The following is a 99,915-nucleotide window of genomic DNA, read 5'->3' as shown; positions in this document are numbered from 1 at the left end:
CGCATCGAATAAATAGCATTGTGCGTCACCGACCGGGCCTTCCCGATGACGCTGCAGCTTGACATAGGCATTGGCAATCGTTTCGACAGCGTCGGGCTCTCCTTCAATGGCGAAACAATCGAGAATGCCGTTGGAGTCGAAGTCTTCGGCACGTTTCCACCTCACTCCGCCGTCCTCGCTGCGGATCGGCATTTCGTAGGTCACGCGTCGTTTGTTCGGGATGCGGGCGATGGCCTCGGCGTAGTGCAGGACGGTAACGGAATCGAGCGGTGCTCCGAGCAACAGGACCTTTCCACCGTGTCCGACAAAACGCTCCAGCGGCGATCCAGGGCCGAAAGCCTGTCCGAGTTCGTGAGGCTGCGTCAGAGTGCCGGCCAGAGGCCCTATCGCGACCATCGAGGCATCCGGGTGTGCGCTTCGCCGGGCGCCGGGTGTCTGGAGGAGGAATTGGTTCAGGAGGCCGAAGCCGCGATATGTCCCTGATGTGGCCGGGTCGAACGGCGGCCATCGGTGTCGCCGTTCCGCATCCATCCGAGCGCCATTGAGTGTTTCTTCATAGGGCGATCGGTCCCACGAGGCGTATCCCATCAAGTTTCCAGTGATGCCGATGGCGTCGCGTAGCGCAGAAACCACCGATGCGGCGTCTCCATAAACGGGGCCGATCGCCTTCAGCGATGCGTGAACCATGATGAGATCACCGCACTGGACACCCAGCCCCCCAAGATCCGCCGCGATCCTTTCCCTTGTGTTCATTCCGCTGCCATCCCCTGTAGGTTTTGGCTTCCTATCTGGACCAATCCGATGAGCATACAATTGAGCCGGCATTGCCAAAGACCGGAATTCCCATAGGCGGCGACCGAGAGAGGCCGCCATTGCGGCCTCTGCGATGTGCCTCGCTCAGGCCATTATGCGGCCGCCGCCCGATCCCGGCTTGATCATCCATGGCTGAACGCTGGGCGCCTTTACCAGGATGCCCTTCCTCTTCGCGAAGGACCGAATGGCGTCGCGCGCAACCTTCAACGGCTTGTGCCCATCCCAGGCCATGTAGCAGGTCTTCAAGGTTGCATCATGAACCAGGTCGCGATCGTGTTGCGGCCATTCCTCCAGAAGATCGATGGCGTCGCCCAGACAGGCCACTTCGCGAACCAGTTCTTTGCGTTCCAGAATATAAACCGGCCGATCGAAAACTTTCGAGTTCATCTCTACCTCACTGAAAACGTTGGTGATCAACAAGGATGGCGCTCAAAATCGAGCGCCATGAGAAATTTATTTTCGGTGATTTCCAGTTTCAAGGGCGGCGCCAAAAGCTCCATCTTCACGTAATGAAGACGCCGATTCACACGATGAAGTGACAGGAAGCGCCGGATGCCGGTCACCGCGTCGAGGCGCTTGCGAAAGACACAAGGATGGAAGCTTCGCGAGCTTACCGGCCGCCAGCCCCGCAACCAACCTATCGAATGAACTCCGTCGCGAACGCATCGGGGTTCTTGTCTGTAACGAACCTATGTGCATCGAGTGAGAATACACCAAGGCCATGGGCCGTTATCTCCGGCATTCGCAACCATAGTCGACAGGCATTTCGGCATCATGTTCAGGACGTTCGCGGCGGTCTCGGCCGTCTCTCTCCTCTCCCTTCTTCTGGTTTCCTGCGACAGCTCTTCGGCCTTCGAGACCGGCGGTTTCTTTCCCGCGCCGGGACAGGAATCCTCCAGCATTGTGCTTGCGCGCGGCGCCGACGGCCGCTCGCATATGGCCTTCACCGGTTATGACGGCAAGACGAAGGACGAGATCTACTACGGCGTCTGCGAGGGCGTCGATTGCGGCACAAGCCTGGAACACTGGTCGGTTGCGACCATCGCCTTCCCGAGTGCGATCAAGCTACAGCTTGCCGTGACGCCGGAAGGCAATCCGCGCCTCTATGTCGTCGCCCGACCGCCGAGCGGAGAGACGAACTATAACCGAACCTATTCCTACGGCGAGTGCGATGCGGACTGCGCAAATGCGGACAACTGGACCATCACGCGCATCGCCGAAAGCGGCGATAACCTCATCAGCGACGCGCTGACGCCGCGCGTGCCGGACCGCACCTTCGTCCTCGACAGAAAGGGCAATCCGCGCTTCGTCTATACGGACGGCAACTATATCATCGAACCAGACCATTATGGCGCTTTCGTCATGGTCTGTGACGGCGGTTGCACCGAGCGCAAGAACTGGACCGAAACCGACCTTGCCCTGCATGTCGGCTACAGCACTGAATCGTTCAGCAAGCCGGCGCTGGCGGTGGCCAAGAACGGGGCGATGGGCGTGGTGGCCGGTCTCTATCCGTTCGACGAACACGGCACCCCGCTGAAGCAGGGTCTCTATTATTACGGCTGCGAAGCTGCTTGCACCGACAAGGCCAGCTGGCGGCGGACCTTCATCGTGCAACAGGGCGGCGGATCCATCCCCAGCCCGACCTGGGACCTCGCCTTCACGCCAGAGGGCACGCCACGCCTTGCCCTCTTCGCCGGAGACGGCACGGAAGTCGAAGGGCTTGCGCACCAGCTTCTTTATGCCTGGTGCAACGAGAAATGCGACACCGAGGACGGCTGGTCGGCCAATGCCGTTAACCCCGGCAAAGGCATAGGCGAGGGAACGGACCTTGTCCTGGACAAGGACGGTCGGCCTCATATCGCAATGCTGACCGGCGACGGGCAGGCGGCCCTGGCGCGTTGCACCGATGCATGCGAGACGGACGCGCCGCAGTGGACGGCAGATCTGGCCGAGGAGATCGCGGTGCCACAGAAGGAGCGGCCGCAGGCTCTGCCCTTCCACTGCGACGGCGAGGTATGGAACGGCTTCCTGCCGTCGTTGACCCTCAGCGAGAACGCGGCGACTATCGGCTATGACATCGTGGTGGAGGCGCGCTGCCTCTACAAGGATTTCGACGAGCCGATCCCTTCGGCCACCTTCCACGAGGTTTTCCGCGGCAGCCGCATCGCCACCGTTTCGCTCGCCGGCGATTGAGGACAGGAGATGGCCGCGCGATCAGCACCGCCGGTGCCTTTTGAAATGCGAAGGACGAACACCGCCAACTGTTTTCCGGCAGGCTGACTATGAGTATCAGTATGGGATGACTGTCGTCTTCAGTCGGTGAGAGCCGGCGCATCCGCCGAACGAGCGGTCAGTCTCTTAAGCGGCGGATCGTTACCGCATTCCTGAAGCAGCCCGAGTGAGAGCAGATAATCGCCAATCGCGGAGGAGAGAAGGTTCTTTGTGCCATATCGCTCGTCCATCCGGGGCACAGCAAGGCGCAGCCGCAAAGGCTCCCCCTCATCGTGGAAACGCTTCTCAATGAAGTACGTGTGCGTCATCGCCAGCTTATCCCCGCCCAATCCGAAAACCTTATTCCAACCAATGCGGGATGCAATACGGCGGCTCCGCGCTGCTGGTCCCGCAGGGCCGAAACCTTGCTTTTCGTCACGCGTGAGTCACGCCGCTTCCGTGTGAAAAAAACGAACAAGGCGATCGAGCGCGGCCTTTATCGAAGGCGGCGACGGGTTAGCAGGGCTTTTCATCATCGACTGCGATGAAGGCGCCCTCGCTATCGACGACGTCATGGACGCTGCCGACACCTTGCGCCAACATGGCCGCGAAGAGCTTTTCCTGTCGGACAAACTTGTCAGAGCTGTCGCGAGCAGCGTCGAGCCGCCGGATTCGTCGTCCGCCGCCCGTAGGAAGCTGACGCGTTCACCGAAAAACGGGTTATCGATAATGTTGAGATGCCGACGAAGTCGGATTTCCCGGCGCGCAGGCGCGCTGCGGAGGGGCCGGTTCATACCAGCAAGAGCTAATAATGGCATGTGTAAGCACGGCTTGATCTTGTCTCCAAGTTGTTGCATTGCAAAATGACGATGCAGCAATCCGGCGGCGTGGGGTCATTACGGTCTTGGCATGAAACGGAGCGGACTGAATGTCCTTGTCATCGATGAGAATCGTATCCGCGCAGCCATCATCGAGGACGGGCTGCGGGATGCCGGTTATGACCACGTCACGGTGATAGACGCCATGCATGGCCTTGCGCGTCGCATTTCTGATCTAAATCCCGACATTATCGTCATCGATTTGGAAAACCCGAACCGAGACATGTTGGAGAGCATGTTCCAGTTATCGCGTGCGGTGAAACGACCCATCGCCATGTTCGTGGACAAATCCGATGAGGCCTCTATCGAGGCGGCGGTCGAGGCGGGCGTCTCGGCCTATATTGTCGACGGGCTGAAGCAGGAGCGCGTGCGTCCCATTCTGAAAATGGCGATCAGCCGTTTCAACGCCTTTTCCCGCCTCAACCGCGAACTAGAAGAAACGCGCGGCGAACTGGAGAACCGCAAGGTCATCGACCGAGCGAAGGGGCTTCTGATGCGCTCCCGCGGCCTGTCGGAGGACGAGGCCTATGCCCTTCTGCGCCGCACCGCGATGAACCAGAACCGCAAGATCGCAGAGATCGCGCAAAGTCTCGTCACGGCAGCCGGCTTGCTCGATCCCGGAGGAGCGGAATGACGACGCGCCACGCCATCACCGCCGGTTTCGTGCCGCTGCTTGACAGCGCGCTCCTCGTCGTCGCCCACGAAATGGGCTTTGCCGAGGAGCAGGGGATCGCGCTGACCCTGCTGCGCGAACGCTCCTGGGCCAGCATCCGCGACCGGCTCGCGGTGCGCCATATCGATGTCGCGCATATTCTCGGCCCCATGCCGATCGCCGGAAATCTCGGCCTGAACGTTCCCGCGCCCGAGATGATCGTGCCGATGGCGCTCGGTCTCGGTGGCAATGCTGTCACGGTCTCGCCGGCGCTCTGGCAGGCGATGGTGGACAGGGGGGCGACGGATAATCTCGACGCGCAAGCGAACGGTGCCGCACTTCGGGAGGCGATCGCGTCACGAACGGGCGCGCCGCTGCGCTTCGGCGTCGTGCATCCCTATTCCGGGCACAATTACGAACTGCGCTATTGGCTCTCGGCAAGCGGCATCGATCCGGACCGCGATATCGACATCGTCGTGCTGCCGCCGCCGGACATGGGCGATGCGCTGGCCGAGGAGGTGATTGACGGCTATTGCGCGGGCGAGCCTTGGAACACTTTCGGCGTGCTGCGCCGCAGTGGGCATCTTGCGACCGTCAAGGCGGCGATCTGGCGGTCGAGCCCGGAGAAGGTGCTGGGCGTCAATGCGCGCTGGGGTGCGGCCAACCCGGAAGCGCTGGCAGCACTTCTTGTGGCGCTGCATCAGGCTTCGCTATGGTGCGCCCAGCGGGAAAATCACGCGGCGCTCGCCACGCTTTTGGCACAGCCCGTCTATGTCGGGCGCGATATGGAACTGCTTCTACCGGCGCTCAGCGGCCATCTACCGGTCGGCGGCGGCGTGGTGCGGTCCATCGGCGACTTTTTCGTGCCGAATGCCAGGGCGGCGACCTTTCCATGGAAAAGCCATGCCCTGTGGTTCTACACCCAGATGGTTCGCTGGCGGCAGATCGAACACACCGCGCAGCGCCAGCGCATCGCGGCGGCGACCTATCGTCCCGACATCTACCGAGCCGCGCTAAAGGATCTCGACATTGCCATGCCGTCTGCCAGCGCCAAGGTCGAGGGCGCGCTGACGGTTGCAACGCCGGTCGGCTCTTCCGGCGCGCTGACGCTAGGGCCGGATGGCTTCTTTGATGGCGGGCGCTTCGACCCCGATGATGTCGAGGCCTATATCGCCGCGCAGTCTACCGGCTGACGGATGGCGCTTAATTTATGCGCACTGCACAAAAAGTGGCTTCGCCTTGCACAAGCTGGAAGCCGTCCCTGGATAAGGGCGGCTGAGGAATTCCTATTTTCTTTATTAATCAATGGCTTGTTGAAACTGGCACGCTGATTGCTTTTTAAGGTTCAGGCTCTCGGGCCACCATATCGGCGTCCAACGACGGGCGCCTCACCAGCAAAGCCGCTGATCAGGATTGCGTCCGCATGGAGAGACCGTGCGGCTGCGCCTGGCCAGCGGCTTTTTGTTTTCCACCCCCTAGATGGAGCGGCACGACCTTGTCGGGCCTCGGAGAAGCCATGTCTGAGATCAAGCAGCCCTCATCCCCGCGCGAACCCGCCGTCGCGCTCTGGATGTCCACCTTCGCCTTCACCATCTGTTTCGCCGTCTGGACGATCTTTGCGATCATCGGTATCCGCATCAAGGACGACCTCGGTCTGTCGGAAGCCCAGTTCGGCCTGCTCGTGGGCACCCCGATCCTGACGGGATCGCTGGTGCGCATCCTGCTCGGCGTGTGGACGCCGCGCTTCGGCGGCCGCCTTGTCTATACCCTGACCATGCTGGCGGCGGCGTTTTCGACGCTCCTGCTGTCGCACGCCACGACCTTCCCGCAGATGCTGTTGGCCGGTCTCGGCGTGGGGCTTGCCGGCGGGTCCTTCGCCGTCGGCGTGGCCTATGTCTCGCCGTTCTTCCCGGCGCAAAAGCAGGGCACTGTGCTCGGCATCTTCGGCGCGGGCAATGTCGGCGCCGCCCTCACAAAATTTGTCGCGCCCTTCGTGCTCGTCGCGGCCGGGTGGCAGATGGTTGCGGAAATCTGGGCGGCCGCGTTGTTCTTCACTGCCTGCCTCTTCTGGTTCACCTCGAGCGACGATCCGGGCTTCAAGAACCGCCGCGAAAACAAGGCGGCGAAGCGCAGCCTGCGGGATGAATTCGCCCCGCTGAAGAAGGCCCAGGTCTGGCGCTTCTCGCTCTATTACTTCTTTGCCTTCGGTGGGTTCGTGGCGCTCGCGCTGTGGCTGCCGCGTTATCTCGTCGGCGTCTACGGTTTCGACATCGCCACCGCCGGCATGGTCGCCGCCGCCTATTCTATTCCGGGCAGCATCTTTCGCGCGCTTGGCGGCGTGTTATCGGATCGCAAGGGCGCGCGTTCCGTCATGTACGGCATGTTCGCCGTCTCGGCCGTTGCGACGCTCATCCTCTCGCTGCCGTCGGGCATCACGCCCGCCGTCTTCATCGTCGTGGTCTTCGTGCTCGGCTTCGTCATGAGCCTCGGCAAGGCCGCTGTCTACAAGCATATCCCGGTTTATTATCCCGATAGCGTCGGCCCGGTCGGCGGTATCGTCGGCATGGTCGGCGGGCTCGGCGGCTTCGTCCTGCCCATCGCCTTTGGCCTGCTCAAGGATGCGACCGGCCTCTGGTCGAGCTGTTTCCTGCTGCTCTTCGCCGTCGTCGCCGTCTCGCTCACCTGGATGCACCTCTCCATCCGCCAGATGGAGCGCGCGTCCATCTCCGCCCTCGCAGCATAATCGCAAGGAAATACCATGACCGAGAAACTCGTCATCATCGGCAATGGCATGGCGCCGGGGCGCATGCTGGAGCATCTCCTCGAAAAGGCACCGGGTCAGTACGCGGTCACCATTTTCAACGCCGAGCCGCGCGTCAACTACGACCGCATCATGCTCTCACCGGTGCTGTCGGGCGAGAAGGATTATGAAGAGATCATCATCCACGGCGACGGCTGGTACATCAAGCACGGCATCACGCTCTACAAGGGCCATCGCATCGTCGCCATCGACCGGGATGCCAAGACGGTCACGTCCGATCACGGCGTGACCGAGAGCTACGACAAGCTGGTTATCGCCACCGGCTCCGTGCCCTTCATCCTGCCGGTGCCGGGCAAGGACCTGCCGGGCGTCATCACTTACCGCGACCTCGATGACGTGCAGGCTATGCTGCTCGCCGCCCAGTCGCGCGAGAAGGCGGTGGTCATAGGCGGCGGCCTGCTCGGCCTGGAAGCGGCCGCCGGCCTTGCCGGGCGCGGCATGGATGTCACGGTGCTCCATGTAATGCCGACCCTGATGGACCGCCAGCTCGACCCGGCCGCCGGTTATCTCCTGCAGAAGGAGCTCGAAGGGCGCGGCATCAAGATCATTTGCAAGGCCAACACCAAGGCCATTATCGGTAACGGCAAGGTCGAAGGAATCGAGCTGGACGATGGCCGCATCATCCCGGCAACCCTCGTCGTCATGGCCGTCGGCATCCGCCCGAGCGTCGGGCTTGCCAGGGAGGCCGGCCTTGCCATTAATCGTGGCATCGTCGTCGATCACGGCATGCAGACCTCCGACGGCAGCATATGGGCGCTCGGCGAATGCGCGGAAGTGGGCGGCATGATCTATGGCCTCGTCGCGCCACTCTATGAGATGGCGCGTGTTACCGCCTCTCATCTTGCCGGCGAGCAAGGCGCTGCCTTCGTGCATTCGGATACGCCGACCAAGCTGAAGGTGACCGGCATTGAGCTCTTCTCGCTGGGGGATTTCGCCGATGGCGACGACCGCGAGGAGATTGTGCTGCGCGATGCCTCGGCCGGCGTCTACAAGCGGCTGGTGCTGAAAGGCAACAAAATCATCGGCACGGTGCTCTACGGTGAAACCGCCGATGGCGCCTGGTTCAACGACCTCAAGAAGAAACAGACCGATATTTCCGAAATGCGCGAGACGCTGATCTTCGGCCAGGCCTATCAGGGGGGCGCTCCGCTGGACCCTATGGCGGCCGTTGCAGCCTTGCCGGATGATGCGGAAATCTGCGGCTGCAACGGCGTCTGCAAGGGCAGGATCGTCTCGACCATCACGCAAAAGGGCCTGACCGCGCTCGACGAGGTGCGCGCGCACACCAAGGCATCGGCCTCCTGCGGTTCCTGCACCGGCCTCGTCGAACAGCTTATGACGCTGACGCTTGGTGACGGCTACAATCCCGCGGCCGTGCAGCCGATGTGCGGCTGCACCGATCTCGGCCATGACGACGTGCGCCGCCTAATCAAGGCGAAGGGGTTGAAAGCCATTCCGGCCGTCATGCAGGAACTGGAATGGAAGACCTCCTGCGGCTGTGCAAAATGCCGCCCGGCGCTGAACTACTACCTCGTCTGCGACTGGCCGGACGATTATGCCGACGACTACCAGTCTCGCTTCATCAACGAGCGTGTGCACGCCAATATCCAGAGGGACGGCACCTATTCCGTCGTGCCGCGCATGTGGGGCGGCGTGACCAATTCCGGCGAATTGCGCGCCATCGCTGATGTGGTCGACAAGTTCGAGATCCCTCTTGTGAAGGTCACCGGCGGCCAGCGCATCGACCTGCTCGGCATCGAGAAGGAGGACCTTCCTGCCGTCTGGGCCGATCTCGGCAAGGCCGGCTTCATCTCCGGCCAAGCCTATGCGAAAGGCCTGCGCACGGTCAAAACCTGCGTCGGCTCCGATTGGTGCCGCTTCGGCACGCAGGATTCCACCGGCCTCGGCATCCGCATCGAAAAGTTCATGTGGGGTTCTTGGACGCCGGCCAAGCTGAAGCTCGCCGTTTCCGGCTGTCCGCGAAACTGCGCGGAAGCGACCTGCAAGGATATCGGCGTAATCTGCGTCGACAGCGGTTTCGAGATCCATTTTGCGGGTGCCGCCGGACTCGACATCAAGGGCACGGAGGTGCTCGGCCTGGTGAAGAGCGAGGACGAGGCGCTGGAGCATATCGTGGCGCTGACACAGATGTATCGCGAACAGGCGCGTTATCTCGAGCGCATTTACAAATGGGCGAAACGCATCGGGCTTGACGAGATCCGCCGCCAGATCATCGGCGATGCGATGAAGCGCAAGGCCTATTACGACCGCTTCGTCTTCTCCCAGAAATTCGCTCAGGTCGATCCCTGGTCGGAGCGTGTCTCCGGCAAGGACAAACATGAATTCCGGCCGATGGCGACCATCGAGCACGGACAGGCAGCGGAATAGGAGGTCGGACATGAACTGGTTTGCCATCGGAAACATTGCCGACATTCCGCTGCGCGGCGCGCGCTGCGTGAAAACCCCGCAAGGCAGGATCGCGGTGTTCCGCACCGCGGAAAACGAGGTTTTCGCCATCGAGGACCATTGCCCGCACAAGGGCGGGCCGCTGAGCCAGGGCATCGTTCATGCTAAGGCCGTGACCTGCCCGCTGCACAATTGGGTGATCTCGCTGGAGACCGGCAAGGCGCTCGGTGCGGACGAGGGCGCGGTGAAGACGATCGCGCTGAAGAATGACGGCGGCGCGCTATTCATCGCGCTCGAAAGCCTGATGGTGGCGGCCGAATAAGATGGAAAAGGCGGTCAAGACAACCTGCCCTTATTGCGGCGTCGGCTGCGGCGTCATCGCGACGGTCGCGGAAGACGGCGCCGTCTCCGTCAAGGGCGATCCGGAGCATCCGTCGAACTATGGCCGGCTCTGCTCGAAGGGGTCGGCGCTTGCTGAGACGATCGATCTCGACGGGCGCATCCTGCATCCCGAGATCGGTGGCGAGGCGGCATCCTGGGACAGAGCGCTCGACCTCGTCGCGGCAAGTTTCGCCGCGGCGATTGCCGCGCACGGCCCCGATTCCGTGGCGTTCTATGTCTCCGGGCAGCTGCTGACGGAGGATTACTACGTCGCCAACAAGCTAATGAAGGGTTTTTTCGGCTCGGCCAATATCGACACGAATTCCCGGCTCTGCATGTCCTCCTCTGTCGCCGGCCACCGCCGCGCCTTCGGATCGGATACGGTGCCGGGGACCTATCAGGACCTGGAGCTGGCGGATCTCGTCATCCTAACCGGTTCCAACCTCGCCTGGTGCCACCCCGTACTCTACCAGCGCGTCGCCGCGGCCAAAGAGCGGCGACCGAGCATGAAGGTCGTCGTCGTCGATCCACGCCGCACCATGACGGCCGATATTGCCGACCTGCATCTGGCGATCCGCCCCGATACGGATGTGGCGCTGTTTGTCGGGCTGTTCTCCCATATCGTGTCGAGCAATGCCGTCGACCAGAACTATGTGGCGGCGCATACGTCGGACTTTGCGGAAGCTTTTGCGATGGCCGCGGGCGTTTCCTTCCGCGAAGTGCTGGAGCGGACGGGGCTTCCGGCGATGCAGCTTCGCGAATTCTACCGATTGTTCACGACGACCGAGAAGGTCGTGACCTGCTACAGCCAGGGCGTCAACCAGTCCTCATCCGGTACCGACAAGGTCAACGCGATCCTCAATTGCCACCTCGCCACCGGCCGGATCGGAAGGCCGGGCATGGGGCCGTTCTCGCTCACGGGGCAGCCCAACGCCATGGGCGGCCGCGAGGTCGGCGGTCTCGCCAACATGCTGGCCGCCCACATGGCCCTCGAAAGCGCCGAAGACCGCGGCCGGGTGCAGCGTTTCTGGGCCTCGCCCGTCATCGCGGAAAAGCCGGGCCTCAAGGCCGTCGATCTCTTTCAGGCTGTGGCGGACCGGCGCATCAAGGCTCTGTGGATAATGGCGACCAACCCAGTCGTCTCAATGCCCGATGCCGGTGCCGTGGAGGCGGCAATCAAGGCCTGTCCCTTCCTTGTCGTTTCCGACATCCTCAGGGAGACGGATACCGCCCGCCACGCCCATGTCCTGCTGCCGTCGCTCGGCTGGGGGGAGAAGAGCGGGACCGTCACCAATTCCGAGCGCCGCATTTCCCGCCAGCGTGCTTTCCTCGCAGCGCCAGGTGCGGCACGGGCGGACTGGTGGCAATTGGCCGAAGTCGCCCGCCGCATGGGTTTTGCGGAGGCTTTCGCCTATGAGACACCCGCAGACATCTTCTCCGAACATGCCACCCTCTCGGCTTTCGAAAACTGGGGCCGCCGAGATTTCGACATCGGTGCCTATCAGGGCATCGGGCGGGATGATTATGATGCGCTTGCCCCCTTCCAATGGCCGCAGCCGGCGGGGCAGGGGCGTGCGGAAAGCCGTTTCTTCGCCGACGGCGGCTTTTACCATGCGGATGGCAAGGCGCGCTTCGTGGCGGTCGAGCCCGCCGAAACCGACCGGACTACTCCCGACTATCCCTTCACGCTGAACACCGGCCGTATCCGCGACCAGTGGCACACCATGACGCGCACGGGAAAAAGCGCGCGCCTGTCGTCCCACATCGCCGAACCCTTCGCGGAACTGCATCCGCGTGATGCCATAGAGATCGGCGTCGGAAATGCGGGCCTTGTCGAGATCGAAAGCCCGCTTGGCAGTGCGGTGGTGCGCGCACTGATCACCGAGCGGCAGGCGCGCGGCAGCGTCTTCGCGCCCATGCACTGGAACGATCACTTTGCCGCCAAGGCCCGCATCGATGCCGTCGTGCCTGCTATCACCGACCGTTTCTCCGGTCAGCCGGCATCGAAAAACATCGGGGTCGCGGCCCGGCGGTTCAAGGCGCAGCACTATGCTTTCACCGTCTCGCAGGCAAAGCCGGCCGAGCCGGATGCGGCCTACTGGGCGCTCGCCAAGGCCGATGGCGGCTGGCGGCTGGAACTCGCTTTTGCTGCGCCGGTCGAGCACTGGGCGGACTGGTGCCGCCACACCTTCGCCATCCCCGACGGCGTCGAGCCGCTCGGCTATGCGGACGCGCAGACAGGCGATGTCAGGTTCGCCTTCTTCGACGGCACAAGGCTTCTCGCTGCCTTCTTCCTGGCGCGCGAACCCGTCGCCGTCGCCCGCAACTGGGCGATCGCCCAGCTCACCGCCGAACACGCCAACCTGCGCAAGCGCTACGCGATCGTCGCCGGCCGGGCGGGTGCGAACACCCCGGACCCCGGCGCGACCGTCTGTTCCTGCTTCGGCGTCGGCGTCAACCAGATCGTCGCCGCAGTGCGTGGCGGCTGCGACAGCGTCGAAGCTGTCGGCAAGGCGCTGAATGCCGGAACCAATTGCGGCTCGTGCCGCGCGGAGATCAGGGGGATCGTCGATGGATGTCTCGCAGCCGCAGCGGAATGAAGCTCGCAGGGAGCCGCTCGCCAAGCTGCCCGTCTTCTGCGCGCCGGAGGGAAGCGAGTTGTCGTTGTCGGCAGCACCGATGCCGCGATGTGAAAGGCCGAATTCGCGAGAGCCGGGTTCTTTTTTTCGCATCCATTAGCAATGTCGCAAATAATAAATTTTTGTCGCGGCTGGAACAATTCATCGACTTGTCGCACCAGGCGCCTATCATTCGTTTATCCGCAGCATACTGCTCAGGGCGGTGCTTCTGGAGGAAAGGCGGTGTGCGGTGAACGCAGTTCAGCTTCTTGAACAAAACAAGAAATGGGTTGTCGTCATAATCGAAGGTGACAACGAAACGCGTGACACGTTCGATTTCGAAGATCATGCGACAAATTGGGCGCACGGGCAGCGCATCAGGCTCAGACTGCCGCGACTTGATCAGCATAGGCATATGACCAAGAACGGCGGTTGACGGCAGGCGAGGGCACGTTATCTTGGTTGTTAGAAGCCCCCTCCAAAAGGCATCCGGGATGAAGGCGCGCAATTTCTGAAGCGATTGCGTGCCTTTTTCGTGTGATTCCGTACAAAATTCTTGCCAAGAACAACGCGGTGGAAGGGCTCGATTCCGTTGTTCAGGCGCGGGCTGCCAAGACCCCAGGCTGCGAGAGGCGCGTCTTGCCAAGGTGTTGGTCGACCGCATGTCGGCAACATTCAATCTTATCGCCAAACGCGCTAGGTCGTGCTGATCGCCACGCCACTCACTATCGGGATAAGAATGAAGAACGCCAGAAACAACGAAGTCGCCGACCGCCGCCCACTCATCCGCTGAAATCCTGCGCATGGTCATTCGTGACACGTACCACACTGGCGGCGAGGCGAATTTCAAGCCCCATATCAAACGCACCGAAGAGGCCGCGGTCGACAGCATCTATACCGATCTGATACTTCGAGAAATCGATGAATGGACTGAGGTGCTTGTCAAGAAAAGGGCGAGCAATTTTGTGACGACCTTGCTGACTCTTTCACTTACCACCGCGCGCGACCTTGTGCATGAAACAAGATCACGGACCAAGTGTACGAAAGAGCCTAGACCGTAGACACCGTAACAAACCGGATTGCCGCCGACGGTTTGCATTTCTATCCATGGAGAGTGGTCTCCAACTTTTTGCCGGCTACTATCTCTATTATCCGAGCCGTCGGCAAACGCTTTTGCCTTAGAGTCCAATCCGGACACCCTCCGTTACAGCGCGGCGAAAAGACATCGATGAATGCATGCGGCCAGATACCATTCATTTGCTCAATGAGGCTTCCGGGAGCTGACGCCGGCTTGCCGGTGAATACCCACCGGCCGAGCACCGCCATCAAACATTAACCTTGATCCCGCAACTAGGCTTTGAGAAAACATGCTTTCTCCGTGTCTCATGGAGAGCATACCGAAGTGATTGGCGGGCTGGCACGCCTTTTGGCTCCTCGAAATACCGCGCCCTCATCCCTTGCCGAGTAGAGCAAGCCGGCCTTATAAGCTGCGATGACTTCCGATTCAAAAATCTTCGTTGGCCTCAGGTCTATCCGCAGTAAGCCCTCGCCGCAGCGCGGAACGAATAGCCCAATATGCCAATGGGACGGGTGCGACGAGGGTGGCAGCCACCGAGCTCCGGTCGGCGCCGATGCTGAGGGACTGTATCTGCTGTTCTGTCCCGTGCACGTGAGAGAATATGGGAAGGGGTATAACTTCACGACCAAGCTCTCGGACCCTGTAATTGCCCGTTATCAGAGAGAAGCGGCAAGCGGCAGCCTCCGCACCTGGGGTACACTGGTCAATCAGGCCTCGGAAGTTCCGCTCCCTTCAACGACGCGATCAGGGACGGCAAAGACCATCAATTCACGAAAAAATGCCACGCAAAACCGAGCCGTCAGAGCAGAATTACACTCGCGAAAACTCAAGGTTCTGGAAGCGAAGGCTTTCGAAACGCTCGGCCTATCATCTGAGGCGACACCGGACGAAATCAAAAGCCGCTACAAAGAACGGCTGAAAATGCACCATCCTGATGCGAACCAAGGTGATCGTCGCACAGAGGACAGCCTAACGGTGACGATCGAAGCCTACAAGATTCTCAGGCTCAATGGATTCTGTTAGGCAGTGTGGATGGCGCGCGGCTTGCGAAAGTGCCCGGCGTTGCAGCGATCAAGATGCCGCTGCCCGCTGATGGCGATGTCAGCGCTGAGCTTGCGCGGCGGCGCGCTGTGAGGCCCGCCGATTTTTCCATCGGCGACAGCGGTGACTGGGTGGGGCGGAATTGCTGCTTTCCGGCGGCAATGCCTGGTGCAGCTTCGTCGCCGGCCTGCTGCCGACGGCGGCGCTGGCGCTGACCCGCGCGGCGATGGTAGGCGACGGGGAAGAAGCGCGATGCTCGATTAGGCCTTCCAACCGCTCTGGAGCCTGTTCAAGGAGTTCGGCAGTTTTCGCGTGATGTACGCCTCGCCGATCTTTTCGGTTTCTGCCGCATCGCGCCACCACGGCCGATCCTGCCTCTCTGCCCAGTCGATGTCCTGCGGGTGGAAGCGGCACTCGAAACGTTAAACCCGACCCACCGTGACGTGCGGCCAATGCGGCCGGCATCGAACCATTATCGTTCTGCGTCCGGTAGGGTGGCGTAAAGGAACGGGTGGGGGAGGACCTGAATGATATACGAGCGGACAAACCGGACGGCCGATCTATGTGCTGCTCCTTCTGTCGGCGCTCTGGGGATCGTCCTACACCTTCATCAAGATCGGCGTCGAAACGATGCCCCCGATAACGCTGATCGCGCCCAGAACGCTGATTGCGGGAAGCCTGCTTGTGGTTCTCGTGAAGCGCGCGGAGTCTCTCTGCCGAAGGATCGCGCAAGCTGGGCCCGCTTTCCTCTTTCAGGCCTGCCTCAACAGCGTCATCCGTTCACGTTGATCGCCTGGGCGGAGCAGACGACCGATGCGGGGCTCGCGACGATCCTCAATTCGACCTCGCCGATCTTCACCTTCGTTCTGACCGTCCTCATCACCCGTTATGAGGCGGTGACCGGCCGCAAGCTGTTTGGGGTGTTCGCAGGCCTGCTCGGCGTTTGCGTCATCGTCGGCTTCGAGGCGCTCGGCGGTCTCGCACAGGAAGCCTGGGCTCAGCTCGCCATCGTCGCGGCCACAGTATCCTATGCGGGCGCCGCGATATTCGGGAAGAATTTCGAGGAATGGACCCGATGCGTCCGGCGGCCGGATCTATGATCTGCGGCGCGGTTCTCCTCGTTCCCGCCAGAGTTGATCGTTGATCGTCCTTGGACATTGGCTCCCAGCGGCGAATCCCTGGGCGCGCTGCTTGGCCTATCCGTCTTCTCGACGGCGCTCGCTTTCGTGATCGACTTTCGGCTCATCCAGACGCTGGGGTCGGTCGGCACGACGGCCCAGGCCTACATGCGTGTCCCGATCGGCGTTGGGCTCGGCGTGGTGTTCTTGGGAGAACGTTGATGCCGATGGCCTGGCTGGGCCCGGTCTGCGTTATTGCCGGCGTGATCGCAATGGACATGGCCAGCGAGAAGCGACGCAGGAAACGCTCCCGGGAGTGAACGCACTGCTCCCTGATCGCCAAGTATCAGGCTCGCACTATAACGGCAAAGAAGCCGCTCAAATCGCATGATGTAAGCGGCTTATTGAATAGTGCGACAGCGGAAACGCTGGCGAGCTGGAACGTTTATCCGATCGCTTCGGGGGGAGACGGAAAGCGGTCTCGAACATGAAACATGAGCCAGGGCCCCTCGCTGGCGACGATACGCTTTACGGATATCGTGGCAACGATCTTCTGGAAGGCGGCGACGGCAATGATGTGCTGGTTGGTGGGCCCGATGCGGACCGTCTCTTAGTTGGCAACGGCATCGATACCGCGTCCTACGCGGGTGCAGCAACGAGTGTTGTTGCAAGCCTCGCCAACCCTTTGGTCAACACAGCTGACGGGCAAGGGCGAGACCTATTCGTCTGTCGAGAATCTTGGCGGCTCATCTTATGCGGACAGACTGCGCCCAGTGGCGATTTAAGCAAACGCGCGGTCAATCACGTCAGGCGAAGTTCTTGATCACTCCTTGCTCGCCGCTTGAGAGATCGCGAAGGAATGTATCGCACCAGCTGAAGACATTGTTGCTGCGCAGAGTTCTCATCATGCCTTTCCACCGGTCGCGCCGCTCCTCCAAGGGCATGGCCAAGCTCCGCGCCATCGCCTCAGCGGTTCCCTCCACGTCATAGGGGTTGACAAGGACAGCGTCCTTCAACTCGTGCGCCGCGCCCGCGAAGCGCGATAGGAGAAGAACGCCTGGATCCGCCTCACTCTGCGCGGCGACGAATTCCTTGGCAACAAGGTTCATGCCGTCGCGCAACGGCGTGACGAGGGCGAGCTTGGCCATGCGGTAGAGGCCCGCCAGTGCCGGACGCCGCAGCGAGCGGTTGACGTAGCGTATCGGCACCCAGTCGACGGTGCCGAGCGCGCCGTTGACACGACCCGCCTGCTCGGCCACCGCCCGCTGCATCGCCTCGTATTCCGGGACTTCCGAACGCGATTTCGGCGTGATCTGCAAAAGCGTCACCTTGCGTTGACTGTCAGGATGACGCGTGAGGAAGTTTTCGAAGGCATCGATACGCTGTGTGATGCCCTTCGAATAGTCGAGCCGATCGACGCCGATGATCAAGCCTTTGCCGTCGAGGCTTTGGAGCATGCGCTTGTGCAGGCTGGTTTCCGCCGCCCGCTGCGCCAGTTTCGCGAATTCCTCCGTCTCGATGCCTATCGGATAAGGTCGTGCCGTGAATGACCGAGCGCCGGCCGTGAAATGGTCCTTGTCCAGTCGGCTGCCGAGCCCTTGCCGGGCAAGGCAATCGGCGAAATTCTCACGGTCGTTTTCGGTCTGAAAGCCCAGCACGTCGTAGGCGGTCAGGCTGGTCAGGATTTCGTCGTTGACAGGCATGGCGAGAAAGACGTCCGGAGCGGGCCACGGGATATGAAGGAAAAAGCCGATACGGTTCCTCACACCTTGCCGGCGCAGTTCAGCTGCGAGCGGGATCAGGTGATAGTCGTGGATCCAGATGAGATCGTCCTCTCCGATCAGCGGCAGCAAGCGGCTGGCAAAAAAACGGTTCACGCGGAAATAACCGGCCATTTCGCGCCGGCCGTATTCGGCTAGGTCCAGGCGGTAATGGCAGATTGGCCAGAGAACCCGGTTAGCAAAACCCTGGTAGTATTCCTCGACATCGCGCTCCGTGAGATCCGTTAACGCGTAGTCGATATTCCCGTCCCGAAGCATCGTGAGCGGCCCGATACTGTCCTCTGCGCAGGATTGCCCCGACCAGCCGAGCCACAAGCCACCGCGCGCTTCGAGTGCCGATTGAAGCGCGACCGCAAGGCCGCCGGCCGGCGCCGCACCCTTCTTGTCCGGGATGGGAACGCGATTGGACACGACGATAAGGCGGCTCATGATGTACAGTACCAGGTCTAGGATGGACGGCGTCCGCGGGGCGAGGGGAAAGGTTCGCAAACGCGAGTGTGCCATCGCGGTATTGTTGCAATGCAACGAGAACTTTCGTGCGATCAAAAAGTTCCAGTGTCACCGAGCTGGAACTGGTGCCTTCGACGCAGTCGAAGCCCTGGCTATCCGCTTCCGGACGCGGAATATCGCCTCGACGACAAGGGCCAGAGGAAGTCCGATGAGGAACGGAATGAAGAAATAGATAATCCGGAAAGCGACAAGCGAGCCGACCGAGGCCTGATTACCCATTACATGCTGCACCGTCGCCTCCAGTACGCCGAGCCCGCCGGGCGCATGGGTCATCAGGATGGCGAAGTTGGCGAGCATGAAGGCGGTCGCGGCCTTCAGGAAGCTGACATTCGCCTCGGCGGTCATGACTTCGCGCAGGCAGGCGGAGACAAAGATATAGTTCATCGTACCGATCGCCAGCTGCGTCGCGGCGAGCCTAAGCGGCGGCATCTGGAAGCTCCAAGTGCGAATGGTCAACGGCGTCCGGAGCCATGCGGCCATAAGCAGATAGGCGGCTGCCACCGTCAGGCAGCCTGCACCGAGCACAATGATAGTGCCTTCGCTCACGCGCAACACCGCAGCAGCATCAGCAGGATTGATGATCATCACCGCGCCTGAAAGCACTGCCATGCCCATCCCGACGGTCACGCCCGAAAGCAGGACGATCTTCGCGACGTTCTCCGCATCGAGGCCCCAATGGGCGTAGTAACGATAGCGAAGTGCCCCGCTGCTCAACCCTGAAAGACCGACGCTCTGACCGATGGAGAGGGCAATAAAGGAAGCCAGTGCGATGCGGGGATAGGTCAGTTTGCCGTCGATGGACCGGACGCCGACCCAATCGAACCCTGTTAGACAGAGATAGGACCCAAAGGCGTAAAGGAGCGCCATGGCCATATGGCCCATTGGAATGGCCTCGAGGGACGCCACGATCTCTCCGGCCGAATGATCGCGGAACGTGTGATAAAGGAGATAGCCGGCGGCCGCGGTACCGGCCGTTATCATGAGAAAAGCGAAAACTTGTTTTTTGGTCATGGGCCGTTCGCAATTTCGATGTGAGGCGAACTTGCGCCAGGGGATTTGGTTCCTGGTTAAAGTACGGCATAAGCAGCAACTATGCGTTCGGTCTAGGCCGCCCGCGGAAATGAAGATTACCGTGTACATAGCACCGGGAGGTCTCGGCAACTTTGTGAGTTTCCGCTGTGCGGCCAGAGCCGTCGCTCACGTCTAGACACGCTGTCGATATGAATTTCCCTCTCTAGCCGGAGTCCGAAGGATCATCGTGCGAAATGGCGTATTTTTCGGTTTGCCAAAAGCTGGCGATCGAAGGTGGGTTTTCAGATGAGGACTTGCGACCCTCTTCGAATTGACCGGGTCGGTGCCTGGTTCGACCTAAGCCGAAGATCTGGATCAAAAGGGCGGCGACGAAATTGCCGGTGGAAGCGAGGCTGGTCATATGACGGCCACCGGCGTTGGTCTCTATCAACAGCTGCGCACACGCGCTCCGTATGCTGCGTAGGGGGCCAGTTGAAGAGTGGAACGATCACCATCAATCTCGGCGTCTGAAGGGTCATCGTGCTGGCGCGGGCAATCAGTCGATCTTGAGTAGCTCGCTCGATCCGCCTGAGGAGTTCTGGGCTCTGAATCCGGTGTTCGGCGCACGCACGATGCGATACCTCGCCTCCACCAGATTGTAGATGCCGAAAGAAGCCAGGCCAAGGGCGACCACCGAATACAGGGTACCCCCAAACGGCAATCCTCGAATCCAGTTCAGTGCGTCAACCATGCCTCCCGCTTGTTCCGGTGCGACGCTGACAGCAGCATAGATCAAGAAGCACCCCGCAATCACGAACAGGACGCCCCTGGAGGCGAGGCCGTAGACGCAGGCAATTCTCAGCGGTTTGCGACCGCAGGCCGCCTCATCGAGATATCGCTCATATTTTCGAAGGACGCCTTTTGCGATGGTGACAGAGCCGCCGATTACGAAGCTGATTCCAATCACGCCCGCAAGGTAGCGCCCGAAAGGTTGCGCCATCACCCATTCCGCCAAACCCCGCTGGCCATCGGTATTTCCCTGGGACCCAAGACCGAGTGCGTGATCAACCGCATAGTAGGCGAGGCCGGAATAGGCAATCGCGCTTCCAAACATGGCGACCCGGATCGCCGTGCCTTTCAGATCACTGTGCTGGTTGTCGGCATTCAAGATGGACTGTGCGAGCCGCCAGACGACGAAACCCATTAGCCCCAACGCGATTAGGCCAACCCAAATCCTCCCGAAAGGCTGCCCGAGCAGCGCGTCCAAAGCAGACTTTGTGTCCGATTTTCCGCTGGAGAGCCCGGAAAAAAGGGCGAGGCCGCCAACAAGGAAAAACACTGCGGCCCGGGCCGCATATCCAGCCCTGGCTATCCATTGAAATTCTGTTGCGGACTGCATGCGTAACCCGTTTCCATGTGGCGTGTTGGCCTCAAACGGGTAAGCCGATGACAGGTTCCCGCTGCTTCAACGCTCTCATCAGGCATCATCACCGGTGGCGATATTCGCTGGTCGGCAAGGCGATCCGAATGCACGATCGGGAGGATCTGCCATCGTCGTCGGAGATGAACGCGATTATCCGGAGGGGCCGATGTGCGCGGTCCGAGACCGCGAAGCGATCGACCCGCCTGCAGGAACCTTTTCCGATCCGAAGCGGTTGAGCCGGGCATGGGTCGTGAGGTTAGCGATGTCGGATAGAAAATTATCGTTCGATCTATCGGGCAAGGTCGCCGTCGTAACCGGTGCGGCGCGAGGGATCGGTCGCGCGGCGGCATCAGCGCTTGCGGCAGCCGGAGCCGATATCGCCGGCATCGACATTGCCGGACCAATCAGCATCACGCTGAATTATGCGCCGGCCAGCGAGGCAGACCTCTCCGAGACCGGACGTGTGGTTGAAGCGCTCGGCCGCCGCTGGATGGCGTGTAAGGCGGACCAGCGAGATTTGGGCGCGTTGTGCGAGGCAGCCGCACGCATCGAGGGAGAACTCGGCGGGATTGATATTCTCTTCGCCAATGCCGGCATCCAGGCGTTCAAGCCAATCCTCGACATGGATAACGCCGACTGGCACGACCAGATCGACGTCAATCTTACGGGATCCGCGAACGCCATCAGGGCGTTCGGCCCGGCGATGGTCAGGCGTGGCGGCGGGCGCATGATCCTCACCTCGTCCACGCAAGGCCAGCACGGCACCAAGAGCGGCGCGGCCTATTCGGCGTCGAAATGGGGCGTCATCGGCTTGATGAAGTCCGCCGCCATGGATCTTGGCGAGTACGGCATTTCCGTCAATGCACTGATCCCCGGCCTGATCGATACCGTGCTGACCCGTCATGAAGATCGATATGCCCAGGCGATCGATGTGGCAGGTGGCCAACCGACCGGCGATGAGACGAAGGACGAAGACACGGCCCTGGAGGGCTTGGCGAAGAAGTCGCCGCTCGGCATTCCGATGATCCAGCCCGAGGACGTGGCCCCGATGGTGGTTTTTCTCGCGTCGGATGAGGCGCGTATGGCATCCGGCGGAACCTATTCCGTCACAGCGGGTGATAGCGCGAACATGCAAAGCTGAGACGCTCCCGTGCCTTGAAAACAGGAGACGACGATGGATTTCAAGACCTTTATGCAACAGCGGGATCGGGCAGCCTTGGCCTATTGTCAGGGAGACGGCCGGCCTGTGAATGCGCTTTCGACGCGTTCTGATCCAGCGTCTTTCTTCGGACCAGACGGCAGCGTCCTGCAGGGAGCTGAAAAGATCAAATCGGCTTACACCGACGGCGCGTCGATGTTTGGCGCGCGTGGCACCAGCCGGCTTGAAATCCTGCAATGTGAAGCGGACGGAAACATCGGCTACTGGTGCGGTGTGCAGCATGCCGAAGCTGAAATCGACGGCAGACAGGTATCCATGACGCTTCGCATCACCGAACTTTTCCGCCGGGAGCATGGGGATTGGAAGCTCGTCCATCGTCACGCCGACATGGCGAAGAAAGGCGCGTGACCGTCATTCCGGAGAATGGCGAACACGGAAGCACCCGGTACCGCAAGCGAGGCCCGCAAGCCGCCACGTACGTTTTGACCGGCCTCCGCGCCCTAACCTGATTTAGCCGGCGGCACATAGAACAATGCTTGATTGCGGCCCTTTCCCTTCGCGATATAGAGCGCTTCATCGGCTTGCCTTTGCAAAGCCTCGAAGGATACCGCCTCGGTGCCTCGCTTGAGAACCGCAAGCCCGATGCTGACGGTGACATACGCGCCGACCGATGATCTCGGGTTGGGCAACGCCGCGGTCTCCACGCGGCTTCGAATGCGCTCGGCCACCAGCTTTGCATCCTGCTCATCGGCGTCAGGCAGAAGAACGAGAAATTCCTCACCGCCGTAACGCGCGACCTGATCGCGATCGTCGCGCAAGCTGCTTTGGATGATGCCGGCGACCTTCACGAGACACCGGTCACCTTCGGCGTGGCCAAGACTGTCGTTGAGTTGTTTGAAGTGGTCGATATCGCACATCAGGATCGCGGCCCCTTCCGTTTTCCCTATTCCGTCGCCCCATACCCGTTTGAGTGTTTCCACCATCCAGCGGCGGTTAGCGATGCCGGTAAGAGGGTCCGTCCTCGCGAGCAATTCCAGGCGTGCATTGGCATCCGTCAGTTCTGCGAGACGAGCACGATCCCGCAACTCAAGGAGAAAGGTCTTGTGCGCCAGAATGTTCGCGGTGCGCCGTGCCACCACGGTCGCAGCGATCCCGCTTGCAAAAAACAGCGCGCCGGCGATGGCGTTTCCGGGCGCGATATCCTGATTTTGCAGTTGAAAGACAAGATACAAGCCGATCGCCAAGACCGCGATCGAGATCGACCATTCGATCGGAATGGGAAAGATGATGATCGCCGTCACGGCGACGAAAAGCATGATCGTGAGGTGACGTTCATAATATTCGCCTCCGGAGTTGACGCCAACCAGAGCAACCGACAGCAGGATTAGAAACACGCCCACATGGACCGCAATGCTCTCGAACCACAGGGGGCGTGGTCGTAAAAATGCAATTGTGCTTGCAAGGGCGGCAGGCGGCAAGATGGAGGCCGGCTCCAGCATGGCCTTCACGATATCCGGCGGCAGTAGGACAGCATTCACCGCCAGGGTGACGATATCGAGCACGATCACCCATAGCATCCAGGCGCGAATGATTTTCGAGGTCTGTGGCCACGATCGGGCGCGAAAGAGCCGAGCGAGTTCGCCGCTGAGACGAATGTGGCGCGTCCGGCCCGCGAGAAGCCGGTCGACCTCGCGGACGACCTCCGGCGCAACACGTTGGAGGGCCGCCCGCACGTCAAGGTCACCGGGGCTGGAAGCAGTTGATTCTCGATGAGTGTCCATGTTCCCGGAACTAGAGGCTGACATGGCGATGGCAAGAATAAATAGTCGGAAGAACCTAGGCGAGCGCTCCTCGCTTAATGAGCCGGTACAATGGTGTGTAACCGTGTCCCGGTTCGGCACACAATTCAGGCTGCCGCCGTTCGCACTGTCGTAAAGGTCATAATGCGACCGGTCCACGACGACGACCAATTCTCTTCTACGAGGCCGCGGGTTCGATTTCCTCGTCGAGAGGCGGTGGCAGCAGCTGACCAACTTCAACGAGCAACTCGCGGCATAAGCCTGTGCCCGTGCAATATTTAGGAGTCATCGTCGCCAGCGATGATGAGCGCTGCATGCCACGTCCGCGCGGGCCTCCAGGCTGGTCGCCGGGCTGATCGAGGTGGTTTCAAAGAGGCCCTGTGTGCACGCGCTGAACGTAACGCACCATCAGCCTTTGGGACCTTGTTGTTCTGAGAGATCATTCCGGAGCTGTAGTTTGGCAAGCTGCAGCTCCGCGACGAGAACCATGCCGTTTGGTTGATAGGAGACGTTGGCCTCGCCGTAAGCGGCTAGGCTGGAAGTGATCAGACGGGATCCGAATCCCGTGCGCTCGCATGGTGTTTGCTGTATTGGCGGGCCGCCGATCTCCCGCCACGAAGCAACCAGTACTTCGGACACATCGCGACGTTCGATACTCCATTCGACGTGAATCCGTCCGTCGGCAACCGATAAGGCCCCGTATTTCGCAGCATTTGTCAAAAGCTCATGGAAAACCATCGAGAGCGACAGGGCGGCTTGCGGCCCCAATTCGACGTCAGGCCCTGCGAATGCAATTCTGCCGCTTCCATCCAGACCAAGGTTCCTGCTGGCGGCCTCAACGAGGTTTGAAAGCGTCGAGCCCGTCCAATTTCTCTGAAGCAGGATCTCATGGGCACCTGCATAAGCCGTGATCCGCGACAGCAGCTTTTCAGAAGCATCGTGCAACGAGGTTGCGTTCCGCAAAGATTGCATGACAATCGCCTGGATCACCGACAGCGTATTTTTCATACGGTGACTGAGCTCGCGCATGAGGAGGCGTTCTCGGTCTGCGCGTTCACGCTCTTCGGTCCGGTCGCGAAGAATCTTTATGAAGCCAATGATGATGTCGTCCGGAGCACGTAACGCCATCATTTCGCCTGAAGCCCAGAAAGTCGTGCCGTCCGCTCGCAGATGCCATCGCTCGTCACTTCCCCGGCCGCTTCGCATGGCGGCGGCCATTTCTTCTTGAAGGACACCGCTTTTCCGATCGCCCTCGGTGAAAAACACCGCAGCATGCTTGCCGAGCATATCTTCTTCGGCCCAGCCCAGGATCTGATGTGCGCCTTCATTCCAGCTGGTGATAACGCCCTCGAGGTCGATCGATATGATCGCATAATCGATAGCACTTTGAACGATAGCCTCAAGAAAGCGTTCTTTTGAGGACGCGCCTTCCGCCCCGATTTTTATTTTCATCGGCCAATTCCCATAACGGCTTATGCTGACGTTATGGCACAATTGACGGCTTGTTTTAACCTCGGAATAGAACAACGCTTCTACCGGTCCGCCATCGCACTCAGTCGGTCAACGATCATGGTAAAGCTATAGGGCTTGGAGATAAATTCGGCTCGTGACGGCAACGTAATGTCGTCGGATGTCAGTCGACCGGATGTGACTATGATCCCAGCATTTGGACAGCGTTCAGCCATTGCGTGCGCGACGTCTACACCCGTCAAATCTCCCGGCATTTGAATGTCTGTGAATAGGAAATCGAGCGTATGTTGATCGATGATCTCCAGCGCGACCTCGCCATCGCTGGCCTCGAAGACTTCAAAGCCAGCGTCATGCAACGCATCGACAATTGTCAGTCGGATCAGCGTGTCATCCTCGACCACGAGTACCTTGTACATGGAACGTCCCTTATCGTTGCTGAGCAAACCCAGATCAGGGGGTAACGTTCCGCGTCGAGAAGACCAATTCGGATATACGAGCGATCCTAGAGGGCCGCGCGCGGCTATCGTAGGCACACGCGGCAGGGCGTCGGAAAGCGATCGTGCTGTTGATCCACGGACGCTTTCGGCGACTCTGCGCAGCACCGCTAAAAAATGTCGTTCAAGATAGTCCACGCGAAGACATGATGTCCCGAGTGTCGAACAGGTAGCACTGAGCCCAACCAACGATACCGTCGCGCCTAGTTCCAGTAGGCGCTTGCGATCGCCTCGACTGCGTTGGCTCCGCCTTCGATAGCGAAACAGTCGAGAATGCGGTTGGAATCAAAATCCGACGCTGTCTTCCAGACGACCGCGCCGTCACGCCCGGTCATCGGCATCTCTTAGGTAACGCGGCGCTTGCTGGGCGTTTTGGCAATCGCTTCGGCATAGTGCAGCACCGTAACGGAATGCCTCCCAGCAGCGGGACCTTGCTACTTAGATGGGTAAACCGCTCAAGGAGCGATCCTTCACCCAGGACGTGACCGAGCGCATGAGGCGTCGTCGATACCTCAGCCAGCGACCCCCACCGCGACCATCAATCATCCGAGTGCGGGCTGCGCCGGGCGTCGGAGCCCGGACAGGAAACCGTTCGAGCAGACCGGATCCGCGATACGTCCCGGCGGTTGTGGGATCGAACGGCGGTCAGGCGCGGCGGGCTTTCGTCGTGCAAGCAAGCGCCAGGGTTTCCTTCATGTGGGACCGGTCCTACGACGCACTATGCCGTCATCATGGTGCCAGTTGCCCTACTGCCACGCGCAACGCGGCAATAACGGCTTCCGCCCCACGCTCGGCGGCGCCGATTGCCTTCAACTCATCCCGCGACCCGGTTGTCTGCGATATCCACGGTCCTGCCACTCAACCGCCGGCTTGTCGATCGACACGGCCTCCCAGGTTGCGGATCATCACTGCGGCGTCGCGCAATGCGGCGCGAGGCGGCTCGGCGTCGATCATCCGGCCGCCTCACGCAATGTGAGGATCCCGGTCGCGCCGTGAACGGGCTGCAACAACAATGCCATTGTCGGGCGCCAGCAGATCGTGCCTTTCTGCGAAGGCGGTAAAGAGCCCGCGCACGGTCTCCGCGTCGACCTCGCCGCGCAGGGCCGCCTTGCAGGCATTAAGGGCGATCGAATGCGCGGCGCCCCTTGAAGGGGACCGCCATTCAACGAGATGCCGGTAGGCTTCGGTGACGGAACGAACCTGTATTGGGAAACCAAGACCAATGAGAATGGAAACGGGTTCTTTGAACATATCGGGTTTCATCACGCGCTCCTTTCCAACCCGGAACGTCGACGGGCGCCGTCGTGCCGGCGCCCGCTATCACTGACATGTCTTTATGCGGCTCTCTGCGCCTCGATCTGCGCCGGAGCGGCCGTCCCTACAAGGCTCGGGGTCGTCTCGATGGAGATTTTCCGCGGTTTCATCTCCTCGGGAATTTCCCGAACCAGGTCGATCGACAGCAGCCCGTCGTTCAGGTCCGCGCCCTCTACCCTGACATGATCGGCGAGTTCGAAACGGTGCTCGAAGGGCCGGGCGGCAATGCCGCGATGCAGATAGCCTTCGGCAGGCGTCTCCTGCCTTTTACCGATTACTGTCAGGAGATTGGACTGAAACGTGATGTCCAGGTCGCCATGAGCGAAGCCGGCGACAGCGATCGAGATCCGGTATGCGTTGTCACCCGTCTTGACGATATCGTAGGGCGGCCAGTCGCTGATGGAGCGGGCACGCTGCGCATTTTCCAGGAGATTGAAGACCCGGTCGAAGCCGACGCTCGACCGGAAGAGCGGTGCATAATCATAGGATGCCATAGCCATATCCTCCTTGAAGCAACATGGGTACGGAGCACCGAAAGACGGCGCTCCCAGCAAGACCAGCCCTGTTCAGCGGCTGGCAGCAAACGATTTCGTTCTGGAAAATCTCGGTTTCAAGAGCCGCGTCGCAAAATGTTGGTCGGTTCAGGGCTATGGAGGATGGCACGTGCTTTTATTCCGCGCGCGCTCGAGCGTCCGAACGCCCTTGGGAGAGGTAATCCATCGGTATCACCTGTGCCGGTCGGCAATGGGGTGCCTCCCGCGCAGTACCAATGATCATTTTGAAGGAGCGATCACTGAGGGACGGCGTAGGCACTCTCGCTCACGGCTGGCTTCAGCGGCTGCAGTAGCCCTTGAACACGTCGACGGCGTCGCGCCGGACATCCCTGTCGACAGCGGTGCTGCCGTCTGTCCACTGTCCATCAGCGCCTTCAGTTCTGCTGAGGTCTTCTGGTGAGCGTAGATCATTGGCTGTGTGAAGGCCTCGATCGTCGGGGAGTGTCCAGAGGTTAATTGGCGGCGGTAGTCTCGGCTTCCACCAAGCCAGCCTAAAGTCCTACGGCCTTCGAACAGAGGTCCCATACACGGCGGAAACGGTGGCGGCCATGGGGGGAGCCATGGGGCAGCAAGCGGCAAATCCTCGCCCGGAAAGGCAGGAGAGAAGGGTAAGTCCTCGCAAAAAGGGCACCGTGGAAAGGCCGATAGCACCAAGACGAGGGCTGCGAAATCTTCGGTGACCGATGACCTGGCGAAAACGCCGGGGTTGCGGTCTCTCAACCGCAACTTCCACGCCTATCTCAATTCGAAGGATCCGCGCATGACGGCGGTCGCCGCCTATGCTCTCGCCTACGCCGAGTTCGAAGCGGCAAATGGTGTTGGTACAATCTCGACCGATCCCGAGCTGAGTGATGAGGCCTTACGCGACGCGCTCGCCGGTTTCACCAAAGACGGCGTCGTGACGGATGCGACGCTCGATGAGGCAAAGTCCATACTGGGCGTTGGTGCCGCAGTCGGAAAGATTGATCAGATTCGCGAAGCGCGTCTGTCCGACGAGACCGATTCGGAAATGGCCGAGTAACGACTACGCAGCAACCGCGGGCTTATAGTCGCCGCTGTTTTCTAGAGGGGAGCAAGCGAATACGGGCAAATACTGTAGAACGGGCGATGCAGGAGGGCCGGGTCGGTTTTTCGCTACAAACCATATGGTCTGTTCACAGGGAAGCTGACGCTCTCTATGCGGACTGCCTTGCGCGTAATGTCCGTACCGACGGTTTTGTGGTCACGTCCGAAGACCTTTTCGAAAATCCAGCGGCGGTCGAAAACACCGCAGCCTTCGACCCGGCATCTGCTTCTTCTCGCCTTTGAATGGGTTGCGCTCCATACCACTGGCAATCTCGGTTATAGCGTATCGGCGTCGATGCCGATTGAACGTGATCGGCATGCCGCTCTAGGGATCCTAAATGCAAAAAAAGGGATGGCGGGCCGCCTGTTCTCGGATTGAAGTTTGACCGCGCCGAATTCCGGATCGTCGTCATTAGGGAATTCTGCGACACCGTTAGAGGCCTCTGCTATGGCATAGACCCCGGATGGATTCGGCGCGGGTTACGCGACGTGCGAGATCGTCTTCGCGCTTCCTTGATATTGTGATCTGTGCTGCAATACTAGCGGGCAAATCTCTCATGGGCAGTTGTAAAAGCTCCGGCGAAAAGCACCGGTTCTTCGAACGGGTGCTGGCGCCGAGAGGGTTTAAAGGACTAAGCGCCCTCGCAGATGAACTGGTTGTGCGTAAGCGGGGAACTCGCAAAATAGGTGTAAACTTTCATTACTCATTAATTAGAATTGTACGAAGCCGTCTTTGTGGTACCGTTATGGTTGTGACACTGGTCAACTCTTGAGGGGGAAATCATGAGTAAGAAAGTCGCACAGGCCACCAATCCTGTTCTGAACAAGACGGCAGCGGGTGAAAGCTAAATCACACAGATGCTTCGTCAGCTGGCAGCACAGGCCCGTGAACGGGATGTCGAACTGACGTACTTTATCGAGATGGCGATGATTTGTTCAGCCCAGCTCGACAGAAAAGAGGCCGCAGGTGGGTTGGGCCGGACTACGGCCGCGCTCTTGTCTTAGAGCGGTCACTCTTTTCGCCGTCCGAGTTTTTCACCTCGCGTGAAGTCGTTCCGTTGCTGTCCAAGACTCGCAACAGCGCGATGTGGTCCCGAACGGCTTGCAGCCCTTGACGCGGAGATTTTCCTTGGTGGAGAGCGACGCGCGCCACGCCCATGGATAAACGAAGCTCGGCCTCGTGCTTAGTGCGGTGCGGCATAAGGGAAATTGCCTCGCTAGTGATATGGTAAGGTTCCCTTACTCGTTAGGGGAAGTCAACCCGTGAAATCCACCTATACTTTCTTGTATCCGGCTCAACCGGTGGGGATAAAAACGACCGCCTCGTCGGCGGCTTCGGAAATGCCTCGTGTGACAAGTGAACTACGGCTCGCGTTACTCAGAGATTGCCAAATCTGAGCGACGGCTAGCGGCGAGAGTATCCAAAAGGCCTCGTCGGCCGCATAGCTGGCCCAGTAAGGCTCATCGCTCGCCTCGAGGTCTGCGCCGGTCCTCCAGCGGACGGTATCTCGCCGCGGTTGCTTCGCGCGGCAATAGGCGTGCCGTTACGCGGCGCGGAGGCGGCGACGCAAATCACCGGCGCCGACCGAAAACGCCTCGCGGAGATCCGGGTAGCCGTTATCAGTCATCTTTCCCACACAAACAAAGCACCCCGCCCGAAGGCGGGGCAAAGTTAAGACCAATGCAGCAAAGAAAAATGCGTCTACCGCTCTTTCGGTTCCCTAGGCTTCTCGGAACTCGCCTGAGCGAGGCGCAGAGCACGCAACGCCAGGGTCTTTTGGTGCCGCGCTCGTCGCTCTGCCTCAATCATCGCTTCGACGACCTTCTTCGTTTCGTTGAGGTCGCCCCAAAGCGAGCCGGCACGGCGGCGCATTTGTGTTCCGTGCTGAATCGGCTCATCGGAACTTTCGCTGTTCATTTTTCCCTCCGCTGGATGTCCAGGAGCGACGGGAGATAGGGCGACCGTCCAGACGGACAACCCATGATGGCGACGAAACACGCCGCTCATTCGATATCAGGCAACGCGCACAGCTACGCGGAAGGTCAACGCATGGAGTTCGGCTGCCAGCGCTACGCCGGCTTGTGCAGGAGAATCGCGCGAATGGCGGCGGAAGTCTTCCGCACTGACCGCTTGATCACGGGGGAGGGCGCGCTAACTCCGTTTATGGAAACAGCCTCTCCGTTTCCAACACGAGGGCGCGCGGTTGCTGGAGCAGCTGCGCGCCTTTCCATCTGAACGCGTGCTTACCATTGAAGGCCTTATTGTAAACCTCCCGCGACAGGAGAGGTGTGTCATACGGGTCGACAAACGAAAGGCCGCACAGTGATGAGCGGCCTTTCGTGCGGTCGAGGGCGCGGCAGGAGGGAACACGACGACCTCAAACCGGCCGCTCACCCTTTGTTCCTCCAGTTTCCCACCATCCACATTCCGGAATAGATTACCGCGCTGGCCGGGAGGGCAATGAAGATTGCTTGCCGGCCAAGGCGGTTCATGACACTTGATCCTTCCGGCCCACCCCATCTGCGGGTTCCGGCGGCTAGAAACTCATGTAATCGGCGATCGAGCGTCGGAGGTGCATTGGACGCGGATAAGGACCCAATATTCCGCGCCGATTGACATTTCAGTTGTATATGAGACGACGCTGGGAAAGTGAGGCTCGCGTCCCTAGAGGCACGCCGACGATGAATCCGATGATCAAACCGCGTAGTGCCGCGTCCAATGCTTATTACGACATTGCTCAGGGGCGGGCATGACGCCTAGGCATGGAGAGAGCTGGTTGAGAATGAGCTTGCACGGTATGAACGCGCTGGTCTCATATACGAAGGCGTGCGATGCGTATTCTCCTCGTTCTTGGTTCCCTGATCCTGGGGAGCGTTGCCGGCGTCTATCTATTCTCGGCGATCTGGCAAAATACGGCTCCTGAGAGCACGATGGCCATAGCCGTCGGAGGCGGCACGCCGGTTGTCTTCGGCGTTTTGACATATCTCTGGTCAAGGACAACTGATGGCGATGGGCCGAGCCTCGGCAGGGCGCGGACCTGGTTAGCCATTCTGGGTATTGCGTTAGCGTCAGCTGGGCTCTTCGTCTTGTTGATCGTGGCTGCAGCCGTGGTAGCGCAGCGGGGCTGATGCTTTTCGCAGGCCTCGGAACGGCGCACCAATGACAGCCAAGGACCGCTCGGTTCACACGCCTCAGCCACATCCCTTGATCTAAGGCAGCTCTAAGTGCCTTATGAGAACGACTGGGAGATCGGCTGTTATTTTTGCCACGGCGGCCGCGTCCATAACCATCGCGCCCTCCGACCAGATATCGTATTCCATTTCGATGCGCATGCCATTTCGCTCGAGCACGGCCCACGAATGATCGAGGCCACCGCCCATGTCGAGATGCCAGCCCTTGTCTCTCAAAGCGAATACCACCGTTCGCCACAGATCGGCGGGTATCTGAAGTCTACGGATTTGCTCGTGCACCGAGATTCGCTCAAGGACGTGGAAACGGAAGTCGAATTCGACATGTAGACGAAAAGCCTCGTCAATTTCGAGGCATTCTAATTGCCATTCGGCCATGCCGATAAGTTATTCCACTCGAGCGGGCGCGATCAAGCGTCATAGCAACATGCCCGTAGTGAGGACATGCACGACCGTCTGGGAGGACTGCGTGATCGGCAAAGAACAATGATGACGTGAAAGGACAGGTCGAGAACCAGTTCGGCCCCGTGCGGAACGCTTCTTCGCAGGTCTCAGGACCAAAAGCCTGGGAAAACTAATGTCTGGCTACTGGATAAATGCATTGCCTATGCCAAGGCTCATACCCATCCAGAACAGACGGGACAGACGACCTGGCAGAGTTCGAACCCGACCGAGGCAGCCTCGTGTACTATGTGGAGTCGTTCGATGGCTTCCATTGCGTGCCAGCGCCAATATCCAAAGCCTGCATCATCCGCCTCGACACCAACAAATACTCGGTTCTATCGACGGCCGTTGGCCGCCCTGTCGACGTTGAAGGCAGCCGTCGAAAACAATGCGCATCAGTAGCCGGTATGCTGGCGGCTTCAGAAGTCGCGCACATCCTGAATAATAGGGTTTACCTGTGTTTCTCCTCATCGCCAAACCTTCGCGAAACAGGATGTATCCGGCCGGTTCGGGAGATTGAAGCACTCCAGTCGATTGGTGATCATAAATTTACGCCCTTACGCAAATCCTTGTCACTGTATTTATGCAACTTTCAGGCGATCGGCGTTTTCAGCTATTCAAGAAAAAAACAAGCAAAGTTCCCTAAAATCTCCATCCTTCGATCAGATTACTGGGATAGAAAGAAAAAATACACCACAAGTTGAGTTAAACCAGAAATAGGTTGAAAATAAGAAATCAATCACAAGATTTTCGATGCCACCAAGAGAGAAAAATCTGGACGAAATCGGCACTTTAGCGATTCAATAAGCATTCTATACTATTCCTGCAGTCTCTCCGGCTATGACGCTGGATATCGCACTTAGGTGCGGCATGGCTTCTTGACGCCAGAAATGAGTTCGAGCGCCAGAACAGCGTATGCCCACGGCAGGACACATCCATTATGAGAATCAAGAGCCAATTCATCGTCCTGGCTTCGGTCACGGGGATAACAATTGCTGGTCTCGTCGGCAGCCTTTGGAGCTACGCCGGCGCTGCGGGCGACGTTACGAACGCCTACGATCAGAAGTACAAGTCGTATCTCCTCGCCGACAACTTCCGCCAGTCCTCCGATGACCTGACCCGTCTGGTGCGCACCTATGCGCAAACGGGAGACTCGTCGTTCAAGGAACAGTACAATGCCGTGATTGAGATCCGGAACGGTACGCGGCCGCGACCGAAGGACTATCACCGCATCTATTGGGACTTCGTTGCGGGTGGCGAAGCCAAACCCCGCCCCGACGGCGCTGCCATTTCCATGCAAGACCTCATGAAGCGGGCCGGTTTCACGGATGAGGAATTTGCGCTCCTGGACGAGGCGGGCAAGCGCTCCGACGCGCTGGTCAAGATCGAGACCGAGGCGATGACCCTCGTCGACAACGCCGCCACGCTCGGGCCGGAGGCCAGGGAAAAGGCCTCGACCATGCTCAATTCGCCCGAGTACCACACGTTCAAAGCCGGGATCATGAAGCCGGTCGACGCCTTCTTCGTAAAGCTCGACCAACGCACGCAGGGCGCCATCGATGAAGCGAATGCGCGCGCGGCATTTTTCTGGATGCTCACCATCGCCGCCATGTCGATGCTCGCGTTGATGCTCGCCATTGTCGGCTACGTCACATTCAAGCGCATCATCGGCGGCATGGACAAGCTGCGCCGTTCGATGGGCGACGTGGCGGACGGCCAGCTCGACACCGAGATCGGCCTTGCGAAAAAGGATGACGAAATCGGCGACATGGGCAAGGCGCTGGAAGTCTTCCGCCAGGGCGCCATTGCCAATCGGCGGCTGGAACAGGAGGCGGCGGAGAACCGCAAACGCGCGGAAGCCGAGCGCATCATGCTGCAGGAACAGGCGGAATCCGACGCCGCCGAGCGCCTTCGCGTCGCAACGTCGGGCCTTGCCGCCGGCCTGAAGCGCCTTGCCTCCGGCGACCTCGCCTTCCAGATCAACGAGACCTTCGCACCGGATTTCGAGGCGCTGCGCCATGACTTCAACCAGTCCGTCGCGCAGCTCGGCACGACGCTTTCGGAAATCTCGGACTCGATTTCGACGCTCGACACCGGAACGCGGGAAATCGCGGCCGGGACGGACGATCTTTCCAAGCGCACCGAACAGCAGGCGGCCTCGCTGGAGGAAACCGCAGCGGCGCTCGACGAGATCACCGTCAATGTCGCCAATTCCAGCAAACGCACGGATGAAGCCAAGAGTGTGGCGAGCCAGGCCAACCGGTCGGCCGCGGAATCCGCCCAGGTGGTTTCCCACGCGGAAGAGGCCATGCGCAAGATCGAGGAAAGCTCCCAGCAGATTTCCAACATCATTGGCGTGATCGACGAGATTGCCTTCCAGACCAATCTCCTGGCGCTCAATGCCGGTGTCGAGGCAGCGCGTGCGGGTGAAGCCGGCAAGGGTTTCGCCGTTGTCGCACAGGAAGTGCGTGAGCTCGCCCAGCGTTCGGCTCAGGCCGCCAAGGAGATCAAGGGGCTTATTCACAACTCGTCTTCGGAAGTCGAAAACGGCGTGAAGCTGGTCCGCGATGCCGGCTCGGCCCTCAAGACGATCAGTGGCTTCATCGTCGAGATCAATGCCCATATGGAGTCGATCGCGACCTCTGCAAAGGAGCAGTCCGTCGGTCTGGCGGAGGTGAACACCGCCGTCAACTCCATGGACCAAACGACGCAGCAGAACGCGGCGATGGTGGAACAGTCGAACGCCGCCTCCAACACGCTCGCCAATGAGGCCGTGCGGCTGCGTGACCTCGTTGTGCGCTTCCGACTGGCCGGCGCAAGCCCGACCGCATCGGCTCGCCCCGCCCGCGGCACGGAGTCGGCGTATGCGTCGCCTGCCCGCGCCCTTAAGCAAAAGGTCGGTACGGCCTTCTCCGGCAATACGGCGCTTGCCGCAAAGACCGACTGGCAAGAGTTCTAAGCCGTTCGGCGCCTTAGAAGTAAGCCCATCCGTCCAGGCACGGGTGGGCTAGTTCATGGTCCAAGAATTTCTTGGTATCCTGTAGGCGATGGTGCTCGACCGACACGCTGGTGAGACCGAAATGGGCCTACTGAGATCGCCGTCGTTTTCACTATGCATTGTGTAGTGAACCAAGGTCAGAGAAGATCAGTTCGCTTAGATCGGCGACGATATCTTCATTCCCCGTGGACCGATAGAGCCGTTTGGACAGGGCTTGGTGGTCAAACCTGACGAGGCGGTTCTGGCGAACGCCGTGCCCGGTACCGCTGCAGTCGTGAAGGTTGAGGTTTCGTCTTTGCCGTTCCTTCCTGATGCTCCGCAGGCCTGGCCGACCCGAATACGCCGGCTAGGCCGTCCCTCTGAACTGGCTAGGATCGGCTGGAACCTATGACCAGGAAGCTGAAGTGAGCGACAAGGCGACGAGCGCTACCGCGAGGGGCCCGGCAGTGACGAGCACCATGATCTCCTCCCTGGCGGGATCGAGCCAGAGATTACGATGAGGTCTTATGCGGATGGATGCGGGCTTTTCATCTCTCATCCGCTCCAAACTGGAGCAGCGCGTCTGAGGTTCAATTCCTCTTGCTGAAGCGACGTTAACGACGCCTCTCGCCGGTCTCAGATTGAAACACACGCGGAGTAGGGGTGTCTGTAGCTGCAATCCAACTGTCGCCAGCCGGTAGGGCAGCACGACGGGCAAGGTTTTGACCCGTGAAGGCCATAAGGGGAGTGAGAGGATGCTGGGTCCTAACGCCGAAAGGGATCCACGGGCCCGAAACCGGCCGAAACCTTCACCAAGTAGTGCTCGGAAGCGAGTGGTAGTCTTGCTTCATTCTCCCGGCGGGAGAGCACCAGACAGCCCGCCCAGTCTCTCACCTCAGGTAGAGTTATTCCCTACAGTTGCTTTGAAACTCGACACTCCTGCGGTGGCCGATATCATCCCGCCTTGACGCGGAGAAGATGCCGGGCGAAGGGCGCCGTCAAGAAGATATCGCAGCGAAATTAGTGAGGTGGCCGAAAGTGTTGCGTCGGAAAATGATGGCTTTCAGGTCGCCCCTCGCGAGCCGGTACGGCGGCGCGCCTTTGCTCCGTGATTAACAGGCTCATCGGAAGTTTCGCTGTTCATTTTACCCTCCGTGAGGTTTGCGCGATTAACTGGAGCTAGGGCAATCGTCCAACGGGCAGCCCTGGAGCGGCGCGCGCGGTCTAGGCGTTACCGCTGTCGCGCCCGTAGTGCGCTCTTGCCGTTTTCTCAAGCAGCGGCTTATCAGTGGTCGCATTGAAAGTACCACCGGGGTACGCGTCGAGTAGATACTTTGCGAAGGCTTCGCGCGCATCCGGGTCGCGGCTAAACCATGGCCGCGAGGTAATTTCATCGAAAACGTCACGCATGTCTGCAAGTTCTGACGGCCCGAAAACTCCCGCGCTCATCTTACTCTCCGTCTGCGCTTCCCTGTGCCTACTGATAGGGAACCTCCGACGAAAATAGGAGTTTGCGAACGGCTTCGCAACAAAGCATGCCCAAAGTGACGTTGGTGTGAACCATTCTGATCAACGATCCGTAGGAATCACGCTTTGACAGAAAACCCGCCTGGAAGGGACGGAGGCGCAGAGGAATGAAGTACGAGAGTGGAATGCAGGTCATCTATGACGTCTTGAAGAAGGGTGTCTTTGTCGAATTCCGAGGGCGCTCGCATTACCTCGAAGGTCCATTCCAGAACCAGCGCGACGCGGTGCAGGCGGCTGAGGAACACTGCCGAAGGCTAGGCTGGCAAGACAGGCAGGAAACGTAGGATCGTGTCCAAACGAAAGGCCGCACAGCGACGAGCGGCCTTTCATGCGGTCGAGGGGCGCCAGGAGGGTTACATGACGACCGCGCCAATCAAACCGGCCAGACTGTCCTTTGTTCCTCCGGGCTCGTGACCACGCCATCAACATGCCGAAGTATGCCGCCGCCATTCGACAGGCTTGAGACATGTGCCCCACTCTTCTTAAGGGTCGCATTCATGATGCAACTGAGCGCGTCCGCAGCGCCTCCTTCGTGCGACGAATTGGTTATAAAATATCAGGCGGTGTGATTGTTAGGCGCAATTCTTCAGGGGTCGGTTTTGGTGTCCACGAGACGCTGGCGCCACGCTGCAATCGACATGGTTGTCGCCACACCGTTGTCGATAGACAGAACGCTGCCGAAGAACTCCTCACCGCTTTCCGATAGGATCGACGCCACGTCGTGCATGACGGCGATTACGGTCGCCCTTGGGCAATGGTCCTTGATCGCTTGGTGGAACGCCTGGACCGCCTGGCCGTCGAGCGCGCTCGTGGCTTCATCGAGGAACAGGAGACCGGGCTGAAGGAGGAGGATCCTGGCAAGGACGAGCTTCTGCTTCTCGCCACCGGATAGAAGGTGATCCCATTTCTGGCCGTCGCGTCCTTCATTCGAAAGGTCCTGCGCGAATTCTCCGAGCCCAGCTTTGTCCAGGGCCGCGGCGACGCTGGCGTCGGAATGCTCGTCTGCGGACTCCGGCAGGCAGACGAGGTCCTTCAGCGGGACGGCCTGAAGTTTGACGTCCTGCGCGGCGTATAGGCTTGGCACCTTCTCCGGCATCATGATCGTGCCACGGCCATGCGCCCAAAGCCCGTTTACCGCCTTGAGAAGCGAGGTCTTGCCGCTGCCGGAATCGCCGACCATCAGCGTCCATTCGGCCGGGAGGAACCGCAGGTTTTCGGCGGTCAGGAAGGGTTGGCGTTCCTGCGCGTGCAGGAGTTCGAGCGAATTCACGGCGAGGCCGCTTGCGGCCGGCTGCGTCGTGTACCGGAACTCCGAAGGCCCTGATCGCGCGTAGAATTCCTGCGGTTTCTGTACGCTATCAATCGCGGCCGCGAGCTCTGTGATGCGCCGGGCATTGGCCCTCAGTGTCGCGATATCGGGCATGACATGGATGAACCAGGAACACTCGTTGATGAGGGCGGTCGCCAGTTCCGCGCCGGTCACGTAGTTCTGCAGGCTGATCCTGTTGTCAACATACGGCAGAAGGCCGGGCGCGTAGGCGACGATGCGCGAGCCTAGGAAATTATGCACCAGTTCGAAGCCCATATAGCTGGCCGTCACCCGGTTGAGGCTGGCCCAGGTGTTGTCGATCTCCTTGTATCGACGTGTATTGACGTCTTTCTGAACCTTCTCACCCCCGAGGACGGCGATGTGGAAGCTACGGTGCAGCAGGACGTTGAATTCCGTCCGGTAGCTGCCCTCGGCTCCCAGCATTCGCACCGAAAGATGCTGGAGCATGCCGCCGAGTTTTGCTGCGATATAGGTGTTGAGTGGCACATAGATCGCGATTGCCAGGAATGTCAGGCATGCCGTCCCGTAGCTTCCAAGGAATCCAAGCCCCCGCACGGGGCTCGACGTCTCGATAAGCTTGCTTCCGACGAAGACAAGCGACAGGATGACCCCGGCGATACCCATGGCAAGCCCGATCGCACCGCCCGTCATGCCCTTGATCGATTCCTGCACCCGCTGATCGATATTGTCCGGCGGCGCCACGACCGAGCCGGCGCCATCGCATCCGCTTTGCTGCAGATGGAAATGCGTGTGATTGCTATCAAGCAGGGCCTGGTTGAAGCGCTTGTCGAGCCAATCGCGCCATTTTCGGTGAAGTGTCGTGGAAAGGAAGTGGCGAACCGCCGTGAAGCCGGCATCCCGTACGATCGCGATCGCGGCGAGCGTCGCCGCAGTGGCCAGCAGCGCCGAAGGTGTCGTCGGCGCCGTTGGATGATGGAAGTAGGCGATCTTGTTGATGAGTTCGCCGGACGTCAGGGCGAACCAGACGCTGGCTTGCGCCGACAGGCCGGTGAGCAGCAGAATGGCGAATGTCAGGATCCAGGCCTCCCGCCAGCGCTCTGAGAGCCAATAGGCCCACATCAAGCCCCAGAAGCTACTGAGAGATGAAACAGGGCTAAGCCGACGCCGGCGTTTTCGCCGAGGCATCCTGTTTATCAGTCCAGCCATCCAACGCGTGCGGCTCAGCGCCGAGCTTACCCTAGTCATCTCCTTGAGTTGGAGCGATTTTTGCGCTTGTCAATTCAAGCGCGACGCACGGCTTTGGCGACACGCATCTGGGAAAGCGATGGGTTATCGGCAATACGAGAGCGCGGAGTTTTTTTTCCGTGAAACCTTTAGCTAGCGGATGCGACTTAGGTTTGGCGCCGGCCTTGGAAATGGGTCCTGAACTTCTGAGAAGATGGAACTTTTTTGAGCCATCCCCGTTCAGGACACCGATTGAATGTAGAGCAACCCAGCTAGAGGGTATCATGAACAGAATTATCTACATCGTAGGCCTGATCGTCATCGTGATCGCCATCCTATCGTTCTTCGGGCTGCGCTGACCCCCCTACGATCGCTTCTCCGTAGTTGTCCCTGTCCGAAGATTCGAGACGAGCATCGAGGCGCTCGTTTTTTTCCTGCCGGCTTGCACCGTAGCTAATGCTGCGAAAGATAGGGCGAAGACTGACGGCACGATGCATGGTGTGAGCCCCAGAGGACTTCCGAACGGATGATCCGTTTTGGCCATTCTCGTCCAAGGTGACCCTCCACTCCCTGTCCGCCGTTGATGATAAAGCCCGCTACCACGGCCCGACCCGGGTTCCCTTCTCACGTGACGTCCTCCTGATTACACCTGACAACGACGGCCAGGCTCACTTTCGGCGTCCCTTCTTCTGGCGCGGAAAGGCGGCTGGATCGGTCCGGACACCCATTAGAGAATAGACGAAACCGCTCAGGTCAGCCGTCACCAAGCTGTGTTCAAGTCACCGTATCGAGCGCTTCCAAAAGCTCCAGCCCATTCACTTGCACGAGAGTCAGGGAAGGATCTTCGTTCAATCTAGTTGGATAATCTGCGCAGTTGAAGCCCGACAGGTTTCGACAGGATGTCCCCGAGGATAACCCAAAAAGGCATGCTATTGTATAGGCTCGCCTATTGGTTTCCCGCGGCTGTCTTCATACGATGGTAGGCCTAACCGACGGTACGGACGACGGTGCGACGGTTTCCTCCTCGTCGGACGGCAACTGACCATGCGGGGTCAGATCGTCAACGGCCGTCGGCAAATCGCGGCTGAGGCGGCTGAGGATTTCATCCGCCGACAATCCGGTCCGCGCGGAAAGATCATTGAGGATTTCAGGTCCGAGAACCTCGGATAGCTGCCTGTCGTCGATGGGCTTATTTTCGCCTGGTTGGACCCAAGAGTGCACGGTGTCGCCGTGGCCTTTTTCTTGGAATTCCTTGAGCAACTCGCCCAGTCCGCCAGCCAAGCCGCCGCCTCTAATCCCACCTCCGAAGAGACCGCCGAGCCCGCCCAAGCCCCCCTGCGAGCCGCCCCCGGTTAAACCACCGAGTAGATCTCCGAGGCCGCCAGTCTGCGGCCGGCCATCGGGACCGGGTTGCGAAGGCGCGCGCAGGCTCTTGAGCATCTCCGCGATCTTGTCACGGTTCTGATAGCCCGCCACAGCCAATACGCCCAATAGGGCTTTCAACGCATTGCTCGCCATGTCCAATCTCCACGAGGTCAAGTTGATAGCAAAGCCTCCGGGCAGCCGCTGACCTCGCTTCCGGCGGCGTGGTCACTAAACTGGAGATGGATGGGACATGTTCCCGCGAGACATCGGCATATGCTTTGCAACGGAGCGGCTCGAGGGATGGACTCTGGCCGTTCCGCATGCTGTTCTGAAGTTCGGAGGGACTGGGTATGGCGTATGAATGGGATCCCCGCCGCGCGAGGCGGGCACGCTTGATCAGGCTTGCGGCGGCAGTGGCGCTCAGCGCGTCGGCAATTACGGTGCCCGTCGCCGTGCTACTCGCAGCCGCGCCGACCACATTGGCATTGAAAGGCGGCGTCGATGACGCTGTTCGGTAAGCTTGCCGGTGAGGAGGGTGAGAGGTTTCGTCTGGCTCTGGCGGACTTCTTTGCCGACGAACGGGATCCGGTCACCCTCGACTTGCTCGGCGGCGGCATCGACTAGCCGCCGCCCTTTGCCTGGGTCGATCAGATTGCGCGAACGTTTTCCGCTTTCGACTTTCCGGTCTTGCGGTCCTGGCCCAGGTCATAGCTGACCTTCGAACCGTCGCGCAGCGGCCCGCCGGAGATCACGCCGGAGACATGGACAAAGACATCCTGCCCGCCATCGTCGGGCGTGATGAACCCAAAACCTTTGTCCTGATTGAAAAATTTGACCGTGCCCGTTGCCATGTCGTCCTCGTAAGTTGAACGGCGTTTCGCCAGCTGCGAGGATATTCGCCGGACGCGGCACGCGCAACTGAACATCGTGGCCGGCGCGCGGAACAAGAATCCTTTGCGCGGGGTTCTCGTTTTGACGCGGCGGGTCGTTCGACGGCTACCGGCAACGCGAGATGGATCGAGGTCGATTATGGCGGCTGACAAGCTCTCAAACTACAAGAATAAGCGGGATTTCAAGCAGACGCAGGAACCGAGCGGATCGACAGAAGTCAAGGCGTCGAACCGACTGCGCTTCGTCATCCAGAAGCATGATGCCACCCGGCTCCATTACGATCTCCGACTCGAACTCGACGGTGTCTTCAAATCCTGGGCGGTAACCAAGGGGCCGTCGCTCGATCCGAGCGACAAGCGTCTGGCCGTCGAGGTGGAAGACCATCCGCTCGACTATGGCGATTTTGAAGGCACTATCCCAAAAGGCCAGTACGGCGGTGGGACGGTCATGCTCTGGGATCGGGGCTATTGGGAGCCGGAGGGCAGCAAGTCGCCGGAGGAGGCGCTGAAGAAGGGCGACTTCAAGTTCGTGCTGCACGGCAAGCGGCTACACGGAAGCTTCGTGCTGGTTCGGATGCGTCACGACCGCGACGGCGGCAAGCGCACCAACTGGCTGCTGATCAAGCACCATGACGACCATTCCGTCGAGGAGAACGGCGCGGCCATTCTCGACGAGAACATGACCTCCGTCGCATCGGGGCGCACGATGGATCAGATCGCCGCCGGCAAGGGCCGCAAGCCGAGGCCATTCATGACGGCGAGCGGCGATGTCGAGGCAGATGCCGTCTGGGATAGCAAGCACGGCCTCGCCGCCGAGGAACGCAAGAAAAACCGGCCTGACAAAAAGGTTGCGACCTCCACGGCCGCCGACCTGCCCGAATTCATCCCGCCGCAGCTTTGCGAGACGCTGGAACGGCCGCCCGCCGGGGACAACTGGCTTCACGAGATCAAGTTCGACGGCTATCGCATCCAGATGCGGGTCGCCGACGGGAAGGCCACGCTGAAGACCCGCAAGGGCCTCGACTGGACCGCCAAATATCCCGAGATCGCCGAGGCTGCCACGTCGTTTCCCGACTGTATCATCGACGGCGAGATATGCGCCCTCGACGACAATGGCGCCCCTGACTTCGCCGCACTACAGGCGGCACTGTCGGAGAAGAACACCGGCAACCTCGTCTATTTCGCCTTCGACCTGTTGTTTGACGGTGGGGAGGATTTGCGGGAAAAACCGCTCACCGAGCGGAAATCGCGGCTGCAAGATCTTCTCGTAGATGCCACCGATGATCCACACCTGCGCTTCGTTGAGCATTTCGAGACCGGGGGCGATGCGGTGCTGCGTTCCGCCTGCAAACTTTCGCTGGAGGGTATCGTTTCCAAGCAGGCGGACGCGCCGTATCGATCCGGCCGCACCGACACCTGGGCGAAATCAAAATGCCGCGCCGGCCATGAGGTCGTGATCGGCGGCTACGCCAAGACGAACGGCAAATTCCGCTCCTTGCTTGTAGGCGTCAACCGCGGAAACCATTTCGTCTACGTTGGCCGGGTGGGAACGGGCTATGGCGCCAAGACCGTCGGGACGCTGCTGCCCAAGCTGAAAGCCGTGGAGACAGACACATCTCCCTTTACCGGGATCGGCGCGCCAAAGAGGGAGAAGGATGTCGTCTGGCTGAAACCCGAACTCGTCGCCGAGATCGAGTTCGCCGGCTGGACTGCGGACGGCCTTGTGCGCCAAGCCGCCTTCAAGGGCCTGCGGGAAGATAAACCGGCGGCGGAGGTCGAGGCCGAAAAACCGGCTTCGCCCGCGAAGACCGAGACACCAGAGCCGGCGGCCGTCGCAAAGGAGAAGCCCATCCGCCGCAAGGGCGCGAAAGCCGAGGTCATGGGCGTGCTCATCTCCAATCCGGACAAACCGCTCTGGCCGGACGCCGGCGATGATGAGCCGGTTACCAAGGAAGATCTCGCCCATTATCACGAGGCCGTCGGTTCCTGGCTGATCGATCACGTGAAGGGTCGTCCGTGTTCGATCATCCGCGCGCCCGACGGGATCGGCGGCGAGCAGTTCTTCCAGCGGCACGCCATGCCCGGCACGTCGAACCTCCTGGAACTGGTCAAGGTCTTCGGCGACAAGAAGCCGTATCTTCAGGTCGATCGCGTCGAAGGGCTGATCGCTATCGCCCAGATCGGTGGCATCGAACTGCATCCCTGGAACTGCGAGCCCGGCCAACCGGAAGTGCCGGGCCGCCTCGTCTTCGATCTGGATCCCGGCCCTGACGTGGATTTCTCCACGGTTGTCGCCGCCGCGCGCGAGATTCGCGACCGGCTGGACGATCTCGGTTTGATCAGCTTCTGCAAGACCACCGGCGGCAAAGGGCTGCATGTCGTCACACCGCTCGCCATCAACAAACGCAAGCCGCTGTCCTGGGCCGAGGCCAAGGGCTTTGCTCATGACGTCTGCCAAGAGATGGCCCGCGACAATCCGGACCTCTATCTGATCAAGATGACCAAGAGCCTGCGCGGCGGGCGGATTTTTCTCGACTACCTGCGCAACGATCGCATGGCGACCGCCGTGGCGCCACTTTCGCCGCGCGCGCGGCCCGGGGCCACCGTGTCGATGCCGCTCACCTGGACTCAGCTCAAATCCGATCTCGATCCGAAGCGCTTCACGATCCGCACAGTGCCTGCGCTGTTGAAGAAAATGACCGCCTGGGAAGATTATTGTGACGGGCAGCGTCCGCTGGAGCAGGCCATCAAGCGGCTCGGCAAGCAGAAGGCCGCTGCATGAGTGTGAGACAGGGCAGGGGATCGCGATCCGGCATGAAGCCTGACGTCCCAATCGATCACTTGATGCGTCTTCGCCGGATACGCGGCTTGGCCAAGTTGATGGATACGGCCTTGCGAATTCCGGGCACGGGCGTCTCGCTTGGCGCCGACTCCGTTCTTGGCCTTATCCCCGGCATCGGCGACTTCGGCGCCGCCGCTGTCAGCCTTTTCATCGTCAACGAGGCGCGCCGTCTCGGCGTCCCGAAGGAACTGCTCTTCAAGATGCTGCTCAATGTTGGCTTCGATACGGTTGCGGGAAGCGTGCCGGTGCTCGGCGACGTCTTCGACGTCTATTTTAAATCCAACCGGCGCAACTTGCAGCTCGTGCTCGATCACTTCGGACTCGATCACGCCGATCTCGACCGCAGGGCATGATCAGCCACTCTGGGAAATCGAGGCCATATCGAACACCGCGGCATTGTCCTGAACGTCGCGCAGCCCCTTGTATGAGGCATGGCGCAGGTTGCCGTCGTCGGTCCAGCCTCTAAACTCGATCTCGGCGATGAGCGTCGGCTGGGCGAAGACGTAGTTCTTGCCCTTTAGCGGCACGACCGGCTTTTGGGTCTTGAGCTTGTCGAGCGTCTTGCGCAGATATTCGGCGTCGGCGGCCTTGAAGCCCGTCCCGACCGAACCTACCGACACCCAGCCGTCGCCCTTGCGCGCCGCCATCATTAGGCTTCCAATGCCGCCGCGAGCGGATTCCGAAAACTCATAGCCGACGATTATGAAGCTCTCGCTCTGGATGCACTTGATCTTGATCCAGTCGCCGGTGCGGCCGGATCGATAAGGACGATCGCGATGTTTCGCGATGATGCCTTCAAGCCCCATCGTGCAGGCGTTTGCGAGTAGCGCGGCTCCGTCCCCATGGGCTTCTTCCGAGAGCTGCACCGCGCCGACCGACCCGTCGAGGAAGTCCTCAAGCAGATGCCTGCGAACGGCAAGCTCGGTCCTGGTCAGATCGTGGCCGTCGAAATAGAGCAGGTCGAAGGCAAAGAACACCGCTTCGGTCGAGGCGCGCTTGCCGCCGCGCCCGCCAAGCGAGCGCTGCAGCGCCCCGAAATCGGAATGCCCCGCCTTGTTGAGAACCACGGCCTCGCCATCGAGGATAGCGGTCCCCACCCCAAGTTTGCTGGCGGCATCAGCAATCTTCGGAAAGCGATGGGTCCAGTCGTGCCCGCCGCGCGTGATGATCCGCACGCCTTTCGGCTCGATATGGATCGCCAGGCGGTATCCGTCCCATTTGAGTTCGTAGAGCCAGTCAGGGCCTTCCGGCGGCGTCGGTCGGAGCAGGGCAAGACAGGGCTCGACGCGGTCAGGCATCGGATCAAACGGCAGGCTCGGCTGCTCGGGGTCGCGTTTGCGGATCGGACGGGACTGCAAGGTCTCGCGCGACTCGTCATACAGAGGAATGGCGGATCGGCGTTTTTTCATCGGTGCCCATTTCGCGTGCGACAGAGATCGAACATAGGTATCTTCCGTAACAGTTTCAGGATGCGCGCTTGCCTTTTTCGCCGGCGGCCAGGCTCTTGCGCAGCGCGTCCATGATATCGATCACATTGCCACCCGACGGACGTTCGTCGCCCTTGGTCTTCCCCTTCTTCGCCGGTCTCAGCGCCTTCTTCTTTTTGGCGATGATGTCGAGGAGAGCCTCCTGAACGGGATCGGTGACCAAGTCGGGCGTCCATTCGCTCGTGTGCTGCTTGATGAACGTCTGCACCAGCGGGACGAGATCTGGATCTGACCTGTCGTCGATATCCTCGAAGTAGTCTTTCTCCGGTCGCACTTCGTCACCGAAACGCAATGTCCAGACGACGATCCCTTCGCCGCGCGGTTCAAGCACGACGGCGCGCTCGCGCCGGCCGATCACAAGCCGCGAGACGCCATAGACCTTATCGGCCGCCATTGCATCGCGGATAACGGCGAAGGCCTCGTGGCCGACGGGATCGTCCGGGACCAGATAATGCGGCTTTTCCAGATAAATCCATTCGATGCTGTCGCGCGGAACGAATTTCTCGATGTCGATGGTCTTGACCGTGTCCAGCGCCACGGCGTCGAGATCGTCGTCGGTGAGGAGCACGTAGTCGTTCTCGCCGCGGGCATAACCCTTCACCTCATCGTCGTCCTTCACCGGTTTACGCGTGACCGCATCGACATATTGCGAGACCACGCGGTTGCCGGTCTGCCTGTTCAACGTGTGAAAGCGGACCTTCTCGCTCTCCGACGTCGCCGGCGACATCGAGACGGGGCAGGTGACGAGCGAGAGTTTTAGATAGCCTTTCCAGTAGGGACGTGGCGCCATGGTACCTCTCCTCAGCCCGCTTTACGATGCGCGGGTGCCGAACTGCGCGCCTTCGACGCCGCAGTCCGCGCCGCTAGCTTGCGACCGGTGCCCTTGTTCACGTTCCCAGCTGCGCGCTTCGGCTCGTCGTTGCCGGCCTTGAGCATCTTCGCGCTCTCGCGCAATGCCGCCAGCAAATCGTCGGGTTTCGAGACCTTGACCTCCTTGCGCTTTGGCAAGGCCTTGCCTTCGATCTTCGCCTTCACCAGCTCGGCGACCGCCGCTTCGTACCGATCGTCGAATTCGGCTGGATCGAATGAGCCCTTCTTCGTGGCAATGATATGCTTGGCGAGATCGAGCATCTCGCCCTTGATCTTCAGCTTCGGCATCTCCTCGAACGCCTTGTCCGAGGAGCGAACCTCGTAATCGTATTGCATGGTCGTGGCGATCAGCCCCTTGCCGTGCGTGCGGATCAAGACAGTGCGCATCCGGCGGAACAGGACGGTGCGTGCGACCGCAGCGACTTTGGATTTCTCCATGGCATCGCGCAGCGCGGTGAAGGCATCGGAAGAGACCCGGTCGGTCGGGACGAGATAATACGGCTTGTCGAAATAAACGTCGTCGACATCGGAGCAGGGGATGAAGGCTTCGACCGTTAGCGTCTTGTCGCTCTCCGGTATCGTGGCCGCGACCTCCTCGGGATCGATCATGATGTATTGGCCATTCTCGATCTCGAAGCCCTTGGTCTGGTCCTCGCGCTCGACCTCCTTGCCGGTGTCGCTGTCGACGAAGATCCGGTTGACCCGATTGCCCGTCTTTTTGTTGATCGTATGGAACGAGATGCGCTCGGAGGTGCTGGCGGCGGCGTAGAGACCGACGCCGCAGGCAACCTCGCCAAATTTGATGAAGCCTTTCCACTGAGCACGCTGGGCCATCTCGAAACTCCCGAACCGACGCAACCAAAGCGAGTCAAGCGAATCACTCGGGAATTTGTTCCGATTCAAAAATGAATCGGAAATCAATAACTTAGCGGCCGCGCGCCTCCCTCAATGCGAGTCTGCAATATGTCCTTGATTCGCTGCATCTTTCTTGCCCCTCCGTGCGTTCTTCCCGGCCACAACCGTAAAGGATATTGCAATGACCAAGCGTGAAACCATCGATACCGGAACAGACAAGCGCTATGTCCGCCGTGACGAGAAGGGTCAGTTCAAGGAAAGCGTCGATGTGGGCCGGTCCCTGTCTGCTGACCGCCGCCAGAAGGCGAAAACCGAGGCCAAGCCCGGCGAGGGCGATCGCGGCGATCGGCATACAAAGCACTGAGTGACTGCTACCGCGAGCACACGGTGATCGCATGGACGAGGAACGCGAGATCGGGCATAAGGCCGAAGAGGACGGCGAGCATGCCTCCGTCGCGTTCCCGTTCGACCGGATGACGGTGCAGCGGTTTCGCGAGACGTTCCCGCGCGCTCGCTGGAGCGACAGACGCAAGGCGTGGATGGTCCCTGGCAAGACGGCCCAACAGCGCATCGATCGCTGGATAGCGAGGGAGCAATCTCGTGTCGACCCCTATGCCGAAGCGAAGGGGAGGGACGCCTATGCCTTCGAGCCCATCCTCAGCCCCTATCTCAGCATCGACATGGACGGGTTTCGTTTAAGGACGCCCTATTCGCGCAAACTCGTCGAGGAAATCCGGCAAGTTCCCTTCGTCCGCTGGGACGGCGCCGAAAAGGCCTGGCGCGTGCCCTTTTCTTCATATGACGATCTTGTCGATCACTGGCGGGCCATTGAAGCGGAGGCGCAGCGCTGCGAGCCAGAGGAAAGGCGCAAGCGCGCCGAAGCGCGCAAAGGTACCGATTATGAAAGAATAGCCCGCCGCCGGGCAGCCGAGCGCATGCGAAGGCGCATCCCGCTTCCGGCCGAGGATCTGCCGCCACTGGGCAGAGCAATTGCAACGGAGACCTATGGCATCATCGTCTTGGACGACATCACCGGTGAACTCGTCGATCCAGGTGAGGTTAACGGTCTCTATCCTGAATATCCCGATGACCGCGTCTGGGGAGTTTGGCGCGTTCCCTCGCTCGAAGACCTGGTTCGTACGTGGCCGTCGAAGGTAGAGCCGGGGGAACATGAGCGTCAGCGGGGTTGGTGGATCCCCACCATCGAGGAACTGCGCGAGGCAAGGCGGTCGGCACGGTCACGGAAGAGACGAATGGTTGCGCAGCCTGATCCCACGCGGCCCGGGTGATCGCTTGCTATGACCGAAGCCTCCCTAGAGAAAAGCTCGGTCTTTCAGCCTAGAGCGAGGGAGCACACGCCGGGCCACGGGGCGAGCTTCACCGCGCCCCGCTGCAAATTCTGAGCCGAAGAAACGGCGTGTCCCGTTGGTGGAGCGCGCCGGTTTGCGTTAAACCGCTATGCGACGCGCGGCCTTGTCCGCCGCTTTGCGGTCATCGCCGTAGTGAGAAAGAATGCTCGTGGCATCCTCGACGGAAATCCGGTGCTTCTTTGCCAATGTCTTGGCATCATAATTCTGAGCGGACGCTGACGCGTCTTTCGATTGTGCCATGATGTTTTCCTAAGGATGGAGGTGAGGCATAAGCGCCAGGCGGCGCGCCTAAACCATTGACGTTATGTAGGTGTTCAGCCGCCACATAGCAATCAGTCGGTACCCGGCGGGCTACTACCCGCCGGGTACCGACTTCGCGGCCAAAGCATGCGGGCTCACAAACCCGCTTCATCGTCCCAGATATTGAGAGCTTCGCAGCGAAGTGGCTTTTTCGCCTCGGAAAAACGTCCCACCGCGCCTTCTACAAGGCGCGCGATATCGCGGGCTTTCCTGCGTTCAAACGAGGTACCGTAATCGAGGTTCTCGGCTGCCCGTGGCGCTTTAAAGGGCAGGATTACCATAGCCACCCCTCTGTGAGGACGTAAACGACCATGATCAAGCTGGCTCCAACCGCGAAGTGGGAGGCCATCTCGGTGATCATTTGACGGTTCTGGAAGGGGTAGATCGTGGAAGACATGTCGTCCTCCTTCATTTGGGGCCAGGGTAGCCAGCCCTCAAACAGCAGCGCCCGTAATGATAGCTGCTGGAACAACCACCTTGCGCGCTTATGCCGGCATTAGCAATGGATCAAATGGTCAATCTACAGGAGGCGCCGCCGGAGCCCGGCCTCGGTTCTGAACGTCCGATGAATTTCGAGTTGTCTATGTTGGGGCCGCGGCGGCTGACGCGGCGCGTCCGGTGATCGGTTTCCAGAAGGACGACTAACCCTAAGTGGATCGTTTGCCCGGTCAGGGTCTTCGGCGTACGCCAACGTCCTGCGTGATCCTGACATTGTAGAGGTTGCACATCGGGTGCCTCTCACATGAAGAACCGGACAAGCTGGATAAGCTGGAGGACGACGGAACCCGCGACCGCAAAGAACAGCACCCCCATGAAGACCCAGAATGCCCCGCTCTAAACATGCTGATCCTCCTAGTCCAGAGCAGGATAGGATCAGGATAGTCCGGCCGGCAAGATAGGTCATCTTGCTGGCTGGCTCTTTGTGGCTTTCAGGGACACCTTCCGGGTCGCGCGGCTGACGTTTCTCCTTAAGGACTGGAATACTTGCGCTCAGAACGGCGCCAACGAGAAGCTCGTTCGCGGGCGAACTTCGCTTGGGTCGTCTGCCGGATCGGGATCTTCATTGTAGGCCATTGCCTGGCGATCTGCGGCGCGCTTGACCGCCTCAAATGCCGCCTCGGGCGGCCAACCAGCGCCGATGGCTTGATCGACAAGGTCGCGCACTGCGCCGTCAATTGCCTGCGCGCATTCCAGCGCGACATCAGTTCCGGTTGTCGGATGCTGTGACGGAGGAATTTTTGCGTTCATGAGGCTCTCCTGTATGGCTCCAAGACGATATCCCCACTGAGGAGCGGGCGGCGATCTAGCATCCGATGGCGGAGAAATGCCTAGAGGGGCAGGTTCGTTCCGGTTTTTTGGTATGCCACGCGCCGTGTATGGGCGAACCTAATTGAACATAAGGAAGGGGATCAACCGATCTGCTCCACCGAAAGGGATCCGGCCGGCAGCGGCTTGATGAGAGGCTTAGCGGACACCGAGGGATCGAGCCAATCGGCCCAGCTTTCGCGCTCGAGGATGACGATCTGGCGGTCGTGATAGGGCGCGATGTCTGGCCCTGGCTCCATCGTGAGCATGGTGTAAGCCTCACCAACATTCTCTGTATCACGCCATATGCCGGCAATCGCAAAGATCGGCTCGTCCACTTTCCGGAACAGCCACTTGTCCTTGCGTTTCTTTTTCGGGTCAGCGGGTGTCGTGAACTCGTAGAAGCCATCGGCGACAATGAGGCATCGGTTGGAGGTGAACTCGCGGCCTTCGGAGCGAAAGTTGTAGACCGGCTTTCTGGTCGGGCTCGGCCAACTCCACCGCCGTTGGACAAGTTCGCCGACGTCGCGCTCGCCTTCTATCGTCCGCACAATCGGCGCATGATCGGTGATCTTAATATCTTCGCGCGCCTCGATGTTGGGACGCCCCTCGGGAAAGCGGATCTTGATCTTCAGGTGCTCGAACTCCTCGATGACCGAGGCCAGTTCGACCATCAGGCGATAATCGTTGCACATGGCTCCTCCGAATGACCGACAATTTCCGCGCGTCGCGGCGCGCTGCGTTTGCAATGTAAAGCGCCGCATCCGGATTTCGACTACACACTGGGGCGCGGCTAGATTTGCAACGCCAATTGGTCCGCCGCAGTTTCCTCGTCGTCAATGAAAAGACGATATCGTGACGCCGAGCAGGCGTATGCCCTTGGGCGCTGGGAACAACGGCTCAAGGAGCAATTGTGCGATAGCTTCAAGATCATCAAGGCGCTTTATTCCAGCGCCACAAGGTCGAGAACCTCTTCGCCAGGCTCAAGGACTGGCGGCGCATGGCTACGCGCTACGACCGATGCGCCCACACATTTTTTCAGCTATCTGCATTGCAGCAGCCGACATCTTCTGCTTATGAGCAACGAGTAGTCAGCCTACAGAGCGCGACTTTCAAGCAATGTTTCCGCCAGCTTCGTACGAGGCATATACCATGGAGAGCTTATCGCCGAACTCGGCGCAGGCTTCCTTTGCGGCGCTTTCGGTCTAACGCCCGAGCCACGTTTCGATCACGCCCAGTATCGCTTGGTTCTCATATTTCATTGATGTCTATTTCTGCATCATTTCTACTCTTTGATGTCGTTTATGATATCAAAGACTCATCGTTCTTCAAGACGATGCTTTATGCTGCATCAAGATCGAACTATGATGTCTTATAATGCATCGCGCATAGCCTGAAATTCAAAGATCGCATATCAGCGGAAAGCAAAAGCATTCGCCGCACCATTTTGGTGCGAAGGGTTGTCCTGCTGCGACGTCATCACCGGCGATACGGATATCCTCGCCTGCATCACCGTCGCCGACACGGACGAGTTCCGCGAGGTGACCCGCGAATTCATGCGCCGTTGCCCGATCATCAAGACCTATCGGTCGATTACGGTGGCGCAGCGCGTGAAGCTCAATCCTCTCTATCTCTTCGACGAGACCTGATCGTCGTGAAACGAAAAGGGCGGCGCCATCGACACCGCCCTTTTTGATCGCTGTTTTCCGGCGGTATCAGCCGGTGCTGGCCCGCAGCGGGCCGGCATCCCGTCGCGCGACGGCATCCGCCGCCTCGATGATCGCCTGGGTATCGATGCCGAAATGGGCATAGAGATCGTCGATGGTGCCGGTCTGGCCGAAGTGCTCGACGCCGAGCGAGATCGTCTTGTGGCCTTCCACGGATCCCAGCCAGCCGAGCGTTGCCGGGTGCCCGTCGGTGACGGTAATCAGGCTGGCACTGCGCGAGACGGTGTTAAGCAGCGCCTCGATATGGCTGCGGGCGGTGGTGTCGCCCTGCCGGCGGGCGCGCTGCGCCGCCGTCCAGCCGGCATTCAGACGGTCGGCGGAGGTGACGGCGAGTACGGCGATATCGCCGTGGCGCTCGGCCAGCCTTCCGGCCGCCATCAGCACTTCCGGCGCGACGCAGCCCTGATAGGCAAGCACGATGCGGGTGCGGGCGGAGGGCGCGCGCAACCAGTAGGCGCCGTCGATCACGCCCTGCCGGAACACAGGATCCTCACGGCGCAGCGCGATCTGCTCCAGCGGCCGCGTCGTCAGACGTAGATAGACCGAGCCGCCGGTGCCGTCGCGCAACCAGGTGCGCGTGTCATGCGTGCCTTCGCCGTCGCGCTGCATGTAGTCGAAGGACCAGTCCATGATGACGGACAGCTCGTCGAGATAGGCGGGCTCGAAACTCGCCAGACCGTCCTGGCTCATGCCGATCAGCTGCGAGCCGATGGACTGGTGAGCGCCGCCCTCCGGCGCCAGCGTCACGCCTGAGGGCGTGCCGACGATCATGAAGCGCGCATCCTGGTAGCAGGCATAGTTCAACGCATCGAGGCCGCGCGCCACGAAGGGATCGTAGACGGTGCCGATCGGCAGCAGGCGCTCGCCGAACAGCGAATGTGACAGGCCGGCGGCGCCGAGCAGCAGGAAGAGGTTCATTTCGGCAATGCCAAGCTCGATATGCTGGCCGGCCGGGCCGAATTCCCATTTTTGGACCGAGGGCACCTGTTCGTCGCGGAACGTATCGGCCTGCCGCTCTCGGGCGAAGAGGCCGCGCCGGTTGACCCAGGGGCCGAGATTGGTTGAGACCGTGACGTCCGGCGCGGTGGTGACGATGCGTGCCGAAAGGGCGTCGTCGCGTTTTGCCAGCGCATCGAGAACCTTGCCGAAACCGGCCTGGGTCGACAATTCGCGATCGTCGAGAAAGACGGGACCTGATGATGGCAGGGCCGGGGAGGAGAATCGCCGGGTGCCCTTGGCGAAGAACGGCACGGTCTTCAGGAATGCCCGCACCGGTTCGGGTGAGGATACCGCGCCGAACGTCTCCCATTCCCGGCCGGGCGTGACGCCGACGCGGCTCTGGAACAGTTCCATCTGCGCCTTGGTCATCAGGCCGGCATGGTTGTCCTTGTGACCGGCAAGCGGCGTGCCCCAACCCTTGATCGTATAGGCGACGAAGACGGTCGGCCGGTCGTGATCGATGCCCTCGAAGGTGCGGATCAGCGTTTCCAGGCAATGCCCGCCGAGATTGTTCATGAGGTCGGAAAGCGCCTCGTCGCTACGGGCGGAGAGCAGGCCGGCAACACCCGGTTCATGGCCGATCTCGTCGGTCAGCCGCTTGCGCCAGGCAGCCCCCCCTTGGAAGGTCAGTGCCGAATAGAGCTGGTTCGGGCAGCGGTCGATCCAGTCGCGCAATGCGGCCCCGCCCGGCTCCCGGAAGGCCGCCTCCTGGAGGGCGCCGTATTTCAGCACCTTCACGTCCCAGCCGAAGGCGGTGAATATGCCCTCGATGCGCTGCCAGAGGCCTTCGCGCACCACGCCGTCGAGGCTTTGCCTGTTATAGTCGATCACCCACCAGGTGTTGCGCAGGTCGTGTTTCCAACCCTCCTGAAGACATTCGTAGATGTTGCCCTCGTCGAGTTCGGCGTCGCCGACCAGCGCGATCATCCGCCCCTGCGGTCGGTCCTTCGACCAGGCTTTGGCGGCGATGTAGTCCTGCACGATGGAGGCGAAGGCGGTGATCGCCACGCCCAGTCCGACAGAGCCGGTGGAGAAATCGACGTCGTCGATATCCTTGGTGCGGCTCGGATAGGATTGCGCGCCGCCGAAGCCGCGGAAATTCTCCAGCTTCTCGCGCGTCTGGTTGCCCATGAGATACTGGATGCCGTGGAAGACCGGCGAGGCATGCGGCTTGACGGCGACACGGTCTTCCGGCCTGAGCACATAGAAATAAAGCGCGGTCATGATGGAGGCGAGCGATGCCGACGAGGCCTGATGACCGCCGACCTTCACCTCGCCCTTTTCGCGCAGATGGTTGGCATTGTGGATCATCCAGCAGGCATGCCACAGAACCTGCCGTTCCAGTTCCTTAAGGCGGGCCAGGGTTTCTGGCGTCAAAGCCGGTTCCAGCATCAGCGTCTCCTCCTCAATGCATCGGAAGGCAAATTAGCGGGGCTTTCCGGAAAAATCTGATCTCAGTTGACGAGAAGCGTGGTGTTGGTCTTCATGATCTCGCCGGTGTTCTCGGCATTCTTCTTGGCGATGGCGAGATTGGTGTTGTCGATCACCGGAATGTCCGCGAGCGCCGGCGTCGAGAAGACAAGGGCGGCGGTGACAACGAGAAGCTTGTTCATGGGGAACCCTCTTAATCGGCCGCGTTGGCGGCGTTCTGGATGGATGAGAGATTGTCACTGACCGAGCGATCCGAGCCGCCGGACGAGAAGATTTCGCTGTCGGCGTCGGTGGCCGCGATGATCGCGCAACGCGGCCAATCCTCGCGCGGCACCTTCACCGCCTCCAGGATTACCGGATCGCAGCTATAGGGATTGACCTTGCTATCGGACTTCAGGGTCTTGGCGGTCTCGGACGTTTTCGAAAGCCGCATCTGCATGCGCGCCTGCAGCAGCTCGTTGAACAGGTTGCGGGCGGTGATCAGGTTGTTCAGAAGCTCGGCATTGACGGCGCGCGCCTGCGTGTTGTCGTCCCAGGCATCCTGATAGATCTCGGAGGCACCGACGGAGCCCGACAGCGCATCGATGCGCCGGCCCGCCTCCTGAACGCGCGCCGCGCTCGCGTCGATCCCGGAAACGGCCCGGTCGACCGCGCCGGTCGCAGCGCTGTTCGAGCTGCGCGTCGCGCCCGAGCCATAGTCGACATAGGATTTATACGAGGGCGAGGAGATATCCTCGATGTTCGAGCCGCCAGCGTAGCTGTTGAACCAGGCGTGGTTCCGGCCAACCTTTCCGGCCCAATTGTTTTGCTCGGCCGCGGTCGATCCGTTGTACCAGGACGCAAGGCAGGCATAGTCGGTGCTGCCGCATTTGTTGACGCCCATGCCGAGATATTTGACGCCGCCCTCGATGTTCTCCTCGTTGATGTCGCGGTCGAAGCCCATGCCCTTACCGGTCCGCTTCGTCAGCTGCATCACGCCCTTGACGCCGGTGGGCGAACCCGAGCACGTCGAAATCCCGGACTCGGCATGAGCGACTGCCAATGCGAGGCCGACGGGCACATTGTGCTTCTCGGCATAGTGCTTGATCAACTCGACGTTATCGGCATCCTCGTTCACGGCCCGTGCCGGCGAACGATAGAGACGCCGGTTCTTTTCCTTCCGTGAGATGTTGCAGTTGGTGATCTCCTGCTTTTCGAACTGGCCGGACTGCGTTTGCGTATCCTTCTTCGAGTGCGCCTCGTCCTCGGCACGCTTGTCCACCACATCGTCGTCTTTGACCGGAATATCTGCGAACGCCGGCGGCGTCGGCGCTCCGGCCATTGTCGCGGACAGGAGGAGAATGATCGCTCTACGCATCGGTCACCTCCGGGATTGTCCAGCCGCAGAAATGGGGGAGCCACGCCTCCGGCGCATCGCCGTAGGTCTCGCGCAGCACCTGGCACTCGCGCACCGTCTCCGGCCGCCCGGAGAGCACCTTCACCAGATCGGGCATCGCAGAGAGGTCGAGCCTGGCGATGATCGAATCCTGCGCATGCTTGATGAGAAAGGTACGGCTGGCCTTGTCGGCCTGTTTAACGAACCGGAACTCTTTCTCCGACAGGCCGAACGCGTTGCGGTAGCTTTCCTCGTCGGCGGAGGCATTGGGGAAGAAGATGTTGGTCATCGTCTGCTCGATGATCGTGTTGCGCAGGTCGGAGCGCACGACGTCGGCCGCCGATTGCGTGCCAAACCCGACGACGCCGTTCATCTTGCGGATGGTTTTGAGCCAGTCCTTGATGAAGCCCGAGAACACCTCGTCATCGAGCAGCCGCCAGCCCTCGTCGAGAAAGATCATCGAGGGACGGCCATCGAGGATCTCCTCGATGCGGTGAAACATGTATAGCAGCGCCGCCGAACGGGTACGCTTGTCGGAGAGGATCGCCGTCATGTCGAAGCCGATGACGGAGCCGGCGAAGTCGAGCTGGTCCGTGGCGTTGTTGAACAGCCAGCCCTTGTCGCCCGTGGTCCATTCCTTCAGCCGGTCGGCCAGATCGCCGATCCCCGACCGCATCCGCCCGCGCATCGCCTCGGCCAGCATGTCGAGCCGGCGCTGCGACCGCTCGAAATCCGTATAGATGCTGTCGACCGCATCGGAGATGACCGCCATCTCCTCGGCATTGAGCACCCGGTCCGAAGGAGTGACGAGATAGGAGACCAGGGTCTTGCCAAAGCTCCGGTTGGCGGGGGTGTCCTCGAGCTGCAACGGCGCGAAGCCGGTCGGTTCTCCCGGCGATAGCCGCTCATACCGGCCTCCCATGGCGCGGACGAAAATCTCGCCGCCGCGGTCTTTGTCGATGAACACGCAGCGCGGCCGTGGCTCGACGCGCATCCCCTGGGCGAGCAGGAAGGAGAGGGTGACGGTCTTGCCCGATCCGGTCGGGCCGATGACGGTGAAGTTGCCGACATCCGCCTCATGAAAATTGAAGAAGTAGGCCGTCTGACTGGTCGTCTCCAGGAGCGAGATCGGCAGTCCCCAGTGGACTTTGTGTGCCTGGCCGGACGGAAAATTATGCGCGGAAAACAGGCCGGCGAAGTTCACCGACGAGATCAGTCCCTGCCGGGCAATATAGGAAAAATTCGTCGGCAATTGCGCCCACCATGCCGCTTCCTGATTGAGGTCTTCGCGCACAGCGACGACGCCCATGCGCGCCAGTTCGGCGGTGACGTCGGCCACGGCCCGGTTCAGCCGAGATAGGTCGCGCTCGAGGACCGCGACGGTCATATGGTGCTTGCCGAACACCACCTCGCCGGATGCCAGCCGATCACGCGCCGTCTCGATATCGTCCTCGACGGCCGTGCCGCCATCGTCGGAATTGGAGATTTGCCGGGTGATCGTGGCGATCGCCTCTGTGACCGTGGTGCGGTCTTCCGGCGCAAAGGAATGGGTGAGAATGAACTCGTAGGGGAGACGCAGCAGACCGTCGAGCTGGCCGGGCGTTGTCATCGGCGGGTATTCCTTGATCGACACCATGGCGGCGACCTTCGACGTCGCACCGTTGGCCGACCACACCTCCGTCGCCTTGCGGCCGAACATGATGCGACCGGTTCCGACATAGTCGGCAAGCGACATGCGGGGCAGGGGCATCACCCGTACCTCGCCGGCGGCGAGGATTTTCGCGAAGAATTCGGCCGGTTCGGAATAGAGAGCGCCATCGCGGGTGACGCAGGAGAGTATCTCCGGGCGATAGGTGCGGAAATCGCCGACAATGCCCGAGACCATATCCTTGAGATCGCGGAGGGCCTCCCCCCTGGCCTCGATCTCGTTGTCCGCCATCCGGAACATGTCGAACATCCGGTCGACCTTGCCGGCGCGGCCGGTCATCGGGCGTCGGATCACCGTCAGGTACAGTTCGTTCACGAACATCGTCCGGTGCCGCAGGCCGTCCATGTAGCGGGCGTTCAGCTCGTCGGCGAACGGATTGTCGAATTCGCCATCGATGGCGGGTGCGATCTTGCGCCGGATAATGGTGGCATAGAGCGCGAAGCGTGATGAGCCGAGCGAACGAACCGTCATGTTGCGGTTGGCAAGACGCGCGTTAATCTCCGCCTGGTCCATGGTCTGGTAGGGCAGGCCGGAAAGCCGGATTACCTGCAGCAGCAGCCCGGACTTTGTGACAATGGTCTCCTCATCGACATGGCGAAGGTAGGGAACGTGCGTGCCGATCCCCAGATCGCGGGCGCGCTCGCGCCCGAATTTAAGATCGTGATCGACGATGTTCATGGGGCATAGCTCCCCGCTTTCCAGAAGCGCCGGTTGCCGATCGCGCGGCGCATCGAAAGAAACACCTCCGCCACGCGAACGATGTGGATATCCCGCTGACAGAGGTAGAGCCCGATGAAATGGACCGGCAGAACGGCTAGTGGCGCCAGAAAGCTCGAGGATGCGATGAAGAGCACGATCCCGAAGATGCCGTTCACCACGAACACGATGATGTCCACCCCGAAATATGTCGGCGGCCGGGTCAGCGGCTGGATGAGCGGTTCGACATCGGGCGCATCGTCACGCATCTCAGACACCCCCTGCCGCCTTCATGGCGTCCACCAGCTCCGCAGCGCCGAAGATGATCGCAATGCCGATGACAATCGAGATAGCGCCCTGCCAGGCCATGCGGCCGGTCAGGAACAGGAAGCCGAGGAAGCAGACGGCGATGATGGCGAGCGAGCGGGCCACGCTGCCTTGCAGGACGCCGACGAACCATTCGAGGATGCCTTCGACGGGTGCGGCCGATTGCGCGTAGGCGAGTTCTGGAATGAGTGCGCTCGTCGTCGCGAGCAGCGCCAGCGACAGGACGGCCTTACCGCGCCGGCGCGGCGTGATCGGGAAAAAGCTCATTCGAATGTCCTTCTGATCGTGGGAGGATGGAGTTTTCGGGGACCGGCGCTATTCGGCCGTCCAGACGTGTTGGTCACGCCAGGGGGAGGGCGCGAGCGCCACGGTCTCTTTTCGGGGATGGCGGTTTCCGCCGCGCTTTTCCTGTGCCGCTGACGCCTTTGCATTCAGCGTCCAGCGGTTCATCACCTTGACGATGTACTGGGCGGTCTCGTTGAACTCGGGAATGCCGCCCTTCTGGTAGACCCGCTCCGGGCCGGCATTGTAGGCGGCGAGCATCAGCAGCGGATCGTCGAATTCCCCGTGGAGCTTCTTCAGGTAGCGGACGCCAGCGCGGATGTTTTCCTGCGGATCGCACCGGTCCGTTACGCCATAGTCTGCGGCGGTTTCGGCCATCAGCTGCATGATGCCGAGCGCGCCCGCGTCCGAGACCTGGTGCAGGCCGCCGGCGCTCTCGACGTGGGCCACGGCGAGCGCCAGATCGGGGTCCAGATTTTCTTCGGTAGCGATCGTCCGCACCAGCTCCACAACGCTGCCCGGGTCGATTGGCTCGCAGGCTTGCGCGCTGACCGGGAGGGCGGAGGCGAGGAGGAAAAGCAGGCTTGTCTTCAATTGGTCCATCCCCTGTTGCGAAACGATAGAATAAACTATAATTAATTCCCCAAAAGCTGTCCTGTCAACCTTCGAACGGATTTTCTCCACGATGCGAAAGCAACTCAAGGTTATAAAGCTTGCCGGCCTATTCCTGATCGGAGGCATCCGGCTCGCCATCGCGAACGGCGAGGATCCCTATCGCGAGCCATCCCCGGACTATCTTCGCCGGTTTCAGGTAGAGGGGGCGAAGTCATTCATATTGGAGCGTTTCGACGCCGAAGGCAGGCTTGTGAACCGTTCCGCTGAGACGCTCGAAGGGAAGGTGGAGATCGAGGGACCGATGGTGCGCACGATCTCCGGAAAACGGTTCAGCCTACGAGGCCTTAACGCCTGCCCCACGGACAAGGTCATCTATAACCGGGTGCAATCCTGGACCTGCGACGAGGCTGCGCGCGACTATGCCGACGCCGTCTACAACAGGCGCGCCAGCGTCATCCTCTGCAAGACCCTCGTTTTAACGCCCGTCGACCGCGAGACCATCCCCGCGTCATGTTTCGCCCTCGTCGGGGGCAACGGCGAGCCCCTCAAGACCGTCAATGACGACGACAGCATGGTCTTCCTGGGCCTCGCGATGATCGGGCGCACGCAGGACGGTCGGTCCCGCCGGCCGGACCTTGAGGCATCGCAGTCGCTGTCACGATCGATGGGGTTTTGGAATGCGGATTAAGGCCTCGCTTGCAATGGTTCTGCTCCTGTCGGCGCCGGCGGATGCCCAGGAGAAAACGATCTCGTTTCACGCCGGGGTCACCTTTGAAACCGGTGACACGTGGCGGTACGAAGGCCGAAAATTCAGGCTGTTTGGCGTGCAATCGTGTCTTCGAGGAACTGCCTATCGCGCGCCCGGAGGCGTAGAGGAGGACTGCGGCTTGCGTTCGATAGGCTCGCTTGCTGCGCTTTTTTCCACGGGAACGGTCGCTTGCCAGCCGATGGGAGCGGCCAACGACGACGCCACATTCGTCGTGTGTGCGGCCGAGCTGGACGGTGAAATGATTGATGTCGGGACGGCGTTGATTTCGTCCGGTGCCGCCTTCGCCGCCGTTCGTCCGTCCGGGACGGTGGTACTGTCCAGTTATGCGATCGCGGAGAGCGTCGCGAAGGAAAACCAAAGCGGCTTGTGGGCGGGGCAATTCATTCATCCGAACGCGGTGCTTGCGGCGAATTCAGAGGGTTTTCAAGTCGATCTCGAGAGCCTCTATGATGCTCGCGATCTCCCTCACGGTGAGCGCCTCCCACCCGCCGGAATGGAGTAAATCCATCCGTCCCTTGTGAAGCCCAGTTTGTTCCGCGAGCTCATTTGGCCCCACATTTTTTTGTGCCGCTCGATCTTTAAGAGCCTCCACGAGCTCTGCAGCATTTTGGAAGGTCATATACATCACCCGTCACCATCGCATTGGGCCTGAAGTGCCGCCCGCTAAGCGTCCCGGCCGCCAGCCAGAGGTCTTCAGACACTCCGATAGACAACCAAAAAGGGAATTTTAGATCGTTTTGTCGGGTCATGCCAAGCGCGGCGCGAGTCGAAAACGGAAACTATAATATAAACTTTTGTGAAGATGAAAGGGAGGCCATTGGGGGGACGACCGTGATCGGTGTTGCAACAGGCGTATTTTCAGCGGTTTGCGTGCTGCAACCGCGAGAACGCGCATTTGGAGCTCTAGCTGAAAGCCCGGGTGCTCTTGCGTCATGGACAAAAAAGGGGAGCAACTCGGTTGTCGTTTTTAACGCATCATGTAGAATCCCCAATCACTTAGAGGCAAAGCCTGTCAGGAACCCCGCGCAGCCCATGATGAAGTCTTCCCTTGATCACATGCCGCCACGCAAGCAGCGGGAGTTGGCACGCGTCCTTGAAATTCTCCACGAGGAATTCGAAGACGCACTGAAGGAAGGGACCGCCGACTTCAAAAAACGCGGGCGTATCCTCAAGATCATTCTTTTCGGCTCCTACGCCAAGGGTGGCTGGGTGGACGAGCCGTTTACGATGAAGGGCTATCGGTCGGATTTCGATCTGCTGATAATCGTCAACCATCGCAAGCTCTGCGAGTTCGCCGAGTTCTGGCATAAGGCAGCCGACAGGCTGAACCGCGATCCCTTGGTGGAAACGCCCGTCAGTTTCATCGTGCATTCGCGGCGGGAGGTGAACACCTATCTGAAGGAAGGGCAGTATTTCTTCTCCGACATCCGCAAGGAAGGCATCGTCCTTTACGAACTGGATGACGAGCCGCTGGCCGAGCCGCGCGTGCTTACAGCGACGGATCGATTGAGGCTCGCGAAGGAGCACTTCCAAGACCGGATAGGGCTTGCCAAAACTTTTTTAAAAGGAAGTGGTTTTTATGCAAATGAAGGCAGTTTTCGTGTCGCTGCATTCGAATTGCACCAAGCGCTTGAGCAGGCCTATTCCTGTGTACTCCTGACGCTGACCAACTACGCGCCACCATCACACAACATCAAATTCCTCCGTTCGCTCGCTGAAGAGCAAGATCGGCGCCTGGCTGACGCCTTTCCGCGTGACCAGCATCGAGAACGCGCCTGGTTCAACACATTGAGCGAAGCCTATGTAAAGGCCCGATATTCGAAGCATTTCGAAATCACCCCTGACGCTCTCAATTGGCTTGGAGAGCGCACCGGAGTGCTGCTCGATCTGGTGAATGCAGCCTGCGTCGCTCATTTAAGAACTCTAGAGCGGGATGCAGGTATCTGAGGGCAGTGGCGGGTTCATTGATGCTCGATACCGCGATCCGAGGCTCAATTTTCCGATAGCTGCCGAGAAAAGGGCTATTAACCAGACGATGAGGGCTTCCGCCTTTAAAGTCGCGGCGTCTTGAAGGTCGCCGAAGGCGGCGGGGCGGCGTGATTTGGCGACCGTTACGTGGTTGGGCAGTTGGTGTGTGTCGATGAGGTCGCCGACAATGACGAGGTGACAGCTAGGCTGATTGTGGGTTTCCCGTATCCTGGTTTGCGGTCATTCAAGCATATTTAATTGGTTGAAGCGTAAAATGCAGCAACGTTTTAAATTACTCGCTCATACGCGATACGGAAACGTAGATATATTAGTCCAAGCGCGAGATGCTAAACATCGATAATTGGTACTTATCGATGGTTAGCCGCACAACCGCCAAGCATACTATGTGAGGAACCATAATATTCATATAGAGTTCCTTTAGGAAATCATTTACCATGATTTCAATGGCTTACGATATCGCGAAAATCAGCATGGCAGCCCTTTTGGAGCCGGCATTCCGCGCCGGCATTGCACTCACGCGTCTCGACGAGCGGATCGCCCGCTCACCGGTCGGTCAGGGCTTCGTCGAACGCACCCAGTTCACCGATGCCTGCGCCTCGCTGTGGATCGACGGCGAACTCGTCCACCTGGAAGACCTCGTCCTTCACGACGCCACGCGGGATATTCGCACACCGACCCATGAACTGACAATCGCCCGCGACGTCCTGCGCACTCGTCGGCGGATCGCCGGCCAATCCCCGGATTGGCCGCTCTCTGCCGACGGCATCCGCTCGCTGCGGAAAACCTCGGAGATCGGGTCGGCCGGCGGGGACGAGGCTACGACGGCCGGAGTCATACGGGCGGCTGTCGCGATCGATGCGGAAGAGGAGGGGGATGATGGTAACGACGTCAAAGATCTGCCCGGCGTCGACTATGCCGCGATCGATGCGATCCTCGCGCGCTCTGACGCCGCGATCGAACGAGCCAAGAAGCCCGGCCGGGCTCCGGCCGATCCGCTGGTCTATGATCTCTCGACTGGGATGAGGATGCCCGGCTGGAGGAATGGCGCGGCGTGTGGCGCCAAGCCGAAAACCTGCCGGCAGTGCTGCAGGCGATCATTACCCTCGATGCCTGGAACGAACTTGCCGTGCTCCAGCACGCGCCTTGGCTTGGCCGGCTGTTGGCCGCGTCGATATTGCGCCAGACCGGCGTTACCACCGGTGCCCATCTCGCCGCCATCAATACCGGCCTGAAAACCATCCCCGTCGATCGCCGTCGCCATCGCGACCGGGAGACCCGGCTGCTCGCCATCGCCCACGGTCTTTTAGCGGCCGCCGAGATAGGCCTGAAAGAACACGACCGGCTGGCGCTTGCGAAAACGCTGATGGAGCGAAAGCTGGACGGACGCCGGACGTCTTCAAGACTGCCGGAGCTGGTCGAGCTCGTGATCGCGAAACCGCTGGTGTCGGCCAAGATGGTCGCAAAAACGCTCGAGGTCACGCCGCAGGCGGCGCGGCGGATTGTTTTGGAACTCGGCTTGAGGGAGATGACGGGCAGGGGGAGGTTTCGCGCGTGGGGAGTTCTGTAACACGCAAGGAAACTTTATTTGTCGTCTTCGCGTCAGGTCGATTGCGAAGAGATTCAATTACCGCTTAGATTGTGTTCTACTTGGGGAGCAGCTTGTGCCATCATTGCGAACAAATCTCGTTAAACGAATTGATCGTTTACCGAAGCCATCGAATACTGCTGATGCCATGCAGCCGTTGTTCGAAGCCGTTAGCAACTCTATCCACTCAACACAGGATCGTTTCCGTGAGAATGTGGCCCGCGACGGCCGCGTTGTTGTTACCATCGTCACAGGCCGAAAGCAGGCGCCAGTGAATATTGTGGTTGAGGACAACGGAAATGGTTTAGACGAACGCAACTTTGAAGCATTCTCTACCACTGATACTGACAACAAGTACGCTCGTGGCGGGAAGGGCGTGGGTCGTCTTCTGTGGCTGGATTGCTTTGAAGGGATAAAGGTCAACAGCGTCTACGCTGAAGGGGAGACTGTAAAGCGGAGGAGCTTCAGGTTTGTCTTGTCGTTGTCAGATCAGATCCAGGACTACAGCGAGGAAAACCTAGGGAACCCGACCACTGACACCGGCTTCCTTGTGGAGTTCGACGGGTTACGCGACAATCCGTATCGAGCAAAATTTCCGGGCCGGGCAAGCTACGTATTTCAACATTTTACATCTCATTTCCTCCCAACATTCATCGGTTCCAGGTCGCCTCGAGTGACCGTTCACTGTGGAGACGAGACACGACACTACCCGGACGAGATCAACTCGGTTATCCATCGAAAAGAGGTAATTCCGAGCATCGAAAGCGCCGAGTATGGCGAGCTTAGTCTCACACTCATGGAGTGCGACAAGATTGCCAGCGCTGACTTGCAGGGCTCACATTTCGTCCATTTCATTGCGCATGACCGCACCGTTCATTCTCATAAGATAGACAGCAAGCTGGGCTTAAAGTTCTTCAGTGAAAAGAGCGATCGAGTTTTCCATGCCGTACTGACGGGCCCCTATCTCGACAAGAACGTCAACCAAGAAAGAACCAAATTTCAGTTTGAGGACGCCGTACTGGATGACATCGTCAACGACGTCTGCTTCTGCTACATAGAAGCTTTTCTCGCGGCCCCATTGGCCGCTCTCCGCCAAGATCAGCGCACGCGTGTCAGAGCGATAACGGAATCGTACCCATCTGTTGCGTTTGGCGACATCGATGATCTCCAGGACAAGCTTCCATCGGGCGAGTTGAATGACGACGCAATATTTGGTCATCTTTCACGTGAACGGTTTCGGCGTGATCAGCGGCAAGCCGAGAAAATTAGGAAAGTTTTGGAACGGCTTAAAGAGCCATCAGTCGATGTGAACACCTTCTCGGCTGCAATAGAAGCCGCAGGCAAAGCCATTGAGGAAACTGAGCAGAAAAGCCTAGCGGAGTATATTGTTCGCCGAAAGGTGGTTTTGGATTTCATGGAAATCTTGCTCGAAAAAGTCCGCGATGATACGCGTGATAGTAGTTACCAGCGAGAGGACATTCTGCATTCATTCATTTGCCCCTTAAGGATAAACACGTTGGCAGATGGGGCGAGGAAGGTCGTGCCTGCATCGTCGCATGACCTCTGGATCATCGACGAGAGATTGACGTTCGCGCAATATTTCAGCTCAGATGAAGAGTTTTACAACCTGACCAGCGCCGTGGACAGTGATGAACGGCCGGACGTTCTCATATTCGATCATGTACACGGCCTACGGCAGACCGACGACCCGTCACGGGTGTTGCTCGTTGAGTTCAAGCGCCCAGGTAGGACGAGCTACGCAGACGACGAAAATCCCCAGCATCAAGTAGAGCGTTATGTGCGTCGGCTGCTCGGCGGCGGGCAGATTGACGTACGCGGGAGGCCCATTAAACTGAAAGAGGACACAGTTTTCTATTGCTTCATTGTCGCCGATATTGTGGGAAAAATGGATGACTGGACATATTCCTGGGACCGAACAGCAGACGGTCGAGGTCGCTTTTACCAGCCACGTAGCGGTTTCAAAGGATCGATAGAGCTGATTGGCTGGGATACGCTTTTGAATGACGCACGCGAGCGAAACCAAGCTTTTTTCGATCGAGCAGGAATTTCCGGTAAAAGCTTCTTCGTTGAAGCACAAGAAGTTGCGCACGAGCGCCTTCGCGAGCCAATTGCTGAATCAGTGAATTCCAAGCTGGAGACTGTTGATGGTTCGTAGCTCCAATCAAGAGTGCACTGCTCGTGCGTCGGCCACCACTAGAAGTGGGGAAAAGTCTTGTTCTTCAAAGTTCTAGCACATGGCGTAAGGCCGCCGGCCGATGCTGTGGGCTGCGCGTTTCTGCTGACCGACAATTGGGATGACTGGTTTAAGTACAATACCTTGTATCAATTGGTGGTCTTTGACGGAGACGGAAAGCGGCATGACATAGGTGGCGTCAAGATTGGTCAGTTCAAAATGGAGAAGGAGCAGCGACGTCCAGCGTTGCCAGTGGAGTTCGATGAGCTCGGCGAGGAGTTCTTCTCCCTTGGCCAAGACGACAGCTACTATGAAGACTTGAACAACCTCGGAGATGAAGCGCGCGACTTTGTTCTGCGCGGCTTGCGCGATATGGCGTTTGATCTTGATCGTTTTCAGCTTGCCCGCGAAGAGAGTGTGACGGGTGTTTCGCTTTTGCGATCAGTGACGCCGGCAACGGTCCGAGGACAATTTTCACGCATGTCGCGTGGGGGCGCCCGGCTTTCAAAATACCGCTTCTCCTATACCGGGCCCAAACCCCGGAGAGCCGCTGTGTCGCCTCCGGTCTTTGAGTTTGAAGTTGAGCCAGGCTCAAACCCGCCGACAAATGTGCATGTAATTATTGGACGAAACGGAGTCGGGAAGACCCATCTGCTGAACAACATGACTCGGGCAATAGTCGATTCGAACGCTAGGACAAGCGAAGTCGGATCGTTTGAAGGGGATCCAGAGGATATTCTGGAAGATCAGGTTTTCGCAAACATTGTATCTGTCTCCTTTAGTGCATTCGACTCATTTGAGCCGCTGCCCAACCGACAAAACAAAAGCGAAGGCATTCTTTATACTTATGTCGGTCTGAAACGGATCGACAGTGCGGACAAGGATCGACGCCTCGTTCCGAAGTCTCCAGCAAGATTGGCAACAGAGTTTGCAAACAGCGTGCTCGTTTGTCGTCAGGGGGCAAGGGCCTCAAGATGGCAACGTGCCCTGGAAACACTGGAAACCGATCGCGTCTTTAGCGATGCGGAAGTGGTCGAACTGGCAAACTCTGACCTCGACAGCGAAGATGTGAAAGGGGAAGCCCGGCGCAAATTCGACTTGCTGAGTTCGGGCCACAAAATCGTCCTTTTGACAATAACTCGACTGGTAGAGACAGTTGAAGAGCGCACGCTTGTCCTACTCGATGAGCCCGAGGCGCATTTGCATCCGCCCTTGTTGTCAGCTTTCATCAGGGCGTTGTCGGACCTACTGGTCAACAGGAATGGAGTGGCAGTTATTGCAACGCACTCTCCGGTGGTCCTCCAAGAAGTGCCAATGAATTGCTGCTGGAAGATCCGACGGATAGGAGAGCGTTCTATAGCTGAGAGACCGGAAGTCGAGACGTTTGGCGAGAACGTCGGCATCCTAACACGCGAGGTCTTCGGCCTCGAGGTAACTCATTCTGGGTTTCACAAATTGCTTACGGATGAGGTTCAGAGCGGATCGACCTTCAATGGGATTGTCGAAAAGTTTGACAATGAACTCGGCGGTGAAGCGCGCGCTCTCGTGCGGGCCTTGATCGCAGCGAGAGATGCGAACGACATCTGATGCTGAAACTCGACAAACCAGCCCAAAGCGCACTCGACACGTATACCCTCTGCATCAGCCGTGTCAAAAACGTCAATCTGAAAACTCGGCTGAACGCTGCAAAAAATGCTGTTGTTGCAGCGTCCGCCGCATATGACGTCGCCGGACCACTTCAGAACCTTCATTCCATTCCTAGGACAGCACCGGTTGTCGCAGTCACAAAGGATGAAATGGAGACCGTTTACACCCAGCGAATGGCAGGATCAAAGGGCCCCGGACGCCCGGTTTACGACGAAATTTTCGCCTCGGCGCCTAACGGCCGTTGTCCCCTTTGTGCACATCGCAATGTGATGACATTGGATCACCATCTGCCCAAGGCCCACTACCCGGCGCTTGCTGTGTCGCCTTTGAATCTGGTGCCATCATGTACAGATTGCAACAAGGCAAAACTGGCGGGATTTCCGACTACTGCGGAAGAAGTTGGCATTCATCCCTATTACGACGACGTCGACTCCGAGACGTGGTTGGTAGCGAGCGTCGTGCCAACCTCTCCAAGCGCTCTTCTTTTCGATGTTCAAGCCGTCGCGGCTTGGGACCCAATTCTTATGCAAAGGGTCCGAAATCACTTCAAGGATCTAAAGCTTGCGGCGCTCTATGCTTCTCAATCTGCTGAGGAATTATTGAACATAAGGTACTCTCTGCATCAAACGCATGGTGCCGGAGGGCCCAATGCTGTTCGCGATGAATTAATGGCGAAAGCCAGTAGCTGCAGGAATGCTCGCCGAAACGGCTGGCGAACGGCCGCGTATTCTGCGTGGGCGGCCGACCTGTGGTTCTGTGATGGCGGATTTGCGTGACTATAGGGAAGAGGCGAGAAAAATTGCAGCGCGAACCGTTCTGAAGCCGATTGGGCATTAGAGTTGCCAAGGCCAGAAAAGCTTTGTGAAATTGAATCCGATTCCCTCTTCAGACTTCTCATCCAGAACATAGGCCAGTTCACGGTCGGAGAGTGATAAATGAAGCAGGATGGGCGTTACATCGACCCCATCACGCGTTCCTCTGCGGAGAACCTTGAGCAAACGCTTGTTGAAATCCCAATTTTCAGAAATCCGCGGCAGTTTTTCGTCCAGCAAGGATCTAACTGCTTCCGGAAGTGTGTTGCTCAAAACCGCAGCGCGAACTTGGGGAAATGTAATTGAGATCAGGTCGATGTTTCGTGACAAACTCTCCTGAAAGCTCCGAACCAGAACGTAGGCCATGACGACAGTGCCATCGGATGGAATCCCCTCCTTGCCGTCGCGCGTTGCAGCCGCCCACCATTTGGCTGCCGCAACCGCTGGGAAACTGGGAAAGTCAAGCAGCAGCAAGGCATGGCTGACCGAGCTCATGCCTTCCAATCTCAGAAGTTCGTCGTCCAGCAACGAACGTGCCATTTTTGGCAGAACCATTGGCCACTGTGGGTGCATAGTTTGATCTATGGATGAACTAATGGCGGCGCGGAGAGCCGGCTCCCCGTGCCCCTTCATCACAGTGATAGTATCATCGGAGGGAGGGACGCGGAGCAGACAACCGAACAGTAATTCAAGCGCTTTCGGATCGTCAACCAAAGGCAGGAGCTGTTCTGCCGCAGTCGCCGGCAACCGAGCGAGGTCGAACTCACGAATCAACTGCGGCCTTTTTTGAAGGACACGGAGTGAGAACGCAGTTGGTGTTCTTTCATCGTGTAGCTCGTCCAAGGTAGCCGCCCCTTCTATATCTTCGAGGACGACATCCAACTCCAATATGCTTTCCGCCTCGCGACTAACCAATTCTTGCGCAAATTGGGGGATTGCGGAAAGTCCATATGACCGGGTACTTCTTCTAAGCTCTTCTATGGTCATAATTTTATTTTCGACAGGGCGTACCCGCCGCAGGACGGCGACGAAATCCTCACGCTTTGTACGCGGAACCAGTGCTAACGGGGGCACCGAAACTCCCAAGATGTCTCGCTTGAGAGTTGCACCATTGCTTTCCCCCGGCAATCGCTGGAAAGTCGAAACGACCTGCTCGATCGACAACCCCGGTGATGCGGCCTGGGCCACTACATACAGGCCGACAAGGTCGATAAAGGCTCTGCGCGGTTTCGCGATGTCCTTTCCATATCTCCAGAGAAATCGCCTCAGCGGAGTGACTTCTTGCGCGATCGCATCAGCAACTGCTGGCTCCAACCAGCGCGTTTCTCGGATTTTGCCGGGCGACGGCTCCGATGCGGCCCCCAAGCGTACGTTTAGACCCTTGTTCGACACGGCACCAGTCGTGAGCGCGGTTCGGAACTCGAACTCGGCCCGCAACTTTGGCCACTGTTGTGACCACACCGCCAATACAGCTCGCTGAAGGTCGGCCTCTGAGATCGTCTCGAGCGTTAGATCTTTTGATTCATAATAGGCATCGAGAATCCTCTTGACCAATGATGGATTAGCCGGCGCCCCTTTAGCGAACCGCCGGATCTCAAGCTTATTCACGTAGGGCTGCCGGTCGGCGGCGGATCCTGGTCTTTGGAAGAAGGCGTCGAGTATACTGAGATCAACCTGTGCCGCCAAAAAGTTCTTCGGGAGCAATAATGCATGACTCCAGACACAGCCAGGCCGTGGCATCTCCGGGGCGAGCCACGTTTTTACAAAAGCAAACATGCGGCTTTCCGGCAGGTTAAAGCCTGTTATGTAGCTCCCCTGCGGATCCAGCCGCGCGCCCGGAGCTAGGTCTGATCGTGAGGCAAGCTCATACATATCACTCGCGGGAAGCCGCGTTGAACATGCAAGCTGCCTGTGCCCGTCGGCGTAACCGAAAAGGGCTTGATCAATTTCAATGACTTGGTTTCGTTCCATCAATCCTCTAGCCCACTCAACCATTGGATAGGATGAGTGAGATCGTGTGCACGTGCGCCGTGACCCACGACTTTAATCCTTTCTCCGGCAACTTTCACCTTCAGGAGCTCGGTGCGTTGGCTCGGAGTATCAGGTTTTTCTCTTTTTGGGAGGCTTCCTCCTTGTGCAGATACGCCGTAGATGCGGAAGGGAACAGCGAGTTCATGATTGGCAAGATATTGGTAGAGAAGCGGCATCCTATCTTTGAGCCATATATCTGGCATGACGGGGGGAGCCTTATCCCAAGCGGATATTATGACTGCAATCCTCGATGGTCTTAAGCCCATCGGTGCATCCGCGATCGACTGAAGTAGGTCAACGATCTGAACCTGCTGAGGTGTCTTTCCCGGCGTAAACTCGGGATCTTCGACCGGTTTAAGGGTCTCCGCTTGCGGGTCCTCTCCATCATCTTCGACCTCAGGCGGCATAGCTTCGGGCATTGCAAGCCCGATATCTAAAATGGACATATCGTCCTTTTTTCTGATGGCAGACACAAAGAGGAGCAGACCGTCCATTGCCTCGAATAGACTTTCCACCCGAGCGTCGATTGCCCGTGTGGCAAAAATTCGTTCGAAGGTTTCACCCGAGAGATCAATGAAGTTGAGATCAATGTCTTCTTCACCGCCAGGCTGCTTCAAGTTGATGCGGATCGGCTCATGCGCGTCAGTGGGGGTTCTTATCACTTGCCATCCGGCCGCCCAATTGTCAGCAATCGTCTCCAGATATTGGAAGTCACCGTTGTGTAGGCCTTTTCTGAGGACCGTATCTAGCTCCCTGGAATCGATGAGGTACCATAGTGCTGCAGCGAAGGTCGTCTTCCCCGATGACTGTACACCCATGACCATGTGGTTCACTTTAGCCATGGGTATGTTCCTTGCTCCAAACTTCGACTAGGCGGTCGATGTTGCGGACCGTCTGAGGGGGAGCGAGGGGAAGAATTTCGACTGGTGCGGTTGGAGCCAACCACCGTCGCATGAGGTCTTCCAAGCCCACCAGGCCCAATTCATAGTTGGCGCGCGGCAAAACACAGATTCGGAACGCCTCTACAACTATGCCTTCCGCTGCAAACTCCTTCACAAGCGCTTTCTCATACTCATCAAGTTCTGAAACAACATCGGAATTATTTTCGCGGCGACTGATTTTATCAATCTTTGTGGTCAACACCTCGAGCACAACGTTCGGCTTGAAGACACCGTTTTGAAGAAGTGCCCAGATAGTTTGCTTAAATTCCCGCCGATACCCAGCCCGAGTGTCGGGCTGGGTCAGCCTGTCGGCGTCGAGAAGAAAGCATACGCGATCGGAGAGCTTAAGATCACCGAGTCGGTCCATCATGGTGGTATTTGTACGCGCGCTTTGAAATGCTTCGCCCGAGCGATCAGCGATAAGCAGATGCGCCTCGACACCGTCGTCGCCAACGAGGTTAAGGTGGAAGAATCCCACTCCGTCCGCCATACTAGTGCGAGGTGTCGTGGGAATGGTTCGGCCAGAAGACTCCAGAGCGAGATGATGGCGCCGGGCAAAACCGGTCAGCGTCCTACTGCCTCTGAACGAGAACCCTGCAAAAGGCCCCTTGCAAAACAGCGCGTATAGCCCAGAGATCAGAGTGGTCTTCCCGGTCTTGAACTCACCGATCAAGCTTACTGTTTTCGTTCGATGGCTCTTGCGAAACGACCAGATATCGGCGTCAGTCAAAACCTCGCTTGATCTGAGACGGGTACGGTTTTCCACGATGGTAGTCTCGTCTGAAACATCGTCACCGGGATCGAGTTCGGACTCTTCCGCGTCATATTCCGCGCAGCTATCAACCGGATCGTGCCCTTGTGCGCATACGCCGGTCGACGCAACGTCGCACGTGGGATTGCGGCATATTTGCGAGCCCTCGGCCATCAAAGCCACCCGTGTTTAATGAACAAACGCTCGTGATAGGCTTGGAGAGCAATCTGATAGCGGGTCAGCTTTGTTTGCGGTTTGAGGCCGGTCGTTTTCATAAAGCTGGGTCCAAGTTGATCGCCGTCGTCGTCTGAGACCATTTTAACGGCATAGTGAAGGACGGCGATGTCATCCGCCTGAAAGACCTTCTCACCCAGGAAAGGGCGACGGTGTTCGGTTGGAAGCGCCAGCACGGTATCTGCGATGCTTTGGTCCTTGTCGGCAGTGGATCCTAGCGCGCGCCTAATGATTCCGTAGGCTCCATGTGGACCGGGAAGAACTGTCACCATTGCGGCAACGTCTGCACCAATTAGCAAGGGCAGAGCGGTTTCCTGGACTTGAGCGAGGGGCACACCCAACAAATAGCTTTGGCCGCCCATGTGCCACCAGAGCAGATCAATCTCTTCGGCCAGCCGCCTGTTTTCGTTGGTCAAGGTTTGTAAGGTCTGATTGACATTCGCCACAAGTTTGGTCGAAAGCGATTTTGCGTCTGAATGTACAGCGTCCAGGGCTGCTTTAACAGTAGGTCCGTCTGGTGAGGCGGCCACGGCCGCCGTAAACTTGGAGATGTCCTGCGATTGGGGAAGAGTAAGATTAGCAGTGAATGACAGCCCTCTTTTTCTCGGCGCGTCTGCCAATGCGGTTCTCGCCTGTTCGACTATTTTGCTTTCATCTGGACACGAGCGCTTGCCAGAGAAACTGGCAGCTATAACGAGGGCGGATATGCTGTGATAGCCGGAATGTATGGCGTCGCTCAGAAGCAGCGTGGCAATTCTAGCTGCCTCTTCAGTATCTATCTGAAGCGAGAAGTGTTTATCCCCTTTCCTTACGGCCTTCCCGAACCAGTCGTCCACTTCTCTCTCGGGCGGGATTGGAAGCCCGAAGGCCAAGCGTGCTAAATCCACAACTTTTGCTGCCGACTTTATAGCTTCAGCAAGGATCGTTTTGTGCGCTGTTTCTCGAGCCGTAATGATTGACCGCTCAGCTGTGGGCTGCATTTTTCGATAAGCTTCGGAGAAATTGAAGCCATTTGGTGAAGAAGCCATGTTAAATCCCGTCCCCAGCAAGTAGTTCGTCTATTTTTTGATCGAGTAAATCCAGCTTTCCCTGTTGCGCCGAGCGGCGTACCGCCGCCAACGCGAACTCGTAGTCTTTCAACTCCTGGTCGCCAATCTCATCGAGACCGAGCGATACGATAATTTGTCTTTGTTCATGCTCATTAAGCCGGAACATCTTGAAAGCAACTGATCGCAGATTGGGGTTGTCATCGGTCACTGCCGTCCCTCCGCGTTTCGCGTCCACCGTTCCCTGATCGGCAGGCGCAGGTTCACTTTCTTTAAAGACGGTCGTTGATTTGGACCATTCGGGAAGTTTATGCCGAACCACCCACGGGTCCTGCTGCTGGCGATTGGGGACAGCGATAAATTGAGCGCCCTCACGCTGTCTGACCCAGATCGTAACAATCAGCTGTCTGTCGGCATGTTGGCCGTCTACCGCCAAATCAATCCAATTGTAGCCAGGTTTCCAGTCCGCCTCGTCCCGTTCGGGCTGCACAGCCCCGGCTCGAATGGTGGTGAAATACACGCCTTCCTCAACCCGACGAGTGTGCTCATGTCCGAAAAGATGAACATGCGCCACCGCTTCAATTCGCTCGCGGAAAGGCCCCTTATTCTTCAGCCAGCTGAAGGGATGATGGCACGCGATCAGGTTTGTAACGCCGTCCTCACGCTTGATCTGGGCCGCTGACGGGTCAACCAGCATCCTGTCTTCGCGATCGTTGATATCCGAGACAAGGACGGAGTTGAATCCCCAAATCTTCAGTGTCGACCCATCGTTCAGCTCACAAAGACGCGTAGCAAACGGGCGAATGTCGGGATTTTCCTCATCGTATGCACCTAAGGCGCACCAAAATCGGGCGGCGAAGCGATTGTAATTTTCGATCGGGTCGAACAGAAGTCTCGCTGATGTTTTGTTCGACATGTAGTCGCGAATTTTTCCCTCCACCTTTGCGGCTGGGTATTCGCGCAACATCTGTCGGGCGTCAGAATGCATCGGAGAGTTGGCGACGGATCGATTGACGTCATGGTTTCCTGGAATGACGAAAACGGTGTCAATATCGCAGCCGCTTGCAGGACAGAGATCTTCCTCGATCCACTTTAGAGCGAACTCATATTCTTTGGCCGTGCCGCCAAAGGCGATATCACCGGTGAGGAGGATCCCGTCGGCTTTTCGGCCGAGCCTCTGACGCATGAACTTGATGTCGTGGATAAGATCGTCACGCAGTCCAGCGTTAGGATCATCGAGCCTGTTGATTTCTTTTTCTCGAAAGTGAATGTCGGAAAGATGAATGAAGATCATTTGAGCCAGCGCCATTGTACTAAACGTCGAAACTGCAACGTATGCGTTAGGAAGGCAATCTGATTTATTGGGGAATCCGACGCGCTATGGGGATTGGGCATGCAGACGATATTCGTCTTGTCGCCTACTTCTGCGAGGATCGCCTCAGCCATCCAGTGGAAACCGATGCTCAATAGTGGAGGAGGTAGGCGTGGAGGCAGATATCCGTCCGTATATTTCTCCAATATCGGCCCCCCGCCGAGCGTGCTGTTGCAGCAAAACGCGCGCTTCATCCGGCTGGAATTTCGACCTCGAGCTTGTTTTCGATGGCGGTGTAGATGTCGATGTCTGCGCCCGGTGCCCGGATAGATACGACAAGCGCATAGCGGGCTGCTCGGTCCCAACGCTCCAAACCTGGCTTTTCCTTCCACCAGCCGCTGACCGGGAAGACGCCAATCGCATCACGTTCGGCGAGGGCCGCGGCGCTGCCGCGCCAGATATCGGAGTGCACAGACCCTCGATCACGTATCATGCCGAGAAACCAGTTGTCGCCGCCGGCCGCCGCGCCAATCTGACCTTCTTCCTCGGCTTCCGCCGCTCTGTTGATGCGCATCCGAAACTGTTGAAAATCTTCCAGAGAGCGTTTGACGGCAAATCGCAGGGAATGTGACGAATAACGATGTCGACGGGTCCACCCCCGTTCCCCAGGATTAGGTTCGATGAAATACGACAGCGTGACCCTAAGCTCCACGTCAGCTGCGCCGAGATCGAGAAGCTCGTCGCGTGGCCATGGCAAAGCATGCAGGTTCATGCTTCTCGTCTTGATCCTCGAGTCTTCCTTTTTGAACGGCAGCAAAACGTCTTCGACCACAAGGGTCGCGTCGTCCGTAGCGCTTCTCAACGCACGGGAAATGTCGGGCACGCCCCAACCGTAGCGTCGCAGCATTGCCATTTTCATGGCTTGCGTCCCGGCTCCGTCGAAATGGCCTTTCATTGCCGGTGTCCATTCGGCGGAATGAATGGCGAGCCCCCGTACCGTTTCCGGCCAAAGATTCGGACGAGCGGCGATGATGTTCGCACAAAGGTTCGCACCAAGCGCAGCGGCGGCGCTTGTATCACCAAATGTATCAAACAAGCGAATATTGGGTCGGTAGTACGTCGTCAGCAGCTGCAGATCGTCGATGTGAGAACTCGGGTTCACGCCGTCGTGCGCGAAGTTTCCACCTTCGAAGACGACATCCGGCCTGACCGGCCATTGACGATCCCACGTGCCCGAAGTCCTGCTGGCTGGTGACAGATCACCGGCCGGAGCGACCGCAGCCCAATCGCCGAACGTCGGATCAACGATATTGATCTTGTCAGTATAGGCTCCGACAACGAGCGCGTTCCAAGCCTGAGCCGGGCTTTCCGCCTCCTCCAAATCATTTCGATCGGGATAGTCTGCCGCGTGGATATCACCGCGAAGATTGCCGGCGGCGATGACTATCAGACGTCGAAGAGCGCCCCCACCGTAGGTCAGCTGATCGACGGCAGCCGACCAGGATGAAGGACGTCCGCGTGCGAGGCCAATTTCGCTGGTAACCGCCATGCAAAAGACCCGCTTGCGAAGGGGGGCGTTTGCCTCGGCCTTGGTCATGCTGACTTCTGTAATCGCGCCATATAGCAGCGGATCATTGCCACCGTTTGGCGGGAGGATTTTTACAGTCTCAAGCCAATAGGGTAATTCGACCGCGCCTTGCTGCGCGAGCGTCTGCTGGAGATCGCCATAAAGCGCCACGCCAGACATCGAAGTGCCATGCCCGTTCCAGAACTGGCTGTCACCAACTCCCCAATTGTCGTCGTACGCAAACTGGTTATCCGCAGGCAATGCGGGAGCGATCAAAGGGTGTTGCCGTGTTGCGCCGCTGTCGAGCAGGCATATTGCCGGCGCGAAGGCGTCCGGAGCGACAAGACGTCCGACAAGATCTTCTGCCCACTCAACTTGCTCAGGAGCTCCCATTTCCAAAAAGATTGATGGGGTATCCTTGGCGAGCCGAAGTTCAGCGATAGCGTCCGAATTGTTCACGACGCGCGCGATCGCGGCTTCTGTGCCGTGGGCGAGCACGACATCTCGTTCAGGAAAGCGGATCGCGTAATCCTTGAGAGGGATATTCAAACGGCCAGCAACTGTCCGAAACGATGCGAGCTTTCCGTCCCTGATCCAGACCTCCCACCATGCGGCGGCGTTCGGTTGAGGATAGAGTTCGGGAGCGTCGGTGAACAGCGATCGCACGGCAGCCAGATGGACATCTTCAATTCGCGCAATCAACGCTTCGTTCTTCGGCCGGCCTGTCTTCGTCTGTTCGGTGCGGTAGGCGTCGATCTTCTTGCTATAGAATTCAAGTGAGCGCTCGGGCACGAAGACGGTTGCGGTAATACTCTCCTCGCCAAGCGCAATCTGAGGAACGGCGACAAGTTCAATGCCAGCCGGCTTGTTTTCCAATGAGTCGACTGCACCCCGTTCAGCTGCGGTAATATCAAACTGCAGATAGAAGCCACGATCACCGTCCGCAATGCCGGGTTCCCTCGCGGCGATCGTCTGCTGCGCTCCAGCGATAGCAGCTGCAAGCGATTGAGAGAGCTTTGCAGCGTGTTGCGCGCGTGCGCGGGCAGGGGGTAGACCGGAAATGACGATACGCGGCGAGGTGTAAGGCTCCGCTTGTCCGCCACCGTCCAAGAAAAAGTGAGATCGATTGCGAGGCGGTCTGGCCATGTACTGCTTGTCGCTTTATCGCATCGTGTTGTGACGTTCCGACAGCGTACCCAGCAGAAGAGAGGTTTCGACCGTCGGTTTGTCGCTCAATATAGCGACCTTCGCCGCTTCGTCTGCAGCTCGCGCTATCTCCGCCTGACTGAGCCCCTTGGCTGCATCCAGGATTGCCGACCAATTCATCTTCTTTGGCTTAAAACGTGACAGATGCGTCTCCAGGATTCCACGCGTGATGCGTTCGTCCGGCAGTTCGTACACGATGACATCGTCGAAGCGACGGAAGATCGCCTTATCGAGAAGTTCTGGATGGTTTGTGGCAGCGATGATCAGGCTCGGGCCATGGTCGTTCTCGATGAACTGGAGAAAGGAGTTCAGCACGCGACGAATCTCGCCGACGTCATTTGGCCCCGACCGCTGCGATCCGATCGCATCGAATTCGTCGAAGAAATACACGCCCCGTTGCGCCGTGACGGCATCGAATACCAGTCTCAAGCGGGAAGCTGTCTCTCCCATGAGTTTGCCGATGAGGCCATCATACAGCACTGTAAAAAGTGGCAACTTAAGCTCATGCGCCAACGCCGCCGCGGTCATTGTCTTGCCAGAGCCTGGTGGGCCGACTAGGAGCAACTTGCGGCGAGGCGTCAGGCCATGGGCTTGCAGGCGCTCTTGGTGCCGCTGTTCAGCGATCACTCTTCCAAGCCGCTCGCGAAGCTCGTCGGACAAGATCATGTCTGCTAGACTCGTGTCCGAGAAGCGTGCGGCGAGCAATTTCGTCAACTCGCCTTTCGGCTGTGCGATCGGCACTGGGCCTGCGCCAATGCGTGCGACCGTCGAGGTCTTGCCACGAGCGGCGTCAATAAGCTCTTTGAGCTCCTGAGCGAGCTTGCCATGACCTTGCCGGGCTTCGTGCGCGGCAAGCTGTGTCGCCACGGAAAGGAAGCGACCTTCATCTCCGTCTATGTGGCTTTTCAGCAAAGCTACGATGTGTTGTGCCGTGGTCATTTTCTCGAACTAATCGTTGGCCAGTTTGTCGGTACCCTGGGCACCTTAGCGTCTATCCATTTCAATGTGTCAGATATTTCTCGTACGTCGTTTCAGAAATAAATCTGTCCACAGATACTCACTCAGGTTGCAAAGGCTATCGTTATACATCGCACAAGGCGTTTAACATTTCCTTGTACCTCTCGGAGTGGCCCGGTCGCTTGCAAGTTAAAGCTTACTCCATGTGTATGTTCCCGGCTGATTGACTTTCTCACCCTTCGCGCCGGGTATCCCCTTCCAATGATACTGACCCCATGCCGTTCCGTAGGGCCACTTCTTGATCTCGATATCTTCGACAATCAGGAAGTGACCAGCTTCGGCGCTCCAGGAATTTTTGGCGACTTTCAGCGGCAGAACCTCACCACTCTCACGCCAGAGCTGAAAGATGTTCTTCCATTCGGTGTCGGGTTCAGTGTGCAACCGCATCATGGCCTCTTCGGATTATCTGCACATACGCCTATGTCGCTCTCGCGTTCCTGCCGAGCGTCAAAGTAGCAATGTTCGCCATCCGAATTGCCTATCTTCGAAACAAAAAGGGAACATAGCAACTAAATCGGCCATTGAAAACCTTAATTTCGTGCCTTTTGCGCGGCCCAGATCGTTCCATTTCAAGTACTTGGCATGGTGTAGTCGGTGGTTCGAATCTCATCAAGAGCCTATCGTGTGTACGACTAGACAGCTAATCCCATGCTCAGCCGTGGGGTTGAATTTATATCGTATTACGATATATTTGGGCGGCGATAAACAAAGGGAGCCTTTCCAATGTCCGCCGACCTATTAGCACTAAAGAACGAGCTTCTCGAGTTCGACCGACAGCTTCAACGCGCGACGCTTCATACGCCGGCGCAGAGTGATACCGCCGCTTCCCATTCCGACCCACTGGCCCTGATGAAGAAGACGCTCGATGATCGTCTCGCCACTCTCAACGGCAGCGCCTGGCAGCTGGTGCTTCTCGAATGGCGCTACGACTTCGCGCTTCTATTTGATCATATCCGTCAGTGGATGACCCAAGTCGATGCCGACTTCAGCGTCGCATCCACGCCGAAGGCGTAAGAACAGGTTTCACTTGTTTCACGGCACGATCTTCCCCGGCCCGAGATAGGGCTTGCGTTCGTTCTCCATCGTGTTGGCGGCGTGGCGCAGCCGCAGCAGGTCCTTGCGTGCCACGAGGCCCACGAGCCGGCCGCTCTGCGGATCGACCACCGGAATGCGGCCGACGTCCGTCGCGAGCATCAGGTCGGCGACATAGCCAATCGTATCCTCCGGATGGGCGACGGGTACCGACGTATCGGAGACGCGCTCGTCGAGGGCATGGTCGGCGAGGGCCGGGTCCTGTTGCCAGCGCAGGGCATCGCCACGCGACACGACGCCCTTCAGCCGCCCCTCCGCGTCGACCACCGGATAGATCCGGTGCGTCTTTTCGGTGGTGGCGAAGAAGGCGGATGCCTCGCCGACGCGCATCTGCGCGGGAAGCGTATCGACCGACTCGATCATGATGTCGCGGGCGCGGGCATACTCGAAAGGATCAATACCGTATTCGCGGGTGATGTGCTGGCCCCGCCGGGCGATCTTTTCTGTCAGGATGGAGCGGCGCAGAAGAAGCACGGTAACGGCGTAGGCTGAAATCGTCGCGGCAAGCAGCGGCAGTAGGGTCGAGACGTCGCCAGTCAGTTCTACCGCGAAGAAGGTGCCGGTCAGCGGTGCGCGCATCGTGCCGCCCATCATCGCGGCCATGCCGATGAGCGCCCAAAAGCCCGGATCGCCGGGAAACACCAGTCCAATCAGCCAGCCGAGCGCGCCGCCGAGGATGAGAAGCGGCGCAAGCACCCCGCCCGACGTCCCTGAGGACAGCGATATCAGCCAGATCGCGGCCTTGACTAGCAGGATCGTCAACACGGCCTGCGGCAGCATTCGGCTGTTGAGGAGGCCGTCGATGATGTCGTAGCCGACGCCCAGCGCGCGTGGCTCGATCAGGCCGCCAAGACCGACGGCAAGACCGCCGATCGCCGGGCACCACATCCAGTGGATCGGCAGCGCCTCGAAGGCATCCTCGATCCGGTAGAGCAGCGTCGTCAGCAGGCCGGATTGCAGGCCGGCGATGAGCCCGGCAAGGGCGCAGAGGCCAATGCCCCACCACGGCAGGTCCATGTGGAACTGTCGCGGAAAGAGCGCACCCGCCTCGAAGAGGAACGGACGCCAGCAGGCAGAGACGCAGGCGGCGATCGCGACGGGGATGAAGCTGCGCGGCTTCCATTCGAACAGCAGAAGCTCGACGGCGAGCGTCACCGCAGCGATCGGCGAGCCGAAGATGGCCGTCATGCCGGCGGCGGCGCCCGCCACCAGTAGTGTCTTGCGCTCGGCCGCGCTCATGTGGAAGCACTGGGCGAACAGCGAGCCGATCGCCCCGCCCGTCATGATGATCGGCCCTTCGGCGCCGAATGGGCCGCCCGTGCCGATGGAGATCGCCGAGGAGAGTGGCTTCAGGATGGCCACCTTCGGCGACATGCGGCTGCCGCCGATGAGGATCGCCTCGATGGCCTCGGGAATGCCGTGGCCGCGGATCTTCTCCGAACCGAAACGGGCCATCAGGCCGATGACGAGGCCGCCTATGGCGGGTGTTGCGACCGTCCACAGCGAGCGCCGGGCCTGCGCCGGGGACGTCGCGGCAAGGCTAAACTGGCCGAACCAGGCGAGATTGGTGACGAGCGCGATGAGGGTCACCAGGAGTTTAGCCGCCAGCGCGCCGCCGGTACCGACGATGATTGCCATGCCGATCAGGGCCAGTACGCGCCGGTCCGTCGTAAAATCTCCGGCCTCGCGCCGCGCGAGGCCGCCGATGAAATCGTGCGGTCGGTTGTGAGGCTTCGTTTTCAGCATGTGCTTTCCGCTGATGTCATATGAGGGCCCTGCAAATAGATCGTAATACGATATAAATCAATAGCCCGGCACGACGAATTGGAGGCCACAGCTTCTGGCCCACGCGACGTGTCTGCGGTAATCCAGAGACGCGGGCGCCCTGCTGAGGCGTCCCGCTGGAGAACGTGGAGCGGGGAATGCCCAAGGATAGGCTAAGCGATACCGACTACGAAGCCCTCGCCAACCTGCGCTACACACTGCGCCGATTCATGGATTTCAGCAGCTCGGCTGCTCACGCGGAGGGACTGCCGGCCCAGCAGCATCAGGCCCTGCTGGCGATCCGCGGCTATCGGAGCGAAGAGGCAATGACCGTTGGCAAGCTTGCTGAGCGTCTGATGATCGCACCTCATTCGGCGACGGAACTTGTCGGCCGGCTCGTCGCGGCCGGCTACGTGATGCGGCAGGTCGACCCTGTGGACCGCCGCCGGCAGATGCTCACGCTGTCGGACAAGGCCGGCGCGGTCCTCGAGCAACTGAGCGCCATCCACCTCACCGAAATCCGCGAGATGGCGCCGCGTCTCATCGACATTCTAAAGACGTTGGAACGAGAACGCGTGGCGGATGAATGAGAGCTGGCATCAGTGTATCGGGCATAGCGCGCTGACGCGAAAGCCTTCCAACAAGCTTGAATCGGAAAGGTTTTGCGCCGGAAAACAGCAATTCATCTGGGGTGTGGGACGCCCTACAAATCTGATGAGTATTCAACTGTAACACCAGTAGCGGTTCATACCGTTCAACACTTCAAATTCAAAACCCGCTACACTCTCGCGGCCAAAGTCGCGAGCGCAGCCGATCGGTCGAGCCAGCCGATCTGGTTGGCTCCCTCGACGACAGGCAGGCGGCCTTCGGCGCCGACGAGGAAAGCGCAGTGAAAGCCTCCTGGCCAAGCTCGCGCGCGCCGACGAGGGCGGCGATGGCCAGCATTGACAGCGCCATCATCACCGTCTGTTTGACCGAGAATGAGCGTCGGCAGGGCAGCGGACAGGCGTCGAGCGCTCCAGAGATGACTGCGAGTTCACGAATAGCTAGGCCGCTGTGCCGGCTTCAGGATCGCAACGGTTACCCGTCCTTCGCTCCGCGACGAGGGTTCACGATCGTGCGATTTTGATGTCCTCTTGTTCCGACCCTAGCATCGCTCGTCGCGCGGTTGAGCGCTCTCACTCCGCCGCGCAATCTATTCATTGTCGAATAACGATCCGTCCCGTCATATTGGGGTGGAAGCGGCAGTAATAATCCACCCTGTCATCGGCGGTGACGACGTGGGTCGCCTTCTGGCCGGGCGGGATTGTCACCTCCCAGCCGCCCATCACGGTAGCGGTGTGGGCAAAGGGGTCGCTGTTCGTCCACTCGATCGTTTCGCCCACCCTTGCCTCGACCTCGGTGGGCTGGAAGGCGAGTTTTTCGATCTTCACATGCACCGTGCCGTTATGCGCGCGGGTAAGCGCCGTGCCGGCCAGCACCGCCGCGCCGGCAATCAGCACCTGCCGCCGCTTGAGGAGGCCCGAAATCATTTCAGGCCTGCGGCGACATGTTCGGCATGCTGCTCATGGCCCTGAAAGAGCTTCAGGCCGGTTTCCAGCAGGCTCTTCAGTTCGGCGTTCTGCGCGGAGGGGATGAGCAGGGTCTCCAGCGCACCGTTGACTTGCTTGTGATAGGCTACCTCGTTGTCGATATAGGCCTTGTCGAAGGCCGCACCGTCGAGCTTGCCGAGTTCGGCGCGCTTTTCCTCCGCCGTCTTGGTGAATTCCTGGCTGGTGGCGTTGTCCTCCGGCGTTAAGTTAAGCTTTTTGAGGAGGGCGAGCGCCATCTCGTTGACGGCCTCGTGATCCTTCTGCATGGACTCCGCGAAGGCCTTCACATCGGCGTTCTTGGTTTTCGACAGCGCGAGCTTGGCGGCCTCGACGTCGATCACGCCGGCGCTGTAGGCGATATGGGCGATCTGCGGATCGTTTGGCGCATCGGCGGCAATGGCGAGCGGGACGGCGAACATGAGGCAGGCGACGCTGATGGCAGCAATAAACGTCTTCATCGGGTTCTCCTCGGCGCCGGCGGCGCCTTTTTGGTTGACGCCCTATTGGATGCCGGCCAGCGCAAGAGGTTCCCGTTATTTTTCCAGACCGAGCCTAGCGATGACCGCCGCGGTCAACCGTTCGCAACGCACGCCGGCAAAGGGGAAGGCATCGATCAGCACGGGACCGATCTGCGCCTCCAGCCGGTTGCGGAGGAGCTTTCTTGCCCGGTGGAGACGGGTCTTCACCGTCGCGGCCGGCAGGTCGAGCAGGGCGGCGGTCTCCTCCACGCTCAACCCTTCGATGACACGGGCGACGAAGACAAGGCGGAAGGTCTCGGGAAGCGCATCGGTCGCCTCCTCGACGAGGTCGAGAAGCTGTCGCTGCGCCATGGAGCGCTCCGGATCGGCAACGGGGGAGGAGAGCGGGAAGGGAATGATCTCGGCCTCGGCCGATGTCAGCGCCGGTGCCGCGCGCTTCACCCGTTTCTGCGCGCGGAGCCGCATCAGCGCGGCATTGAGCGTGATGCGCGACAGCCAGGTCGACAGCGAAGCCTGGCCCTGGAAGGTGCCGAGCCGGGCGAAGGCGCTGAGATAGGCCTCCTGCAACACGTCCTCAGCATCCGCATTGCTGCGCACCACGGCGCGCACCAGCCGGTAGAGGCGCTGGTTGTGGGCTTTGATGATCGCGCGCACGGCAGCGGCATCGCCTGCCGCCGCGCGGCGCACGAGGTCGCCTCATCGGCCGCGGGGGTAGGAAGGGTCTGCAAAACGGACATGAAATGCTCCTTTCGCACCCTTGGATGCCGACCCGGTGGGAAGGTTCCCGGCTAGCGCGCCTTTTTGGGCGCGGCGGGCAGCACGTCGAGCCGCTGCTCGCCGACGCGGCCGTCCGCCTCCACGGTCGCCTGCCATCGCCGGTTCCCGCAGCGCACGGAAAGCCGCCAGCGGCCGGCGTCGTCGCGTTCGCCGCGCCCTACGCGGGAGGAAACGAGGCCGCGCCGCATCATGTCGCGCAGGGTTTCCGTCGGCCAGCCGATGCGCTGGGCCAGCAGATCGGCCGACAGCAGGAATTCGCCGCTCTCGTCGCGGGCAAGGGTGAGAGCCGCATTCATGTGAGGGCGTCTCGCGAAATCGGTACGATCTTCATGGAATCCTCGCCGCGATGGAAGGCGATGGCAAGCCGGAAGGAATGGGCGATGCGTAGCGCCCGGTCGAGGAAGAGATCGGCCACTTCGGGCGGGCAAAGCCGCTCGACGGTGGTGCGGAACAGCGAGAGCCAGCGCTGGAAATGCGCTTCCCCAAGCTCGGGGATGGAAAGGTGCGGCGGCAGCGGCCGGCCTTCGTAACGGCCGGTGCGCAGCAACGTCGCCGACCAGAAATCGCACATCTTGGCGAGATGCACAGGCCAGTCTTCCGTGGCGATGATGCTGTTGAAGACGGGGCCGACCAAGCCGTCCTTGCGGATCTCATCGTAGAAGCCGTGCACGACGGCATGGATCATCGCCTCGTCGAGCACGTCGGGCAGGAGCTTGCCGTCGATGACGGCGCTGCGTTCGGGCACCGGCCGTCCTCTCATGAGTTCACCTCGGGCATCCTTCAGTCCTTTCCGTCAGTCTTTGGCCTGTCCAGGCGTCCTCATGCTACTGGCCATTCTGTGTGTCGTCTCTGCGATCAAAACTTGTGGCACAGAGGACAGCCTAACGGCGACGATCGAAGCCTACAAGATTCTCAGGCTCGATGGATTCTGTTAGGCAGTGTTTATGGTTTAACGAAGTGGGCTTCGGCAGTCTCTGGACGCGATCGCGGTCTCCACGCAGAACCAGCAGTGTTTCGCCGCTCAAACACCCATCTGCGACGGGGGGTATTGCCCGGGCCAGCGCCGGTCATCTCGCAACTTCCTCAATCGCGCATTTGGCAGAAATGAGCCGCGCCAACAGAGGCGGAAATTCTTGGTGGAAACGCCGGGTCAGTTCTCGGTAGCGATCAACACGGTTACCGATTTGTCGGTGTTCAGCCGCCTGGAGTCAGCGTCACCCAGAAAGGCTCGGACACTCTAGTGCTACGCCGTGATCCGGTTCGCGCGCACGTGCAAGCAGCTCATCGGTAAAGGGCGGGCTGTGCTATTCTATCATCGGGCCGCCCATTCTCATTCAAGACGTGTCATTGGACGGTATTGCGGCTGATTAACCGGTCTGTATCGGTTCGAGTCATGCTAAGGTCCAGTTCAGAGAATCCAGGGAGCATGAACATGGCAGTGTGTTTCGGCGTGGTATTTGACCCCACCATCGGCGCCGACGGATGACCCCCGCTACACCGGAGAACCCACAAATTGATCAGTATGTTAATCTACGCAGACGGGGTCATTCTTTAGCGTCGAAAGGGGTTAAACTTCAACGCAAAATCACAGTCGTCGTTCGCGTGCCCGATCTGAGGCCGGTATTCACTTTCGGCAACTCCCTGCCTTGTGCTCTTCGGCTGGACAGGGCGGATTCTGCGCCGCCTGACCGCGCATCTGCCGCTTGTCATGCGGCGGATGCTGGGTGCGAAGTAGCCGTTGCGCGAGGATTGAGGGCCACACCCTCGATCCTTCGGCCTAACGCCTGCGCCTGTCCTTGCGCCACGCGAACACCGTTTCGACGTCTGTCTTGCCGCCGCGCGGGCCGTGGATCGTGACGGAGCGGGATGCGGCGGCGATGGAAAAGTCCAGCGCTTCCGCGAAGGCGTGCCCCTGTGTCAGGCACCAGGTCAGCGCCCCGCCGAAGGTGTCTCCGGCCCCCTGACGTCGACCACATCCACGGAATAGCCGGGGGGAGCTGTTCCAGTGCATCGAGAATGTGCGGTCGTCTCAACGTTAGAATGCTACCCACCATCCAACAGAGGTTCAGTTACGCGAGCATCTGCAGCCCGTGCTTTTGCACGAGCGACAGGAGCTTGAGTGCCGGCCCACTTGGGCGCTTGGCACCGGTTTCCCACTTCTGAACCGTCGATTGACTCGTGTTCAGATAACGGGCAAAGACCGGCTGGCTGACATGGTTGTCCTCGCGGAGCGCCTTGATCTCGCCAGGCGACAGTTCCTGCGGGATCACAAGGCAATCCTCATCGAAGGTCCGCATCGTTTCCTTGTCGATGGTCCCAGCTGCAAGCATGCCTTCGACAGCGCTATGGATTGCCTCGAACGCATCGCTCTTGAACTTGCGTTTAGTTGCCATGATCAATCTCCAGTAAGGCGCCAATCTCAAGTTCCGCTTCGAGGTCGGCTTTCGCCTTGGCCCGGTAGAGGTCCGCGAGTTTCCGGAACGCCAGAAGCTCGTCGTCATCGATGTTCGCCCGGTCCTTCTTGGCGAAGAGATAGGCGAACACCCAGAACTCTCCGGCCTTCGCCAAAACAATTGAACGATGCATGTTGTCGTTGAGGCGCTTCTTGAAGACGCCACCGCCGAGATCGTCGGCTTGTCCAACGGCAATCTGAACGATTGCCTTCGACAACGCCTTGTCGGAGATGCGCGCCTTCTTCGCCGCCTTGGCAAACCACGCTGTTTTGAACACTCGTTCTGACATCGGTCCATATAGCACTAAGTGCTACATCCATCAAGATTGTAATAGGAGAGCTATGCTGCCTCCGATACCTCATTCAGAATTCGGGCAGCAAGCGCGCCCGTCTTGCGGCTTCGACATCCTCTAGTTTCGAATGTTCACTGCGGGTGTTGATTTGCACTGAGAGCTGACCCGGGTGACCGCGTAGCTAATCTTGGGGATGTCCGCAAACTTGTCGAAACGCAAGAAGACGCGCACATAGTGGATAACCATTGGAGGCAGCTATGGGATCAACGTCCGTCGAACAAAGCGTTTCTGAAATCGCTACTCCCTCCGGGTGTAACGCCTGTGAGGCTCGCGGAGAAGGAATTTGCGGCGTCCTTTCACCACAGCAGCTTGCGAGGCTCGCAAAGCATAGCAAGCGGAGGACCATTGCGGCGGGGTGCGAACTGGTTTCTCAGGGCGAGGAGGCTGCGACCTACAGTAATGTTCTCAGTGGAGTCCTGAAGCTTGCCAAGACTATGGCGGACGGTCGTCAGCAAATTGTTGGCCTACAGTTTGCGCCATCTTTTGCCGGACGACCGTATAGCCACCGAAGCGCCTATGCGGTGGAAGCTGCCTCGGAGACGCGGATATGTACTTTTCCGCGTCAGCCGATGGATTTGCTTGCGCTCGAAGTTCCTGAGCTTGGCCACAGGCTCCATGAGCAGGCGCTGAGTGAGCTTGATGAAGCGCGCGAATGGATGCTGACCCTAGGGAGAAAGGACGCGCTGGAGAAGATATCAACTCTGCTCTTATATATGGCTCGGCGCCTCGATCCAGGCGATCACGATAAGAAATGTTTTGAGTTGTCATTGTCTCGGCAGGAAATTGGCGATTATCTTGGCCTGACGATCGAGACGGTGAGCCGTCAGTTCACGCGCTTGCGCAAGCTTAGAGCGATCGAGCTCGAGAATCTGCGTCTCGTTCGGGTTCCGAACGTAGGCCGACTGGCAAGCCTTGCAAGTGTTGACTAATCCTAGCCTCCCGATGGCATTGGTCGTGAAACTCACCCTCGGGCTGTGTCTATGTCAGTGCCCGTCGCTGCCGTTCTATAGTGGTCTAGCAATTTTGGTCGGCGCCGGCGGCGGCAAGCGACGGGCGTTGCAAAAGACTGATACACAATGGAAGACCGGACGCTTCGACGAGCGTCTGAGCTGTGATCGCTTTCAAGCATCTCGTCAGTGTTGGTTCCATAATAAGCAGCTATGATGCACCACCGCTTGTATGGGATGATCGAAGTTTCAATCACGTAGAAAATCTTGTGAACACGTCGATGGTTCGATTTCAAGAGCACGACGACCCGTCGACTTTCCGCCCGCTCGCTGCGTCTTCATTGACGAAACAGGCCTGGCGACCAAGATGGCGCGCCTGAGCGGCCGTTCGCTTCGCGGTGAGCGCTGCCGGGCCGGTGTGCCGCACGGCCACTGGAAAACCACCACCCTCACCGGCGCGCTCCGGCTGACCGGCATGACCGCTCCCTTCCTCTGTGACGGCGCCATGAATGGAAACTTATTGCGCGCCTATGTCGAGCAGGTGCTGGTTCCCACGTTCGCCGCCGGCGATGTCGTCATAATGGATAACTTGCCCGCCCATAAGGCCGCTGGTGTCTGTGACGCCATCGAAGCGGCGGGCGCGAGCCTGCTCTACCTGCCGCCTTACAGTCCAGACTTCAATCCATCGAAAACGCCTTCGCCAAGCTCAAAGCGATGATGCGGACAAAGGCCGAGCGGACCATCACCGAGCTCTGGGAAGCCGTCAGCTCCATCGTCGAGCTCTTCACCCCCGCCGAATGTGCCAACTACTTCACCGCCGCTGGCTATGATCCGGATTAAACCCGACATGCTCTAGTTGTTCGCTATTTGACGCAAGTCAACGACCGATCGAGGCGAACGATCCAATGCTCTCGCGATGATCCGCAGGAATGCCTTGGAATGAAAATCGTCCGTCTCCTTCTTCTGCTGTGTGCCAGTCTGTGCTGGGTGGTGGCCGCCCATGCGCGTACGGTTCTGCAGGAGTACCTGCCTGCCGCAGCCGCGTCAGACCTGGTGCCCGGTGCAGATGGTTTCGGTCCAATTCGCGCGGACCTGGCGGTGGCGCCGGTTTTGAAGGGCGACCAGACGGTCGCTTGGGTCTTCATAACCTCGGACTTCGTCGGTACCACAGGCTATTCTGGGAAGCCGATCCATACGCTCGTCGCCATCGGCACGGACGCCAGGATCGTCGGCGTCAAGCTGGTAAAGCACTCCGAGCCCATCGTGCTCATCGGCATTCCCGAAGCGAAGGTGAAAGCCCTGGTCGCCAGCTATGCCGGCCTAGACATTGTCGCCGAGGCGAAATCAGGCGGTACGGCGCATGAGGTGGACGTCATCTCCGGGGCGACTGTGACTGTGATGGTGATCGACGATTCCATCGTCCGCTCTAGCCTGAAGGTCGCCCGTGCGCTCAGTCTCGGCGGGCTCGCTCCGGAAGCGCACGAGGCTGGGCCGCGCTTCGAGATTGATCGGGATGCCACGGGTCCTGCCAATTGGACGGAGGCCGAGGGCGACGGGACGCTACGCCGGCTGTCTCTCGATGTCGCTCAGGTCAACGCCGCCTTTGACGAACATCCCGACGAACGGGCGCGCGACCGCGCAATTACCGAAGCGCCGCAGACCACCTTCATCGACATGCAGGCTGCACTGGTCTCGGTTCCTGCAATCGGCGGGGCGTTGCTCGGCCCGGCCGAAGAGGCCAATCTCAAGAGTTGGCTGAAAGACGGCGAGAACGCCATCGCCGTGATGGCGCGCGGCCTCTATTCCTTCAAGGGGTCGGGTTATGTGCGCGGCGGCATTTTCGACCGGATCGTGCTGATCCAGGACGACGTGTCCGTGCGCTTCCGCGACCGCGACCATCGCCGTCTTGGCGGCATCGCGCTTGCCGGTGCACCTGAATTCACCGAAATGGACCTGTTCCGCATTCCTGCGGGTCTCGGTTTCGATCCGGCCAAACCCTTCCGCATCCAGCTTCTGGCGCAGCGCGAGGTCGGGCCGATCGAAAAGGTCTTCCATACCTTCGACCTCGGCTATCAGTTGCCGCAGAAATATCTCCGCGCCGTGGCCCCGCCGGTGAAGGAGGCTTTGGCTGTCGCCGATCGTGGCGAGGGGGCCGCGCAGGCCGATCTGTGGAAGCGCATCTGGCAGGATTCCAAGCTGAAGATAGTCGTGCTCGGCGCCATGCTGGTGGTGCTGACCGGGGTCTTCTTCTTCCAGACCTATGCGGTGAAGAACGCCAAGGGGTTCTACATCTTCCGCATCGTCTTCCTGACGGTCACGCTGGTCTTCCTCGGCTGGTATGCCAATGCACAGCTCTCCGTCGTCAATCTGATGGCGCTGTTCGGCTCACTGGTGACCGGCTTCAGCTGGCAGGCGTTCCTGCTCGATCCGCTGACCTTCATCCTGTGGTTCGCGGTAGCGGCCGCCCTGCTCTTCTGGGGACGCGGCGCCTATTGCGGCTGGCTCTGCCCTTTTGGTGCCTTGCAAGAACTGACGAACCAGATCGCCCGCAAACTGCGCATCCCGCAATGGACGTTGCCATGGGGACTGCATGAGCGGCTGTGGCCCGTCAAGTACATGATCTTCCTTGGGCTTTTCGGCGTCTCTCTGATGAGCGTCGAGCAGGCTGAGCATCTGGCCGAGATCGAACCTTTCAAGACGGCGATCATTCTGAAATTCATTCGAGCATGGCCGTTCGTGGCCTATGCAGTGGCGCTTCTGGTCGCCGGGCTCTTCGTCGAGCGTTTCTACTGCCGGTATCTCTGCCCGCTCGGCGCAGCACTCGCCATACCCGCGCGTATCCGCATGTTCGACTGGCTCAAGCGCTACCACGAATGCGGAAGCCCCTGTCAGACCTGCGCGATCCAATGTCCGGTGCAGGCGATCCACAAGACCGGCGAGATCAACCCGAACGAGTGCATCAACTGCTTGCACTGCCAGGTGCTCTACCAGTCCGAAACGATGTGCCCCGTCGTGATCAAGAAAATGAAGTCGCGGGCCAAGCTCGCGGCAAGTCCGGGCGGCGCGCCGATCCACCAGCCCGCAGAAAAAGTTAACTGAAGAAGGAGTCGATCATGGAATCGAAGGAAAACAAGGGGCTGAGCCGCCGAGCGCTCTTCAGCGCCACGGCAGGGACCGCTGTTCTTGCCGGCACGATGGGGCCGGCCGCCCTTGGCCTGGGGGCTGCGGGTCTCGCGACCCCGGCCCGTGCCGCCGCCGGAGCGGATGGTTCCGTCGCGCCCGGCAAGCTGGATGACTATTACGGCTTCTGGTCTTCGGGACAGTCGGGCGAGATGCGCATTCTCGGCATCCCCTCGATGCGCGAGCTGATGCGGGTGCCGGTGTTCAACCGCTGCTCCGCGACTGGCTGGGGCCAGACGAATGAATCGATTCGCATCCACCAGCGCACGATGACGGAGAAGACCAAGAAGCAACTCGCCGCGAACGGCAAGCACATCCATGACAATGGAGACCTGCATCATGTCCACATGTCCTTCACCGAGGGCAAGTATGACGGCCGCTATCTCTTCATGAACGACAAGGCCAACACCCGCGTGGCGCGCGTGCGTTGTGACGTGATGAAGACCGACGCGATCCTGGAAATTCCGAACGCCAAGGGCATCCACGGCCTGCGCCCGCAGAAATGGCCGCGCTCGGACTACGTCTTCTGCAATGGCGAGGACGAAGCGCCCTTGGTCAATGACGGCTCGACCATGACCGACGTCTCGACCTATGTGAACATTTTCACCGCCGTCGATGCCGACAAATGGGAGGTCGCCTGGCAGGTGAAGGTCTCCGGCAATCTCGACAATTGCGATGCCGACTACGAGGGCAAGTGGGCCTTCTCGACCTCCTACAATTCCGAAATGGGCATGTCGCTGGAAGAGATGACCAAGTCCGAGATGGACCATGTCGTCGTCTTCAATCTCGTTGAAATCGAGAAGGCGATCGCCGCCGGCCAGTATGAAGAGGTCAACGGCGTGAAGGTCGTGGACGGCCGCAAGGACGCCAAGTCGCTGTTCACCCGTTACATTCCGATCGCTAACAACCCGCACGGCTGCAACATGGCGCCGGACAAGAAGCACCTTTGCGTCGCCGGCAAGCTCTCGCCGACCGTTACGGTGCTCGACGTCACCAAGTTCGACGCGATCTTCTACGATAATGCCGAACCGCGCAGCGCCGTGGTGGCAGAACCGGAACTCGGCCTCGGCCCGCTGCACACCGCCTTCGACGGTCGCGGCAACGCCTATACGTCGCTCTTCCTCGACAGCCAGGTGGTGAAATGGAACATCGACGAGGCCATCCGCGCCTATGCCGGTGAAAAGATCAACCCGATCAAGGACAAACTCGACGTCCAGTATCAGCCCGGCCACCTGAAGACGGTGATGGGCGAGACGCTGGATGCCTCCAGCGATTGGCTCGTGTGCCTGTGCAAGTTCTCCAAGGACCGCTTCCTGAATGTCGGTCCGCTGAAGCCGGAGAACGACCAGCTCATCGACATCTCCGGCGACAAGATGGTGCTGGTGCATGACGGTCCGAACTTTGCCGAGCCGCACGACGCCATCGCCGTCGCCCCCTCGATCCTGCCGAACATCAAGTCGGTGTGGGACCGCAAGGATCCGCTCTGGGCCGAAACCCGCAAGCAGGCTGAGGCCGACGGCGTCAATATCGACGAATGGACCGACGCTGTCATCCGCGACGGTAACAAGGTGCGCGTCTATCTGACGTCGGTCGCGCCGAGCTTCAGTCAGGAAAGCTTCACCGTGAAGGAAGGTGACGAGGTCACTGTTATCGTCACCAATCTCGACGAGATCGACGACCTGACGCACGGCTTCACCATGGGTAACCACGGCGTCGCCATGGAGGTTGGGCCGCAGATGACGAGTTCGGTCACCTTCGTCGCGGCCAATGCGGGTGTCTACTGGTACTATTGCCAGTGGTTCTGCCATGCCCTGCACATGGAAATGCGCGGGCGCATGTTCGTGGAACCGAAGGGTGCCTGAACGATGCGGCTGTCCGTTTTCCTGATCGGCCTTCTTCTCGCTCCGCCGCTGTCAGCGGCGGAGCGTGCCGTCGCGCCGGGTACGGGCAGCCTCGCGGCGGCCATCGCTGAGGCGACGCCCGGCGATGTGCTTGTCCTTGCCGACGGGGTCTATGCCGGTCCCGTCGTCATCGACCGGTCGCTCATCATCTCGGGCCCTCGCGGTGCGGTGGTGGACGGGCAAGGGCGGGGCAGCGCGATGACGATTGCCGCTGCCGGCGTGACCCTGACGGGTTTCACCGTCACCGGCTCGGGCCGCGTGAACCAGGATCTCGATGCCGGGGTGAAAATCCTGGAGGGTGCCGATCGGGCACGCGTTGAAAAGCTGCTCGTCACCGGAAACATGCATGGTATCGACGTGCATGGCGGCCGCGATGCCGCCATCAGCGGAAACGAGATTATCGGAACCGACAGCCCGCGCATGAACGAGCGCGGCAACGGCATCTATGTCTGGAACAGTCCACGTACACTGCTCGAGAACAATGTCATCCGCTATGGCCGTGACGGCATCTTCTCCAATGCCAGTGCCGACAGCATCTACCGCGGCAATGTCATGCGCGACCTGCGTTTTGCCGTGCATTTCATGTACACCCGCAACACCGAGGTCTCCGGCAACATATCGATCGGCAACCATCTCGGCTTCGCCATCATGTTCTCGAATAAGGCGAAGATCCTCAACAATTTGAGCCTCGGTGACCGCGAGCACGGGCTGATGCTGAACTATGCCAACAATGCCGACGTCACAGGCAATCTGGTGCGCGGTGGCACGAAGAAATGCCTCTTCATCTACAATGCCCACAAGAACCTGATCTGGAACAACCGCTTCGAGGGCTGCGGCATCGGCATCCATTTCACCGCCGGCTCGGAGAAGAACGTCCTGACCGGCAACGCCTTCGTCGCCAACCGCGAGCAGGTGAAATATGTCGGTACGCGCAACATGGAATGGAGCCATGGGGGCAGGGGCAATTTCTGGTCCGACCACCCGGCCTTCGACCTCAACGGCGACGGGATCGCAGACAGCTTCTACCGCCCCAACGATCTGATGGATCAGATACTCTGGTCGCAGCCGGCGGCAAGCCTGCTCATAGGGTCGCCCGCCGTGCAGCTCGTGCGCTGGAGCCAGCGGGATTTTCCCGCTACGCTGCCCGGCGGCGTGCGCGACAGCGCGCCGCTGATGCGGTCTCTCACCATATCCGTCCCGCCCGAAATCCTCGGCTTTGAGGCCGAAGCCGCCGGTCGCTGGGCCGAAGGAAATTATGATGACACCGACCCTGACACTCTCTCGGCTCACTAAGCGCTTCGGCGAGGTGGAGGCGCTGAAGGCCGTTTCGCTGACGTTGGAGGCGGGACGGCGCGCGGCGCTGCTCGGCCACAACGGTGCGGGCAAATCGACACTGATGAAGATCGTCCTCGGCCTCATCCCCTATGACGGCGGTGACGTCACGGTTTGCGGCATGGCGCCCGGTTCGCCGGCGGCGCGCGCGCAAGCTGCCTATCTGCCCGAGAACGTCGCCTTCCACCCGGCGCTGACCGGAGAGGAGCAGCTGCGTCACTATCTTGCGCTGCGCGGCGAAAACCCGAAGCAGGCCATGGCGCTTCTTGCCCGCGTCGGGCTGGAGAAGGCGGCGCGCCGACGCATCGGCACCTATTCCAAGGGCATGCGCCAGCGTGTTGGCCTTGCGCAGACGCTGATCGGCCGCCCGCGTCTCCTGGTGTTGGACGAGCCGACCTCTGGCCTTGATCCGGTGTCGCGGCGCGATTTCTACGATCTTCTCGATGGCCTCGCCGCCGAGGGAACCGCGATCCTGCTTTCCTCCCACGTGCTGACCGAGGTGGAGGCGCGCACCGACCGCATCCTCATTCTCTCTGGGGGCGAACTGGTGGCGGAGGGTACGCTTGCCGATCTGCGTGCCCGCGCAGCACTGCCCGTCTCTCTTCTCGTTCGCCCTGCTTGCGGCCATGCGCCATCGCTGGCGGCGGCTTTTCCGGAGGCGGTCGCGAGCGGGGATGGGCTTTTGCGCCTTTCCTGCGCGCAGACGGAAAAGCTGACGTTGCTCGCCCGCATATCCGCGCTTGGGGGCGACGTCGGCGATCTCGATGTGATCCCGCCGAGCCTCGAAGATATCTACAGCCATTTCAGCCGGAGGGACGGGCAATGAACCGCATCCTCGCCACCGCGATCTCGGAATTCCGCATCGCCTTTCGCAACCGCTGGGTCTCCATCGCGACGGGCATGATGGTGCTGTTTGCGCTGGTGCTCGCCGCCGCCGGTGCTGCACCAACGGGAGACGTCGGCGTGGACCGTCTCTCGGTGACGGTCGCCTCGCTCACTTCGCTCGCCGTTTATCTCGTGCCGCTTCTTGCGCTCCTGATGAGCTTTGATGCGGTGGCGGGGGAGGTGGAGCGCGGCACGCTGCCACTACTGCTCACCTATCCTGTCTCGCGCCTGCAGATCCTGCTCGGCAAGCTGCTCGCCCATCTCGTGATCCTCGCCCTCGCAGTCACGCTCGGTTACGGCGCGGCGGCGCTAGTCGCCGTCTGGTCCGATGCCGAGGCCATCAGGGGGCTTGGCTCGCTGTGGCGGCTGATCTGGTCGTCTGTCCTGCTCGGAGCCACCTTCCTCGGCACTGGTTATGCCCTCTCGGCCCTGGCGCGCCGGCCATCCGCGGCGGCGGGTTTTGCCATCGCGCTCTGGCTCGTGGCTGTAGTGCTCTACGATCTCGCCCTGCTTGCGCTGATCGTCTCGGATGGCGGCGGCGCTTTCACCACGCAGGCGCTACCGGTTGCGCTGCTCGCCAATCCCGCCGACGCTTTCCGCGTCTTCAATCTCTCGGCGGCGCAAGCCGTTGCGGCGGCCGGCGGCATCGGCGGTGCGGCAGGTGCCATTCCGCTCTGGCAATCGGCCGCCTCGCTCCTCGTCTGGCCGCTTGCCGCCATCGCGCTTGCCGTGACGGCTTTCCGGAAGGTGACGCCATGAGGATTTCGCTTCGTTCGGCCCTGTTCGTCGCCGCCCTCACGCTGCTTTCCGCCTGCAAGGACGAGGTGGCCCAAAGCACGACGCCGCAGGATATGACGCCCGAGACCCTCGGTCACTATTGCCAGATGAACCTCCTGGAACATCCCGGCCCCAAGGCGCAGATATTCCTTGAGGGCATTGCCGCGCCGCTGTTCTTCAGCCAGGTGCGCGATGCCATCGCCTATATGCGCGGCCCCGAGCAGGTCGCGCCGATCCTCGCCGTCTATGTCAACGACATGGGCAAAGCAGATGCGACCTGGAGCCGCCCCGGCAACGGCAACTGGATCGTAGCCGACAAGGCTTTCTACGTTCTCGGCTCGGCGCGTGCGGGCGGCATGGGCGCGCCGGAGGCGGTGCCATTTTCCAGCCGGGAGCGCGCCGAGGATTTTGTTCGCGCCGAGGGCGGCCGCGTGCTGGCGCTCGCCGACATCACCAATGACATGGTTCTCGCACCGGTCGACGCCGGGGCGGACCAGAGGGACGACGCCGACGCGGATTTCAACGGCCGCCTGCGTGCCCTGCCCAACAAGGCCGGAGGCTGACCCATGCCCATCACCCGACGCCGCCTGATCACAATTTCCGCCGCTCTGGCCATCCTGCCCGTTGCCGCCCGAGCCTCCATGACGGGCACGACCCGACAATGGACGGGACAGGCGCTGGGCGCACGCGCCTCGATCCGGCTCGACCATCCCGACGGAGAAGCCATCGCCGCCCGCGTCATGGCCGAGATCGATCGGCTGGAAGATATGCTCAGCCTCTACCGGCCGCAGAGCGCGTTGTCCCGACTGAACCGCGATGGGTATCTCCCCGCGCCGACTTTCGAATTGCTCGACTGCCTATCGCTGGCCGGTGCCGTCCACCGCGCAAGCGGCGGACGGTTCGACCCGACCGTGCAGCCGCTCTGGGCGCTCTGGGCTGAAGCCGCGGCAGGCGGCACGAGGCCCGATGCACAAGCGGTCGAGACGGTGCGGCACAAGACCGGCTGGGCGAAGGTGGAAGTCGACGCCGCAGCCATCACCCTGCAACCCGGCATGGCGCTGACATTGAACGGCATCGGCCAGGGCTATGTCGCCGATCGGGTCGCGGCGCTGCTGGAGGCGGAGGGGCTGAGCAATATCCTGATCGATACGGGTGAACTGCGGGCGCTTGGCGGTAAGCCGGAGGGCGGGAACTGGCCGGTACGCCTGGAGACAGGCGAACGCCTGGCGCTGCGCCAGCGCGCGCTCGCCACTTCTGCCCCACTCGGTACGACCTTCGATCAGGCAGGCCACGACGGCCATATCCTCGATCCCGTAACCGGCATGCCGGCGGCATCGGCATGGCGCTCCGTGTCGGTCTCGGCGCCGTCGGCCGCCATTGCCGATGCGCTCGCAACCGCGGTCTGTCTGATGTCCGATCCGGAGGAGATCCGGATCATGCTCGGACATTTCGAAGGTGCGCGTCTGGAAGCCAGCGCCCAGCCAGGCATTCGATCCCCGCAATGACGAGAGGCTGTCATGGAAAAGAAAGAACCGCGCAAACCCCTGGTGTTTTCCGGCGAGCAGGTCAGCGGCAGGGAAATCAACGGCAGCAGCCTGATGCCGATGCTGATCGCCGGGCTTGTCCTGATCGCGATCGGCTATGTGGCCGTGATGACCTTCGTCTGACGAATGTCTGGAGCGGCACCCGGAAAATCCGGATGCCGTTTTCCGTCTCTGGCTTAGGCACCGATGGTGGTTTCCGGCGTCTCGAAGCGCGGGAAAAGCATGGCATTCTCTAGATGCATGTGCACGACGAGATCATTGGTGAGCTTGCGCAGCCCGGTATAGAGGGCCGTCCACGAACCGCAGGCGCCCTCCGGCAGCGCCATGCCATGGGCTGCATGCTCGATAACCTGAAGAAGCCTGACGGTATCGGCATGTTCATGGCGCATCTGCGCGATTTGGCGGGAAGTCCTCGTGTTTTGCCCCTGCCGCATCAGCGGGAAGAGGATTTGCTCCTCGCTCGTCATATGGTCTTCCAGTTCCGCCTTCAGCGCGACCAGCGCGCGGGTCAGTCCTGACGGGGCGACGGGATGGTCGCCGTGAACGCGTTCGACCTTCTCGGCAAGCGGGATCAGGAAGGCCAGTTCGCGGCGGTGGGTCTCATGGTAACGCGACAGCAGGTGATCGATGAGCGGTCCGGTCTCCTGCGGTGCTTCAAGACCGGCCATCCGCTGGAGCGCCTCCAGCTCGGCGAGCAGTTCCGCCGGCGATAGGCCGGCTCGTTCAGCCGCCTCGCGCAGAGGGATGTCACCCGCACAGCAGAAATTGATGGCAGAGCGGCGAAACAGTTTGGCCGCACCCGGCAGTTCGGCGGCAATCGTGGTCACGGTGGTTTCGAGAGAAAGCGTCTGCATGCTTGATCCTTTGACGGAGAGAAGGAGCCCCACTTTGCAGGATCGGCATGCGTCGTCTTTGCGCCCGGCCTAACAAAAGAGCGCATGCGGGAAAGGCTATCGTGGTGCTGCTTGCTGCGCCGCAAAGAGTGCGACAATTCGGCGGGCCGGGAGCCTTTTCATCACGCTGCGCGCTTGCTAAGCCTCGGTGCGAGAGGTTTTGATGACGATGCACATGCAACAGCGCCGGAACGGATGGGTGGCTTTCGCCGTCGCCGTGCTGATGGCGTTGCAGGTTCTTCTGAGCCCACTGGCCCAGGCTGCATCGGTCGGCAGTTCGGCGGTGGATGCCTATGGCAACCCGCTCTGCATAACCCATCTCGATGAGCAGAAACCGGCATCGACGCCGGACAAGGAACGCTCGCTTGCGCCCGATTGCTGCACGCTGGCCTGCGGCATGGCGGCAGGCCTCGTTCCGCCCTATCGCCCTGTCCTCATCCTGTTCAATCCGCTTGCACAACCCTCGCAGCGGATTTTCGACGGCTGTGACGACCACGCGCCTTCGGCGCATGAGGCTCTGCCCGGACGCCCTCGCGGTCCCCCGACACTCGCCTGATCGCCGGGCCAGCGCCGGCAGAGCCATCGTGCGTGCATCATGTCACGGGTTTATCCGCCCTGATCGCTGCACGCGTGGACCGCCTGCTGTGCGCCCTCGCGATCCTATGTCCTTTCACTCTTCCATCATATTTTGCCGGCAGGGATGACCGGCTCTCTTGGAGACTGACAATGCTGAAAAGAACGCTTGCAACCGTTGCCGCTTTGCCCTCGGTTCCGGCGCCGCCCTTGCCCATGTTTCGTTGCAGCTGAAGGAGGCGCCTGTTGGTTCGACCTATCGCGCGATCTTCCAGGTGCCGCATGGCTGCGAGGGCAAGCCCACCAATGTGGTGCGCGTGCAGATCCCCGAAGGCGTGATCGCGGTGAAGCCGCAGCCGAAGGCCGGCTGGATGCTCGAAAAGATCAGGGGCGCCTATGCCAAATCCTACGACTACTACGGCACGCCGACCGGCGAAGGCGTCAAGGAAATCGTCTGGAGCGGCGGCAATCTTGGCGATGACGAATATGACGAATTCGTCCTCCGGGTCTATCTGACGAAGGATCTGAAGGCGGGTGAAACGCTGCACTTCCCCGTGGTGCAGGAGTGCCCGGACGGTGT

Annotated in this window: 92 protein-coding genes and 8 pseudogenes; 48 read left to right on the top strand and 52 right to left on the bottom strand. The window is 59.8% G+C overall.

Going from position 1 to position 99,915, the window contains the following annotated elements; genetic code table 11:
* Both aac(3) and ACOZKU_RS24260 read right to left on the bottom strand, forming a co-directional pair.
* Positions 1-753, bottom strand: a 753-nt coding sequence (gene aac(3) / locus ACOZKU_RS24265) for an aminoglycoside 3-N-acetyltransferase (RefSeq protein ID WP_421581028.1), incomplete at its 3' end; no start/stop codon positions are given.
* Positions 754-897: 144 nt separating this feature from the next.
* Positions 898-1,200, bottom strand: coding sequence for a DUF982 domain-containing protein (locus ACOZKU_RS24260; protein WP_421579146.1), 303 nt, complete (start codon positions 1,198-1,200; stop codon positions 898-900).
* 387 nt (positions 1,201-1,587) lie between these two features.
* Between ACOZKU_RS24260 and ACOZKU_RS24255 the strand changes: the two genes are divergently transcribed.
* Entirely contained in the window at positions 1,588-3,006 is a 1,419-nt protein-coding gene (locus tag ACOZKU_RS24255; protein WP_421581027.1) for a hypothetical protein, read from the top strand.
* A gap of 119 nt (positions 3,007-3,125) precedes the next feature.
* Here the strand turns inward: ACOZKU_RS24255 and ACOZKU_RS24250 are convergent, their stop codons facing one another.
* Complete coding sequence (locus ACOZKU_RS24250; RefSeq protein ID WP_421581026.1) at positions 3,126-3,374, bottom strand: hypothetical protein; 249 nt, start codon at positions 3,372-3,374, stop codon at positions 3,126-3,128.
* 559 nt (positions 3,375-3,933) lie between these two features.
* On the opposite strand from ACOZKU_RS24250, the gene ACOZKU_RS24245 reads away from it, so the two are divergent.
* From ACOZKU_RS24245 to ACOZKU_RS24220, 6 genes are all read left to right on the top strand, one after another.
* Entirely contained in the window at positions 3,934-4,536 is a 603-nt protein-coding gene (locus ACOZKU_RS24245) for an ANTAR domain-containing response regulator (protein WP_421581025.1), read from the top strand.
* Positions 4,533-5,747, top strand: a complete 1,215-nt coding sequence (locus ACOZKU_RS24240) for a CmpA/NrtA family ABC transporter substrate-binding protein (RefSeq protein WP_421581024.1) — start codon at positions 4,533-4,535, stop codon at positions 5,745-5,747. Before ACOZKU_RS24245 ends, ACOZKU_RS24240 begins: the two co-directional genes overlap by 4 nt.
* A 323-nt stretch (positions 5,748-6,070) precedes the next feature.
* A complete protein-coding gene (locus tag ACOZKU_RS24235) occupies positions 6,071-7,297 on the top strand; it encodes an MFS transporter (RefSeq protein WP_421581023.1) in 1,227 nt (408 codons plus the stop codon).
* 15 nt (positions 7,298-7,312) lie between these two features.
* Positions 7,313-9,763, top strand: coding sequence for a nitrite reductase large subunit NirB (nirB, locus tag ACOZKU_RS24230; RefSeq protein WP_421581022.1), 2,451 nt, complete (start codon positions 7,313-7,315; stop codon positions 9,761-9,763).
* 10 nt (positions 9,764-9,773) lie between these two features.
* The gene (gene nirD, locus ACOZKU_RS24225; RefSeq protein ID WP_421581021.1) at positions 9,774-10,103 is read left to right on the top strand and encodes a nitrite reductase small subunit NirD; all 330 of its coding nucleotides are present in this window, start codon (positions 9,774-9,776) and stop codon (positions 10,101-10,103) included.
* A gap of 1 nt (position 10,104) precedes the next feature.
* Positions 10,105-12,762 (top strand): molybdopterin-dependent oxidoreductase, encoded by a 2,658-nt coding sequence (locus ACOZKU_RS24220; protein ID WP_421581020.1) that lies wholly within the window; start codon positions 10,105-10,107, stop codon positions 12,760-12,762.
* On the opposite strand, the gene ACOZKU_RS24215 is transcribed toward ACOZKU_RS24220, so the two are convergent.
* Positions 12,719-13,189, bottom strand: a complete 471-nt coding sequence (locus ACOZKU_RS24215; protein WP_421581019.1) for a hypothetical protein — start codon at positions 13,187-13,189, stop codon at positions 12,719-12,721. The two genes, ACOZKU_RS24220 and ACOZKU_RS24215, sit on opposite strands and share 44 nt — an antisense overlap.
* Before the next feature lie 110 nt (positions 13,190-13,299).
* Between ACOZKU_RS24215 and ACOZKU_RS24210 the strand changes: the two are divergent.
* The 5 genes and pseudogenes from ACOZKU_RS24210 (at position 13,300) to ACOZKU_RS24190 (ending at position 16,840) form a co-directional block, all read left to right on the top strand.
* Positions 13,300-13,490, top strand: a pseudogene (locus ACOZKU_RS24210) (hypothetical protein).
* An 84-nt stretch (positions 13,491-13,574) separates the two neighbouring features.
* Positions 13,575-13,798: pseudogene (locus ACOZKU_RS24205) on the top strand (hypothetical protein).
* Positions 13,799-14,272: 474 nt separating this feature from the next.
* Positions 14,273-14,881, top strand: coding sequence for a J domain-containing protein (locus tag ACOZKU_RS24200; protein ID WP_421581018.1), 609 nt, complete (start codon positions 14,273-14,275; stop codon positions 14,879-14,881).
* Positions 14,882-15,457: 576 nt separating this feature from the next.
* A pseudogene (locus ACOZKU_RS24195) lies at positions 15,458-16,337 on the top strand (DMT family transporter).
* Between the two features lie 167 nt (positions 16,338-16,504).
* Positions 16,505-16,840 (top strand): hypothetical protein, encoded by a 336-nt coding sequence (locus tag ACOZKU_RS24190; RefSeq protein WP_421581017.1) that lies wholly within the window; start codon positions 16,505-16,507, stop codon positions 16,838-16,840.
* Here ACOZKU_RS24190 and otsA read toward each other — a convergent pair.
* The 4 genes from otsA to ACOZKU_RS24170 all read right to left on the bottom strand — a co-directional run bounded on the left by otsA (position 16,824) and on the right by ACOZKU_RS24170 (position 20,718).
* On the bottom strand, positions 16,824-18,227 hold the full coding sequence (gene otsA / locus ACOZKU_RS24185) for an alpha,alpha-trehalose-phosphate synthase (UDP-forming) (protein WP_421581051.1): 1,404 nt from the start codon (positions 18,225-18,227) through the stop codon (positions 16,824-16,826). The genes ACOZKU_RS24190 and otsA overlap by 17 nt on opposite strands.
* Positions 18,228-18,356: 129 nt before the next feature.
* Positions 18,357-19,319 carry a lysylphosphatidylglycerol synthase transmembrane domain-containing protein gene (locus ACOZKU_RS24180; protein WP_421581016.1) on the bottom strand — a complete coding sequence of 321 codons (963 nt, stop codon included), beginning with the start codon at positions 19,317-19,319 and terminating at the stop codon, positions 18,357-18,359.
* Positions 19,320-19,542: 223 nt separating this feature from the next.
* On the bottom strand, positions 19,543-19,740 hold the full coding sequence (locus ACOZKU_RS24175; protein WP_421581015.1) for a hypothetical protein: 198 nt from the start codon (positions 19,738-19,740) through the stop codon (positions 19,543-19,545).
* A 135-nt stretch (positions 19,741-19,875) separates the two neighbouring features.
* A complete protein-coding gene (locus tag ACOZKU_RS24170) occupies positions 19,876-20,718 on the bottom strand; it encodes a DUF1206 domain-containing protein (protein WP_421581014.1) in 843 nt (280 codons plus the stop codon).
* Positions 20,719-20,812: 94 nt separating this feature from the next.
* On the opposite strand from ACOZKU_RS24170, the gene ACOZKU_RS24165 reads away from it, so the two are divergent.
* On the top strand, positions 20,813-21,883 hold the full coding sequence (locus tag ACOZKU_RS24165) for an SDR family NAD(P)-dependent oxidoreductase (protein WP_421581013.1): 1,071 nt from the start codon (positions 20,813-20,815) through the stop codon (positions 21,881-21,883).
* Positions 21,884-21,916: 33 nt separating this feature from the next.
* On the top strand, positions 21,917-22,309 hold the full coding sequence (locus ACOZKU_RS24160; protein WP_421581012.1) for a YybH family protein: 393 nt from the start codon (positions 21,917-21,919) through the stop codon (positions 22,307-22,309).
* A 92-nt stretch (positions 22,310-22,401) separates the two neighbouring features.
* Here the strand turns inward: ACOZKU_RS24160 and ACOZKU_RS24155 are convergent, their stop codons facing one another.
* From ACOZKU_RS24155 to ACOZKU_RS24130, 6 genes and pseudogenes are all read right to left on the bottom strand, one after another.
* The gene (locus tag ACOZKU_RS24155; protein WP_421581011.1) at positions 22,402-23,682 is read right to left on the bottom strand and encodes a GGDEF domain-containing protein; all 1,281 of its coding nucleotides are present in this window, start codon (positions 23,680-23,682) and stop codon (positions 22,402-22,404) included.
* A gap of 426 nt (positions 23,683-24,108) precedes the next feature.
* On the bottom strand, positions 24,109-25,152 hold the full coding sequence (locus ACOZKU_RS24150) for a sensor histidine kinase (RefSeq protein ID WP_421581010.1): 1,044 nt from the start codon (positions 25,150-25,152) through the stop codon (positions 24,109-24,111).
* 80 nt (positions 25,153-25,232) lie between these two features.
* Positions 25,233-25,586 carry a response regulator transcription factor gene (locus ACOZKU_RS24145; RefSeq protein WP_421581050.1) on the bottom strand — a complete coding sequence of 118 codons (354 nt, stop codon included), beginning with the start codon at positions 25,584-25,586 and terminating at the stop codon, positions 25,233-25,235.
* Between the two features lie 192 nt (positions 25,587-25,778).
* Positions 25,779-26,477 (bottom strand): annotated as a pseudogene (locus tag ACOZKU_RS24140) (AAC(3) family N-acetyltransferase); the annotation flags it as partial.
* A gap of 150 nt (positions 26,478-26,627) precedes the next feature.
* Positions 26,628-26,927 carry a DUF982 domain-containing protein gene (locus ACOZKU_RS24135; protein WP_421581009.1) on the bottom strand — a complete coding sequence of 100 codons (300 nt, stop codon included), beginning with the start codon at positions 26,925-26,927 and terminating at the stop codon, positions 26,628-26,630.
* Between the two features lie 71 nt (positions 26,928-26,998).
* Positions 26,999-27,472, bottom strand: coding sequence for an Hsp20 family protein (locus ACOZKU_RS24130; protein WP_421581008.1), 474 nt, complete (start codon positions 27,470-27,472; stop codon positions 26,999-27,001).
* Positions 27,473-28,208: 736 nt separating this feature from the next.
* Between ACOZKU_RS24130 and ACOZKU_RS24125 the strand changes: the two genes are divergently transcribed.
* Entirely contained in the window at positions 28,209-28,553 is a 345-nt protein-coding gene (locus tag ACOZKU_RS24125) for a hypothetical protein (protein WP_421581007.1), read from the top strand.
* A gap of 1,746 nt (positions 28,554-30,299) precedes the next feature.
* On the opposite strand, the gene ACOZKU_RS24120 is transcribed toward ACOZKU_RS24125, so the two are convergent.
* Positions 30,300-30,515, bottom strand: a complete 216-nt coding sequence (locus tag ACOZKU_RS24120) for a hypothetical protein (protein ID WP_421581006.1) — start codon at positions 30,513-30,515, stop codon at positions 30,300-30,302.
* Positions 30,516-31,429: 914 nt separating this feature from the next.
* Between ACOZKU_RS24120 and ACOZKU_RS24115 the strand changes: the two genes are divergently transcribed.
* Complete coding sequence (locus ACOZKU_RS24115; protein WP_421581005.1) at positions 31,430-31,726, top strand: hypothetical protein; 297 nt, start codon at positions 31,430-31,432, stop codon at positions 31,724-31,726.
* 81 nt (positions 31,727-31,807) lie between these two features.
* Here ACOZKU_RS24115 and ACOZKU_RS24110 read toward each other — a convergent pair whose 3' ends face one another.
* Positions 31,808-32,164, bottom strand: a complete 357-nt coding sequence (locus ACOZKU_RS24110) for a hypothetical protein (protein ID WP_421581004.1) — start codon at positions 32,162-32,164, stop codon at positions 31,808-31,810.
* Between the two features lie 305 nt (positions 32,165-32,469).
* On the opposite strand from ACOZKU_RS24110, the gene ACOZKU_RS24105 reads away from it, so the two are divergent.
* Positions 32,470-32,934, top strand: a complete 465-nt coding sequence (locus ACOZKU_RS24105; protein ID WP_421581003.1) for a Mu transposase domain-containing protein — start codon at positions 32,470-32,472, stop codon at positions 32,932-32,934.
* Between the two features lie 236 nt (positions 32,935-33,170).
* Positions 33,171-35,189 carry a methyl-accepting chemotaxis protein gene (locus tag ACOZKU_RS24100; RefSeq protein ID WP_421581002.1) on the top strand — a complete coding sequence of 673 codons (2,019 nt, stop codon included), beginning with the start codon at positions 33,171-33,173 and terminating at the stop codon, positions 35,187-35,189.
* A 1,242-nt stretch (positions 35,190-36,431) separates the two neighbouring features.
* Here ACOZKU_RS24100 and ACOZKU_RS24095 read toward each other — a convergent pair.
* Positions 36,432-36,656, bottom strand: a complete 225-nt coding sequence (locus ACOZKU_RS24095; protein ID WP_421581001.1) for a hypothetical protein — start codon at positions 36,654-36,656, stop codon at positions 36,432-36,434.
* A gap of 203 nt (positions 36,657-36,859) precedes the next feature.
* On the opposite strand from ACOZKU_RS24095, the gene ACOZKU_RS24090 reads away from it, so the two are divergent.
* Complete coding sequence (locus ACOZKU_RS24090) at positions 36,860-37,018, top strand: hypothetical protein (protein ID WP_421581000.1); 159 nt, start codon at positions 36,860-36,862, stop codon at positions 37,016-37,018.
* A 302-nt stretch (positions 37,019-37,320) separates the two neighbouring features.
* On the opposite strand, the gene ACOZKU_RS24085 is transcribed toward ACOZKU_RS24090, so the two are convergent.
* Together ACOZKU_RS24085 and ACOZKU_RS24080 are read right to left on the bottom strand one after the other, a co-directional pair.
* Positions 37,321-39,144 (bottom strand): ABC transporter ATP-binding protein/permease, encoded by a 1,824-nt coding sequence (locus tag ACOZKU_RS24085; protein WP_421580999.1) that lies wholly within the window; start codon positions 39,142-39,144, stop codon positions 37,321-37,323.
* Between the two features lie 1,074 nt (positions 39,145-40,218).
* Complete coding sequence (locus ACOZKU_RS24080) at positions 40,219-40,767, bottom strand: YidB family protein (RefSeq protein WP_421580998.1); 549 nt, start codon at positions 40,765-40,767, stop codon at positions 40,219-40,221.
* A gap of 348 nt (positions 40,768-41,115) precedes the next feature.
* Here ACOZKU_RS24080 and ACOZKU_RS24075 point away from each other — a divergent pair, with 348 nt between their 5' ends.
* Entirely contained in the window at positions 41,116-41,238 is a 123-nt protein-coding gene (locus tag ACOZKU_RS24075) for a hypothetical protein (protein ID WP_421580997.1), read from the top strand.
* Between the two features lie 23 nt (positions 41,239-41,261).
* Here the strand turns inward: ACOZKU_RS24075 and ACOZKU_RS24070 are convergent, their stop codons facing one another.
* Positions 41,262-41,465, bottom strand: coding sequence for a cold-shock protein (locus ACOZKU_RS24070; protein WP_112803963.1), 204 nt, complete (start codon positions 41,463-41,465; stop codon positions 41,262-41,264).
* Positions 41,466-41,643: 178 nt separating this feature from the next.
* Here ACOZKU_RS24070 and ligD (ACOZKU_RS24065) point away from each other — a divergent pair, with 178 nt between their 5' ends.
* Complete coding sequence (ligD, locus tag ACOZKU_RS24065; RefSeq protein ID WP_421580996.1) at positions 41,644-44,286, top strand: DNA ligase D; 2,643 nt, start codon at positions 41,644-41,646, stop codon at positions 44,284-44,286.
* A gap of 32 nt (positions 44,287-44,318) precedes the next feature.
* Positions 44,319-44,699 (top strand): DUF4112 domain-containing protein, encoded by a 381-nt coding sequence (locus tag ACOZKU_RS24060; RefSeq protein ID WP_421580995.1) that lies wholly within the window; start codon positions 44,319-44,321, stop codon positions 44,697-44,699.
* Here ACOZKU_RS24060 and ligD (ACOZKU_RS24055) read toward each other — a convergent pair whose 3' ends face one another.
* From ligD (ACOZKU_RS24055) to ACOZKU_RS24045, 3 genes are read right to left on the bottom strand one after another with little or no spacing between them, the layout of a single operon-like run.
* Positions 44,700-45,755, bottom strand: a complete 1,056-nt coding sequence (gene ligD / locus ACOZKU_RS24055) for a non-homologous end-joining DNA ligase (RefSeq protein WP_421580994.1) — start codon at positions 45,753-45,755, stop codon at positions 44,700-44,702. It abuts the gene before it with no gap.
* 55 nt (positions 45,756-45,810) lie between these two features.
* Positions 45,811-46,623 (bottom strand): Ku protein, encoded by an 813-nt coding sequence (locus ACOZKU_RS24050; RefSeq protein ID WP_421580993.1) that lies wholly within the window; start codon positions 46,621-46,623, stop codon positions 45,811-45,813.
* Positions 46,624-46,634: 11 nt separating this feature from the next.
* On the bottom strand, positions 46,635-47,537 hold the full coding sequence (locus tag ACOZKU_RS24045; RefSeq protein ID WP_421581049.1) for a Ku protein: 903 nt from the start codon (positions 47,535-47,537) through the stop codon (positions 46,635-46,637).
* Between the two features lie 202 nt (positions 47,538-47,739).
* Between ACOZKU_RS24045 and ACOZKU_RS24040 the strand changes: the two genes are divergently transcribed.
* Positions 47,740-47,922 carry a hypothetical protein gene (locus tag ACOZKU_RS24040; protein WP_117371754.1) on the top strand — a complete coding sequence of 61 codons (183 nt, stop codon included), beginning with the start codon at positions 47,740-47,742 and terminating at the stop codon, positions 47,920-47,922.
* A 31-nt stretch (positions 47,923-47,953) separates the two neighbouring features.
* Positions 47,954-48,847, top strand: a complete 894-nt coding sequence (locus ACOZKU_RS24035) for a hypothetical protein (RefSeq protein ID WP_421580992.1) — start codon at positions 47,954-47,956, stop codon at positions 48,845-48,847.
* A gap of 159 nt (positions 48,848-49,006) precedes the next feature.
* Here the strand turns inward: ACOZKU_RS24035 and ACOZKU_RS24030 are convergent, their stop codons facing one another.
* The 4 genes from ACOZKU_RS24030 to ACOZKU_RS24015 form a co-directional block, all read right to left on the bottom strand.
* Complete coding sequence (locus tag ACOZKU_RS24030) at positions 49,007-49,168, bottom strand: hypothetical protein (RefSeq protein WP_421580991.1); 162 nt, start codon at positions 49,166-49,168, stop codon at positions 49,007-49,009.
* 155 nt (positions 49,169-49,323) lie between these two features.
* Positions 49,324-49,509, bottom strand: coding sequence for a hypothetical protein (locus ACOZKU_RS24025; protein ID WP_421580990.1), 186 nt, complete (start codon positions 49,507-49,509; stop codon positions 49,324-49,326).
* A 709-nt stretch (positions 49,510-50,218) separates the two neighbouring features.
* A complete protein-coding gene (locus tag ACOZKU_RS24020; RefSeq protein ID WP_421580989.1) occupies positions 50,219-50,476 on the bottom strand; it encodes a hypothetical protein in 258 nt (85 codons plus the stop codon).
* Positions 50,477-50,637: 161 nt separating this feature from the next.
* The gene (locus ACOZKU_RS24015; protein ID WP_421580988.1) at positions 50,638-51,228 is read right to left on the bottom strand and encodes an SOS response-associated peptidase; all 591 of its coding nucleotides are present in this window, start codon (positions 51,226-51,228) and stop codon (positions 50,638-50,640) included.
* A gap of 254 nt (positions 51,229-51,482) precedes the next feature.
* Here ACOZKU_RS24015 and ACOZKU_RS24010 point away from each other — a divergent pair.
* The 3 genes and pseudogenes from ACOZKU_RS24010 to ACOZKU_RS24000 all read left to right on the top strand — a co-directional run.
* Positions 51,483-51,613, top strand: a pseudogene (locus tag ACOZKU_RS24010) (transposase); the annotation flags it as partial.
* Between the two features lie 32 nt (positions 51,614-51,645).
* A pseudogene (locus tag ACOZKU_RS24005) lies at positions 51,646-51,798 on the top strand (hypothetical protein); the annotation flags it as partial.
* Between the two features lie 195 nt (positions 51,799-51,993).
* Positions 51,994-52,182: an Lrp/AsnC ligand binding domain-containing protein gene (locus tag ACOZKU_RS24000; RefSeq protein ID WP_421580987.1), complete on the top strand. Its 189-nt coding sequence runs from the start codon at positions 51,994-51,996 to the stop codon at positions 52,180-52,182.
* Positions 52,183-52,248: 66 nt separating this feature from the next.
* Here ACOZKU_RS24000 and ACOZKU_RS23995 read toward each other — a convergent pair whose 3' ends face one another.
* The 7 genes from ACOZKU_RS23995 to ACOZKU_RS23965 form a co-directional block, all read right to left on the bottom strand.
* A complete protein-coding gene (locus ACOZKU_RS23995; RefSeq protein WP_421580986.1) occupies positions 52,249-54,651 on the bottom strand; it encodes a transketolase-like TK C-terminal-containing protein in 2,403 nt (800 codons plus the stop codon).
* 62 nt (positions 54,652-54,713) lie between these two features.
* Positions 54,714-54,872 carry a hypothetical protein gene (locus tag ACOZKU_RS23990; protein ID WP_421580985.1) on the bottom strand — a complete coding sequence of 53 codons (159 nt, stop codon included), beginning with the start codon at positions 54,870-54,872 and terminating at the stop codon, positions 54,714-54,716.
* An 11-nt stretch (positions 54,873-54,883) separates the two neighbouring features.
* Positions 54,884-56,047, bottom strand: a complete 1,164-nt coding sequence (locus tag ACOZKU_RS23985) for a transglycosylase SLT domain-containing protein (RefSeq protein WP_421580984.1) — start codon at positions 56,045-56,047, stop codon at positions 54,884-54,886.
* A complete protein-coding gene (locus tag ACOZKU_RS23980; RefSeq protein WP_421580983.1) occupies positions 56,040-58,451 on the bottom strand; it encodes a VirB4 family type IV secretion/conjugal transfer ATPase in 2,412 nt (803 codons plus the stop codon). Before ACOZKU_RS23980 ends, ACOZKU_RS23985 begins: the two co-directional genes overlap by 8 nt.
* Positions 58,448-58,738 (bottom strand): type IV secretion system protein VirB3, encoded by a 291-nt coding sequence (locus tag ACOZKU_RS23975; RefSeq protein WP_421580982.1) that lies wholly within the window; start codon positions 58,736-58,738, stop codon positions 58,448-58,450. The genes ACOZKU_RS23980 and ACOZKU_RS23975 overlap by 4 nt, the downstream gene beginning before the upstream one ends.
* Before the next feature lies 1 nt (position 58,739).
* Positions 58,740-59,063 (bottom strand): TrbC/VirB2 family protein, encoded by a 324-nt coding sequence (locus ACOZKU_RS23970; RefSeq protein WP_421580981.1) that lies wholly within the window; start codon positions 59,061-59,063, stop codon positions 58,740-58,742.
* 48 nt (positions 59,064-59,111) lie between these two features.
* Positions 59,112-59,672 carry a lytic transglycosylase domain-containing protein gene (locus ACOZKU_RS23965; RefSeq protein ID WP_421580980.1) on the bottom strand — a complete coding sequence of 187 codons (561 nt, stop codon included), beginning with the start codon at positions 59,670-59,672 and terminating at the stop codon, positions 59,112-59,114.
* A 241-nt stretch (positions 59,673-59,913) separates the two neighbouring features.
* Between ACOZKU_RS23965 and ACOZKU_RS23960 the strand changes: the two genes are divergently transcribed.
* Together ACOZKU_RS23960 and ACOZKU_RS23955 are read left to right on the top strand one after the other, a co-directional pair.
* The gene (locus ACOZKU_RS23960) at positions 59,914-60,381 is read left to right on the top strand and encodes a hypothetical protein (RefSeq protein WP_421580979.1); all 468 of its coding nucleotides are present in this window, start codon (positions 59,914-59,916) and stop codon (positions 60,379-60,381) included.
* Positions 60,371-60,964 (top strand): thermonuclease family protein, encoded by a 594-nt coding sequence (locus ACOZKU_RS23955; protein ID WP_421581055.1) that lies wholly within the window; start codon positions 60,371-60,373, stop codon positions 60,962-60,964. The genes ACOZKU_RS23960 and ACOZKU_RS23955 overlap by 11 nt, the downstream gene beginning before the upstream one ends.
* Here ACOZKU_RS23955 and ACOZKU_RS23950 read toward each other — a convergent pair.
* Positions 60,875-61,081 (bottom strand): helix-turn-helix domain-containing protein, encoded by a 207-nt coding sequence (locus ACOZKU_RS23950; protein ID WP_421581048.1) that lies wholly within the window; start codon positions 61,079-61,081, stop codon positions 60,875-60,877. The genes ACOZKU_RS23955 and ACOZKU_RS23950 overlap by 90 nt on opposite strands.
* Positions 61,082-61,494: 413 nt before the next feature.
* Between ACOZKU_RS23950 and ACOZKU_RS23945 the strand changes: the two genes are divergently transcribed.
* From ACOZKU_RS23945 to ACOZKU_RS23925, 5 genes and pseudogenes are all read left to right on the top strand, one after another.
* Positions 61,495-62,409 carry a nucleotidyltransferase and HEPN domain-containing protein gene (locus tag ACOZKU_RS23945; RefSeq protein WP_421580978.1) on the top strand — a complete coding sequence of 305 codons (915 nt, stop codon included), beginning with the start codon at positions 61,495-61,497 and terminating at the stop codon, positions 62,407-62,409.
* 476 nt (positions 62,410-62,885) lie between these two features.
* Positions 62,886-64,018, top strand: a pseudogene (locus tag ACOZKU_RS23940) (RHE_PE00001 family protein).
* Positions 64,019-64,184: 166 nt separating this feature from the next.
* Complete coding sequence (locus tag ACOZKU_RS23935) at positions 64,185-66,212, top strand: ATP-binding protein (RefSeq protein WP_421580977.1); 2,028 nt, start codon at positions 64,185-64,187, stop codon at positions 66,210-66,212.
* A gap of 57 nt (positions 66,213-66,269) precedes the next feature.
* Complete coding sequence (locus ACOZKU_RS23930) at positions 66,270-67,817, top strand: AAA family ATPase (RefSeq protein WP_421580976.1); 1,548 nt, start codon at positions 66,270-66,272, stop codon at positions 67,815-67,817.
* Positions 67,817-68,653: an HNH endonuclease gene (locus ACOZKU_RS23925; protein ID WP_421580975.1), complete on the top strand. Its 837-nt coding sequence runs from the start codon at positions 67,817-67,819 to the stop codon at positions 68,651-68,653. Before ACOZKU_RS23930 ends, ACOZKU_RS23925 begins: the two co-directional genes overlap by 1 nt.
* A 57-nt stretch (positions 68,654-68,710) precedes the next feature.
* Here the strand turns inward: ACOZKU_RS23925 and ACOZKU_RS23920 are convergent, their stop codons facing one another.
* The 8 genes from ACOZKU_RS23920 to ACOZKU_RS23885 all read right to left on the bottom strand — a co-directional run bounded on the left by ACOZKU_RS23920 (position 68,711) and on the right by ACOZKU_RS23885 (position 79,181).
* Entirely contained in the window at positions 68,711-70,660 is a 1,950-nt protein-coding gene (locus ACOZKU_RS23920) for a hypothetical protein (RefSeq protein WP_421580974.1), read from the bottom strand.
* Positions 70,660-71,562 (bottom strand): hypothetical protein, encoded by a 903-nt coding sequence (locus ACOZKU_RS23915; RefSeq protein WP_421580973.1) that lies wholly within the window; start codon positions 71,560-71,562, stop codon positions 70,660-70,662. Before ACOZKU_RS23915 ends, ACOZKU_RS23920 begins: the two co-directional genes overlap by 1 nt.
* Entirely contained in the window at positions 71,555-72,586 is a 1,032-nt protein-coding gene (locus ACOZKU_RS23910) for a TRAFAC clade GTPase domain-containing protein (protein WP_421580972.1), read from the bottom strand. Before ACOZKU_RS23910 ends, ACOZKU_RS23915 begins: the two co-directional genes overlap by 8 nt.
* Positions 72,586-73,674 (bottom strand): GTPase-associated system all-helical protein GASH, encoded by a 1,089-nt coding sequence (locus tag ACOZKU_RS23905; RefSeq protein ID WP_421580971.1) that lies wholly within the window; start codon positions 73,672-73,674, stop codon positions 72,586-72,588. Before ACOZKU_RS23905 ends, ACOZKU_RS23910 begins: the two co-directional genes overlap by 1 nt.
* A gap of 1 nt (position 73,675) precedes the next feature.
* A complete protein-coding gene (locus ACOZKU_RS23900; protein ID WP_421580970.1) occupies positions 73,676-75,001 on the bottom strand; it encodes a metallophosphoesterase in 1,326 nt (441 codons plus the stop codon).
* Between the two features lie 253 nt (positions 75,002-75,254).
* Entirely contained in the window at positions 75,255-77,717 is a 2,463-nt protein-coding gene (locus tag ACOZKU_RS23895; RefSeq protein ID WP_421580969.1) for a S8 family peptidase, read from the bottom strand.
* Between the two features lie 15 nt (positions 77,718-77,732).
* Entirely contained in the window at positions 77,733-78,716 is a 984-nt protein-coding gene (locus ACOZKU_RS23890) for an AAA family ATPase (protein ID WP_421580968.1), read from the bottom strand.
* Between the two features lie 207 nt (positions 78,717-78,923).
* A complete protein-coding gene (locus tag ACOZKU_RS23885; protein ID WP_421580967.1) occupies positions 78,924-79,181 on the bottom strand; it encodes a hypothetical protein in 258 nt (85 codons plus the stop codon).
* 336 nt (positions 79,182-79,517) lie between these two features.
* On the opposite strand from ACOZKU_RS23885, the gene ACOZKU_RS23880 reads away from it, so the two are divergent.
* Entirely contained in the window at positions 79,518-79,808 is a 291-nt protein-coding gene (locus tag ACOZKU_RS23880; protein WP_421580966.1) for a hypothetical protein, read from the top strand.
* Positions 79,809-79,826: 18 nt separating this feature from the next.
* Here ACOZKU_RS23880 and ACOZKU_RS23875 read toward each other — a convergent pair whose 3' ends face one another.
* Positions 79,827-81,632 carry a chloride channel protein gene (locus ACOZKU_RS23875; protein WP_421580965.1) on the bottom strand — a complete coding sequence of 602 codons (1,806 nt, stop codon included), beginning with the start codon at positions 81,630-81,632 and terminating at the stop codon, positions 79,827-79,829.
* 176 nt (positions 81,633-81,808) lie between these two features.
* On the opposite strand from ACOZKU_RS23875, the gene ACOZKU_RS23870 reads away from it, so the two are divergent.
* A complete protein-coding gene (locus tag ACOZKU_RS23870) occupies positions 81,809-82,240 on the top strand; it encodes a MarR family winged helix-turn-helix transcriptional regulator (protein ID WP_421580964.1) in 432 nt (143 codons plus the stop codon).
* A 609-nt stretch (positions 82,241-82,849) separates the two neighbouring features.
* Here ACOZKU_RS23870 and ACOZKU_RS23865 read toward each other — a convergent pair.
* The 7 genes from ACOZKU_RS23865 to ACOZKU_RS23835 form a co-directional block, all read right to left on the bottom strand.
* On the bottom strand, positions 82,850-83,182 hold the full coding sequence (locus tag ACOZKU_RS23865; protein WP_421580963.1) for a cupredoxin domain-containing protein: 333 nt from the start codon (positions 83,180-83,182) through the stop codon (positions 82,850-82,852).
* A complete protein-coding gene (locus ACOZKU_RS23860; protein ID WP_421580962.1) occupies positions 83,179-83,700 on the bottom strand; it encodes a DUF4142 domain-containing protein in 522 nt (173 codons plus the stop codon). The genes ACOZKU_RS23865 and ACOZKU_RS23860 overlap by 4 nt, the downstream gene beginning before the upstream one ends.
* 75 nt (positions 83,701-83,775) lie before the next feature.
* Positions 83,776-84,408 (bottom strand): RNA polymerase sigma factor, encoded by a 633-nt coding sequence (locus ACOZKU_RS23855; protein WP_421580961.1) that lies wholly within the window; start codon positions 84,406-84,408, stop codon positions 83,776-83,778.
* Positions 84,409-84,509: 101 nt separating this feature from the next.
* Positions 84,510-84,794 carry a DUF6522 family protein gene (locus tag ACOZKU_RS23850; RefSeq protein ID WP_421580960.1) on the bottom strand — a complete coding sequence of 95 codons (285 nt, stop codon included), beginning with the start codon at positions 84,792-84,794 and terminating at the stop codon, positions 84,510-84,512.
* Positions 84,791-85,258 carry a group III truncated hemoglobin gene (locus tag ACOZKU_RS23845; RefSeq protein ID WP_421580959.1) on the bottom strand — a complete coding sequence of 156 codons (468 nt, stop codon included), beginning with the start codon at positions 85,256-85,258 and terminating at the stop codon, positions 84,791-84,793. Before ACOZKU_RS23845 ends, ACOZKU_RS23850 begins: the two co-directional genes overlap by 4 nt.
* A 1,309-nt stretch (positions 85,259-86,567) precedes the next feature.
* Entirely contained in the window at positions 86,568-86,891 is a 324-nt protein-coding gene (locus ACOZKU_RS23840) for a helix-turn-helix domain-containing protein (RefSeq protein WP_024270705.1), read from the bottom strand.
* Positions 86,881-87,240 (bottom strand): type II toxin-antitoxin system RelE/ParE family toxin, encoded by a 360-nt coding sequence (locus tag ACOZKU_RS23835; protein ID WP_421581046.1) that lies wholly within the window; start codon positions 87,238-87,240, stop codon positions 86,881-86,883. Before ACOZKU_RS23835 ends, ACOZKU_RS23840 begins: the two co-directional genes overlap by 11 nt.
* Before the next feature lie 260 nt (positions 87,241-87,500).
* Between ACOZKU_RS23835 and ACOZKU_RS23830 the strand changes: the two genes are divergently transcribed.
* The 10 genes and pseudogenes from ACOZKU_RS23830 to ACOZKU_RS23785 all read left to right on the top strand — a co-directional run bounded on the left by ACOZKU_RS23830 (position 87,501) and on the right by ACOZKU_RS23785 (position 97,992).
* Positions 87,501-88,232 carry a Crp/Fnr family transcriptional regulator gene (locus ACOZKU_RS23830; RefSeq protein ID WP_421580958.1) on the top strand — a complete coding sequence of 244 codons (732 nt, stop codon included), beginning with the start codon at positions 87,501-87,503 and terminating at the stop codon, positions 88,230-88,232.
* 349 nt (positions 88,233-88,581) lie between these two features.
* Positions 88,582-89,090 (top strand): annotated as a pseudogene (locus tag ACOZKU_RS23825) (IS630 family transposase); the annotation flags it as partial.
* Between the two features lie 99 nt (positions 89,091-89,189).
* The gene (locus tag ACOZKU_RS23820; protein ID WP_421580957.1) at positions 89,190-91,349 is read left to right on the top strand and encodes a 4Fe-4S binding protein; all 2,160 of its coding nucleotides are present in this window, start codon (positions 89,190-89,192) and stop codon (positions 91,347-91,349) included.
* 14 nt (positions 91,350-91,363) lie between these two features.
* A complete protein-coding gene (gene nosZ / locus ACOZKU_RS23815) occupies positions 91,364-93,292 on the top strand; it encodes a TAT-dependent nitrous-oxide reductase (protein ID WP_421580956.1) in 1,929 nt (642 codons plus the stop codon).
* Positions 93,293-93,295: 3 nt separating this feature from the next.
* Positions 93,296-94,624: a nitrous oxide reductase family maturation protein NosD gene (locus ACOZKU_RS23810; protein WP_421580955.1), complete on the top strand. Its 1,329-nt coding sequence runs from the start codon at positions 93,296-93,298 to the stop codon at positions 94,622-94,624.
* Positions 94,590-95,489 carry an ABC transporter ATP-binding protein gene (locus ACOZKU_RS23805; RefSeq protein WP_421580954.1) on the top strand — a complete coding sequence of 300 codons (900 nt, stop codon included), beginning with the start codon at positions 94,590-94,592 and terminating at the stop codon, positions 95,487-95,489. Before ACOZKU_RS23810 ends, ACOZKU_RS23805 begins: the two co-directional genes overlap by 35 nt.
* Positions 95,486-96,307 (top strand): ABC transporter permease, encoded by an 822-nt coding sequence (locus ACOZKU_RS23800; protein ID WP_421580953.1) that lies wholly within the window; start codon positions 95,486-95,488, stop codon positions 96,305-96,307. Before ACOZKU_RS23805 ends, ACOZKU_RS23800 begins: the two co-directional genes overlap by 4 nt.
* Positions 96,304-96,888, top strand: coding sequence for a nitrous oxide reductase accessory protein NosL (locus ACOZKU_RS23795; RefSeq protein WP_421580952.1), 585 nt, complete (start codon positions 96,304-96,306; stop codon positions 96,886-96,888). The genes ACOZKU_RS23800 and ACOZKU_RS23795 overlap by 4 nt, the downstream gene beginning before the upstream one ends.
* Before the next feature lie 3 nt (positions 96,889-96,891).
* Positions 96,892-97,830 carry an FAD:protein FMN transferase gene (locus ACOZKU_RS23790; protein ID WP_421580951.1) on the top strand — a complete coding sequence of 313 codons (939 nt, stop codon included), beginning with the start codon at positions 96,892-96,894 and terminating at the stop codon, positions 97,828-97,830.
* 12 nt (positions 97,831-97,842) lie between these two features.
* Complete coding sequence (locus tag ACOZKU_RS23785) at positions 97,843-97,992, top strand: hypothetical protein (protein ID WP_314092023.1); 150 nt, start codon at positions 97,843-97,845, stop codon at positions 97,990-97,992.
* A 53-nt stretch (positions 97,993-98,045) separates the two neighbouring features.
* Here the strand turns inward: ACOZKU_RS23785 and ric are convergent, their stop codons facing one another.
* Positions 98,046-98,723, bottom strand: coding sequence for an iron-sulfur cluster repair di-iron protein (ric, locus tag ACOZKU_RS23780; protein WP_421580950.1), 678 nt, complete (start codon positions 98,721-98,723; stop codon positions 98,046-98,048).
* 202 nt (positions 98,724-98,925) lie between these two features.
* On the opposite strand from ric, the gene ACOZKU_RS23775 reads away from it, so the two are divergent.
* Complete coding sequence (locus ACOZKU_RS23775; RefSeq protein ID WP_314092026.1) at positions 98,926-99,318, top strand: hypothetical protein; 393 nt, start codon at positions 98,926-98,928, stop codon at positions 99,316-99,318.
* Between the two features lie 157 nt (positions 99,319-99,475).
* The coding region (locus ACOZKU_RS23770; protein WP_421580949.1) for a YcnI family protein at positions 99,476-99,915 on the top strand (440 nt) is incomplete at its 3' end.

This window comes from Shinella sp. M31 (genome assembly GCF_049199205.1).
GTDB lineage: Bacteria > Pseudomonadota > Alphaproteobacteria > Rhizobiales > Rhizobiaceae > Shinella.
The sequence above is the reverse complement of the archived record's forward strand: the minus strand, read 5'-3'. Positions and strand labels throughout refer to the sequence as shown.

Coding starts and splice junctions, on each gene's coding strand:
- ACOZKU_RS24260 (WP_421579146.1), bottom strand. CDS start 1,200: ATGAACTCGAAAGTTTTCGATCGGCCGGTTTATATTCTGGAACGCAAA.
- ACOZKU_RS24255 (WP_421581027.1), top strand. CDS start 1,588: ATGTTCAGGACGTTCGCGGCGGTCTCGGCCGTCTCTCTCCTCTCCCTT.
- ACOZKU_RS24245 (WP_421581025.1), top strand. CDS start 3,934: ATGAAACGGAGCGGACTGAATGTCCTTGTCATCGATGAGAATCGTATC.
- ACOZKU_RS24240 (WP_421581024.1), top strand. CDS start 4,533: ATGACGACGCGCCACGCCATCACCGCCGGTTTCGTGCCGCTGCTTGAC.
- ACOZKU_RS24235 (WP_421581023.1), top strand. CDS start 6,071: ATGTCTGAGATCAAGCAGCCCTCATCCCCGCGCGAACCCGCCGTCGCG.
- nirB (WP_421581022.1), top strand. CDS start 7,313: ATGACCGAGAAACTCGTCATCATCGGCAATGGCATGGCGCCGGGGCGC.
- nirD (WP_421581021.1), top strand. CDS start 9,774: ATGAACTGGTTTGCCATCGGAAACATTGCCGACATTCCGCTGCGCGGC.
- ACOZKU_RS24220 (WP_421581020.1), top strand. CDS start 10,105: ATGGAAAAGGCGGTCAAGACAACCTGCCCTTATTGCGGCGTCGGCTGC.
- ACOZKU_RS24215 (WP_421581019.1), bottom strand. CDS start 13,189: ATGCTGATCAAGTCGCGGCAGTCTGAGCCTGATGCGCTGCCCGTGCGC.
- ACOZKU_RS24200 (WP_421581018.1), top strand. CDS start 14,273: ATGACTTCCGATTCAAAAATCTTCGTTGGCCTCAGGTCTATCCGCAGT.
- ACOZKU_RS24190 (WP_421581017.1), top strand. CDS start 16,505: ATGAAACATGAGCCAGGGCCCCTCGCTGGCGACGATACGCTTTACGGA.
- otsA (WP_421581051.1), bottom strand. CDS start 18,227: ATGAGCCGCCTTATCGTCGTGTCCAATCGCGTTCCCATCCCGGACAAG.
- ACOZKU_RS24180 (WP_421581016.1), bottom strand. CDS start 19,319: ATGACCAAAAAACAAGTTTTCGCTTTTCTCATGATAACGGCCGGTACC.
- ACOZKU_RS24175 (WP_421581015.1), bottom strand. CDS start 19,740: ATGACCAGCCTCGCTTCCACCGGCAATTTCGTCGCCGCCCTTTTGATC.
- ACOZKU_RS24170 (WP_421581014.1), bottom strand. CDS start 20,718: ATGCAGTCCGCAACAGAATTTCAATGGATAGCCAGGGCTGGATATGCG.
- ACOZKU_RS24160 (WP_421581012.1), top strand. CDS start 21,917: ATGGATTTCAAGACCTTTATGCAACAGCGGGATCGGGCAGCCTTGGCC.
- ACOZKU_RS24155 (WP_421581011.1), bottom strand. CDS start 23,682: ATGGACACTCATCGAGAATCAACTGCTTCCAGCCCCGGTGACCTTGAC.
- ACOZKU_RS24150 (WP_421581010.1), bottom strand. CDS start 25,152: ATGAAAATAAAAATCGGGGCGGAAGGCGCGTCCTCAAAAGAACGCTTT.
- ACOZKU_RS24145 (WP_421581050.1), bottom strand. CDS start 25,586: ATGTACAAGGTACTCGTGGTCGAGGATGACACGCTGATCCGACTGACA.
- ACOZKU_RS24135 (WP_421581009.1), bottom strand. CDS start 26,927: ATGAAACCCGATATGTTCAAAGAACCCGTTTCCATTCTCATTGGTCTT.
- ACOZKU_RS24130 (WP_421581008.1), bottom strand. CDS start 27,472: ATGGCATCCTATGATTATGCACCGCTCTTCCGGTCGAGCGTCGGCTTC.
- ACOZKU_RS24120 (WP_421581006.1), bottom strand. CDS start 30,515: ATGAACAGCGAAAGTTCCGATGAGCCGATTCAGCACGGAACACAAATG.
- ACOZKU_RS24115 (WP_421581005.1), top strand. CDS start 31,430: ATGCGTATTCTCCTCGTTCTTGGTTCCCTGATCCTGGGGAGCGTTGCC.
- ACOZKU_RS24110 (WP_421581004.1), bottom strand. CDS start 32,164: ATGGCCGAATGGCAATTAGAATGCCTCGAAATTGACGAGGCTTTTCGT.
- ACOZKU_RS24100 (WP_421581002.1), top strand. CDS start 33,171: ATGAGAATCAAGAGCCAATTCATCGTCCTGGCTTCGGTCACGGGGATA.
- ACOZKU_RS24095 (WP_421581001.1), bottom strand. CDS start 36,656: ATGAGCGCGGGAGTTTTCGGGCCGTCAGAACTTGCAGACATGCGTGAC.
- ACOZKU_RS24090 (WP_421581000.1), top strand. CDS start 36,860: ATGCAGGTCATCTATGACGTCTTGAAGAAGGGTGTCTTTGTCGAATTC.
- ACOZKU_RS24085 (WP_421580999.1), bottom strand. CDS start 39,144: ATGTGGGCCTATTGGCTCTCAGAGCGCTGGCGGGAGGCCTGGATCCTG.
- ACOZKU_RS24080 (WP_421580998.1), bottom strand. CDS start 40,767: ATGGCGAGCAATGCGTTGAAAGCCCTATTGGGCGTATTGGCTGTGGCG.
- ACOZKU_RS24075 (WP_421580997.1), top strand. CDS start 41,116: ATGACGCTGTTCGGTAAGCTTGCCGGTGAGGAGGGTGAGAGGTTTCGT.
- ACOZKU_RS24070 (WP_112803963.1), bottom strand. CDS start 41,465: ATGGCAACGGGCACGGTCAAATTTTTCAATCAGGACAAAGGTTTTGGG.
- ligD (WP_421580996.1), top strand. CDS start 41,644: ATGGCGGCTGACAAGCTCTCAAACTACAAGAATAAGCGGGATTTCAAG.
- ACOZKU_RS24060 (WP_421580995.1), top strand. CDS start 44,319: ATGAAGCCTGACGTCCCAATCGATCACTTGATGCGTCTTCGCCGGATA.
- ligD (WP_421580994.1), bottom strand. CDS start 45,755: ATGAAAAAACGCCGATCCGCCATTCCTCTGTATGACGAGTCGCGCGAG.
- ACOZKU_RS24050 (WP_421580993.1), bottom strand. CDS start 46,623: ATGGCGCCACGTCCCTACTGGAAAGGCTATCTAAAACTCTCGCTCGTC.
- ACOZKU_RS24045 (WP_421581049.1), bottom strand. CDS start 47,537: ATGGCCCAGCGTGCTCAGTGGAAAGGCTTCATCAAATTTGGCGAGGTT.
- ACOZKU_RS24040 (WP_117371754.1), top strand. CDS start 47,740: ATGACCAAGCGTGAAACCATCGATACCGGAACAGACAAGCGCTATGTC.
- ACOZKU_RS24035 (WP_421580992.1), top strand. CDS start 47,954: ATGGACGAGGAACGCGAGATCGGGCATAAGGCCGAAGAGGACGGCGAG.
- ACOZKU_RS24030 (WP_421580991.1), bottom strand. CDS start 49,168: ATGGCACAATCGAAAGACGCGTCAGCGTCCGCTCAGAATTATGATGCC.
- ACOZKU_RS24025 (WP_421580990.1), bottom strand. CDS start 49,509: ATGGTAATCCTGCCCTTTAAAGCGCCACGGGCAGCCGAGAACCTCGAT.
- ACOZKU_RS24020 (WP_421580989.1), bottom strand. CDS start 50,476: ATGAACGCAAAAATTCCTCCGTCACAGCATCCGACAACCGGAACTGAT.
- ACOZKU_RS24015 (WP_421580988.1), bottom strand. CDS start 51,228: ATGTGCAACGATTATCGCCTGATGGTCGAACTGGCCTCGGTCATCGAG.
- ACOZKU_RS23995 (WP_421580986.1), bottom strand. CDS start 54,651: ATGCTGGAACCGGCTTTGACGCCAGAAACCCTGGCCCGCCTTAAGGAA.
- ACOZKU_RS23990 (WP_421580985.1), bottom strand. CDS start 54,872: ATGAACAAGCTTCTCGTTGTCACCGCCGCCCTTGTCTTCTCGACGCCG.
- ACOZKU_RS23985 (WP_421580984.1), bottom strand. CDS start 56,047: ATGCGTAGAGCGATCATTCTCCTCCTGTCCGCGACAATGGCCGGAGCG.
- ACOZKU_RS23980 (WP_421580983.1), bottom strand. CDS start 58,451: ATGAACATCGTCGATCACGATCTTAAATTCGGGCGCGAGCGCGCCCGC.
- ACOZKU_RS23975 (WP_421580982.1), bottom strand. CDS start 58,738: ATGCGTGACGATGCGCCCGATGTCGAACCGCTCATCCAGCCGCTGACC.
- ACOZKU_RS23970 (WP_421580981.1), bottom strand. CDS start 59,063: ATGAGCTTTTTCCCGATCACGCCGCGCCGGCGCGGTAAGGCCGTCCTG.
- ACOZKU_RS23955 (WP_421581055.1), top strand. CDS start 60,371: ATGCGGATTAAGGCCTCGCTTGCAATGGTTCTGCTCCTGTCGGCGCCG.
- ACOZKU_RS23950 (WP_421581048.1), bottom strand. CDS start 61,081: ATGACCTTCCAAAATGCTGCAGAGCTCGTGGAGGCTCTTAAAGATCGA.
- ACOZKU_RS23945 (WP_421580978.1), top strand. CDS start 61,495: ATGATGAAGTCTTCCCTTGATCACATGCCGCCACGCAAGCAGCGGGAG.
- ACOZKU_RS23935 (WP_421580977.1), top strand. CDS start 64,185: ATGCAGCCGTTGTTCGAAGCCGTTAGCAACTCTATCCACTCAACACAG.
- ACOZKU_RS23925 (WP_421580975.1), top strand. CDS start 67,817: ATGCTGAAACTCGACAAACCAGCCCAAAGCGCACTCGACACGTATACC.
- ACOZKU_RS23920 (WP_421580974.1), bottom strand. CDS start 70,660: ATGGAACGAAACCAAGTCATTGAAATTGATCAAGCCCTTTTCGGTTAC.
- ACOZKU_RS23915 (WP_421580973.1), bottom strand. CDS start 71,562: ATGGCTAAAGTGAACCACATGGTCATGGGTGTACAGTCATCGGGGAAG.
- ACOZKU_RS23910 (WP_421580972.1), bottom strand. CDS start 72,586: ATGGCCGAGGGCTCGCAAATATGCCGCAATCCCACGTGCGACGTTGCG.
- ACOZKU_RS23905 (WP_421580971.1), bottom strand. CDS start 73,674: ATGGCTTCTTCACCAAATGGCTTCAATTTCTCCGAAGCTTATCGAAAA.
- ACOZKU_RS23900 (WP_421580970.1), bottom strand. CDS start 75,001: ATGGCGCTGGCTCAAATGATCTTCATTCATCTTTCCGACATTCACTTT.
- ACOZKU_RS23895 (WP_421580969.1), bottom strand. CDS start 77,717: ATGGCCAGACCGCCTCGCAATCGATCTCACTTTTTCTTGGACGGTGGC.
- ACOZKU_RS23890 (WP_421580968.1), bottom strand. CDS start 78,716: ATGACCACGGCACAACACATCGTAGCTTTGCTGAAAAGCCACATAGAC.
- ACOZKU_RS23885 (WP_421580967.1), bottom strand. CDS start 79,181: ATGCGGTTGCACACTGAACCCGACACCGAATGGAAGAACATCTTTCAG.
- ACOZKU_RS23880 (WP_421580966.1), top strand. CDS start 79,518: ATGTCCGCCGACCTATTAGCACTAAAGAACGAGCTTCTCGAGTTCGAC.
- ACOZKU_RS23875 (WP_421580965.1), bottom strand. CDS start 81,632: ATGCTGAAAACGAAGCCTCACAACCGACCGCACGATTTCATCGGCGGC.
- ACOZKU_RS23870 (WP_421580964.1), top strand. CDS start 81,809: ATGCCCAAGGATAGGCTAAGCGATACCGACTACGAAGCCCTCGCCAAC.
- ACOZKU_RS23865 (WP_421580963.1), bottom strand. CDS start 83,182: ATGATTTCGGGCCTCCTCAAGCGGCGGCAGGTGCTGATTGCCGGCGCG.
- ACOZKU_RS23860 (WP_421580962.1), bottom strand. CDS start 83,700: ATGAAGACGTTTATTGCTGCCATCAGCGTCGCCTGCCTCATGTTCGCC.
- ACOZKU_RS23850 (WP_421580960.1), bottom strand. CDS start 84,794: ATGAATGCGGCTCTCACCCTTGCCCGCGACGAGAGCGGCGAATTCCTG.
- ACOZKU_RS23845 (WP_421580959.1), bottom strand. CDS start 85,258: ATGAGAGGACGGCCGGTGCCCGAACGCAGCGCCGTCATCGACGGCAAG.
- ACOZKU_RS23840 (WP_024270705.1), bottom strand. CDS start 86,891: ATGGCAACTAAACGCAAGTTCAAGAGCGATGCGTTCGAGGCAATCCAT.
- ACOZKU_RS23835 (WP_421581046.1), bottom strand. CDS start 87,240: ATGTCAGAACGAGTGTTCAAAACAGCGTGGTTTGCCAAGGCGGCGAAG.
- ACOZKU_RS23830 (WP_421580958.1), top strand. CDS start 87,501: ATGGGATCAACGTCCGTCGAACAAAGCGTTTCTGAAATCGCTACTCCC.
- ACOZKU_RS23820 (WP_421580957.1), top strand. CDS start 89,190: ATGAAAATCGTCCGTCTCCTTCTTCTGCTGTGTGCCAGTCTGTGCTGG.
- nosZ (WP_421580956.1), top strand. CDS start 91,364: ATGGAATCGAAGGAAAACAAGGGGCTGAGCCGCCGAGCGCTCTTCAGC.
- ACOZKU_RS23810 (WP_421580955.1), top strand. CDS start 93,296: ATGCGGCTGTCCGTTTTCCTGATCGGCCTTCTTCTCGCTCCGCCGCTG.
- ACOZKU_RS23805 (WP_421580954.1), top strand. CDS start 94,590: ATGACACCGACCCTGACACTCTCTCGGCTCACTAAGCGCTTCGGCGAG.
- ACOZKU_RS23800 (WP_421580953.1), top strand. CDS start 95,486: ATGAACCGCATCCTCGCCACCGCGATCTCGGAATTCCGCATCGCCTTT.
- ACOZKU_RS23795 (WP_421580952.1), top strand. CDS start 96,304: ATGAGGATTTCGCTTCGTTCGGCCCTGTTCGTCGCCGCCCTCACGCTG.
- ACOZKU_RS23790 (WP_421580951.1), top strand. CDS start 96,892: ATGCCCATCACCCGACGCCGCCTGATCACAATTTCCGCCGCTCTGGCC.
- ACOZKU_RS23785 (WP_314092023.1), top strand. CDS start 97,843: ATGGAAAAGAAAGAACCGCGCAAACCCCTGGTGTTTTCCGGCGAGCAG.
- ric (WP_421580950.1), bottom strand. CDS start 98,723: ATGCAGACGCTTTCTCTCGAAACCACCGTGACCACGATTGCCGCCGAA.
- ACOZKU_RS23775 (WP_314092026.1), top strand. CDS start 98,926: ATGACGATGCACATGCAACAGCGCCGGAACGGATGGGTGGCTTTCGCC.